General features: G+C 48.6%; 114 protein-coding genes and 3 riboswitches (1 of these 117 only partly in view). Of the genes, 82 read left to right on the forward strand and 32 right to left on the reverse strand.

Annotated elements, in window-relative coordinates:
* The first annotated feature begins 82 nt into the window (after positions 1–82).
* The 6 genes from EJP77_RS15315 to EJP77_RS15340 all read left to right on the forward strand — a co-directional run bounded on the left by EJP77_RS15315 (position 83) and on the right by EJP77_RS15340 (position 6,616).
* On the forward strand, positions 83–1,849 hold the full coding sequence (locus tag EJP77_RS15315; protein ID WP_127200121.1) for a UbiD family decarboxylase: 1,767 nt from the start codon (positions 83–85) through the stop codon (positions 1,847–1,849).
* Between the two features lie 27 nt (positions 1,850–1,876).
* Positions 1,877–2,608: a Cthe_2314 family HEPN domain-containing protein gene (locus EJP77_RS15320; protein WP_127200122.1), complete on the forward strand. Its 732-nt coding sequence runs from the start codon at positions 1,877–1,879 to the stop codon at positions 2,606–2,608.
* Between the two features lie 90 nt (positions 2,609–2,698).
* Positions 2,699–2,856: riboswitch (SAM riboswitch) on the forward strand.
* 78 nt (positions 2,857–2,934) lie between these two features.
* A complete protein-coding gene (locus EJP77_RS15325) occupies positions 2,935–3,951 on the forward strand; it encodes a methionine ABC transporter ATP-binding protein (protein WP_127200123.1) in 1,017 nt (338 codons plus the stop codon).
* Complete coding sequence (locus tag EJP77_RS15330) at positions 3,951–4,619, forward strand: methionine ABC transporter permease (protein WP_127200124.1); 669 nt, start codon at positions 3,951–3,953, stop codon at positions 4,617–4,619. Before EJP77_RS15325 ends, EJP77_RS15330 begins: the two co-directional genes overlap by 1 nt.
* A 59-nt stretch (positions 4,620–4,678) precedes the next feature.
* Positions 4,679–5,539, forward strand: coding sequence for a MetQ/NlpA family ABC transporter substrate-binding protein (locus EJP77_RS15335; protein ID WP_127200125.1), 861 nt, complete (start codon positions 4,679–4,681; stop codon positions 5,537–5,539).
* A 300-nt stretch (positions 5,540–5,839) separates the two neighbouring features.
* Positions 5,840–6,616 carry an SDR family oxidoreductase gene (locus tag EJP77_RS15340; protein WP_127200126.1) on the forward strand — a complete coding sequence of 259 codons (777 nt, stop codon included), beginning with the start codon at positions 5,840–5,842 and terminating at the stop codon, positions 6,614–6,616.
* Positions 6,617–6,741: 125 nt separating this feature from the next.
* On the opposite strand, the gene EJP77_RS15345 is transcribed toward EJP77_RS15340, so the two are convergent.
* Complete coding sequence (locus EJP77_RS15345) at positions 6,742–6,987, reverse strand: NifU family protein (RefSeq protein ID WP_068620113.1); 246 nt, start codon at positions 6,985–6,987, stop codon at positions 6,742–6,744.
* Positions 6,988–7,066: 79 nt separating this feature from the next.
* On the opposite strand from EJP77_RS15345, the gene EJP77_RS15350 reads away from it, so the two are divergent.
* Positions 7,067–7,321 carry a YuzB family protein gene (locus EJP77_RS15350; RefSeq protein WP_127200127.1) on the forward strand — a complete coding sequence of 85 codons (255 nt, stop codon included), beginning with the start codon at positions 7,067–7,069 and terminating at the stop codon, positions 7,319–7,321.
* A gap of 70 nt (positions 7,322–7,391) precedes the next feature.
* Here EJP77_RS15350 and EJP77_RS15355 read toward each other — a convergent pair whose 3' ends face one another.
* On the reverse strand, positions 7,392–8,453 hold the full coding sequence (locus EJP77_RS15355) for an NAD(P)/FAD-dependent oxidoreductase (RefSeq protein ID WP_127200128.1): 1,062 nt from the start codon (positions 8,451–8,453) through the stop codon (positions 7,392–7,394).
* Positions 8,454–8,502: 49 nt separating this feature from the next.
* Entirely contained in the window at positions 8,503–9,609 is a 1,107-nt protein-coding gene (gene mqnE, locus EJP77_RS15360) for an aminofutalosine synthase MqnE (protein ID WP_127200129.1), read from the reverse strand.
* A gap of 317 nt (positions 9,610–9,926) precedes the next feature.
* On the opposite strand from mqnE, the gene EJP77_RS15365 reads away from it, so the two are divergent.
* Positions 9,927–10,286, forward strand: a complete 360-nt coding sequence (locus EJP77_RS15365) for a HesB/IscA family protein (RefSeq protein ID WP_127200130.1) — start codon at positions 9,927–9,929, stop codon at positions 10,284–10,286.
* Positions 10,287–10,562: 276 nt separating this feature from the next.
* On the opposite strand, the gene EJP77_RS15370 is transcribed toward EJP77_RS15365, so the two are convergent.
* Complete coding sequence (locus tag EJP77_RS15370; protein WP_127200131.1) at positions 10,563–10,781, reverse strand: hypothetical protein; 219 nt, start codon at positions 10,779–10,781, stop codon at positions 10,563–10,565.
* A gap of 39 nt (positions 10,782–10,820) precedes the next feature.
* Positions 10,821–11,021: a hypothetical protein gene (locus EJP77_RS15375; RefSeq protein WP_127200132.1), complete on the reverse strand. Its 201-nt coding sequence runs from the start codon at positions 11,019–11,021 to the stop codon at positions 10,821–10,823.
* Between the two features lie 228 nt (positions 11,022–11,249).
* Here EJP77_RS15375 and EJP77_RS15380 point away from each other — a divergent pair, with 228 nt between their 5' ends.
* Both EJP77_RS15380 and sda (EJP77_RS15385) read left to right on the forward strand, forming a co-directional pair.
* Positions 11,250–11,912: a YheC/YheD family protein gene (locus EJP77_RS15380; protein WP_127200133.1), complete on the forward strand. Its 663-nt coding sequence runs from the start codon at positions 11,250–11,252 to the stop codon at positions 11,910–11,912.
* Positions 11,913–12,212: 300 nt separating this feature from the next.
* A complete protein-coding gene (sda, locus tag EJP77_RS15385) occupies positions 12,213–12,356 on the forward strand; it encodes a sporulation histidine kinase inhibitor Sda (RefSeq protein ID WP_127200134.1) in 144 nt (47 codons plus the stop codon).
* A 327-nt stretch (positions 12,357–12,683) separates the two neighbouring features.
* On the opposite strand, the gene EJP77_RS15395 is transcribed toward sda (EJP77_RS15385), so the two are convergent.
* On the reverse strand, positions 12,684–13,685 hold the full coding sequence (locus EJP77_RS15395; RefSeq protein ID WP_127200136.1) for an NAD(P)/FAD-dependent oxidoreductase: 1,002 nt from the start codon (positions 13,683–13,685) through the stop codon (positions 12,684–12,686).
* Positions 13,686–14,087: 402 nt separating this feature from the next.
* Between EJP77_RS15395 and EJP77_RS15400 the strand changes: the two genes are divergently transcribed.
* Together EJP77_RS15400 and EJP77_RS15405 are read left to right on the forward strand one after the other, a co-directional pair.
* Positions 14,088–15,281, forward strand: a complete 1,194-nt coding sequence (locus tag EJP77_RS15400; protein WP_127200137.1) for an NAD(P)/FAD-dependent oxidoreductase — start codon at positions 14,088–14,090, stop codon at positions 15,279–15,281.
* 1 nt (position 15,282) lies between these two features.
* Positions 15,283–15,540: a hypothetical protein gene (locus tag EJP77_RS15405; RefSeq protein ID WP_127200138.1), complete on the forward strand. Its 258-nt coding sequence runs from the start codon at positions 15,283–15,285 to the stop codon at positions 15,538–15,540.
* Between the two features lie 115 nt (positions 15,541–15,655).
* On the opposite strand, the gene hemQ is transcribed toward EJP77_RS15405, so the two are convergent.
* The gene (hemQ, locus tag EJP77_RS15410) at positions 15,656–16,402 is read right to left on the reverse strand and encodes a hydrogen peroxide-dependent heme synthase (RefSeq protein WP_127200139.1); all 747 of its coding nucleotides are present in this window, start codon (positions 16,400–16,402) and stop codon (positions 15,656–15,658) included.
* A gap of 163 nt (positions 16,403–16,565) precedes the next feature.
* On the opposite strand from hemQ, the gene EJP77_RS15415 reads away from it, so the two are divergent.
* The 6 genes from EJP77_RS15415 to EJP77_RS15440 all read left to right on the forward strand — a co-directional run bounded on the left by EJP77_RS15415 (position 16,566) and on the right by EJP77_RS15440 (position 20,877).
* Entirely contained in the window at positions 16,566–16,859 is a 294-nt protein-coding gene (locus tag EJP77_RS15415; protein WP_127200242.1) for a YuiB family protein, read from the forward strand.
* Between the two features lie 289 nt (positions 16,860–17,148).
* Positions 17,149–17,724, forward strand: coding sequence for an RNA polymerase sigma factor (locus EJP77_RS15420; RefSeq protein ID WP_185897368.1), 576 nt, complete (start codon positions 17,149–17,151; stop codon positions 17,722–17,724).
* Positions 17,696–18,616, forward strand: a complete 921-nt coding sequence (locus EJP77_RS15425) for a DUF4367 domain-containing protein (protein ID WP_127200141.1) — start codon at positions 17,696–17,698, stop codon at positions 18,614–18,616. The genes EJP77_RS15420 and EJP77_RS15425 overlap by 29 nt, the downstream gene beginning before the upstream one ends.
* A 223-nt stretch (positions 18,617–18,839) precedes the next feature.
* A complete protein-coding gene (locus tag EJP77_RS15430; RefSeq protein WP_127200142.1) occupies positions 18,840–19,448 on the forward strand; it encodes a transglutaminase-like domain-containing protein in 609 nt (202 codons plus the stop codon).
* Positions 19,449–19,480: 32 nt separating this feature from the next.
* Positions 19,481–19,954, forward strand: coding sequence for a GNAT family N-acetyltransferase (locus EJP77_RS15435; protein ID WP_127200143.1), 474 nt, complete (start codon positions 19,481–19,483; stop codon positions 19,952–19,954).
* A gap of 41 nt (positions 19,955–19,995) precedes the next feature.
* Positions 19,996–20,877: a PhzF family phenazine biosynthesis protein gene (locus tag EJP77_RS15440; protein ID WP_127200144.1), complete on the forward strand. Its 882-nt coding sequence runs from the start codon at positions 19,996–19,998 to the stop codon at positions 20,875–20,877.
* Between the two features lie 296 nt (positions 20,878–21,173).
* Here EJP77_RS15440 and EJP77_RS15445 read toward each other — a convergent pair whose 3' ends face one another.
* Positions 21,174–22,496 (reverse strand): MFS transporter, encoded by a 1,323-nt coding sequence (locus tag EJP77_RS15445; protein WP_127200145.1) that lies wholly within the window; start codon positions 22,494–22,496, stop codon positions 21,174–21,176.
* Positions 22,497–22,672: 176 nt separating this feature from the next.
* Here EJP77_RS15445 and EJP77_RS15450 point away from each other — a divergent pair, with 176 nt between their 5' ends.
* The 4 genes from EJP77_RS15450 (at position 22,673) to EJP77_RS15465 (ending at position 28,175) form a co-directional block, all read left to right on the forward strand.
* The gene (locus tag EJP77_RS15450; protein WP_127200146.1) at positions 22,673–23,875 is read left to right on the forward strand and encodes a helix-turn-helix domain-containing protein; all 1,203 of its coding nucleotides are present in this window, start codon (positions 22,673–22,675) and stop codon (positions 23,873–23,875) included.
* 145 nt (positions 23,876–24,020) lie between these two features.
* Positions 24,021–25,544, forward strand: a complete 1,524-nt coding sequence (locus tag EJP77_RS15455; protein ID WP_127200147.1) for a replication initiation and membrane attachment family protein — start codon at positions 24,021–24,023, stop codon at positions 25,542–25,544.
* A 26-nt stretch (positions 25,545–25,570) separates the two neighbouring features.
* Entirely contained in the window at positions 25,571–26,527 is a 957-nt protein-coding gene (dnaI, locus tag EJP77_RS15460) for a primosomal protein DnaI (protein WP_127200148.1), read from the forward strand.
* Between the two features lie 208 nt (positions 26,528–26,735).
* Positions 26,736–28,175: a WD40/YVTN/BNR-like repeat-containing protein gene (locus tag EJP77_RS15465; protein ID WP_127200149.1), complete on the forward strand. Its 1,440-nt coding sequence runs from the start codon at positions 26,736–26,738 to the stop codon at positions 28,173–28,175.
* 127 nt (positions 28,176–28,302) lie between these two features.
* On the opposite strand, the gene EJP77_RS15470 is transcribed toward EJP77_RS15465, so the two are convergent.
* Complete coding sequence (locus tag EJP77_RS15470) at positions 28,303–28,458, reverse strand: YqzM family protein (RefSeq protein ID WP_127200150.1); 156 nt, start codon at positions 28,456–28,458, stop codon at positions 28,303–28,305.
* Between the two features lie 264 nt (positions 28,459–28,722).
* Between EJP77_RS15470 and trxA the strand changes: the two genes are divergently transcribed.
* Both trxA and uvrC read left to right on the forward strand, forming a co-directional pair.
* On the forward strand, positions 28,723–29,034 hold the full coding sequence (gene trxA, locus EJP77_RS15475) for a thioredoxin (RefSeq protein ID WP_127200151.1): 312 nt from the start codon (positions 28,723–28,725) through the stop codon (positions 29,032–29,034).
* Between the two features lie 113 nt (positions 29,035–29,147).
* Positions 29,148–31,265 carry an excinuclease ABC subunit UvrC gene (gene uvrC, locus EJP77_RS15480; protein ID WP_127200152.1) on the forward strand — a complete coding sequence of 706 codons (2,118 nt, stop codon included), beginning with the start codon at positions 29,148–29,150 and terminating at the stop codon, positions 31,263–31,265.
* A 365-nt stretch (positions 31,266–31,630) separates the two neighbouring features.
* Here the strand turns inward: uvrC and EJP77_RS15485 are convergent, their stop codons facing one another.
* On the reverse strand, positions 31,631–33,322 hold the full coding sequence (locus EJP77_RS15485) for a CPBP family intramembrane glutamic endopeptidase (protein ID WP_127200153.1): 1,692 nt from the start codon (positions 33,320–33,322) through the stop codon (positions 31,631–31,633).
* A gap of 103 nt (positions 33,323–33,425) precedes the next feature.
* On the opposite strand from EJP77_RS15485, the gene EJP77_RS15490 reads away from it, so the two are divergent.
* The gene (locus EJP77_RS15490; RefSeq protein WP_246021905.1) at positions 33,426–34,769 is read left to right on the forward strand and encodes a TrkH family potassium uptake protein; all 1,344 of its coding nucleotides are present in this window, start codon (positions 33,426–33,428) and stop codon (positions 34,767–34,769) included.
* A 17-nt stretch (positions 34,770–34,786) separates the two neighbouring features.
* Complete coding sequence (locus tag EJP77_RS15495) at positions 34,787–35,455, forward strand: potassium channel family protein (protein ID WP_127200154.1); 669 nt, start codon at positions 34,787–34,789, stop codon at positions 35,453–35,455.
* Positions 35,456–35,489: 34 nt separating this feature from the next.
* Here the strand turns inward: EJP77_RS15495 and EJP77_RS15500 are convergent, their stop codons facing one another.
* Positions 35,490–36,392, reverse strand: coding sequence for a LysR family transcriptional regulator (locus EJP77_RS15500; protein WP_127200155.1), 903 nt, complete (start codon positions 36,390–36,392; stop codon positions 35,490–35,492).
* Positions 36,393–36,628: 236 nt separating this feature from the next.
* Here EJP77_RS15500 and EJP77_RS15505 point away from each other — a divergent pair, with 236 nt between their 5' ends.
* The 5 genes from EJP77_RS15505 (at position 36,629) to EJP77_RS15525 (ending at position 41,348) form a co-directional block, all read left to right on the forward strand.
* On the forward strand, positions 36,629–37,300 hold the full coding sequence (locus EJP77_RS15505; RefSeq protein ID WP_127200156.1) for a succinate dehydrogenase cytochrome b558 subunit: 672 nt from the start codon (positions 36,629–36,631) through the stop codon (positions 37,298–37,300).
* 18 nt (positions 37,301–37,318) lie between these two features.
* Positions 37,319–39,061, forward strand: a complete 1,743-nt coding sequence (gene sdhA, locus EJP77_RS15510) for a succinate dehydrogenase flavoprotein subunit (protein ID WP_127200157.1) — start codon at positions 37,319–37,321, stop codon at positions 39,059–39,061.
* A 20-nt stretch (positions 39,062–39,081) separates the two neighbouring features.
* On the forward strand, positions 39,082–39,846 hold the full coding sequence (gene sdhB, locus EJP77_RS15515; RefSeq protein WP_127200158.1) for a succinate dehydrogenase iron-sulfur subunit: 765 nt from the start codon (positions 39,082–39,084) through the stop codon (positions 39,844–39,846).
* A gap of 240 nt (positions 39,847–40,086) precedes the next feature.
* Positions 40,087–40,782 (forward strand): ion channel, encoded by a 696-nt coding sequence (locus EJP77_RS15520; protein WP_127200159.1) that lies wholly within the window; start codon positions 40,087–40,089, stop codon positions 40,780–40,782.
* A 20-nt stretch (positions 40,783–40,802) separates the two neighbouring features.
* Positions 40,803–41,348 (forward strand): GNAT family N-acetyltransferase, encoded by a 546-nt coding sequence (locus EJP77_RS15525; protein WP_127200160.1) that lies wholly within the window; start codon positions 40,803–40,805, stop codon positions 41,346–41,348.
* A 215-nt stretch (positions 41,349–41,563) separates the two neighbouring features.
* On the opposite strand, the gene EJP77_RS15530 is transcribed toward EJP77_RS15525, so the two are convergent.
* Both EJP77_RS15530 and EJP77_RS15535 read right to left on the reverse strand, forming a co-directional pair.
* Entirely contained in the window at positions 41,564–42,373 is an 810-nt protein-coding gene (locus tag EJP77_RS15530) for a histidinol-phosphatase (protein WP_127200161.1), read from the reverse strand.
* A 38-nt stretch (positions 42,374–42,411) separates the two neighbouring features.
* A complete protein-coding gene (locus tag EJP77_RS15535; RefSeq protein ID WP_127200162.1) occupies positions 42,412–43,314 on the reverse strand; it encodes a LysR family transcriptional regulator in 903 nt (300 codons plus the stop codon).
* 266 nt (positions 43,315–43,580) lie between these two features.
* On the opposite strand from EJP77_RS15535, the gene EJP77_RS15540 reads away from it, so the two are divergent.
* The 6 genes from EJP77_RS15540 to EJP77_RS15565 all read left to right on the forward strand — a co-directional run bounded on the left by EJP77_RS15540 (position 43,581) and on the right by EJP77_RS15565 (position 50,946).
* Positions 43,581–44,039: a chemotaxis protein CheX gene (locus EJP77_RS15540; protein ID WP_127200163.1), complete on the forward strand. Its 459-nt coding sequence runs from the start codon at positions 43,581–43,583 to the stop codon at positions 44,037–44,039.
* A gap of 82 nt (positions 44,040–44,121) precedes the next feature.
* A complete protein-coding gene (locus EJP77_RS15545; RefSeq protein WP_127200164.1) occupies positions 44,122–44,898 on the forward strand; it encodes an SDR family NAD(P)-dependent oxidoreductase in 777 nt (258 codons plus the stop codon).
* Between the two features lie 289 nt (positions 44,899–45,187).
* Positions 45,188–47,392 carry a methyl-accepting chemotaxis protein gene (locus tag EJP77_RS15550; protein WP_127200165.1) on the forward strand — a complete coding sequence of 735 codons (2,205 nt, stop codon included), beginning with the start codon at positions 45,188–45,190 and terminating at the stop codon, positions 47,390–47,392.
* A 161-nt stretch (positions 47,393–47,553) separates the two neighbouring features.
* Complete coding sequence (locus EJP77_RS15555) at positions 47,554–48,930, forward strand: DEAD/DEAH box helicase (RefSeq protein WP_127200166.1); 1,377 nt, start codon at positions 47,554–47,556, stop codon at positions 48,928–48,930.
* A gap of 50 nt (positions 48,931–48,980) precedes the next feature.
* Positions 48,981–49,727 (forward strand): ABC transporter ATP-binding protein, encoded by a 747-nt coding sequence (locus EJP77_RS15560; RefSeq protein ID WP_127200167.1) that lies wholly within the window; start codon positions 48,981–48,983, stop codon positions 49,725–49,727.
* 4 nt (positions 49,728–49,731) lie between these two features.
* Positions 49,732–50,946 (forward strand): ABC transporter permease, encoded by a 1,215-nt coding sequence (locus EJP77_RS15565; RefSeq protein ID WP_127200168.1) that lies wholly within the window; start codon positions 49,732–49,734, stop codon positions 50,944–50,946.
* Between the two features lie 178 nt (positions 50,947–51,124).
* Here EJP77_RS15565 and EJP77_RS20790 read toward each other — a convergent pair whose 3' ends face one another.
* The 3 genes from EJP77_RS20790 to EJP77_RS15575 form a co-directional block, all read right to left on the reverse strand.
* The gene (locus tag EJP77_RS20790) at positions 51,125–51,247 is read right to left on the reverse strand and encodes a YjcZ family sporulation protein (RefSeq protein ID WP_221886018.1); all 123 of its coding nucleotides are present in this window, start codon (positions 51,245–51,247) and stop codon (positions 51,125–51,127) included.
* A 91-nt stretch (positions 51,248–51,338) separates the two neighbouring features.
* The gene (locus EJP77_RS15570; RefSeq protein WP_127200244.1) at positions 51,339–52,637 is read right to left on the reverse strand and encodes an aminotransferase class I/II-fold pyridoxal phosphate-dependent enzyme; all 1,299 of its coding nucleotides are present in this window, start codon (positions 52,635–52,637) and stop codon (positions 51,339–51,341) included.
* A 103-nt stretch (positions 52,638–52,740) separates the two neighbouring features.
* Entirely contained in the window at positions 52,741–53,358 is a 618-nt protein-coding gene (locus tag EJP77_RS15575) for a pyridoxamine 5'-phosphate oxidase family protein (RefSeq protein ID WP_127200169.1), read from the reverse strand.
* Between the two features lie 162 nt (positions 53,359–53,520).
* Between EJP77_RS15575 and pdxR the strand changes: the two genes are divergently transcribed.
* The 3 genes from pdxR (at position 53,521) to abnB (ending at position 58,832) form a co-directional block, all read left to right on the forward strand.
* Positions 53,521–55,062 (forward strand): MocR-like pyridoxine biosynthesis transcription factor PdxR, encoded by a 1,542-nt coding sequence (pdxR, locus tag EJP77_RS15580; protein WP_246021906.1) that lies wholly within the window; start codon positions 53,521–53,523, stop codon positions 55,060–55,062.
* 51 nt (positions 55,063–55,113) lie between these two features.
* Positions 55,114–55,899, forward strand: coding sequence for a helix-turn-helix domain-containing protein (locus tag EJP77_RS15585; RefSeq protein WP_127200170.1), 786 nt, complete (start codon positions 55,114–55,116; stop codon positions 55,897–55,899).
* A gap of 491 nt (positions 55,900–56,390) precedes the next feature.
* The gene (abnB, locus tag EJP77_RS15590; protein ID WP_127200171.1) at positions 56,391–58,832 is read left to right on the forward strand and encodes an arabinan endo-1,5-alpha-L-arabinosidase AbnB; all 2,442 of its coding nucleotides are present in this window, start codon (positions 56,391–56,393) and stop codon (positions 58,830–58,832) included.
* A 98-nt stretch (positions 58,833–58,930) separates the two neighbouring features.
* Here the strand turns inward: abnB and asd are convergent, their stop codons facing one another.
* Positions 58,931–59,719 (reverse strand): archaetidylserine decarboxylase, encoded by a 789-nt coding sequence (asd, locus tag EJP77_RS15595; protein WP_127200172.1) that lies wholly within the window; start codon positions 59,717–59,719, stop codon positions 58,931–58,933.
* A gap of 238 nt (positions 59,720–59,957) precedes the next feature.
* Here asd and EJP77_RS21090 point away from each other — a divergent pair, with 238 nt between their 5' ends.
* The gene (locus EJP77_RS21090; RefSeq protein WP_425464256.1) at positions 59,958–60,239 is read left to right on the forward strand and encodes a PH domain-containing protein; all 282 of its coding nucleotides are present in this window, start codon (positions 59,958–59,960) and stop codon (positions 60,237–60,239) included.
* On the opposite strand, the gene sda (EJP77_RS15605) is transcribed toward EJP77_RS21090, so the two are convergent.
* Positions 60,231–60,395, reverse strand: coding sequence for a sporulation histidine kinase inhibitor Sda (gene sda, locus EJP77_RS15605; protein ID WP_185897370.1), 165 nt, complete (start codon positions 60,393–60,395; stop codon positions 60,231–60,233). The two genes, EJP77_RS21090 and sda (EJP77_RS15605), sit on opposite strands and share 9 nt — an antisense overlap.
* A gap of 36 nt (positions 60,396–60,431) precedes the next feature.
* Positions 60,432–60,509: riboswitch (cyclic di-GMP riboswitch) on the reverse strand.
* Positions 60,510–60,598: 89 nt separating this feature from the next.
* Positions 60,599–60,808, reverse strand: a complete 210-nt coding sequence (locus EJP77_RS15610) for a hypothetical protein (protein WP_127200173.1) — start codon at positions 60,806–60,808, stop codon at positions 60,599–60,601.
* A 143-nt stretch (positions 60,809–60,951) separates the two neighbouring features.
* Between EJP77_RS15610 and EJP77_RS15615 the strand changes: the two genes are divergently transcribed.
* Positions 60,952–61,656: a VOC family protein gene (locus tag EJP77_RS15615; protein ID WP_127200174.1), complete on the forward strand. Its 705-nt coding sequence runs from the start codon at positions 60,952–60,954 to the stop codon at positions 61,654–61,656.
* Between the two features lie 131 nt (positions 61,657–61,787).
* Here the strand turns inward: EJP77_RS15615 and EJP77_RS15620 are convergent, their stop codons facing one another.
* Positions 61,788–62,876, reverse strand: coding sequence for a YheC/YheD family endospore coat-associated protein (locus EJP77_RS15620; RefSeq protein ID WP_127200175.1), 1,089 nt, complete (start codon positions 62,874–62,876; stop codon positions 61,788–61,790).
* 187 nt (positions 62,877–63,063) lie between these two features.
* Between EJP77_RS15620 and EJP77_RS15625 the strand changes: the two genes are divergently transcribed.
* The 22 genes from EJP77_RS15625 to EJP77_RS15730 all read left to right on the forward strand — a co-directional run bounded on the left by EJP77_RS15625 (position 63,064) and on the right by EJP77_RS15730 (position 83,967).
* The gene (locus EJP77_RS15625) at positions 63,064–64,242 is read left to right on the forward strand and encodes a glycosyltransferase family 4 protein (RefSeq protein ID WP_246021907.1); all 1,179 of its coding nucleotides are present in this window, start codon (positions 63,064–63,066) and stop codon (positions 64,240–64,242) included.
* Between the two features lie 230 nt (positions 64,243–64,472).
* Entirely contained in the window at positions 64,473–65,300 is an 828-nt protein-coding gene (locus tag EJP77_RS15630) for a glycosyltransferase family 2 protein (RefSeq protein ID WP_342773027.1), read from the forward strand.
* Complete coding sequence (locus EJP77_RS15635; RefSeq protein WP_246021908.1) at positions 65,297–66,415, forward strand: glycosyltransferase family 2 protein; 1,119 nt, start codon at positions 65,297–65,299, stop codon at positions 66,413–66,415. Before EJP77_RS15630 ends, EJP77_RS15635 begins: the two co-directional genes overlap by 4 nt.
* Positions 66,412–67,152 (forward strand): glycosyltransferase family 2 protein, encoded by a 741-nt coding sequence (locus EJP77_RS15640; protein WP_127200177.1) that lies wholly within the window; start codon positions 66,412–66,414, stop codon positions 67,150–67,152. The genes EJP77_RS15635 and EJP77_RS15640 overlap by 4 nt, the downstream gene beginning before the upstream one ends.
* Positions 67,153–67,182: 30 nt before the next feature.
* Entirely contained in the window at positions 67,183–67,914 is a 732-nt protein-coding gene (locus EJP77_RS15645; RefSeq protein ID WP_127200178.1) for a sugar phosphate nucleotidyltransferase, read from the forward strand.
* Positions 67,914–68,900: a dTDP-glucose 4,6-dehydratase gene (gene rfbB / locus EJP77_RS15650; protein WP_425464258.1), complete on the forward strand. Its 987-nt coding sequence runs from the start codon at positions 67,914–67,916 to the stop codon at positions 68,898–68,900. The genes EJP77_RS15645 and rfbB overlap by 1 nt, the downstream gene beginning before the upstream one ends.
* 201 nt (positions 68,901–69,101) lie before the next feature.
* The gene (locus EJP77_RS15655) at positions 69,102–70,499 is read left to right on the forward strand and encodes a glycosyltransferase family 2 protein (protein ID WP_127200180.1); all 1,398 of its coding nucleotides are present in this window, start codon (positions 69,102–69,104) and stop codon (positions 70,497–70,499) included.
* Between the two features lie 123 nt (positions 70,500–70,622).
* Positions 70,623–70,910, forward strand: coding sequence for a nucleoside-diphosphate sugar epimerase (locus tag EJP77_RS15660; RefSeq protein ID WP_127200181.1), 288 nt, complete (start codon positions 70,623–70,625; stop codon positions 70,908–70,910).
* 24 nt (positions 70,911–70,934) lie between these two features.
* Positions 70,935–71,282 carry an alpha-helical endospore appendage domain-containing protein gene (locus EJP77_RS15665; protein ID WP_127200182.1) on the forward strand — a complete coding sequence of 116 codons (348 nt, stop codon included), beginning with the start codon at positions 70,935–70,937 and terminating at the stop codon, positions 71,280–71,282.
* Positions 71,279–71,584 (forward strand): hypothetical protein, encoded by a 306-nt coding sequence (locus EJP77_RS15670; RefSeq protein WP_127200183.1) that lies wholly within the window; start codon positions 71,279–71,281, stop codon positions 71,582–71,584. The genes EJP77_RS15665 and EJP77_RS15670 overlap by 4 nt, the downstream gene beginning before the upstream one ends.
* Complete coding sequence (locus EJP77_RS15675; protein WP_127200184.1) at positions 71,584–71,976, forward strand: Yae1 family protein; 393 nt, start codon at positions 71,584–71,586, stop codon at positions 71,974–71,976. The genes EJP77_RS15670 and EJP77_RS15675 overlap by 1 nt, the downstream gene beginning before the upstream one ends.
* 1,115 nt (positions 71,977–73,091) lie before the next feature.
* On the forward strand, positions 73,092–74,186 hold the full coding sequence (locus tag EJP77_RS15680) for a CgeB family protein (RefSeq protein ID WP_127200185.1): 1,095 nt from the start codon (positions 73,092–73,094) through the stop codon (positions 74,184–74,186).
* Between the two features lie 52 nt (positions 74,187–74,238).
* Positions 74,239–75,375 carry a CgeB family protein gene (locus tag EJP77_RS15685; RefSeq protein ID WP_127200186.1) on the forward strand — a complete coding sequence of 379 codons (1,137 nt, stop codon included), beginning with the start codon at positions 74,239–74,241 and terminating at the stop codon, positions 75,373–75,375.
* A 67-nt stretch (positions 75,376–75,442) separates the two neighbouring features.
* Positions 75,443–76,966, forward strand: a complete 1,524-nt coding sequence (locus EJP77_RS15690) for a glycosyltransferase family 4 protein (RefSeq protein ID WP_127200187.1) — start codon at positions 75,443–75,445, stop codon at positions 76,964–76,966.
* A gap of 57 nt (positions 76,967–77,023) precedes the next feature.
* A complete protein-coding gene (wecB, locus tag EJP77_RS15695; RefSeq protein ID WP_127200188.1) occupies positions 77,024–78,115 on the forward strand; it encodes a non-hydrolyzing UDP-N-acetylglucosamine 2-epimerase in 1,092 nt (363 codons plus the stop codon).
* Positions 78,108–79,094 carry a polysaccharide biosynthesis protein gene (locus EJP77_RS15700; RefSeq protein ID WP_127200189.1) on the forward strand — a complete coding sequence of 329 codons (987 nt, stop codon included), beginning with the start codon at positions 78,108–78,110 and terminating at the stop codon, positions 79,092–79,094. The genes wecB and EJP77_RS15700 overlap by 8 nt, the downstream gene beginning before the upstream one ends.
* Positions 79,091–79,927: a dTDP-4-dehydrorhamnose reductase family protein gene (locus EJP77_RS15705; protein ID WP_127200190.1), complete on the forward strand. Its 837-nt coding sequence runs from the start codon at positions 79,091–79,093 to the stop codon at positions 79,925–79,927. The genes EJP77_RS15700 and EJP77_RS15705 overlap by 4 nt, the downstream gene beginning before the upstream one ends.
* A complete protein-coding gene (locus EJP77_RS15710) occupies positions 79,914–80,825 on the forward strand; it encodes an NAD-dependent epimerase/dehydratase family protein (RefSeq protein WP_127200191.1) in 912 nt (303 codons plus the stop codon). The genes EJP77_RS15705 and EJP77_RS15710 overlap by 14 nt, the downstream gene beginning before the upstream one ends.
* A complete protein-coding gene (locus EJP77_RS15715; protein ID WP_127200250.1) occupies positions 80,822–81,538 on the forward strand; it encodes a glycosyltransferase in 717 nt (238 codons plus the stop codon). Before EJP77_RS15710 ends, EJP77_RS15715 begins: the two co-directional genes overlap by 4 nt.
* Positions 81,539–81,589: 51 nt before the next feature.
* Positions 81,590–82,177, forward strand: a complete 588-nt coding sequence (locus EJP77_RS15720) for a class I SAM-dependent methyltransferase (RefSeq protein ID WP_127200192.1) — start codon at positions 81,590–81,592, stop codon at positions 82,175–82,177.
* A gap of 36 nt (positions 82,178–82,213) precedes the next feature.
* Entirely contained in the window at positions 82,214–82,936 is a 723-nt protein-coding gene (locus tag EJP77_RS15725) for a glycosyltransferase (RefSeq protein WP_127200193.1), read from the forward strand.
* A complete protein-coding gene (locus tag EJP77_RS15730; protein WP_127200194.1) occupies positions 82,933–83,967 on the forward strand; it encodes a glycosyltransferase family 4 protein in 1,035 nt (344 codons plus the stop codon). Before EJP77_RS15725 ends, EJP77_RS15730 begins: the two co-directional genes overlap by 4 nt.
* Before the next feature lie 52 nt (positions 83,968–84,019).
* Here EJP77_RS15730 and EJP77_RS20720 read toward each other — a convergent pair whose 3' ends face one another.
* Positions 84,020–84,181, reverse strand: a complete 162-nt coding sequence (locus EJP77_RS20720) for a hypothetical protein (protein ID WP_185897371.1) — start codon at positions 84,179–84,181, stop codon at positions 84,020–84,022.
* Positions 84,182–84,190: 9 nt separating this feature from the next.
* Positions 84,191–85,417, reverse strand: a complete 1,227-nt coding sequence (locus EJP77_RS15735; RefSeq protein WP_127200195.1) for a glycosyltransferase family 4 protein — start codon at positions 85,415–85,417, stop codon at positions 84,191–84,193.
* Between the two features lie 167 nt (positions 85,418–85,584).
* On the opposite strand from EJP77_RS15735, the gene EJP77_RS15740 reads away from it, so the two are divergent.
* A complete protein-coding gene (locus EJP77_RS15740; RefSeq protein WP_127200196.1) occupies positions 85,585–85,935 on the forward strand; it encodes a hypothetical protein in 351 nt (116 codons plus the stop codon).
* 50 nt (positions 85,936–85,985) lie between these two features.
* Here the strand turns inward: EJP77_RS15740 and EJP77_RS15745 are convergent, their stop codons facing one another.
* Both EJP77_RS15745 and EJP77_RS15750 read right to left on the reverse strand, forming a co-directional pair.
* Entirely contained in the window at positions 85,986–86,396 is a 411-nt protein-coding gene (locus EJP77_RS15745; protein ID WP_127200197.1) for a hypothetical protein, read from the reverse strand.
* Positions 86,397–86,564: 168 nt separating this feature from the next.
* Positions 86,565–87,632, reverse strand: coding sequence for a glycosyltransferase family 4 protein (locus tag EJP77_RS15750; protein WP_127200198.1), 1,068 nt, complete (start codon positions 87,630–87,632; stop codon positions 86,565–86,567).
* Between the two features lie 194 nt (positions 87,633–87,826).
* Between EJP77_RS15750 and EJP77_RS15755 the strand changes: the two genes are divergently transcribed.
* Entirely contained in the window at positions 87,827–89,155 is a 1,329-nt protein-coding gene (locus EJP77_RS15755; RefSeq protein ID WP_127200199.1) for a YhcN/YlaJ family sporulation lipoprotein, read from the forward strand.
* 128 nt (positions 89,156–89,283) lie between these two features.
* Here EJP77_RS15755 and nagA read toward each other — a convergent pair whose 3' ends face one another.
* From nagA to EJP77_RS15770, 3 genes are read right to left on the reverse strand one after another with little or no spacing between them, the layout of a single operon-like run.
* Positions 89,284–90,501 carry an N-acetylglucosamine-6-phosphate deacetylase gene (gene nagA / locus EJP77_RS15760; protein ID WP_246021910.1) on the reverse strand — a complete coding sequence of 406 codons (1,218 nt, stop codon included), beginning with the start codon at positions 90,499–90,501 and terminating at the stop codon, positions 89,284–89,286.
* Positions 90,498–91,226: a glucosamine-6-phosphate deaminase gene (gene nagB, locus EJP77_RS15765; RefSeq protein ID WP_127200200.1), complete on the reverse strand. Its 729-nt coding sequence runs from the start codon at positions 91,224–91,226 to the stop codon at positions 90,498–90,500. Before nagB ends, nagA begins: the two co-directional genes overlap by 4 nt.
* Positions 91,227–91,242: 16 nt before the next feature.
* Positions 91,243–92,094 (reverse strand): MurR/RpiR family transcriptional regulator, encoded by an 852-nt coding sequence (locus tag EJP77_RS15770; RefSeq protein ID WP_127200201.1) that lies wholly within the window; start codon positions 92,092–92,094, stop codon positions 91,243–91,245.
* A 217-nt stretch (positions 92,095–92,311) separates the two neighbouring features.
* Between EJP77_RS15770 and EJP77_RS15775 the strand changes: the two genes are divergently transcribed.
* The 4 genes from EJP77_RS15775 (at position 92,312) to EJP77_RS15790 (ending at position 95,413) form a co-directional block, all read left to right on the forward strand.
* A complete protein-coding gene (locus EJP77_RS15775; RefSeq protein WP_246021911.1) occupies positions 92,312–92,752 on the forward strand; it encodes a MarR family winged helix-turn-helix transcriptional regulator in 441 nt (146 codons plus the stop codon).
* Between the two features lie 68 nt (positions 92,753–92,820).
* Entirely contained in the window at positions 92,821–94,413 is a 1,593-nt protein-coding gene (locus tag EJP77_RS15780) for an MDR family MFS transporter (RefSeq protein ID WP_127200253.1), read from the forward strand.
* Between the two features lie 191 nt (positions 94,414–94,604).
* Complete coding sequence (locus EJP77_RS15785) at positions 94,605–94,829, forward strand: helix-turn-helix domain-containing protein (protein ID WP_068620025.1); 225 nt, start codon at positions 94,605–94,607, stop codon at positions 94,827–94,829.
* Positions 94,830–95,104: 275 nt separating this feature from the next.
* Positions 95,105–95,413, forward strand: a complete 309-nt coding sequence (locus EJP77_RS15790; RefSeq protein WP_127200202.1) for a hypothetical protein — start codon at positions 95,105–95,107, stop codon at positions 95,411–95,413.
* 117 nt (positions 95,414–95,530) lie between these two features.
* Here the strand turns inward: EJP77_RS15790 and EJP77_RS15795 are convergent, their stop codons facing one another.
* On the reverse strand, positions 95,531–96,892 hold the full coding sequence (locus EJP77_RS15795) for a dipeptidase (protein ID WP_127200203.1): 1,362 nt from the start codon (positions 96,890–96,892) through the stop codon (positions 95,531–95,533).
* A 210-nt stretch (positions 96,893–97,102) separates the two neighbouring features.
* Between EJP77_RS15795 and EJP77_RS15800 the strand changes: the two genes are divergently transcribed.
* The 3 genes from EJP77_RS15800 to modB all read left to right on the forward strand — a co-directional run bounded on the left by EJP77_RS15800 (position 97,103) and on the right by modB (position 100,487).
* Complete coding sequence (locus tag EJP77_RS15800; RefSeq protein ID WP_127200204.1) at positions 97,103–98,224, forward strand: foldase protein PrsA; 1,122 nt, start codon at positions 97,103–97,105, stop codon at positions 98,222–98,224.
* A gap of 197 nt (positions 98,225–98,421) precedes the next feature.
* The gene (locus EJP77_RS15805) at positions 98,422–99,408 is read left to right on the forward strand and encodes an MBL fold metallo-hydrolase (protein ID WP_127200205.1); all 987 of its coding nucleotides are present in this window, start codon (positions 98,422–98,424) and stop codon (positions 99,406–99,408) included.
* 452 nt (positions 99,409–99,860) lie between these two features.
* Positions 99,861–100,487 (forward strand): molybdate ABC transporter permease subunit, encoded by a 627-nt coding sequence (modB, locus tag EJP77_RS15810; RefSeq protein ID WP_342773029.1) that lies wholly within the window; start codon positions 99,861–99,863, stop codon positions 100,485–100,487.
* A gap of 85 nt (positions 100,488–100,572) precedes the next feature.
* Here modB and bioB read toward each other — a convergent pair whose 3' ends face one another.
* Positions 100,573–101,565, reverse strand: coding sequence for a biotin synthase BioB (gene bioB, locus EJP77_RS15815; RefSeq protein ID WP_127200254.1), 993 nt, complete (start codon positions 101,563–101,565; stop codon positions 100,573–100,575).
* Positions 101,566–101,894: 329 nt separating this feature from the next.
* On the reverse strand, positions 101,895–102,197 hold the full coding sequence (locus EJP77_RS15820) for a DUF3055 domain-containing protein (RefSeq protein ID WP_127200207.1): 303 nt from the start codon (positions 102,195–102,197) through the stop codon (positions 101,895–101,897).
* A gap of 199 nt (positions 102,198–102,396) precedes the next feature.
* Here EJP77_RS15820 and EJP77_RS15825 point away from each other — a divergent pair, with 199 nt between their 5' ends.
* On the forward strand, positions 102,397–103,401 hold the full coding sequence (locus EJP77_RS15825) for an HRDC domain-containing protein (RefSeq protein ID WP_127200208.1): 1,005 nt from the start codon (positions 102,397–102,399) through the stop codon (positions 103,399–103,401).
* An 86-nt stretch (positions 103,402–103,487) separates the two neighbouring features.
* Here the strand turns inward: EJP77_RS15825 and corA are convergent, their stop codons facing one another.
* The gene (corA, locus tag EJP77_RS15830; RefSeq protein WP_127200209.1) at positions 103,488–104,423 is read right to left on the reverse strand and encodes a magnesium/cobalt transporter CorA; all 936 of its coding nucleotides are present in this window, start codon (positions 104,421–104,423) and stop codon (positions 103,488–103,490) included.
* Positions 104,424–105,358: 935 nt separating this feature from the next.
* Between corA and EJP77_RS15835 the strand changes: the two genes are divergently transcribed.
* The 6 genes from EJP77_RS15835 to mqnC all read left to right on the forward strand — a co-directional run bounded on the left by EJP77_RS15835 (position 105,359) and on the right by mqnC (position 111,645).
* Complete coding sequence (locus EJP77_RS15835; protein WP_127200210.1) at positions 105,359–105,901, forward strand: hypothetical protein; 543 nt, start codon at positions 105,359–105,361, stop codon at positions 105,899–105,901.
* 385 nt (positions 105,902–106,286) lie between these two features.
* On the forward strand, positions 106,287–106,595 hold the full coding sequence (locus EJP77_RS15840) for a histidine kinase (RefSeq protein ID WP_127200211.1): 309 nt from the start codon (positions 106,287–106,289) through the stop codon (positions 106,593–106,595).
* 213 nt (positions 106,596–106,808) lie between these two features.
* Positions 106,809–106,936: riboswitch (SAM riboswitch) on the forward strand.
* A gap of 116 nt (positions 106,937–107,052) precedes the next feature.
* A complete protein-coding gene (gene metA / locus EJP77_RS15845; protein ID WP_127200212.1) occupies positions 107,053–107,988 on the forward strand; it encodes a homoserine O-acetyltransferase MetA in 936 nt (311 codons plus the stop codon).
* Positions 107,989–108,009: 21 nt separating this feature from the next.
* Positions 108,010–109,191, forward strand: a complete 1,182-nt coding sequence (locus EJP77_RS15850) for an aminotransferase class I/II-fold pyridoxal phosphate-dependent enzyme (RefSeq protein ID WP_127200213.1) — start codon at positions 108,010–108,012, stop codon at positions 109,189–109,191.
* Positions 109,191–110,345 carry a trans-sulfuration enzyme family protein gene (locus EJP77_RS15855; protein WP_127200214.1) on the forward strand — a complete coding sequence of 385 codons (1,155 nt, stop codon included), beginning with the start codon at positions 109,191–109,193 and terminating at the stop codon, positions 110,343–110,345. The genes EJP77_RS15850 and EJP77_RS15855 overlap by 1 nt, the downstream gene beginning before the upstream one ends.
* A gap of 166 nt (positions 110,346–110,511) precedes the next feature.
* Entirely contained in the window at positions 110,512–111,645 is a 1,134-nt protein-coding gene (mqnC, locus tag EJP77_RS15860) for a cyclic dehypoxanthinyl futalosine synthase (RefSeq protein WP_127200215.1), read from the forward strand.
* 110 nt (positions 111,646–111,755) lie between these two features.
* Here mqnC and EJP77_RS15865 read toward each other — a convergent pair whose 3' ends face one another.
* Entirely contained in the window at positions 111,756–113,411 is a 1,656-nt protein-coding gene (locus tag EJP77_RS15865; protein ID WP_127200216.1) for an Ig-like domain-containing protein, read from the reverse strand.
* Between the two features lie 270 nt (positions 113,412–113,681).
* Between EJP77_RS15865 and EJP77_RS15870 the strand changes: the two genes are divergently transcribed.
* Both EJP77_RS15870 and thrS read left to right on the forward strand, forming a co-directional pair.
* Positions 113,682–114,596 (forward strand): putative sporulation protein YtxC, encoded by a 915-nt coding sequence (locus EJP77_RS15870; RefSeq protein ID WP_185897372.1) that lies wholly within the window; start codon positions 113,682–113,684, stop codon positions 114,594–114,596.
* 425 nt (positions 114,597–115,021) lie between these two features.
* Positions 115,022–115,343: the start of a threonine--tRNA ligase gene (gene thrS / locus EJP77_RS15875; RefSeq protein ID WP_127200218.1), read on the forward strand. It continues 1,616 nt past the right edge of the window; only the first 322 of its 1,938 coding nucleotides appear in the window; its start codon is at positions 115,022–115,024; its stop codon lies beyond the right edge, outside the window.

Consider the following 115,343-nt stretch of genomic DNA (forward strand, 5'->3'; position numbering starts at 1 on the left):
ACCCAAAGCTCCGCATTGCTGCGGGGCTTTACATAAGTTTAGGAGCAGGAGAATCGCTTTAATTATTAGAGGAGGTATCGTTATGGGGTACAGGAACTTAAGGCAGTGGATTGAGGCTCTTCGCAAGGACAAGCAGCTGGCCGTGGTGGACGTGCCGGTTGATCCTTATCTGGAGCTTGCCGAAATTCATCGGCGGGTAATTGAAGAGGGAGGACCAGCCCTGCTGTTCACTAATGTAAAAGGAACGCCCTTCCCGGTCGTGACCAACCTGTTTGGTACTCCGCGCCGTGTAGAGATGGCATTTGGACCGAGACCAGAGGAACTAGCGAATCGTCTGGTTGGGGCGATGACCACCCTGCTGCCACCAACTCCCAAAGCGTTGTGGAATGAGCGCGGACTAATTCGGGAAGTGTTAAAGGTAGGTATGAAAACGGTACCCAAGGGAGAAGCTCCGATTCTGCAGGTATGCCGTACGGACCGCCCGCTTGCCGATCTTCCGAAAGTAACGAGCTGGCAGGAAGACGGAGGGCCGTTCGTGACCCTGCCACTGGTATATACCGAGAATCCGATTCAGACCAAGGACAATAATCTGGGCATGTACCGGATTCAGGTCTACGATGATCAGACTACAGGGGTTCACTGGCAGATCCAGAAAGGCGGCGGGTTCCACTACCATGAAGCGGAGAAGCGCGGCGAGGCACTCCCGGTGTCGGTCTTCCTCGGCGGCCCTCCAGCCCTGATAGCTGGTGCGATCGCACCAGTACCGGAGCATGTATCGGAGCTGCTAGTGACCTCCTTCATTCTTGGGGAAAAGCTGCCTATGGCAGTCAATCCGATGGGCGGACACCGGATTCCGGCTGAAGCTGAGTTTGCGATCCAGGGCTTCGTCCCTCCGCATGAGCGGCGCCTTGAAGGTCCGTTCGGTGACCACTTCGGCTACTATTCTCTTCAGCATGAGTTCCCGGTGCTTAAGGTCAGCCATATGTGGCACCGTAAGGATGCCATCTATCCCGCTACAATCGTAGGGAAGCCTCGCCAGGAGGATTACTATATCGGTGACTTCCTGCAAAAACTGCTGTCGCCGGCCTTCCCTGTCGTTATGCCAAGTGTCCGGTCTCTGTGGACCTATTCCGAGAGCGGCTTCCACGCGCTGGCCTCGGCAGTCGTCCGGGAGAGCTACTCCCGGGAAGCCTTGGTTGCTGGCTTCCGTATTCTCGGTGAAGGCCAGCTGTCCTTGACCAAATTCTTAATGCTTACGAATGTCTCTGTTGATTTGGCGGACATCAAGATCACGCTGAAGACGATCTTGGAACGCTTCAATCCGCAGACGGACTTATTCATATTTAATAAAACTTCCAATGATACGCTAGACTATACGGGCCTTAAACTGAATCACGGCAGCAAAGCGATTCTCATCGGTGTAGGTGATCCGGTTCGTGAGCTCCCGCGCGAATATAGTGAAGGCGAAATAGCCGAAATCGATCAGATTGCCGTGTTCCACGATGGATGTCTTGTAGTATCTGGTGCTGCATATGAACAGGAACCGGAGCTTCCGGTCCGGCTGCTTGCCCGGCTCAGGGAGAAGGGAACGGCCTGGCCGCTTGTTGTTCTAGTTGATCACGCCCGGGAAGTGGCGAAGGACTCTAACGCATTTACTTGGACCGTGTTCACCCGGTTCAATCCGGCTTCGGATATCTATGCGGATGCGGAAATCCGTCAGCATCACTTGGCCTACAGCCTGCCTATTGTAATTGATGCTCGGATGAAGCCAGGTTATCCGGATGAGCTGTTCCCTAGGGAAGATATTGTGAAGCTGGTGGATCAGCGCTGGAAGAGTTATTTTGCATAAAAAGTAGAACAAGGAAGGAGGGATCCTATGCTGCGCAGCCTCCTGGGAGAACCGCCCCGGAAGAATGAAGGACTGTTCGCGGACACGCTTGAAGCTATGACACGTACGGCTAGGCTGTTCCAGCAGGCCATGGACAAGCATCATGATCAGAAGCAGGATTACTTCAAGCTGCAGGTATGGACGTATGGTCTGATCTCATCGATTGATGAACTGGAACAGTGTACCTATGCGGCAGCCTTTTTCCGCAAGAGAGTGCACACCAGGTTTATGGACGATATGGGTCCTGACGAGAAGGGGGACTATGCCCGCTATGTGTATTTTTACAAAGACGGCTTCATTCGGGTCTTCTCCCTGCTGGATAAGCTGGGCACCCTTCTTAACGAGCTGTATGAACTGAATACGGCCAAAGTTAAGCCGCATTACTCCTATTTCACGGTGCTCCGGCAGTTACATGATCTGAAAGTGCATAGTGATCTTGGGAACAAGCTGTTGTCCATTCATGAGCAGCGCAAGGATTATATCTCACGCCTGCGCCGGAGGCGGAATATGGAGATCCATTACATGAATGCGGAGCTGCAGGATGATCTGTGGCACAAGCATCAGGCCATGCAGGGCAGGCTCGAACTGGAGAACCTGGATGAGTATCTGGCAGACCTGACACAAAGCTACCAGGTGGTGTTGGAATCGCTTCATGTGGCCTTTGAATATACCAACTTTTATATAAGCAACCAATCAAATCGGAATAATATGCAAAAATGAATAAATTGTCTTTGACAAACGGTATAAAAGCCACTATACTGGGAATCAGTTTCAGAAAAGATTTCAATTAACGAATGAAAAATTTCATATTTCTTATCAAGAGTGGCGGAGGGACAGGCCCGATGAAGCCCGGCAACCGATTTGTGCATAATTCGATTAAATTCAGGCAGGACCTGATGAATTGTGCTGAATGACATGGTGCTAAATCCTTCAGAAGTGTAGCTTGCTACAATTCTGGCAGATGAGAAGGCAAAGTCTCAATTACGAGAGCCCTACAATTCTGCTGAGGGCTCTTTTCGTTTGTGATATAGAGGAGGATCGAAGCTTTGATTGAGCTAAAACAATTGACTAAGAAGTACGGAACGAAGAAGAAGTCCACGACTGCGTTATCGGAGATAGATCTCCAGGTTGGGAAGGGTGAAATCTTCGGCGTCATCGGTCATTCGGGGGCAGGGAAGAGTACGCTGATCCGCTGTATTAACCTGCTGGAACGCCCTACTTCAGGCGAAGTATGGGTGAATGGAGTTAACCTGACCGCACTCGGCAAAGGGGATCTTCAGAAGCATCGCCGCAAAATCGGCATGATCTTTCAGCACTTTAATCTCCTGTCATCTGCTACCGTATATGACAATATCGCTTTTCCGCTCACGTTGACGAACACGCCCAAGGCGGACATTAAGAAGAAGGTCAGTGATCTGCTCGCTCTGGTCGGACTAGAGGATCATAAGAACAAGTATCCAGCTCAGCTGTCGGGCGGTCAGAAGCAGCGGGTAGGCATCGCAAGAGCATTGGCCAGTGACCCGGATGTACTGCTCTGTGATGAAGCCACTTCGGCGCTCGATCCGCAGACCACAGATTCCATTCTTAGATTGCTGCTGGATATTAACAAGAAGTTTAATCTTACCATTATGCTGATTACTCACGAAATGCACGTGATTCAAAGTGTGTGTGACCGGGTTGCGGTCATTCATGCGGGCGGTATCGTGGAAGAGGGCCCTGTTACCGAGGTATTCCTGAAGCCGAAGCATCAGGTGACCCGGGAATTCATCAACCGGGAGACAACGGGTGCGGATGCACTCAAGCTGGCGTTATCTACGACGAACTCCGAATCTTCCAAGCAGGTGAAGATCACCTTCCTTGGAGCTCAGACGTATGACTCTCTGCTCTCGCAAATTGTGCGTGAGACAGGCGTGAATTTTGCAATTCTTCAAGGAACTATATCTACGATCAAGGACATGCCATATGGCCAACTCCTAGTCTCTTTTGAAGGGGAAGCTTCAAATATTAACCGGACAATCACCCTGCTGAAAGAACGGAATCTAGATGTGGAGGTGATGAACTGATGTGGGGACTTGATTTCTCAATGGTTGACTGGGAAGAGATGAGTCAAGCTGCAATCGATACACTCAAGATGCTTGGCGCATCAGCACTACTAACTTTTATTATCGGCCTTCCGCTTGGTGTACTTCTGTTCATCACAGCCCGATCCAATTCGGCTCTGCTCAGATTCATATACAGAATTCTTTCGTTCATCGTTAATATTCTGCGCTCCGTACCTTTTGTTATTCTTATTGTGGCGTTGATTCCGATTACCCGTGCTATCTTTGGTGTATCCATTGGGGTAGAGGGAACCATTCCTCCGCTGGTGATCGGGGCAGCTCCTTTCTTCGCGAGGCTCGTAGAGACAGCGCTTCGTGAGGTGGACCGTGGTGTGATTGAGGCAGCTACCTCAATGGGAGCATCTACATTCCAGATTATCCGCAAGGTTCTGCTGCCAGAATCGATGCCGGGCCTAATCGCCGGAATGACCATAACGGTTGTCACACTGGTCTCTTATACGGCAATGGCGGGTATGGTCGGCGGCGGCGGTCTTGGGGACTTGGCTATCCGCTATGGATATCAGCGGTATGAGAAGGAAGTTATGATCGTGGCGGTTATTCTGATGATCGTACTCGTTCAGCTGCTTCAAATGATTGGCGACCGTCTGGTTGCACATTTTACAAGGAAATAAGGAAAGTCTATATATACAAATCATCATCCTTATTCAAAAAACATATTGGAGGTCTGGAAATGAAAAAATGGTCAACAGCTTTTCTACTACTCACACTCGTACTGGTACTTGCAGCTTGCGGCAGCAAACCACAAGAGACTAGCCAGGGATCTTCGGATACAAGCAGCAATGGTTCTGCTAAGACAGAAACAACAACGGAGCCAGTTAAGCTTGTCGTAGGGGCAACTGCGGTTCCTCATGCTGAGATTCTTAACTTCATCAAGCCTAAGTTGAAAGAAGAAGGCGTGGATCTGGAAGTTAAAGAATTCACGGATTACGTTCTTCCAAATACTCAGTTATTCGAGAAACAATTGGATGCGAACTTCTTCCAGCACCAGCCGTACCTTGATGATCAGAACAAAAAGAATAACTTCAATCTTGTAGGCGTTATTGGCGTTCACGTTGAGCCATTTGGTGCTTACTCCAAAAAGTACAAGACTAAAGAAGAAATTCCAAACGGCGCAAAAGTAGCTATTCCTAACGATGCTACCAACGGTGGGCGCGCACTTCTGCTTCTTGCTAAGAATGGCCTGATCACGCTGAAAGATGGCGTGGGAATCAATGCAACCGTGAAAGATATTGCGACCAATCCGAAGAACCTTGAGATCAAAGAACTTGAAGCTGCTATGCTGCCGCGTGTTCTTGACGAGGTGGATCTTGCCCTGATCAATACGAACTATGCGCTTGAAGCGAAGCTCGTTCCAACGAAAGACGCTCTCTTCATCGAAGATAAAGAATCACCTTACACCAACCTCTTGGTTGCTCGTCCGGACAACAAGGATTCAGAAGCTATCCAGAAGCTGGCTAAAGCTCTCACATCCCCTGATGTGAAGAAGTTTATTGAAGACAAGTATCAGGGAGCAATTGTCCCAGCATTCTAAGCTGAACAAATGCTCCAAGGAGCAATTGTTCCAGCATTTTAAGCAGTGAAATTGCCCTTATCCAAAAGCAGTTCCTCCTTTTGAGGAACTGCTTTTTTTGTGCTGTTATATAAGATGAACTTAAGAATTTCACACGGCTAACTAACGTATAAGCCAATAGTTCAACTTATATAGCTGCTCTATACGCTGAATGCAATTCAGGTTCGCTCATCAAGTTGTGAGGAATGAGTAAATCTTTTATACTTGTAGGGAAGATTAGTATGTGATAAGGTTGACGCCTTGTTGGGAGGGGAATCCGCTTTGAAAGGTAAAATTGCTCTGATTACAGGTAGCGCCAAAGGATTAGGGAAGAAGACGGCGCTCAGCTTGGCGGATCAAGGCTGTCACATCGCTCTGAATTACGTACACAGCAAAGTTGAAGCGCTTGAGCTTCAAGCGGTTATCCGCAATAAAGGAGTCCAGTGTATCGCCGTTCAGGCTGATGTAGCGAGTACACAGGACATAGCCAGGCTGGTATCAGAGGTTGAGAGCAGGCTCGGTGGAATAGACATTCTGGTTAATAATGCCGGTCCATTTATCCGGGAAAGGCGATTATTTGCGGAATACAGCAGGGAAGAAATTTTATCTTTAATTGAAGGAAATCTGGTTGGACCTATGCTGTTGGATCATATGGTGCTTGAGGGAATGCGGAGCAAGAATTGGGGACGAATTATCCACTTTGGATTTGGCCATGCCGCCGAATCTAGAGCGTGGCCGCACCGGGCTGCTTATGCGGCTGCGAAGACAGGGCTTGTGTCTTTTACCAAGACTTTGGCCGTGGAGGAAGCGCCTTACGGGATTACCGTCAATATGATCTGTCCTGGTGATATTCGGGGTGTGAATAAAGAGAAATCGATCGCTGAGGTAAGCGGAGAGGCCGATGGGGAGACCCCAAGGGGAAGACCTGGAAGCGGGGAAGATATCTCGCGCGTGATTTCGTTCCTGTGCCAGCCTGAGTCAGACTTCATTACAGGGAATATTATGGATATTTCAGGGGGACTTGACCCCATACGCCCTTGGATCAAACCATCTACTTAATTATATACTCGACAGCTTTCTGCACAGAAAAAGAGTCTTGGCCAGCCGGAATGCCGGAAGCCAAGACTCTTACTGAAAGTGCCAGCCCGGAGGCTGGCAGCATTAGAGATATAGCTGTGTATAGATTAAAATACTTGTACAACTTCTTGAACGCCTTCGACTTCTTCAAACAAAGCGCGTTCAATCCCAGCTTTAAGCGTGATTGTAGAACTTGGGCAACTGCCGCAAGCACCCACTAATTTAAGTTTGACGATGCCATCCTCCACGTCAACGAGTTCGACGTCACCGCCGTCGCGCTGCAGGAAAGGGCGAAGTTTATCAAGCACTTCCAGAACTTCATCATACAAAGTATCTTGTGCATTTTGGCTCATATTTCTCAACTCCTTTCTTATATATTATATTACAAACGTTATGAAATTTAAATGGCATTAGTAAAGCGAGGCAGACCGAATGAGACCGATTATAGAATTTTGTGTTAACAATATGCATTTTGGCACAGACGAAGTCATGGAGAAGCTCGAGCAGAATCCGGATTATGATGTTCTAGAGTACGGGTGCCTGACCCACTGCGGAGAATGCTTCCTGGCACCATTTGCCCTGGTGAATGGTGAATTCGTCGAAGCCGAAAGCGCTGAGCAGCTGTATGAACGTATTATGAGCAAAATCAAAGAAATAGATGCCTGGAACGAACTTGATCTAGATTAACTATTTATAAAAGAGGGGCGACCCACCAGCCATCTCCATGGCTTGGGGTCGCCCCTTTGCGTATAAGTGATTATCCAAAGTGATGTTTGGACATCCAGAGCACACCGCTCTTTAGGATCCGCGGTACCCGGCCCATAACCTGACGTTTGCCCATTAAGCCGAATCCGGCCTTTTTGCCCAGGGAACCAAGAGTACCCTTCAGCTTGATTGGAGACAGACGCGGAGTCTCCCCGCGCCATAACGCCAGCGCGATGTGGCCGATCTGCTCACCTTGACCCTCAGCAGCTTGACCGCTAGGGGCAAAAGGCAGACTGGCACAATCCCCGCATACATACACTTCAGGATGCTCGGGAATCTGATAATACTCGTTAAGCAGAACACGTCCCTGATGATCTTTGGGAACATCCAGCTTTTGCACAATTTCAACAGGCTGAATGCCCGCCGTCCAGACGGTTGCATCCGATATAATATCATCTCCGGTAGTGTGGATAACACCGGGCTCAAGAGAAGAGATCGAGATATGAGACAAGGTCTCCACGTCATGCTCGTGGAACCACTTCTCCACATAGGCAGACATCTTTGGAGGGAAAGCCGAAAGTACACGAGAGCCCCGGTCAATTAGAGCGATGTTCAGGTCCGGCCGGCTCTCTCTGAGTTCTGCTGCAATCTCAACTCCACTGAGGCCCCCACCCACGATATTTACACGGCCATAAGGTTTGGTGTCATTAAGTACTTGGTACGTCTGACGAACCGCGCTCATGGACTGGATCGTGCAGGCATATTCCTCAGCTCCGGGAATTCCGTGGAAGCGGTCCGTACACCCAAGAGCAATAACGAGCTGATCATAATAAACCGGGTCATCGTTCTCCATGATTACTTTTTTGTTCTCGAGGTCAACTGAAGAGACTTCGCCGTATTTCATATTTAGATTCTGGTGGACGGGGAAGGGAACGCGCAGCTCTACATCTGAGGCTGTACCGGCTGCGAGTGCATAGTATTCCGTCTTCATCGTTTGATAAGGCATCCGGTCGATCATCGTAAGGCGAATATCGCTTGGCATATTTCCCTTGAGCAGCGTATTGGCTATGGTGACACCGCCGTATCCTCCACCCAAGATAACAAAATGTTTCATGTTTTATCGGTTCCTTTCTTGTCCAGCTCGTTATACTCTTAGTTATTTACTATTCAAATACTTCAATCTCGTTATAAAAGGTATCTCTTTCAACCGGAATGCGTCCTGCGCCCTTAACGAGCCAGATCAGTTCCTTGCGGGTCAGTCCTTCCGGCGTATTCGCTCCAGCAGCATGGCTGATCTTTTCTTTGAGAATGGTGCCATGAACATCGGAAGCCCCAAAGCTCAAGGAGACCTGAGTCAACTGAGTGCCGATATTGATGAAGTAAGCTTTAATGTGCTGAATATTGTCCAGCATTAGACGGCTGATGGCAATGGTCTTAAGATCCTCATAGGCCGAGTTACGGCGCATAATGCTGGCGTTCTTGCTCTTAGGCTGCATGGATAGGGGGATGAATACCATGAATCCGTTCGTCTCATCCTGAAGATCACGAATCTGAATCATGTGGCGGATTCGGTCCTCATGGCTTTCAATCGACCCGTACAGCATAGTAGTACCCGTTCTGATGCCCAGATTGTGGGCGGTACGGTGTACTTCAAGATATCGGTCTACATTCGCTTTATCGACTTTCATTTTCTCCCGATACTGATCGGATAGAATTTCAGCGCCCCCACCGGTTAAGGATTGTAACCCGGCTTTTTGCAATTCCTGAAGAACTTCAGTGATACTCAGTCCGCTAATCCGGGTGAAGAAGTCGATCTCCGCAGCAGTATAGGCTTTAAGCGCAACCTCCGGGAATCGCTCGCTCAGAGCCTTGAGTGAATCGACATAATATTGAAAAGGGACATGGTTATTGTGTCCGCCCACGATATGGAATTCGCGGATACCCGGGTGAATGTGCTGTTCCACATATTCAACCATTTCTGGTCCGGATAAAGTGTAAGAGCCTTCTTCTCCCTGGTCTTTACGGAAATTGCAGAAGGCACAATAGGATTCACATACATTGGTGAAGTACAGGCTCATATTTTCGATAAAATAGACCTTCTTACCGTTCTTCCTGAGGTTAACTTCATTGGCAAGCTGACCAATCGTAAGCAGATCGTCGCTTTCATATAAATATACCCCGTCTTCAAGGGTCAGCCGCTCACCGCGGTGTACCTTTTCAATAATCTCAGCCATTCTCTGGTCTGTGTGAGGAGTTGCAGTTACTAACATAGGGATTCCTCCAATCTAGGGTCGGTGACTCATTGTCTATACCTGATGCCTGATGGCTATAAATAACGTCTAGTCCAGACGCTTTGCTGAGTTACAGCGGGAAACGAGCATTGTGAAATTTAGAACAGGTTATCGGATAATTAAGCCGATTGGCAGTGTCAAAATTGTGACAGTTGAATGCACCCATACCATTATAAACCTCACTCTCTATTCGGGCAATAAGTATAGTCGATAATAGCGGCAGGAGAACATCCCTTGAGGGGAGGTACAATGTGGAGTATAATGAAGGGAGGTAAGGATAAGGAGGTATTTACACAATGATTAATATCACTGATGCAGCAGTTGCTCAAATAAAAGAAATGCTTTCACAGCAGGAAACACCTAATATGTTCCTTCGTCTTGGTGTACAGCCAGGAGGATGCAGCGGCTTCTCTTATGGAATGGGATTTGATGATGAGGAATCCGACGCTGACGTCTTTATGGAAGTGGGAGGACTTAAGGTGGTTGTCGAGAAGGACAGTCTGAAGTATCTAAACGGATTGGAAATCGATTATGAAGCTTCAGGCATGTCCGGCGGATTCTCCATCCACAATCCGAACGCTGTTGCTACTTGCGGATGTGGTTCGAGCTTCCGTACCCGTGACGATGCAGGCCAGCCTGCACCGGAGCAGTGCTAACTAGCGTTGTGTTGAGCATTACACAACTTTAAAGAGCCGTTTGTGCTTACAGATTACGACCTCCATAGCGAGATAGTTGCGAAACTGTCCGTCATGGAGGTCTTTTTATGTGATTTTCTAACATGGAATGAACTAATGAATTAGGGGTTTTTCATGTCATGCATAAGAAAAATCCCCTCTGTTCGACCGTGCCGAGTTCATTGTAACAGGAACTCTTGATTCACAGTCTTCCATGAGGGGATAACCAGCACCCAAAACATTGAAGGGACCTTCTATTTATTCAGCAGTACTGAACATCGTCATATCGCGGGCATAATGCGACTGCTTGCCCGTGTCTATATTACGGATACGAACAGAATCCGAAGAATATTTCTCAACTATACCCCGACCCACTTCACAATACACACCAGCTTCATCTTCCTGCCAGGCGGAGATAATCTTCTGGGACAGCGCCGCAGCGAAGAAATCGATATCTGCGGTTAATGTATGATTCATTCCCTGACTCCTTTACAGTAAGTTTAACAGGCTATACGACTAGAAAAATTGTTTGTTCAGCATCAAATAGATCATTCCGGCAGCAACGACGGAGAAAGCCATACAAGAGGTACCAAGGCCTCTTCGGGAATCCTTGAAAAATCTTACGCCTATGGCAAATACCGCGATAGTTACTCCAACCAGTACAATGGACATCGCAATCATAGCTATCCAGTATAGAATTCCGAAAAAATGCTCCAACAGAAGAATCCTCCTATTAACTGTAGGTACGGGTCTACTATATACCAGAACGATTTGTTTGAAAAGAGTAGAAACAATAAATCCGCTAATACCGGGTAATGGCCGGATTTCACGAAATCAGGCGGGCTGGATGGACAAAGATACAAGAACAAGGGTCCTGTCCTGAGTAGTAATAATTATGCGCTGAAGCAGGGTTATACGAGCTTTATAAGGAAAGGGGACAGATTCATGGCGGGAAGACAGCTGGCCAATAAGTGGCTTAAGACGGAAGCGCTTCTCACGGATAAGCGAGTCCATAGGCATATCCCACAGACAAGCAAGTACAGTGCAGCTGATCTGAAGCGTATGCTCAGGAGATACGGGATGGTGGTGATTAAGCCAATCCGGGGCGGTGGGGGCTTTGGTGTAATAAAAGTTGAGTATATTAACGGCGTATATTCATTTACACACATGAAGGAGACACGATCCTACCGAAGTTTTGGTGCCATGCTGGAGTCGCTGAACCGGATTAAAGTCAGACGCCCGTATCTTATACAGCAAGGTATCCAACTTGCGACCATCGCAGGAAGACCTATAGATTATAGAGTTAAGGTGGCCAAGAGTACGAAGGGTTGGGAGTATCGTGCCATGGTTGGACGGCTTGCCAGACCAGGTTTGTTTGTTACAAATTTATGTAAGGGAGGTACTCAGCTTTCGGCCAAGGAGGCTTTGGCAAGATCCATGCCCAGATCCTCGGGACATAAGCAGCGGCACAAGATGCGTGAACTGACGAATACGTGTATAACTATTCTTGAGCGGAGGTTTCCGGGTATTGGAATGCTCGGATTTGACTACGGAATAGATACGCGCGGCCATATCTGGATATTTGAGGTCAATACTCGTCCGCAATAACTCCGTATTCATTTTGAGCAAATAGGTTTATGAAGGCCTATGGAAGGTTAATGTACTGGAAAAGCAGTGTAAACCTACTTTTTCCATATGAAAAAATATTTTTTGAGATTCTGAGCATGTTTATATCCTGTGAATAACTTTTATCCACAATATCCTCAACTGTCTGACAATCATTTTGGGGATTACTAACAACTTATTCACAGGATCTCCACAGCATAATGTGGATAACAGGAACGCTTGTTCTGGCACGATATTGTTGATATGATAAATATAGGAAAAATTTAGGAAGGAGTGATTCTAATGGCAACATTAACAGATGAAATGCTGCTGGATTCTTACCATATGGCCAAAGAGCTCCAATTAGACAGGGAATTCATCGCACTCCTGTTAGCCGAGATTCATAAGAGAAATTTAAATTCGCAGATCGGGCTTGTACTCCATTAAGTCAGACTAAGATCCACTTGATAAATATACTGTTCTCCGCAATGCGGGCAGCTCACAATATGTTCACAGCTTGACTGGAGATAAGTCGCTCCATAATATTGGTCAGCTGAGTTATAGGGACTGTAGGGGCCTTTATAATCTTCAAGTCTTCCGCTATCCTCAAGGGGCTGGCTGCAAGCTGGACAAGCTAATGACAAAGTGAACAGGCCATTACATAGTGAGCATATATAAGACAAAGGGTATCTCTCCTTCTTGGAACGAATGTTTCCAGAAGTTAAGATACCCTTCATTGTGTTATAACATGTGTCTAGATGGATTGAACTAGGGTTAAAGCTTGAGATTGCTGCTGTGTCCCGGTGATAACTTGGCGGATGGATCAATATAGACTTTGGCGTTGTTCACCGCTGTAGGAGCCTCGCCGAATCCTACGGCGATCAGCTTTAATTTGCCCGGGTACGTTGTGACGTCTCCAGCTGCAAAGATACCGGGAACGGAAGTCTCCATTCGGGAATCCACAACAATGGAATTGCTCTCGATCTCAATGCCCCAGTCAGTAATGGGACCGAGGGAAGAGATGAATCCGAAATTGACAATCACATCGTCAACTTCAATCTCCTGTATCTCATTCGTTTTGGTATGTGTCAGAATCACTCGTTCAATGGGGTCTCCTCCGTGCAGAGCTGTAATTTCGGTAGGCGTAATCACTTGGACCTTGGAGGACATAAGATTCTCAACACTATGCTCATGCGCCCGGAATTTATCCCGGCGGTGAATCAGGGTCACCTGCTCAGCAATCGGTTCAAGCATTAGCGCCCAGTCAACGGCTGAATCGCCTCCGCCGCTAATGAGGACCTTACGGCCTGCAAATTTGTTAAGATCATTGACAAAATAATGAAGGTTCTTGCCTTCGTAACGGGCAGCTTCTTCAAGTTCTAGACGGCGGGGCTCGAATGCACCTACGCCCGCCGTGATAATTACGGCCCGGGCATGATGTTCACCTTGGTCGGTGGTCACTACGAAATGGCGTTCATCTTTTTTTTCTACATTAATAACTTTTTCTTCAAGCCGGATATCCGGATTGAAATGTTTGATCTGCTCATTCAGGTTATTCACGAGCTGCTGGGCAGTAACTTTAGGGAAGCCGGCAACGTCATAAATATATTTCTCAGGATAGAGTGCGGCAAGCTGCCCGCCAAGCTGAGGCATACTTTCGATCAATTTCACGGATGCTTGACGCATTCCGCCGTAAAAAGCAGCAAACATTCCAGCAGGACCCCCGCCGATGATAAGCAGATCCGTGAACTCGCTGCTTTGATTAAGGTCTGACATTTAATTAAGCACCTCCGAAATATAAACATAAATCAATATCCTTTAATTATAATGCTGCTTTCTTTTCTTGCAAATTTTTCTGAAATAAATCAGAAAACGACCCGGGTAATTACGAGAAATATGGCATAAATTCACCTCAAATTAAGACTTGATCTTTTACTTTAAAGCCTTTATTATTCAAAAGAGTCAAAAGCCCAAATTAGGCAAAATTAAAGAAAAGTCAAGCAAAATCAAGTTGAATTTGGCCTGATTTTTGCAGAGAACGGCATAAGATCGATGGAACATTATTAAGATGTTCATTATCATGCAACAATACCCTGAGATTTTATGTGTATAATTTCACAAATAATTTCGGCGATTTGAACAAATATAGATTGAGGCAGCTGGAAGGAGAACAAAGACATGAGTTCCATACCTAAAATCGTTGTTCTGGGTGCTGGATACGGTGGGATACTCACCGCTCAGAAACTTCAGAAGGAGTTAAATTATAACGAAGCCGACGTAACCCTGGTGAATCGCCATGATTATCATTATTTTACCACGCATCTTCACATGCCTGCTGCAGGGACGGATTCTATAGATCATACACGGGTTCAAATTTCCAAGCTTATTGATGAATTCAAGATAGATCTGGTCAAATCTAATGTACAGGAAATTCGTCTCTATGACAAAAAGGTCATCTTGGAAGATGGAACGCTATCCTATGATTATTTAATTATTGCACTGGGCGGTGAACCGGAATCGTTCGGTATCCCGGGACTTGCCGAGCATGCGATGACGATCCGCAGTATCAATTCCGTGCGTCTGATTCGTCAGCATATTGAGTATCAGTTTGCCCGGTATAAGATGGATGAGAATCGTAAGGACCGACTTAATTTCGTCATTGGCGGGGCTGGATTTAGCGGGATTGAATTTGTTGCCGAGCTGGCTGACCGGATCCCTGGCCTATGCAAGGAATATGATGTCGATCCTGCTCTGGTACATATTTATAATGTGGAAGCTGCTCCAACCGCTCTTCCGGGGTTCGATCCGGAACTTGTCGAATACGCTATGGATGTTCTTAAGAAGAAGGGAGTCACCTTCAAGATCGGAACAGCGATCAAGGAATGCACACCTAAAGGTGTGATCCTGGCAACGGATGAAGAGATCAAGTCAGCGACCGTAATTTGGACGGGTGGAATCAGGGGCAACCGCTTGGTGGATGCCGCTGGCTTTGAGACTATGCGCGGCCGTGTGAAGATCGACGAATATTTGCGGGCTCCGGGACATGAGAATGTGTTCATTATTGGAGACAATTCTCTCATGTTCAATGAGGAAGGTAGACCTTATCCTCCAACCGCCCAGATTGCTATGCAGCAGGGTGTGATCTGTGCCCACAACGTTGTAGCTTCCATCCGCAATCAGCAGCCTAAGAAGTTCGTCTTCAGTAATAAAGGTACGGTGGCTTCATTGGGTAAAGGAGAAGCTATTGCGACAGTAGGAACCAAGAAATTTAAGGGATGGACAGCTGCTCAGTTGAAAAAGCTGGTTGATATGCGTTATCTGTTCATTATTGGCGGAATTCCGCTAGTTCTCAGAAAAGGGCGGTTCTTCTAAGATGCGTCACTGCAGTGTTCAGGTACGCGGGCTGCTTACCCGTGATGAGCTGGATCGGTATAACGGCCTCATCGAAGCAGGGTCTTTCCTGGAAAGTCAGCAGCGATATGACCTGGCTTACCATGTTCAGAAGGAGATTGATACGCTGATTCTTCCGGCAATAGAACGGCTTAAGGAGAAGAGCAGGGATCGGGACCGGGCCACGGCTGAATTCCTTGAATCTCTGAAGCGTCTTGAGCAGGAAGAGGATGAGGATTAAATCGCCGGCTTAGATTGAGTTATTGGCAGTCAAAAAGGGTGCCTGGGAATGTAACGTTTCCAGGCACCCTTTTTGTATGCGTACAGCGGAATATACTGATCCGCTGCGGTAGACTTTAGAGTTTGAGCATTTCGGCGAATAGTTCATCTGTTAGCAGGTTGCCAACATAGAAGCTGCCGAACTCTCCATATCTTGCGCTGACTTCGTCGAAGCGCATCTCATACACGAGCTTCTTGAACTGCAGCGGATCATCTGCGAACAAGGTTACGCCCCACTCCCAATCATCGAATCCGACAGAACCGGTGATAATCTGCTTCACCTTACCTGCGTAACCCCGGCCGATGAGGCCGTGACTGCGCATCAAGCTGCGGCGTTCCTCCATGGACAGCATGTACCAGTTATCAGCAAGCTCGCGCTTTTTATTCATTGGGTAGAAGCAGATGTGCTTGGATTTCGGTAGTACAGGCTGAAGCCGGGCAATAACTTCCGGTTTCTGTCTAGGATCTCCTTCGCCTGAAGCGAGGTAGTTACTCAGCTCCACTACACTGACGTAGGAATAAGCTTTAGTAGTATACTGAGCAAAAGTGGTTTTATTGAAAGCTGTTTCGATCTGATTGATCTCCTCAAGTGACTCACGGAGATACATGAACACGAAGTCAGCCTTTTGTCCAATAATGGAATAGACAGCCGTGCTTCCTGTACCGGCTTCTTCAATAGAGCCCCATTCCTGCAATAATACATGCAGTTCATCCAGGGCTACTGCTCGTTCCTCATCGTCTGCTGCCTTCCAGGCGGTCCAATCGATGGAACGGAAATCATGAAGTGCATACCATCCTTCTAGTGTTAAAGCTGCCTCGTTCATCTTATCACTCCTAATTATTTCATGCTCTTCTACCATTGTAGCTAATTGAAGCTGGGCGGGCAAATGGCTTCATCAGGTCTTCATAAAGCTCGTTGCAGGGCCTGCAATTTTTTAGTACACTGACAATAGTGTTGAATGAGGGGAGTACGAAGGAGTCATGGGACTGGGATTTATCGTCGTTTTTATATTAATGGTACTATTTTTTGTCATGATGTTCGGTATCGGATTTATTTTAAATATGTTGATGAAGACAACATGGTTTCCAAGCTATATCTTCATCATTGTAATTCTGCCTATTGTTGTGTACTCGTTATGGGATCATACACAGTCGATGGGAGCCTACCTGAAGTCCTTCCATCTGGTGGATTACTTGACAGCGGTTGCAGGACTTGCGGGAGCCATCCTCAGCGGCTGGACTATTCAGAAGCTACGGCTTGGCGGATACAAAATGTTCTAAGTTGGTTCAGGGTTAGAAGAGACTGCATCTATTCAGATGCAGTCTTTTTTGTGCGGGCTCATACCGCAATGGAAGGAATTCTGCTGATTGTTCTATTGTATGGTCGGTTCGGATACCCCTTGTGAATGTCCTGGATGCCGATTTAATTAATCTCTTTGACATAGCCGTAGAACTGTCTTTTTGATATGTATTGATTTCTTCAAAAAAATAATTATAAAGATGTCACAAAAGCATCTATTTTGATTGTTATTACTCATATAAACAGGGCCCTGGTATGGAAGGAGAAAATATGGATCAGAAAAGCGAAGAGTTAGAAATAGATATTATTGTGGCTCAAATAAAAGACGGAAACAAGGAAGCGTTTCGAGCGCTTGTTTGTGAATACCAACGTAAAATTCACGTGTATAGTTACCACATGCTTAGGAATAAAGAAGAGGCTGAGGATGCGGTTCAGGAAATCTTTTTAAAGTGTTACCAAAATATACACCAATATTCCCAAGGAACATCCTTTTCCGGATGGTTGTATACAGTTGCATATAATCACTGCATTAATTTACTAAAGAAGCGAAGTTTACGCCATAAGTTGATAGCACTTTATCGTACACAATTGGCTCAAGCAAAGCAGGAAGTAGATTATGCATCCTTATCTATTCAGGACGTATTAGGCTTACTATCTGCCGAGGACAGAAACTTGCTTGTGCTTAGAGTATGGGAAGACCTAAGCTTTGATGAAATAAGCAGGATTATGAACTGCAAACCGACAACAGTACGTAAAAGGTTTGAGCGTATTCGCAAAAAATTGAAGATGAAAATGATTCAATTGGAGGAGAGCCCAAATGTCCCAAAAACAGCATTTCGAAGATGATGTGGAAGAGTTAAAAATTCTATTTAATAAACCGGGTTTGCCTATCCAGGATTTTTCTACAAGAATAATAAATCTTATTGATGAACGGGAATGTAAAACGAATTTAAAACCTAAAGTTTTCAGACGAACTGCCTTCGTTCTCGCGATCGTGTGCGTACTCTGCGGATTCACCTACGCAACAACAAAATGGATCGAGTTAAAGGACAACAACGGAAACGCTGTTATAGAGGTAAGACCAACAGATAGTAGAGTCTTACCTGCATATCAACAAGCACTCGATGAAATCCAGAAAAAGCTTTCTCCTGGGGAAACTGCTACCGTCTGGTTTGGTAGTAAAGATGATATTCTGAACAAAAAAACAGATCAGGTCATGCATACCTATCGGGGGTATAAATACACTGATTTCAGTCAATTTACAAAGGCGATTGCAGCTCCATTCGAATCGAGTCAATTTCAGCCTATTCTCTCAGAAGGATATCAATTTAAAGAAGCATCAATCTATAACTCTGAGATCGGACTCGGTAAAAAAGGGAAAATGATATTTGGTACAGCTTCAAATGGACAAAAGCTTGGTTACTTTACGCAGAAAGTAATTGGAAATCAACCCAACTTCATTGGAATCAGTTATACGAATGGGGAGCAGGAAGTAAGCTATTCAACTTACTTCTCAGGAATGGAAAAAGAAATATTTTTCGATAGTTCTCCTTCAGTGGATGCTAAAACGGTTATCAATAATGTAGACACCTATTATTATGGTGAAGAGAATACACAGGAGAGATCACTGCGGTGGGCTAAACAAGAGAATGGGAGAACAGCTCATTTTGTGTTGAGTAGTACAACCGCGAGCAAAAATGAACTATTGAAAATTGCAAAAAACATCCTTTCTGATTGAGTTTATTTAAGGTCTTGTCTTTATGGCTTTAATATTGAACTAACCGGGAACGATAGTGGAACGCACCATGGAGTAGTTGCCGCCGGCAGCTGCTCTATTTTTATTGCGCTAACGGGCAGGTTATGGACAATAACACAAAATAGTTGAATTATTATCAATATAGCTGCATAATTATACATATTAATTTTTGCCATGCAATAAACATTGGAAGGAGATAAGCAGGATGATGTTGATTTGTGAGTCAAATTCTCTAGTAGATTATTTGATTGAATCAGATGAAGTCGATTTTAATCACAGCTCCATTAAAGAAAAGAGTTTAGATCTATTTTCTACATCGTCTAGCGAAGAGGATTTTGTACAGAAAGCTTATGAATTTGTTCGAGATGAAATATCTCATTCGTGGGATATACAAAGTTCAAGGATAACGTGTAAAGCTTCGGAAACGCTTTTTTATAAGGAAGGTATTTGTTACGCTAAGTCAAATTTACTGTGTGCTATTTTAAGAAGTCGAGGAATTCCAACTGGATTTTGTTATCAACGACTTACATTAGGTGACACTCCAGATACAGGTTACTGCATCCACGCTCTAAATGCCGTTTTTCTGAAGTCACAAGGAAGATGGATTCGTTTAGATGCGCGTGGGAACAAACAAGGTGTTCATGCTGAATTTTCACTAGTTGACGAAAAACTGGCATTTAATGTGCGGGAAGAGTACGGCGAAATAGATTACTCGACAATATACATAAATCCAAATACTAAAACGATCAGCGCATTAAAGCATAATCCAGATTGTAAGCATATGTATCTCTATGGCTTACCAACAGAATTGTAGAAATTGAATGCGCGAATGGGAGGAGCTTTACTATGATACGAATTGAGGAAGCATCACTAGACGATTATCCCATTATTACAGAACTATTTGAACAACTAATCAGAGAAATAACATTAAGGACCAGTAGCACTTCCCCTATTTTTCAGGTTTCGGGTACCTTGGAGAGATGTAAGTATTATCTAGAGTCCGGAATTTATAAAGTATTTAATGCGATTGATGAGAATAAAGGGCAGATCGTTGGCTTTTTATCATTGTGTGAAAGTAACTCTTTATATGCAGATGGGAACTTTGGAATCATTCAAGAGTTTTATGTTCAGCCAGAATACCGTTCAATGGGTGTTGGTTCAAAATTGCTTCTTTCAGCAAAGGAATATGGAAAAAAGAAGAGTTGGAGGCGGCTGGAGGTAACAACCCCACCTCTTCCGGCGTTTGAAAAAACGATCTCGTTTTATGAAAATGGTGGATTTAATGTTACAGGAGGTAAGAAATTGAAATATTCAATTTAATGAGATCAATGAAATTGATCACAATAGGGGACGAGCGGAACATGAATGTGGAAGTGTATACGTTAAATGCGTTTGCGAAAGGTGAGCAAGGCGGTAATCCAGCAGGTGTTGTCTTGAAGAATGACCTTTCGCTGGATGTTGCTGAAATGCAGTTCATAGCGAAGGAATTGGGCTATTCGGAGACAGCCTTTATGGAGAAATCCCTTCTTGCGGATTATATAATCCGTTATTTCACCCCCGTCAGTGAAGTTGATCTGTGCGGACACGCAACGATCGCTGCATTTGGACTCATGCATTCGTTAGGTTTGGCAAAGGAAGAGACTTCGTACACGATAGAAACCAAAGCAGGGATATTGGATGTTGATATTAGCTCCGGCGGTCTTGTCTATTTGTCACAGGCTCTACCACAATTTCTTGAAAGAATATCCTGTGAAGAAATTGCCCCATCTTTGGGGATTGATGCCAAGAACCTCGAAACCGGGTTGCCTATCCAGATTGTTTCGACGGGGCTGCGGGACATCTTGATTCCGATCCGCAGCAGGAAGCTCTTAAATGAGGTTCAGCCGAATTTTGACTCCATCACCGCCATTAGTGAAAAGTATGATGTGATTGGATATCACCTGTTCACGATGGATACTCCAGACGGTGCCGCTGCGGAATGTCGGAATTTTGCGCCGCTGTACGATATTCCCGAGGAGAGCGCGACAGGAACATCCAACGGTGCTCTTCTCAGCTATTTGTACCATCATGGTAAGCGATCTTTACGGGAAGTGGAGCAAGTCGTATTCAGGCAAGGGTATTCGATGGACTGTCCTTCTGAAATCAAGGCAGGATTGCGCCTGAGCGAGAGCGGTGAAATCAACCAGGTTCTGGTTGGCGGTGCAGTGGCTTGCATTGAACGAAGAAACATCATACTAAGCTGACGGCAGCTGTCTAGATGATTTGCGTTAAAAGGATAGATCCATTCAAACTCATCATGCAAGGTAAAAAAAGCAGTATGTTGCATTAGTTGAATGACAACAGCGGCGGTCTAAGACTTTATTCTTTAAGTCTTGGTCCGCCGCTGCTTCTTTAATGGATCATTCTAAAACTTTTTTAAAGCTTACGATTCTTCGATTCATAACGCCGTTAATTCAACGTTTCAGTCTAACGCTTTATCTGCACCGAACATTAACCCTCTTCAAAGCGATACCTTGGAGTAACACTGCCAACAGCCAATTTAGGTAGACACCGAGAATAGGGAGCGGTCAGTTCCCAGCTCGGACTTCTGTTCGCGCCGTAGGGTGCGGCCGCCGATGAGCGTGACGATGAGCAGGGAGATTCCTGAGAAGACAGGCAGATAGTAGGTAGGGAGAATGTCAAGCAGAACTCCGAACAGAACCGTGCCCAGCGGGGCAATCGCCCCAGCCATAGTTTCAACGATCCCGAATACCCGTCCTCGATAATCAGGATCAATCGTAGTCTGGAACAAAATTTGAAGAGGGATATTAATCGAAATGATCACTATTCCAATGGCAGCCATGAGAGCGATATAGTAAAAGTAAGCGGATGGCCTGCTAAAGATCGGAATATACGGAAGTGACATGGCAGCAATCAGGCAGGCCAGTATGATCAGCCCGCTCAGCAAAGGCTTAAGCGGGTGTGAGGTGCTTTTCCGGATAGAGAGAACGCTTGCCATAGCCAGCATGCCGACCGCAAGTGAGGCTTCAACCACCCCATATTCCCTCGATCCCATCCCAAGCGAATGAACCATAATGTAGGGAAGAGTAACTCCAAGTGCGCTGGAGAAGAAGTTGATCCAGAAGCAGATAAGCAGAAGTGACCACAGAAATCGTCGCTGTCTAACATAGATGAAGCCTTCGGATAAGCTGCCAAAGAGCTGAATGAGGATGGAACCGCCGGGTGCCTTGATGTCATAAGTGGCTTCAGCCGATACGGAATTTGGAGCCGTCATACTGCGAAACCTTAACGCGAAGCCCATGAGGGAAGAAGCCAGGAAACCTGCACCATTCAGCAGCATGAAGGTGTCCAGAGATACGAAAGCATAGAGTAGCCCGCCGAACACCGGACCCAGAATGCTGCCGATCGAAGTCGCCATCTGATTAAGTGAGCCGGCCTTCTGAATGCTGCTTTCTTCTACCAGCATAAGGAGTGAAGAGGTGAGGCTTATGCTGTAAAAGGTAGAGCATACCGACAGCATAATCAGTGTGACATAGATTCCTGTGACAGTGGGTCCATACAGAGCTGCTGCCATGAATCCTAGCAGCATTACAGCTAAGCTGGCCAGATCCGCTCCAATAATAAGCCTGCGGCGGTTCACCCGGTCCGCGATAACCCCGGCAATCGGGCCAAGAATAATTCGCGGCAGCATCCCGCAGATCAAGGTGATGGCAAATTGACTGCCTGAACCGGTTAGCTTCAGAATATATAACCCGCATATAAAGGTGTACATACTTGCCCCGAGCAAGGAGACAAGCTTGCCAGAGAACATCAGAAGCATGTTATGGGAATCCTTCTTTGACGAGGTTGTTCCGCGTGACATCTCAACAACTCCCTTGTATAAAGTTAAATTTAATTAAACTTATTATATGCAATATATTTCCTTATTTCAACCAAAAGTTAATTTATATTTAACTAATTATCCTATTATTATCTCTTTCCTCTAAGGCCTTTATTGCGCTATACTTGGCTTATTAATCAAGATAGGGATGAACGGATATGACCATAATCGGTGAACGAATCAAGCATCTACGCAAGCAGCGCGGTATGACACAGACGGATCTTGCTGGTGAGCATATGACGAAGAGCATGCTCAGTCAGATTGAGAATGGCAAGGCGCTGCCATCCATGAGGACGCTTCAGTATTTGGCCGAGAAGCTGGGCGAAGAGGCAGGGTATTTTCTCGGTGAGGAAGATGAACGGGGAATCACCGATTTGGTTCGGGAGATTGAAGTGGATAGTAAGAAGAAGGCTTATGAGGAAGTGGTGCGGAAGGTACTACCGCTGCTGAGTACCAAGCTTCCCATGACCATTGATGTGGCACGGATCATGGAATTCTATGCAGAGGCTTGCTTTCATACGGTTCACCCTGGAGGAGAAGAGGCGGTTCAGCGGGCAGTGGAGATTTATGAACGGTTCGGATTATATGTGGAGAGCTCCAAGGCCAGGTATCTGAATTACGCACACCTCTTTTCACAGGGGAAATACGGCTCCTCACTGGATCTGATCCGGGAGGTTAGACGTGAATATGAGCAGAAGAAGATTGGCAGAGACGTGATTTTCGAGCTGGATCTGTACTATGCGGAGGCGGTATCCTTATCCGCCCTTGGGATGAATCGGGAGAGCCGGGACGCGATGCTGGCGGCACTTGCGCTATCCAAAGAGCAGGAAGTGTACTATATGACAGACCATTTTCTGCGTATCTTAGGCAAAGAATTCTATGATAGCGGCGAAAAAGAAAAAGCGGCTGAGTATAGACAAAAAGCTCGGGTATTCGCGGAATTCACGGGGAATCGAGATAACCTGGCCTATATTGAAATGGCTGAGGCAAGAGTTCATATCCGCGAGGGGCGGTATGAAGAAGCTCTTGCACATATTGAGAATGTAGCCCGGATTCAGCAGAAGAAGAGTGCCGTATATTGGCTGGAGCTCGGAATCTATTATTATCATACCGGCCAGGCGGAAGCAGCACTTGATGCATTCAGCCGGGTGGTCATACCGGAGACTGCCTATCATCCCTCGGATCGATCGAATCTGTATGCTGCGGATGCCTATATGGCGAGGCTGTATGCGGCCAATGGGCAGACTAGGGAAGCTAAGGAGCTGTCCGCCCGGGCGTATGAAAAGGTCAAAGATTTTCCGCATAATAGATCCCGGAAATTCATAGAAGAAACCTATCTGGATTTACACAAGTCTGAATAATTGGCAAAAGGAACGCAGGCCATTGTACGCTCGCTTGTAATCAGCCAATTTCGGCGAATTTTGTAATCTTTTAACGATTCCGGTCACAAAGATTTGTGCTAGAATAGATAAAGTCTACATTTCGCCATGGAAGGAGCGATAGGTTATGCGCATCACTAATTTACATCATTTCTCTGAACATCACTCATTCTGCGTATATCGCGATTTCGGTCTTGGCACCGTAGACGGAACTATGCTGAGTCAAGTCTACCAGCCAATGGTAGGCGCTTTTGCGATTTCACTATATCATCTTCTATTTCAGCAGGTTCCGCTGGAGAAGGTAGGTTATTCCTCCATAGAGCAGCAGCGCCGCTTATTTCTCACGCTTGGGCTTGAGCCCAGCGAGAAAGGCAGAAAGTTCCTAGTTGAGCTGACCTCGAAGCTTGAAGCTGTGGGGCTCATGCAGACCAGCCGGATTTATTTGCCGGAGAACGATGATTATTTATATGAATACGAACTTCAAGCCCCTTTATCACCTGCGGATTTCTTCAAGACCCAGCATTTGACGCTTCTGCTGAGAGACAAAATTGGCAAGTTTGCTGTGCTGTCCCTTCAGGAGCAGCTGTGGAATAAAGAAAATGGAGACTTCCCGGGACGTTCCATGAACAAGGAGAACATTTCGGTTCCTTTCTACGAGATATTTGAGCTGAATGCCCATTCGATTGATTATGAGCTTGAGCAGGCTATCGCCGAAGTCTCAATTTCTAGACAGCCCGGTCTTAGGCTTGCCGAAGAGGACGGGTTCAATTACGCGGATATCATTCTGCGCTTTCCACGGGATTCCGCTAATCGGTCTTATGTAGAGGGGCTTCGCTATAATACAGAACAGTTGGGCGCCGTTAATTACGTAGCCCGCAAATACGAGCTGTCCGTTCAAGATCTGTGCCGTCTGCTGGATGAAGACGGTGTGTTTGGCCCGGATGGCAGTATTCTGCAGGATGAGCTGCAGCACAAGGCCAACCTCTTTTTCAGGCAGGGGAAGAAACGCAAGGAAGAGCGTCAGGTTCAGGGCGGCAAAGTAATTTCGCTTAGGCAGCAGGAGCATGGTGGTACGAACGAGCCTCCTCTGGAGCATGCCGTACAGATGGAATTCTATGTTGAGGTTCCGCCTCAGTTCATGGAGAAATGCGATATCCATCAATATAATATGATGCTTCGTAATGAGCCGTATACCCGGCTGCTGAAGACCTTTTTTCCAGGTGCCATACCGGACAATTTGCTCGATATCTTCGAGAATATTGATCACAACTACAAGCTTCCAAGCGAGGTTATCAATGTATTGATTCACTACTTGATGGCTCTTCTGACTTCAGGCGGCGAACAACGGATCAACCGTAATTTCGTGAACGCAATTGCCTCCAATATGTTGATGAAACAGGTCAATACATATGAGAAGGCAGTTCATTATATCAGGGAACAAGCTAAGGTGAAGGTCAAGAATGAGACGGCTGCAGCAGGTGCTTCGGGAGGCCGAACACGGGCTTATTCCCGGAATGCCAAGCTGAAGCCGGACATCCCTATTGTACAAAGTGCAGGGGCTGATCAGGACGGCGGCGTATCGGAAGAAGAATTTGCTGAGTTGATCAAGATGGCTGAAATGATGCAGGCGAGCAAGAACAACGGCATTTAAGAATGTAATAGATTGAAGGTGGATAAATGGAATCTTTGGGGGAAATGCTTCAGCAGATGAAGAGTCCGCAGTTTCGGCAGCGTTCGGAGCAAATTCTAAATAATTTGCTTCATGATCCGCTCATTCAAGAGCTGCGTTCCCGTCATCCCGAAATTAGTGAGAATCAGCTGACACTGAATCTCAGCAAGCTGTACCAATATGTCAATGACAGTCGGCACTGCAGCGCTTGTCCTGGCCTGGATCTCTGCCCCAACGATTTCCAGGGCCACTTCACCCGGCTTACTGTGGAGACTGTGACTGGAAGATCTCAGCTCTACGACAGGCAGGTTCCTTGTTCCAAGCATCTTGCTCGGGAACGGGAGATTGAAGTCAAGAAGCGGATTCACAGCTTCTATGTGGATGAACGGGCCATGCAGGAAGGCTACGATATGGTAGAGATCATGTCTAAAGACAGCATGCGTTCGCCTGCGGTTGGGCAAGTATTTCGGTATATTAATGAGACCAGAGAGAATGGTCTGTCTCCACACGGTCTGTATTTGGTAGGCCATTTCGGAACAGGCAAGACCTTCCTGATGACCTATCTGCTGCATGAGCTGGCCAAGGCCGGACATTCAGGGGTCATTGTCTATATGCCAGAATTTGTGGAGGATTTGAAGTCTATGCTTCAGGACAGCCAGAAACTGAAAGAAACGGTAGAGATCATGAAGGAAGCGGACTTGCTGATCTTTGATGATATCGGAGCAGAGAACCTGAATCCTTGGGTCCGTGATCATGTGATGGGTGCAATCCTGAATTACCGTATGAACCGCAAGCCCACCTTTTATACCTCAAATTATGATCTGAAGGCTCTGGAGAAGCACCTAAGCTTTACGAGCAAGGATGGAGAAGAGGCCCATAAAGGTCAGCGGCTCATGGACCGAATAGCTCCATTCGTTGATGTTGTTGCTGTGAATGGAACGAACAAAAGGGGAAGCCGAAAGTAAATGATTATGTAAGTGTTGTAATGTTATTTTAACCGTTCTAAATTGAGATGGCTCTTAAGGTCTGTTGTACTCCCACCCGGGAGTAGACAGGCCTTTTTTGGTGTAATCTTACAATAATGACACGAATCCTAAATTTAATGCCGCTATAATGGTGGGGAATTTCCAAAGTCCAAGACGCTCCAATTCTAATATTTAGGAGGTACCTGATATGAAATTAAAATCGAAGTGGATGTATGTGCTGCTGTCGCTGACGATAGCAGTCACAGCTTCGGCATGTTCCGGCTCGGCAGATTCTAATAACGGCGTGAACGGTACGCCCCAGAATATCAAGAGTAATCAAGGGACCGACGCTGCTGGCCAAGGCACAAGTCAGAGCACCGGTCAGGGTACAGGGGATGTGAAGCAGGGCACAGATCAAAGCTCTGAACAGGGTATGGGTGACGCGAAGCCGGACACAGATCAAAGTGCTGATCAAAGTACTGGGCAGAGTAGTGCAGAGTCGGTGGGTACCAAGAACGGAGCGGTCAACTCTGCAGGCGTCAAGGGAGCCAAATCTGCGCAGATCCAGGCTCTGCTTACCGGCTTCAAGCTTGTAGGGGACCGGACAATTTTCACATGGGGCAAAGCTTCAAAGGGGTCAGTTCGTGTATATCGTTCGGGTGATGCGGGAAAGACATGGACGGATATAAGTCCCTCGCCTGCCGTATCGGCTGTAGATGCGGATAGCACCTTTGCAGCTTGGGATGAGCGTCATTTGCTCCTGCTTTCTGCCCAAAATAACGGAACCCGCAAAGTTATGCATTCCAAAGATGGAGGGAAGACATGGTCAAGTGGTCCAGTGCTGCCTTACGCCATCAACGCAGAGACCGCACTTATTTCGTCTACACAGGGCTACCTGTTGACAGAGAGCGATGCAGCCATGGGGCATTCGGGCAAAACCTTCTATAAGACCGCAAATGGCGGAGTGACCTGGACCAAGGTCATGGATAACTCAGAAGCGAGTCTGCCCCGTGAAGAAGAGGCGAAGAAAGGGTTGATGCCTCAATATGGTTTTACCGGATACGGTGTGTCTTTCCGCGACCTGAAGCATGGCTGGGTACCTATGCAGTCCCGTGATGGAGTTCCTCGCCTTGTTCGTACGACCGATGGAGGGGTGAGCTGGAAGCTGGTGGATCTGTCAAAGGCAGCAAATTGGGACGGAAATAACCCTCAAATTACCGCAGCTCCTGTATTCTTCGGGAAGAATCATCTACAGGGCTGGATGCCTCTCTCTATTCATAAAGATAAAGCCTATGATATTGGCGGATTCCGTACAAGGGATGGCGGGGAGAGCTGGGTCTACCTTCCTTTCGAGCAAAATATCCCTGAAGGCAGCCGTATCGCGGATTGCAGCCCAGTTTTCGTATCGCCGGACAAAGGGTGGTTCTGGAATGGGACAGAGCTTAAGACTACGGTGAACGGGGCCAAGAGCTGGCAGGTGCTGAAAGTGAATTCCGAATTTAAGAAGTCGATCTCTTCCTTTCCGGAAATGAAGGAACTCCAGTTCACTGATGCCCGTCATGGCTGGGTGCTCCTAACCTCGGAGGACAGTGAACATTCAAGACTGCTGAAGACTGAGGATGGCGGCATAACGTGGGAGATCGTCTAGAAGTGCTGATGTGGTAGGAGAAGCAGTGATTCATAACCTCTATAAAATAACAAACACCTTCCTGACGTGTACACGTGGAAGGTGTTCGCTTATTCATCATGATTAAATCGATTTCAGTGGATGGGCCTTAGCTGGCAATGAACTTCCAAATGACCATGCCAAAGAAAATCACAAACATCAACGCGAACATGCCCGTGAAGCCGAACATCAAATCGCCAAAGTCATTACGGGGTTCTTCGTTAATATGCTGTCGCGGGTCATTCACGCGAATTGGGGTCTCCATGGCGCCGGGGCCTCCTCGTCAAAAATAATCCATAAAATTAGTCATAGACAAAACCGTTTTGGGTTATTATTAGTATAACCAAACGCCAAATCATTTGTAAAGAACAACAGGCTCTTACTGTTTCCCATTTACTAAAAAAATGTGGTATACTTAATTTGTCGCTATATGGAAGGAACAAAAGCACTCATTGTACTTTTAATTCCATTCATGGGACTGTTGTATTCAATATTAATTTATGTTCTAAAACATAAGGAGGAGATATACATGGCTATCGTAAATGTTTCGGATCAATCCTTCAGCACTGAAGTAGAAGGACAGGGCACTGTTCTTGTTGATTTCTGGGCACCTTGGTGCGGACCTTGCAAAATGTTGGCTCCAATTCTTGATGAGCTATCAAGTGAAGTAGATGTTAAAATTGCAAAAGTGAATGTGGACGAGAATCCTGAATCGGCTTCCCGTTTCGGCGTGATGAGCATTCCGACCTTGATCTTCTTCAAAGACGGCCAGCCTGTCGATAAAGTTGTCGGTCTGAACTCCAAAGAATCACTCAAGAACCTGCTTGCAAAGCACCAGTAATCTGTTCTTGTAAGCCAGACGCCTCCGGTATGCCCCGGGGGCGTTTTCTTTCGTTTGGCTGGCAGCAGATCTAAGCCCGCCAGCAGGAATTCACGCGGAGAGGAGAGAATTGCGTGGACGACTTCATTCAGGAATGGAACGAGCAGGAGAAAGCGCTTGAGGCGATTAACCACAAGCTGGCTTTGCTCCCAGACCTTCCGGGCTGTTATTTAATGAAGAACAAAGAAGGTACCATCATCTATGTCGGCAAAGCCAAAGTGCTGAAGAACCGGGTCCGCTCCTATTTTAGGGGCAGCCATGACGGTAAGACTCAGCGCCTGGTGACCGAGATACGTGATTTCGAATATATCGTAACGGCAAGCAATATGGAAGCACTCATTCTGGAGTGCAACTTGATTAAGAAGCATATGCCGCGTTATAACGTGCTTCTGAAGGACGACAAAACTTTTCCGTATATCAAAATAACGAACGAAGAACATCCGCGGCTGGAAGTAACCCGGCGGATTTTGAAGGATAAAGCGAAGTATTTCGGCCCCTACCCGAATGGTTACGCGGCTCATCAGACCAAGAAGCTGCTGGATCGGATGTATCCACTCCGGAAGTGTAATGTGATGCCTAAGGAAGTATGCTTGTATTATCATATGGGACAGTGTATGGCCCCTTGTGTACAGGAAGTTCCACAGACATCTTATGACGAGATTTCCCAGGAAATTACACGGTTTCTCAGCGGCGGACATGAGGAGATCAAGAAAGAGCTGCGGCGCAAGATGGAAGAGGCAGCGGAGGACCTGTACTTTGAAAGGGCCAAAGAACTGCGTGACCAGATTATCAACATCGATGCCTTGATGGAGAAACAGAAAATTTCTATGGCCGATTCCCGTGACCGAGACGTCTTTGGATTCGCGGTGGATAAGGGCTGGATGTGTGTACAGATCCTTTATATGCGCCAAGGTAAAATGATTGAACGCCATGCTTCTATTTTCCCGTTCTATGGGGATGCCTACTCTGATTTCCTGTCCTTTGTAACCCAATATTACAGTGATAATCCGGCTCTGCCGCAGGAAATTTTGCTTCCGGGCATGGAAGAAAGCGAAGAGCAGAAGCAAGCGGCGGGCGAAGCAGGTGCTGAAGGCAGCAGCACGGCAGGTGCCGAGATGGCAGCTGATGACGGGACCCGCTCAGGGGAGGAGAGAGCAGTACCTTTTCTCTCTGCAGAAGCCCTTGCTGCAAGAATATCGGAAGAGGATGCGGCGGGAGGAGATTCCTCTGCGGATTCGGTGGAGTCTGCTGGACAGGAGGGAGATCCCGAGGCGAATGCAGACTCCGGAGCTGCCGAACGGGCGGCTTCCGGACTAACGGATGCGGTTAGCGGAGCAGCTTCGCTGCAGCAGTGGCTCGGGATTAAAGTCTACGTGCCGCAGCGTGGATTAAAGCGTCAGATGGTCTTGATGGGAGTCGAGAACGCGCGGGTTGCCTTGAACGAGAAGTTCAGATTGATTGAACGTAATGAAGAGCGTACCTCTAAAGCCTCGGAAAGCCTGGGGAACTGGATCGGACTGTCATCGCTGCGGCGTATTGAGGCGTTCGATAACTCCAATATCCAGGGCGCCAATCCGGTATCGGCCATGGTGGTCTTTACGGATGGGAAGCCGGATAAGAAGGAATACAGGAAATACAAGGTACGGACCGTGCAAGGACCAGATGACTACGAGACCATGCGCGAAGTCATTCGCAGACGTTATGAGCGGGTGCTCAAAGAGAATCTACCGCTTCCGGACCTAATTGTCGTCGATGGAGGGAAGGGACAAATCTCAGCTGCTATCGATATTCTTGAGAATGAGCTTGGATTATTCGTTCCCGTAGGGGGACTCGTGAAGGATACGAAGCACAAAACTGCCCAGCTCATGATTGGAGATCCTGCTGAGCCGGTTAATCTCCCTAGAGACAGCCAGGAGTTCTATCTTTTGCAGCGCATCCAGGATGAGGTCCACCGCTTTGCGATCAGCTTCCACCGGGAACAGCGGGGCAAGTCGATGGTAACTTCGCGGCTGGATTCGATTCCGGGAATCGGCGAGAAGCGTAGAAAGGCACTGCTCAAGCATTTCGGATCCCTTAAGAAGATCAAAGAGGCAACGGTTGAAGACTTCCGGCCATTATCCATAGGTGATAAGCTTGCGAGACAGATTATAGCTGCTCTACGTGATGAAGAAGAGAGTGTAACTCCAAATTGATACTACGTTACGAACGCTTCTCTTCTCGAGAATCATTCCATACTTGGATATAAATGCAGCAGGCCGCCTGGGGATCATACCCTGGGCGGCCTGCTTCGTTTGATTTTGGAATCTATAAGTGTTTAGATTTGAAACGGATCTAACTCCGTTTCTTTGTCTGGCCCAAGACTGAAGCAGCGGAGAGAACGAAGCGATTCCGGAGAAGCGTCAGCGGTCGCCTTTGTCCCCGAATTTATTCCGCTAAGGAATTATTCAGTAAATTTGGGGACAACAGCGATTGGAGGAATGGTTCGTTCGCGCAGCGTCTCTTGGGAGAAGGGGCAGCTTTGGTGATGACACCGCCATTTTGCCATTTGCCAAAGTAGTTAATCTTCCAGGATAAGGGCAGGTGATCCTGGCTTCTGCCGCTTAAATACATAGATCAAGAAGCCAACTACAGCTGGAAGAAGGATGTAGATTATGCCCGTCAAAATACTTCCCATATCGCCCATAATCATTAAGCTTAGTCCCATAAGGACACTGTCAAAGATAACATGAGCAAAAAGAACAGTAATAAAACCTGACCGAAGGAAGATGAAACTGAACAACAGGCCGATGAAGGCCAGTTCAATCGGTCGTGAGATAACGGGATAGATCGGATACAAGGTATGGCCGAATGCCCAGATCAGAGACGAGATCAGACTGGCAATCCAGGTGCTGCGGAATATCTTTTTCAGCATGGGAATTCCGAATAATCGATAGACCGCCTCCTCCCCAATGCCCGCTGTCCAGGCCACCAGAGGGAATAGCCAAGGGTATACCATATTATAGGTGGATTGAGTAGCATCGGTCGTAGACCAGGAATGAATCGTTCCTTCAAGCAGTACGAAGATAACGGACTGGGCACCCAGCAGGATTAAAGCCCAGGCATAGCCCCGGATCATGGAATTCAGCACATGGCTTCCATACCCGGGCTCATTCGCACGCCTCCACATGGTAATCCCCTGCTTACGCCATAATCCATCTCCTCCTACAAGTGAGAAGTAGACTGAAGCGGTCACCATCAGGGTGAAGAGGGCCTGCACGACAAGAAGTACGGTCAACGTCCCTTTGGACATATTCTGTGATTGCAGGACAGGCATCAGATTAAGTACGGTGAAGATATTGACTGCAAAGTAAAAGGCAGTTAGAAAGATGCCTCTTCCGAAGGAGGCATGGGGCCGGGTTCTAGCACTATAGACTATAGCCAGAATGCCAAGTACAAAGGACAATAGGGCATAGCCGCCAAAATAAAGCCAGTTAGCCAGGCGGGTCTGCGCCTTTACATAATCCAAGTGAGACTGAGGTACGCTGAAGGCGGCCTCCATGGAGGAGACTTGGCCATACTCAAATTGGAACCGCAGTTCGGCGGAAGCCTCACCGATAGTGTATTTGTTAACGCGGTAGGTCAAACCCAGGTCATCCGGCCCGCTGACAAGATCCAGTTCATGGGCTCTATAACCCAGGGCTTCGAGATACGGAATTGCCTTATTTTGCTTGTCCGTAAGAGAAAGATTTCCTTCCAGCTCCTGCAGATTCTGCATGGCAAGTGAACGATTCTGCTCCAGCATGACTTCCCGGTCTTTGCGGGAATACAGCTGGACGGCCTCAAAGCCAACAACAGCACCCGTAGTCATATGTACGTCTATATCAAGTTGTTTGACAAACGAAGCAGGATTCGAGAAGCTGACACGGTAAACGTCATAGGGGAACCGCTTCTCATATTTATTGTTATACGTAGTGAGTAGATTTTTCTTGCTTAAGTAGCCATAAAAATCAGAGTCAGATTGGTAGGTGACCAGGGGCTTCACCTCTGTATCCAGGCGATCAAGGCCGATTGTGTTCTCTGCGAATTGCTTAGCTGCCAGTATCGCCTTATCTTTGCTGATAATCTGACCAGGGGGCTCCTGCTGGAGTCCATCTGTGGAGGTAAGAGGAAATACTTGAATGTACAGGAAAATAACCAGTCCAACAACGGCCATGATCCATAACGCTTTGTTGCTTAGCGGCAGCTTGTGATTCGGCCTTTGAGCTTTCATGAGCAAACTCCTTTGTTTTATATTAATATGTAATTAATGAAATGAACTTAAGCCACAGTAAAGATAACACAATTGCTATTCTTAATGAAGAGGTGAACAAGTCTTGAAGTTTAGAACACCCCGGCTTTCGCCGCCCCAAGTCCTGGTGCTCGGCTTTGCTGCTATTATTATGCTTGGCACATTGCTCCTTATGCTCCCTATTTCAAATACCAGCGGGAGATCACTTGAATTCATTAATGCACTATTTACCTCCACCTCAGCGACCTGTGTAACAGGGCTGGTCGTCAGGGATACGGGCATAGACTTTACCAGGTTCGGCCAAGTCGTCATTATGCTGCTTATACAGGTGGGCGGACTAGGATTTATGACGATGGCTACCTTGTTCGCTATGGTATTTAAACGTAAGATTTCTTTAAAAGATCGCCTTCTCCTTCAGGAGGCTATGAATCAGAGCACGATGGAGGGAATCGTTCGACTGATCCGAAAAGTACTAACCTATTCCTTGTTGATCGAATTGTGCGCTGCGCTGATCTACTCTGTGCGGTGGGCCTTTGATATGCCAGTTGGACAGGCTGTTTATTTCGGTATCTTCCATGCTGTATCCATGTTTAACAATGCAGGTTTTGATTTGTTTGGTGAATACCGAAGCCTGACTCTATTTGTGGATGATCCCGTCGTTAACCTGGTCACCATGTTCCTGATTGTCACCGGGGGAATCGGCTTTGTAGTGATCTCTGACCTAACCGGCTTAGGCAGCAATCGTAACAAGTGGAAGCTTTCACTCCATTCAAAGGTTGTGCTATCCATGACAGCAGCCCTTATCGTGATTGGCACTCTGGTGATCTTTGTCTTTGAATTTACGAATTCGAAGACGCTGGCGCCTTTAGGATGGGGGGGCAAAATATGGGGTTCCCTGTTCCAATCGGTCACTCCGAGAACAGCAGGAGCCAATACACTGGATATCGGGGCGTTAAGGCAAGCTACTCAATTCTTTATAATTATCTTAATGTTTATCGGAGCCTCACCAGGCTCAACGGGCGGAGGGATTAAGACAACGACCTTTACCATACTGGTTGGCGCGGTTCTGGCCATGATCCGGGGAAGAGAGGAACTTGTGCTGTTCCGCTATCGCCTTGCACAGGAGCGTATTCATAAGGCTATTACGGTCACCATGTTTGCGCTGTTCCTGATCATTACCGTCACGATGATTCTCTCGGCCACAGAGGACGCCAGCTTCCTGAGTATCCTATTCGAGACGACATCCGCGTTCGGGACCGTTGGATTAAGCATGGGACTTACCGCCAAGCTGTCCGTATTCGGTAAGGTGCTGATCTCTCTGACCATGTTCGCAGGCAGACTGGGGCTGTTAACACTAGCTTATGCACTTGGGCCCAAGAAAGAGAAGGAGCTGTACAGACATCCGGAAGGCAAAATGATAATTGGGTAAAAGGAGACACAGCTTATATGAAGAAACAACAGTTCGTGGTTATCGGACTTGGGCGCTTTGGTTCAAGTCTTGCAATGGAGCTTATTGATCAAGGTTATGAGGTACTAGGGGTGGACCGGAACGAAGAGGTCGTCTCGAATATGAGCAGCTACCTAACTCATACGGTAGTAGCCGATGCAACGGATGAGGAGATGCTTAGATCGATAGGCATTCGCAACTTCGACTGCGGTATTGTAGCGATCGGAGATGATATTCAAATGAGCATCATGGCGACCATTTTGCTGAAGGAGATGGGGATCGGGACGGTGGTATCCAAGGCGATCTCTACACTCCACGGACGTGCTCTGGAGAAGCTGGGTGTAGACAAGGTGGTCTATCCGGAGAGGGATATGGGCATTCGGGTAGCCCATCAGCTTGTGAATCCGAATCTGGTAGATTACATTGAACTGTCGAAGGATTACAGTATTGTAGAATTGAAGGTGCCATCCTCTCTAGATGGGCAAATGCTCAGTGATCTTAACCCAAGAGCCCGTTTTGGATGCAGCATCGTGGCGATTCAAAAGCCGAATGGCTGCATTGTTGCCCCTACAGCTATGGACCAGATTCATACCGGGGATATTATGGTAATTATTGGTTCCAATGAGAATATCGAGGAGTTCGAGGAATCGGTTAATAACAGAGCATAAAAAATCCCCCTCTCTTGAGTGAGGGTCCGCAGGCTTATACGGACAGGGCACTGGAGAGGGTTTTCTTCATTTCGGAGATCCACTGGCGTGTTTCGGTATTAAGATCCGTCTTCTGACCGAAGATCAGGCAGGTTCTTCTGCGGGTCTGTTCCAGCTCTTTCATGGGAATAGTCACCACTTCATTCTTATCGAGCAGCGGAGTCCGAAGGTAGGATTTTGGCAAAAGAGCAGCGGCTTTACAGGTGGGCAGCAGGCGGACAATGGCCTCGAAGGAGTCAATCTCCATTCTAATGTCGGGAATGACATTGTGCCGGGCGAACAGATCATCTATCACTCTACGGTACCAGGTTCCTTTGGAGAAAATAATCATGGGCTGTCCGCTGAGATCCTCCATGGAAATACGATCTTCCTGAAGCAGCTCATGCTGGCTGGGGACAACAAGCTCCAGATGGTCCTCAAAGAGTGGAATGCACAGCAGTCCAGGCTCTTCAATGGAGGAGGCGACGACGCCAAAATCAACTTTTTTATCCCGGACGTGGGATACGATTTCGTGGGTCTTGCCGGTAACCAGCTTGAGCTCAGTATCTGGATACTTATTCATCAGGGCCTTAACCAGAGGGGGAAGCGTGGTCTGAATGGTAGTCAGACTGGCTCCCAGGGTAAGGACGCTCCGCTCGGCCTGCTTATATCTGGAGATGGACTCCAGGAATTGGACATGCCGCTGCCTTTGCTCGATCGCATAAGTATAGACAAGCTGCCCTGTGCGGGTGAGCTCCAGGCGTTTGCCGTTACGGTTGAAGAGCAAGACCCCAAGTTCGTCCTCCAGCTTGGCAATCTTGCGGGAAAGGGCAGGCTGGGACAGATTAAGCAGCTTTGAAGCTTTATTCAGACTGGCTTGTTCCACCACGGTAATATAGACAAGTAGATCTTCAAACATGGTCGAGTCCCCCTTATGCATAAAAGACATAACATTTAATAATTATATTGCAATTCCATTATAAGTTCAAAAGGAGTAACATAAAAACTGACACAAGTTGTTCACATGGTATCGGTCAGTCTCAGGTACTGCCGCTTACGATTGTGGAATGTATCATTTACAACCGGCCAGAGGGCATGACAATTCATGCGCCATGAACGGACAACGATGGATACCGGAAAGGGGTACGCGCAATTATGAAAGGGTTTTATTCCAGAAAACTGCACTCGTTGCTGGGTGTTATACCGCTAGGTTTCTTCATTCTGGAACACATGATTACGAATTTTTCTGCCGTAGAGGGCGGGCCGCAGGGGTTCAAGGATAGTGTTGCTTTCCTGAACGGACTGCCGTTAGTACTGATTCTTGAAATTTTTGGTATTTTCTTGCCTTTAATGTATCATGCGATCTACGGTCTCTACATTGCGTTTCAGGCTAAGCCGAACAACGGTAGGTTCAACAACGAGCGGAATTTACGTTATCTGCTCCAGCGGGTTACAGGGGTTATTGTTCTTGTCTTTGTAATCTGGCATTTGTATGAGACTCGGGTCCAGGTGGCACTTGGGCATGTATCGCACGAAGATTTAGGCCACGTAATGCATGACATTGTGACCAATCCGCTGTTCTTTATTTTCTACGTGATCGGGGTATTGTCTGCTTCGTTCCACTTCGCGAACGGTCTCTGGTCGTTCCTGGTTAGCTGGGGTGTAACGGTGGGTCCTCGTGCCCAGCGCGTATCTTCTAACATCTGCATGGGTCTGTTTGTGATTGTATCAATCATGTTCGTATGGTCGCTGTTTGCATTCCGTAATGCGGAATTCCAAGCGAGCGGCGAAGCTCTGCTTCAGACCCTTAGAACATTCATCGGATAAAAGGAGTGACGATAGATTATGGCTAAACAAAGTATTGTCATTGTCGGCGGCGGTCTAGCCGGCTTGATGGCCACCATTAAAGCTGCGGAAGCGGGAGTTCATGTAACGCTGTTCTCTCTCGTACCGGTCAAACGGTCACACTCCGTCTGCGCACAGGGTGGAATTAACGGAGCGGTTAACACCAAGGGTGAAGGCGATTCTCCTTGGGAGCATTTTGATGACACGGTATACGGTGGAGACTTCCTGGCCAACCAGCCGCCGGTTAAGGCGATGTGTGAAGCAGCGCCGGGCATTATCCATCTGATGGACCGGATGGGCGTGATGTTCAACCGGACCCCGGAAGGCCTGCTGGACTTCCGCCGGTTCGGGGGCACGAAGCGCCACCGTACGGCATTTGCCGGTGCTACTACCGGGCAGCAGCTCTTGTACGCTCTCGATGAACAGGTTCGCCGTTATGAGGCAGCAGGTCTTGTTACCAAGCATGAGCACTGGGAGTTCCTCTCGGCTGTCTTAGATGATGAAGGCGTATGCCGCGGAATTTGTGCACAGGATCTCCGTTCGATGGAGATTAAGACATTTATGTCGGATGCCGTAATTCTGGCGACCGGGGGTCCTGGTATTATTTTCGGTAAAACCACGAACTCCGTCATCAACACAGGCACAGCGGCAAGCGCTGTGTATCAGCAAGGTGTTAACTATGCGAATGGGGAATTCATTCAGATTCACCCGACAGCCATTCCAGGGGATGACAAGCTGCGTCTGATGTCGGAATCCGCACGCGGTGAAGGCGGACGCATCTGGACTTATAAAGACGGAAAGCCCTGGTACTTCCTTGAAGAGAAATACCCGGCTTACGGTAATCTTGTGCCGCGTGATATTGCGACGCGTGAGATTTTCCATGTATGTGTCGATGAGAAGCTCGGCATCAACGGCGAGAACATGGTATATCTCGATCTGTCCCATAAGGACCCTAAAGAGCTTGATGTCAAGCTTGGCGGTATTATTGAGATCTACGAGAAGTTCATGGGCGACGACCCGCGCAAGATTCCAATGAAGATATTCCCGGCAGTCCATTATTCCATGGGCGGCATGTGGGTTGATTACAATCAAATGACGAACATTCCTGGCCTTTTCGCGGCTGGAGAATGCGAGTATCAATATCACGGGGCCAACCGGCTTGGCGCGAATTCGCTCGTATCTGCGATCTTCGGCGGCATGCAGGCTGGACCGAAGGCGGTTGAATATATCCGCGGCCTGAAGAAATCGGCTGAAGATGTTCAGCCTGGCGTATACAGCAGTGCGAAGAAGCAGCAGGAAGAGAAGTACACGAATATTCTCGCCATGAATGGAACCGAGAATGCATACGTCATTCACAAAGAGCTTGGCGAGTGGATGACAGACAATATGACGGTCGTTCGTTACAACAGCAAGCTGGAAGCCACGATCAACAAGATCAAGGAACTGAAGGTCCGCTACAAGAATATCAATATCAATGATGTCTCGAACTGGAACAACAGCGGTGCGGCATTTACCCGTCAGCTGTGGAACATGCTCGAGCTGTCCGAAGCAATGACGCTTGGAGCCCTGCTGCGTAATGAAAGCCGCGGTGCCCACTACAAACCGGAATTCCCGGATCGTAATGATGAGGAATTCTTGAAGACAACCAAAGCAACATGGACGCCGGAAGGCCCTCAAATTTCTTATGAGGACGTGGATGTCTCCTTAATTCCGCCGCGTGTTCGTGACTATTCGAAGGATTAATAGAAGGGGGAACAGGCTATATGGCGCAGACAACAACAGCTGCTAAAAAAGTGAAATTCATGATCACACGCCAAGATCAGCCGGATTCGGCACCCTATACAGAGGAGTTCGAATTATCATATCGTCCTGGCATGAACGTGATTAGTGCGTTGATGGAAATACAGCGCAATCCGGTTAATCATGACGGCAAGCAGACGACTCCGGTATGTTGGGAATCCAACTGTCTGGAAGAAGTATGCGGGGCTTGCTCAATGGTCATCAATGGCAAACCTCGTCAGGCTTGCGCAGCCTTGATTGATAAGCTGGAACAGCCAATCCGAATTGAACCAATGAAGACATTCCCGGTTGTTCGTGACCTGGTCATTGACCGCAGCCGGATGTTTAATGCCCTCAAGCGGGTAAAAGCATGGATTCCAATCGATGGAACCTATGACCTCGGTCCGGGACCGCGGATGCCTGAGAAGAAGCGTCAATGGGCGTATGAGCTGTCCAAATGTATGACCTGTGGGGTCTGTCTGGAAGCTTGCCCGAATGTCAATGAGAAGACGAATTTCATCGGTCCGGCTGCAATCTCTCAGGTACGACTGTTCAATTCGCACCCAACGGGTGAAATGAACAAGGAAGAACGTCTGGAGGCATTAATGGAAGATGGCGGCATTGAGGGCTGCGGTAACTCGCAGAACTGTGTTCGTTCCTGTCCGAAAGGCATTCCGCTTACTACATCCATCGCTGAGATGAACAAGCAGACAACCAAGCATATGTTCAAACGCTGGCTTAGCGTATAGAAATGAAGTTACTTACAGGCTGCTCCTGCTATAAAGGGGCAGCTTTTTTTCTGCCATTAGATCAAAAATAACCTCCATTATTTCAGGGGATGGCCTGGTCTGATGTAGCTTTAACTTGGGAATTTCGTTTGCCAAATCCAGGGTGTTGGCGATGCAGAACTTAGCCGGGTGGTATAGAAGTTTGATCTTTAGGGTAATGATTCACATGTCGGGATCCTGAATGAGGAGGTAGATTGTGATATGCAGACGGCAGTACTTTGTATGGATATCGTGGGTCTGATTGTGTTGGCTATATTCTTTTACCGGGTGGATAAACGGATTACGGGAAGGGTTATTCTGCTGGCACCCTTAATCATTTATATCGCTTTGTGTCTGGAAGATTTGCTTGGGGTCATTGACTTTGCAACCGTACTAGCCTCACCGGCTCTGATGAGAACCTTTATCCTGCTCTTTGTCCTGTTCTCGGTGATCTTCTATATCACCTTTATCTTTCACAGGATTGCGCTGTCTGTGAACAAAGAGGTTCAGCTTAAGTCAACGGTGATCCGCATATTCAGCGCCACCGTTATGTGTATTCTGTTCTTCATGGTGGTCTATACCTCGATCTACAAAACATTTGGCGAAAGTGCATTTATGGGAGATAATATCGGTAAGAGCCTGATTTCCCAGCTGATTTCATTTCTCTACTTCAGTGTGGCTACCTTTGCTACCGTGGGTTATGGGGATATCAGACCGGTCGATGACACCAGCCGATTAGTGGTCATTATGGAGGTGCTGTTCAGTTTTGTAACGGTGGCTTATGCTTTATCGATGATCGGGGTGTTCCGTCAGATCTTTAAGGAAGAACCTCTAGGCGGACCGCTAGGAGGTCCAGGCAATGATCCAGTAAAAAGTGATGGAGGCGAGGAGTCGGATGAGGGAATTGAAGAGATTTAACATCGATCAAGGTATGATATATGCTGGATAGAGCTGCAATCCGGAATAGCTACCCTTTAATTCGAACAGATCGGCTTGTCCTTAGAAAAATTACCCCGGAAGACGAGCGGAACCTTTATAACTGCATTTCCGATCCTTCGGTATATCCACACCTTGGCCTTCACTCCTTTTCGGCTTTATTTCCTTCACGATTATACCGGTATTTTGAGGAGTCCAACCGAACGCTGGCCACGCTGCATTTTGCAGTCAGCTTGCACGAGGATACGAGCTTGATGGGCCTGGTATCCCTTCAGAAATGGGATGACAAGCAGGGGACAGCCATTCTCGGTTATTGTATCTCCCCGGTCTATTGGAACAAGGGAATCGCAACCGAGGCGGTTCGGGCTGTGATTGACTTTGGAATACATGAGCTGGGACTTAAGAAGATACGCGGGAGATGTGAGGAAGACAATAAGGCTTCCCAGAAGGTTATGCTGAACTGCGGCATGATTAGGGAGGATGAGCCGTTGGATAGTACGGATATCTCCGGATATACTAGCCTGATTTCATTTGTTCTACAGGTTTAACACTCCGCTAATGCTTTGTTACACAATTGAAATATTACTGTTATTAAACCCTAACAGAAAGCGGGTAAGATAAGAACATGACCCCCTTTTGAATATATTGAATGGTTTTGGAACCTGATGAGGCGAACCTCTTGGGTTCTCTTTTTTTGCCCGAAAAAGACTTAACCCCCGCTCCAGAAAGGAGGGGGGCTTGAATTGGAACAGTGAGACGTGCTTTAGAGAGGCACGGTGATTTGCTGTTTATTTTTAAAATACACCCATTCCTTGAACCCGATCTCTTTGAGCCGCTTGGCGACTTCCTCCCACTCATCCCCGACTCGAAATGGCTTATGCGCATCGGAACCAAAAGTGACATGAACGCCGTGGAATAAGGCACGCTCCAGGATGGCATCTGAAGGGTACCAGCCGCCGCTGAGCTTGGTCTTGCCCGAAGTGTTAATCTCGATGGCTACATTTGATTCTGCAATCGTCTCTAGGGTATCTTCAATTGCGGCCTCTGCCGGAATATCGGAGAAAGCAGGGTAGTTGCCTTTCATCGCATCGATATGACCGAGAATCTGGAACATTCCGCTGCGTGCGGACTGCCGGATCAGATTATAATATTCTTCCTTATGCTCCACCTTCTCTTGATCGCTAAGACCCTTCCAACGGGTCTTGTTGAAGATGCTGCTATTAAATGTGCTGTGAACTGAACCGATAATATAATCAAACGGATAGGAATTAAGCATTGAGCGATAAGCTTCCGCATGTTCAGGGAAAAAGTCAGATTCGATCCCCAGCAGAACGTCGATCTTCCCCTCATACTCCGTCTTTAGCGCAAGCACTTCATTCACATAGTTAACAAATTCCTGTTTGGCCATTGCAATTCGGGGGAAAGGCTGCTCCTCAGGACTCCCGAAATAAGGCGTATGATCGCTAATGCCAATGACCTGAAGGCCTGCTGCAATCCCGGCCTCAATGTAGTCTCGAATATTTCCGTCGGCATGGCCGCACCGAAAATGATGAGTGTGCAGATCGAATTTCATAGGGGTATACTCCTTTCAATGGGCCAACAAATGGTCGTTTACTCTGAACTGATGAAATGGGTCTCAGGCATTCCCTTCAGATCGTTGAGAAATTGCTGCATGGCGGAATTGATGTAACGACTGGATTTATAGATGACGCCAACCGGATGGGTAACTTCAAGTTCAATGATAGGAACTATGCGCAGAGTGCCTAGCCGAAGCTCGCGGGCAATGGACTGCTTGGAGATAATCGCGGCTCCGAGGTTGATTTCAACCATACGTTTGACTTCCTCGCTGCTGGACAGCTCCATAACGACATTAGGTTCAATATTGTGCTGCTTGAATACATCCTCAACAAATCTGCGTCCAACTGTATCTGGTGAGAGAAGAATTAAAGGCACACCTTGCAGATCTTTCAGAACGGGGTTCCTTGCCTTCGCCAATGGATGGAGAGGGGAGACAACGAGTTCAAAGGTATCGTAATACAGGGCCGAAGCATGAATTTGTGGATTTCGCTCGATTAAATAACCAATTCCGACATCCACAAGCCCATTCTCCACGTTCTGATAAATCTGGGATGAGGGCATGGATTGAATGCTTGTCTTGATTAACGGGAATTGATCCTGAAAATAAGAAAGGATGCGAGGCAGGATCTGAATCGCAATCGATGTGGTGGTACCTAGTACGATATGTCCCTGCGGAATCTGTTCCATATCGGAGAGCTTTTGCTTCAATTCTTCCACAATATCTACAATCCGTTCAGAATGCTGTAGAAAAACTTGACCTCGGTCCGTTAAGGTGACAGGCTGATTCCTATCAACGAGGACCGTTTTGAATTCGTCCTCCAGACTCTTGATTTGGGCCGATACGGCAGGCTGGGTTAAATTAAGAAGCTCACCCGCCTTGCGGAAACTCTTTGTTTTGGAGATGGTGATGAGCGTCTCCAATTGACTTATGTTCACCCTGACTCCTCCTTATTGCTCGAACACGCTTGCTTGATCCGTATCAGAATAATGAAATCTTTTCCTATTAATTATAGGCTATTCATTTCATCAGGGCAATGTATCACAAGTTCTTGGGTTCATGAATTAATCTCCTCCATTCACCCGGTTTGTATTTATGAATTTTTAATGATTTATTTGTAGGAATAAAGTATAATAATAATCAACCAAAAGATGGGACTATTGTTGCGAAAGCAGGACTTCCCAGAGCAAAGGGGCGCATTTATGTGAAGGCAGAAGTGATCAATCCTTTTTTAGAATCCGCGAAGCTTGTAATTGAACAAGTGATCCAAATTTCACCTTCCGCCGGAAGTCTAGGAATTAAGGATGTTGTTCATATTGATAACCACATATGGATTCAGGTGGGCATGACGGGGCAGCTTAGCGGCAATGTGGTCTTCGGACTTCAGGAGGATGTCGCTTTAAGGATCGTTTCTCTCATGATGGGTGGATTTGTGATCACAGAGATGGATGAAATGGGAACAAGCGCCATTTCAGAGCTAGGCAATATGATCAGCGGCAACGCGAGTACTATACTGTCAAATCAAGGTTTCACCGTAGACATTACTCCTCCGAAAGTCATTAAATCACAGAGTGTTGTTGATAGTGCTACTTCCAAAGCGCTGTTTATTCCACTTACCATCAGTGGTGTAGGCGAAGTGGATATTCAAGTCATGATCTCGTAGAATAGAACCAGTTACGGCGGCAGTGGAACGGGGGGTTCCAGATACGGAGATAGACCGCCGAACGGGGAAAGGATGCGGGTAGATCTTGCTTAGAGATAAAGTGATCGTTGTGACAGGAGCGTCAAGTGGAATTGGAGCCTTGACATCAAGAATGCTGTCTGAACATGGAGCCACCGTGATTCTTGCCGCTCGTTCATTGGACAAGCTTGAGGCTGTTAGTGCTTCACTACAAGGGCGGCATGAAATTATCCCTCTGGATGTCAGCAGTGATGCTGAGGTGACAAGGGGATTTAAGCAGATTATAGATTCCTATGGTCGAATTGATGTACTTCTGAATAATGCCGGCTATGGCAAATTTGAGTACTGTGATGAAATGCCCGTTCAGGAATTTGTGGATATGATGAATGTGAACTATATGGGGATCGTTCGGTGTACCAAAGCCGTGCTGCCTTTCATGAAGAAAGCAGGCATGGGTCAAATTGTGAATATTGCTTCGATGGCAGGTAAGGTGGGTACCTCCAAATCCACCGCTTATACAGCAACCAAACATGCGGTCCTTGGATTCAGCAGCGCGTTGAGACAAGAAGTGAAGGAATACGGAATAACGGTATCCACGGTCAATCCGGGGCCGATCGATACGCCTTTTTTTGATCTTGCAGATCCAAGCGGCGGTTACGTGGAGAATGTGAAATGGTTCATGATGAAGCCGGAGAAGGTGGCGTCAGCTATCGTCTCGGTTATTGAGAAGCATAAAGTTGAAGTGGATCTGCCGTGGTTCGCAGGGGTTGGAACCAAGTTATATCAGTTGTTCCCCCGCCTGGCAGACAGGCTCAGCTACAAACTTTTAAATAAGAAATAAGCATACAAAGTCTTCTTACTCCTATGCAGGGAGGGGGGAGGCTTTTTTTGAGAACACCCCTAGTAAAGATCCGTGAGCGGAAGGAAACGCTCCAGCGGGTCTTTTTTTTATTTACTAAATAAAATGGGCTGTTCGTGAGATTAAACCAGGTAGTTCCTCACAGGCTCGGTAATGCAGTTGGGCAAAAATACCTATAAATGGATTGAACTATTCCAGTTCTTAGGGTAAAATGAATCAAAAATATACTTGTCATGTTATATTACATAATATGTTATGTATAGGGGCTGGCATGTTTGATTGGCTTGGATTCCGAAAAGGACTACCGCTTTGGTTATCCTACCAGATTAATCGGGGGATTAAAGAAGACGTTGAACAAATTTTTGAAGGAATAGCCTCTACTCGAAAGGATCTTCTTGAAGCGTGGGCTAATGATTATTGGGGACACTTGGCGCGGCTGGAGGATCAGCTCAGGACTGCCGGTTTTACGGAGCTAGCAGCGAAGGGAGCATATCACTTTGAAGATTTGTTCACTTCATGCCATAATCGCGCCAAGGATTTCTCAGAGATTAGTCTGATTGATCCGAGCGGAGAAGTGATTATCTCCACATATAGTAATAATATAGGCAAGAATTTGCTAACCCACAGCGTACTATCTGAGGCTTTTAAACGGATCAATCAGGGAGACAAATGTCTGGTTGGCCCCTATGCTGACCCGCTTACGCTGCAAATAGGTCCCAGCACTTCACGCTTTCATGATGAAATGACACTTATGTTCATGCACCCGGTGATAGAAGAGGGCGTCCTGCTTGGCCTACTGTGTGGGCGTGTACCGAATGATGTACTGGGGGATCTGATTCAGCGAGAATCCGGACATATCTATCCCGATTCAGGTGACAATTATTTATTTATGGCCAAGCCGGGCCTGCGCAGTGATATTGAACCGGGGACAGCTCTTTCCCGCAGTAGATTTGAGGATCTAACCTTTACTCACGGAGATAATCTGAAGGAGGGGGTGAAGACCGAGTTCGGGGTGGTACAGGTACAGAATCATACCGAATTGGAACTCATCTTCGTGGATCCTGCAACTGGTCAACTTCATCCGGGAGTTGCAGGAACCATCGCAAATGGCAGTAATCTGTTTGTGGAATTTCCGGGCTATTCGGATTATAGGCATATCCCTGTAATTGGAAAGGGGATTACCTTCAAGCTCCCTCACTGTCCAGATTTGTGGGGCATGATGTGTGAAGGGGATCTGGAGGAGGTATATAGGGTACGCAGCCTGCACTGGAAGGTTAAAGTGATGCATCTTAGGTTGATCATAGGCTTTGTGCTAATGAATGTGATGATGTCATTCCTGTTAGGAGGAGGGACACATCCTTTGATCTCGGCAGCCGCCTTCTTAGTCATGAATGGGCTGTATGGCGCTGCAGGAGTCTACTGGATCGAGCGCAGACAAACCTTACAAGCCGCCTCGCATCTAAGAAGATTGAACCGATTCATCCGAATTAATGCGGAGGGTAAAGGCGACCTGACGAAACGCCTGGATATCGGTAGTTTTCCACAGGACGAGACCGGAGAAATGGCAAAATGGATCAATAACATGATCGATAGTCTTGAAGGAATCATGCTTCACATCAGGCGTGCCGCAGATGATGTGCGGCTGAGTCAGAATCTGCTGCATGCTTCAGCTGCTTCCACCGAAGAGTCGACAGAGGTGGCTGGTAGCAAAGTCGACGATATGCTCAAAGGGATCCGGCGTCAGCTGGCGGATATTGATATGGCCAAGGATGTATCCTTGCATATGAGTGGTACCCTGAAGGAGCTGGAGCAGCAGGCTTCCGAACAAATCGCAGTCGCGCAGAACGAAGTTGTCCGGATCGGGGACAAGATGCAGCACATTCATCTCAAGGTAGAAGAGACGAATCGGACCCTGCGCAATTTTGCCGAGACAACCCAGGAAATTGCAAGCATGCTGAAGGTGATTGAGGAAATTTCAACCCAGACGAATCTCCTCTCGCTCAATGCTTCGATTGAGGCGGCTAGAGTGGGAGAACACGGCAGGGGATTTGCCGTGGTAGCTGGAGAGATCCGCAAGCTTGCAGAGCTGACAAGCCGTTCGACTGCAAGTATAAGTGAGACCCTGAAACGGATTGATGAGAAAGCGGAAGAGTCGTTCCAGACGATGGAGGAGGGCTCCCGGGTCGTGGAAGAAGGAACACAGCTAGTCGCGACAGCGGCACAGATTCTTAAGCAGGCCGGAGCTTCCGACTCTTTGAAGACTCAGGTGGTGGATGAAATGGTCAGTTTGATGGAGAAGATCGCCGCGGTCAGCATAGAGAACCGGAAGATCTCTACGGAGGTTGAGGATACTGTCCAGCTTCTCAGCAGGGATATGCAGCAGGTAAGAAGCACAACCGGTAACGTAGAATCTATTACGAGCTCGCTGCTGCAGCTGGTGAACCAGTTCCAGCTTAGAGAGAATAAGGCGGGTTGAGTTGAACAAAGTTGATTAAATAAATGGCCGATTTCCAGGTGAAGTCGGCTTTTTTTGTATCTTGATTTGTTGGTATCGAGGGTTTCGCATATAATGGAAATATCGCGCATTTCGGTAGCTGCATATGCTTAAATGACTTTATCATAAAGGATGATACTTACATGACAATAAATACATTTCCCTCGATCGGCGTAAATGAAGCGTTAACCTCAAACTTGGCCGAATATGGGATTACAGAACCGTCTCCGGTACAAGCTGAGACGATTCCTGCCATTCTTGAGGGCAGAGACGTACTCGCCCAGTCACAGACGGGAACCGGAAAAACCTTGGCCTATCTGCTGCCTATTCTGCAGCGAATTGATCCGGCCATCAAGTCGCCGCAGGCGTTGATCCTTGCGCCAACCCAGGAGTTGGCTATGCAAATTCTGCGGGAAAGCCAGCGCTATGGCGAATCACTGGGCATCCAAGCTCAATCTCTGATTGGCGGAGCGGCAATTGGGCGGCAGATTGAGAAGCTGAAGCTGCATCCGCAGCTTGTTGTAGGAACACCAGGACGGATCAAGGAATTGCTGGCAGTGAAGAAACTTAAGATGCACGAGGTCAAAACCCTTGTCGTGGACGAGGTTGACCAGGTGTTTCAGCTGGGCGGCTCCGGGGATGTGGAGCACATTATCCGGGCAGCGCTTCGGGACCGGCAGCTTCTCTTCTTATCGGCGACGGTCAGTCCGGAGATCCGAAGCTTGGCCTATCGGGAGATGAAGGACCCGGCAGAGATCGGAATCGAACCCGAGCAGCGTACGTCCAAGACGCTGGAGCATGTGTATTTTATCGCTGAGGAACGGGAGAAAATTGATACCCTGCGGCGTATTGTCCGCACCTATAATGCACCAAAAGCTATCGTGTTTGTTAACAACACTCAGGATATCGGTGAGGTAGAAGCCAAGATGAACTTCGTAGGTCTGCATGCACAAGCTCTGTATGGAGATGCGGACAAGACGACTAGAAGTCTGGTGCTTCGGCGGTTCCGGGAAGGCAGCATCCAGCTGCTGATTGCTAGTGATGTAGCCGCCAGAGGTTTGGACATTGAGGATTTGGGCCTTATTATCAACTACGACCCACCGATAGATTCGGAACATTATGTGCACCGCTCAGGACGGACAGGCAGAATGGGACGCAAGGGACTAGCAATCTCTCTTGTTACCCCTCGTGAGGAATTTATTATACGCAAGTTCGCGAAGGAGCTTGGCATAGAGTTCCAGCAGCGGGCCTTATATGGCGGGCGTATCGTTGAGCCTCGTGAAGCCGGAATAGCAAGAACAAGCTCTGCCGGAAGACCGCGTACAGATCGTGGCGGCAGACTTGCAGGCAGTCATGACAATAAGGCTAAGAACGGTTCAACCAGCCGCGGAACAGAAGAAGCTGGAAGAGTTAGCCGCAGTGAATCGAAGGCCAGCGAACGGAAGCTTGATCGGCACCGGGACCGCAAGAATAAAGGTGCGCCGAAGTGGCTTAAGGATAAGCAGCCTCCCCGCTCATAGGGGTTGGAATGTTCGGCATTTGAATTGATTTGGTAAAGGGGGAGCCATGCTTGGAACAAACACCTGTACTGCAGATTGAGGAGCTTAGCGGAGGCTACAGCCTTGGCAAGCCCGTGCTTCACAATATTAACTTTGATGTGAAGCCGGGTGAAATGGTCGGTCTGATCGGTCTGAACGGAGCGGGTAAAAGTACGACCATGAAGCACATACTTGGCCTAATGACACCTCACAAAGGTGTAGTCTTGGTGCAGGGGAAGACAAGGGATGAAGCGCCGCAAATTTATCAGTCTTCGCTCGCTTTCGTACCAGAATCACCACTTCTTTATGAAGAATTGACCGTACGTGAGCATCTGGAGTTCACGGCCAGGGCATATGGCGTGGAGCCGGAAGCTTACCGTGAGCGGTCGGAGAGGCTCTTGGACCTATTCCATATGAGGGAGAAAGCGGACAGCCTGTCCATGCATTTATCCAAGGGGATGAAGCAGAAGGTGATGATCATGAGTGCCTTCGTGGCACGTCCGCCGCTCTATGTCATCGATGAGCCTTTTCTGGGGCTTGATCCGCTGGGTATTCGTTCACTGCTGGATTTCATGCTGGAAATGAAACAGAGCGGGGCGTCGATCTTGCTCAGCTCTCATATTCTGTCAACGATTGAGAATTACTGCGACAGATTCATAGTTCTTCACCGGGGAGCCGTAGTTGCACAGGGGACGCTGGGTGAAATTGCACAGCAAGCGAACGCACCGGGAGCGTCGCTCGAAAATATCTTCTATGCACTTGTGAAGGGTGGCGAGTAAGGCCGTGGATGTAAGAACACTCCGCAGCCGCCGGAAAGCGGCCTTCTGGGGGAAGATCATCCCGTACTTCCCTTATGTCGTGCAGAGCGGTGTGGCCGTACTCACCTTTATCCTGTTCATTGCTTTTGCTGCGTGGTACACTTCATTTCTGAAGCATATCCCACCCGAGCTCCCAATTCGCTGGATTATGTTAATCCTGCTTGCTCCGCTCACGGTATATGCCAGCTTTAGAACCTATTTGCAGCCAGCAGACCTTACTTTCCTGCTGCCTCAGGAATACAGGATGAAGCCTTATTTCGTCCCGGGTTACCGCAGCGGGGTTATTTATAAGCTGATTGGGCTCTTCATTCTTCTTATCGCCGTATGGCCGCTGTATGTTCGCAGCAGCCCGGATCCGAAGCCGCTCTGGCTGATGGTTCTTGTGCTTATTGTACTGAAGATCATCAGCGCTTATGGCGGATGGCAGGAACTGCGAATGAGCTCAGCAAGGGCCAGAAGCGGATACCGCGTTCTGCGCTGGTGTCTTGTGATTCTTATGCTGGCGGCATGGATTTGGCAGTCACCTCTTCGAAGTACACTCTTCACCATTCTGGTAGGGATCAATTATGTACTATCCCTTCGATTGGCCGTCAAGCATCAAGTTCCGTGGGAAACCCTGATTGCGACGGAGAAGTCACAAGCTTCACGAGTGATGCTCCTGCTTGGCTGGTTCGTCGATGTACCTGCCGAAGGGCAAAAGGTATATCCCCGCCGCTGGTTGTCCAGTTTCGGGAATACAGTTCCGTGGGGGCAAGAGGCGGCTTTCCGCTATCTGCTCATTAAGACCTTTGTCCGCAGCGAACTGCTGGGGATTATTGTCAGGTTGACCCTGCTCTCGATGGTGCTGGTATGGTGGACAGGGAATTCCCTCTGGGGGCCAATTATCTATCTGTTCTTCCTGTTTGCTGCTGGCATGCAGCTCAGCACTCTACGGCAGTATCACCGTGATTCTCCGGCTGCCTCATTCTATCCGCTACCAGAAGGGGCCCATATTGAGGCAGCCCTGCGGCTTATGTTCCGGATTCAAACGGGTCTGGCTGTGATCATGTGGCTGCCCATGCTTATACTGGGTTACACCGAACCGATGATGCTGTTGTTCAGCCTTGCGGCCGGAATTATAATGGTGGTTCTGCTAAGGAGCCGGTTTGCTCGCAGCTGGAAAGCGGAAGAAGAAGATTGATGAACAGCAGCTTGGATTGAACTACAAATCGAGGAATTGATTTCGTAAGACGATAAACATTCTTCGGAATCCAAGTTCATTCATTTCTAGTTCATCCCATATCTATCTGAATACTAAAAAAGGCTGCGCCCTCAGCATGATCCTGAGGGCGCAGCCTTTATTATTATCTCGAGCCTATTTAGAGCAGAATGGTACGGCTGATGATAACAAGCAGAATGAACAGGACCAAAATTGCCCCGGTGCTTGTGAATCCACCACCCAATCCGCTGTAACCGCCTCTTGCTTCTTTAACTTCACCCATGAAAATTAATCCCCTTTCCCTGCGTTGTGTATAGGTACACGGTATATTATGACAGGGATGGGTTCTGTGCTTGGGCCGGTGCCTGGTAGGCCTAAGATTGCTGCAGGTCTTGAACTGCCTGATAGATGAGGTCGAATAGCTCCTCCAGATTCTCTTCAGCGATACAGGAGAAGGCTACACGCAAATCATGGTCTCCCAGAGCAATGGTGCCGACACCATACTTATGAATCAGATGCTGACGAAGACTCTCGGCAGAGACATCTTTCAGCTTAAGACACATGAAGTAACCGGAGTTAAACGGATAGTAATCCCAGACATCTCCGTATTTGCCGCTGTCCAGGAGGGACTTGACTTTGTTGGCCCGGCCTTTCATTACTGCAAATTTCTCTTCTTTCTGCGATCCGAACTCTGGAGACTTGAGAGCCTCAAGGACAAAAGTCTGTGAAGGATGAGACCCGCTTGAAATTGTTGCCCGGATAATACCCAAAGTCTTCTGCTCCAGTGCGGAGAGTACCTCCTGATTATCACTGGCGAAGGTAATGAAGCCTACGCGGAAGCCCCAGACGTATTCTTCTTTGGTGGCTCCGTCAATTTTGACAGGAAGGATGCGAGGGTGCAGTCCCGCCAGCTTGCCGAACAAGGATTCATGCATGGAGTCTTCAAAGAACAGACCAAAGTAAGCATCATCAGTAACAACAACCACATTGATGCCAGCTTCGGCGGCTTCGTACAGAGCGTCCACAATTTCCTTGCCTTCTGCTTCCCCCGGGGTATAACCGGTCGGGTTGTTAGGGAAGTTCAGAATTACGACAGCCTTGCCTTTGTCCTTCTGTGACAGCAAGGCTTCACGCAGACCTGCACTGTTAAAGGTCATTTGCTCTGTAAAAAGCGGGTAGTTCACGATTTGACCGTGACGGCGGATTCCGAAGGTCAATTCATAGTTCTCCCAGTTCTTGTCTGGATAAATTACCGCGTCTCCTTCGCCCACAAAGAGATCTGCAACTATGCTGAGCCCGTGAGTAAGAGCGTTCGTTACAACAGGGTTGCCAAAGCTCTTTCCTTCGAGTGAAGGGTTCTCTTGAAGCATCTTGCTGCGCCATACCTTACGAAGCTCGGGCTTACCAGCCGGAGGGGCATAAGGATACAGGTCCTTCGGATTGAATTCCGACAGCGATTCTTGAAATACCGACAGGTGCATCGGGCCGCCGTTCTCGGTCGCGATTCCGATGGTCGCATTATATTTCTTGGCATTCGCTGTAGCTTCGGCCGATTGGCTGAGGATGCCTTCCTTAGGGAAGTAGATTTCTCTACCAAGTGTCGAGAGTACCTCGTACACATTGGCATTACCAGCTTTAATATTCTCGTTTAACTGTTCGGCAAGTGGGTTCATCGCGTGTTCATCCTTCCAGTCTGTTTGGATTCCATAGTTCCGGTTTTTACTGCCTAACATTATAACATCCTATCTACGGAACCGTCACGGACTAAAAAGGCTCTTATTCCGTATGAAAAGGACAAATTTGTGTCATCAAGCGTACCGTCTCCATATCTTTGCCTTGATTGCGTTCCGTGAGTCCTTGTGCAATCTGATTGCGTTTGTCTTCGGTCATATTTTGTCCAAATTTGAACTTGGCGGACATATGTTCAGGAATGATTCGAACGACAGATACCGCCTTTAGCTCACCGACATAAGCCGGGTCTGAAGCATCAATGGGGGTATAACCTCCTTCTGGCTGCAGCTTCTTCATAAATAAGGTCAGAGCTTCAGCCTTCTCGGTGAGATCCGTAATCTTCTCGGCTCTGCCCTTCACCATTACACTCTTGAAAAAAGCCGTTGCCGGACAAGCCTTAACCGGATCTGTGTAGTAAGAAGGAATTCGTGCGAATTCCTCCGCCACCGTGAAGCTGACCCGGTTATCGGCTTTGAGATGTTTCATTTTCTCGCCAGCCAGACTCCCATGGAAATAGAAGACGCCTTGTCCGTATGCAAAATTAAGCGGGGTGACCCGGCTCCACCCATCTTGATCCGTGGTACCCAGAAACCCAAAGCTCTGCGAGAACAGGAATTGTTCAATTTCCTGCTCCTCGGTTACTGCGAATTCTTTCCGTCTCATCTGAATCCCCCTTGAAATAAATAAATAGAATCATTGACGCTGTTCCATGTTGATGTTGATATACAGCATAAAACTGAAATTGACATATAAAAAGAACCAATTTACATTAAAATTATTGGTCCAATGCTAAATACGGATTTCATCCTAAGTAAAGAGAGGCTGATGACCTTGGAAATGGTGCTTCCCTGGGAAACGTGCCTGCAGCAGTACCGCTATAAATATCTGGCACTCTATCATGCACTTCGATTCGCTATTCATGAGGGAACACTGCCTGGCGGCACGAGACTGCCCTCAAGTCGTGAACTCGCGCAGTTGTACGGGATATCCAGAGGCAGTGTAGCCCAGGCCTACGATATGCTTCTTGCCGAAGGATATGTGCTGCCAGAGGTAGGACGGGGCACCTATGTGGCGCCTTTCATGACAGAGGTGACGAAAAGAACAGCCGCTCAGGCTGAGCTGCCTATATCCTCTTGGGGTCAGCGAATGGTGGATTGGGACTTAAGTCAGACGGGGGCATGGAGTAAGCGGGATGCAGCCACCCAGGAACGGGGGCGCATAGGCGGGAAGGGGGCCAGCCCGGCCAGCCCGGCCAGCCACCTCTCCTTCTCGGGAGGCGGAGGGGACATGCGGCATTTCCCGCACGCCGAGTGGAGAAGCGCGCTTGCCTTTGCCGGCAGGGAGGCTGCGGCCGGCGAGGACCTCATCCCCGATAACCCGTTCGGGGATGAAAGCCTGCGGGCTGCGATAGCTGCCCATTTGCGCAGGAGCCGCGGAATTGCCGCGGAGCCTGCGCAAATCTGCCTCTTCAGCGGCTCCATGCAGGCCATTGCTCTCCTGACCCAGCTGCTGCTGGGGGAAGGAGAGCCGGCCGTGGTGGAAGATCCCGGGTATCACGGGATCGTCAAGGCCGTTCGCGCCTGCGGCGGCAGGCCGCTGCAGGCTGCCCTTGACGGCAGCGGGATTGTGCCGCAGGACTGGCAGGCGCGGCTGCTCTTCGTTACGCCGGGCAGGCAGTTCCCGACCGGCGCCGTATTGTCTTCGGCGCGGAGGCAGGAGCTGCTGGCCTGGGCCCGCCGGAAGGAAGCTGTCATCATCGAAGATGATTATGACAGCGAGTTCCGCTGGGGCGGGCGGCCGCTTGAGCCGCTCAAGGCGCTCGACAAGGATGAGCGTGTCGTCTACGTCGGTTCGTTCACGAACACGATGTTCGCTTCGCTGCGAATCGGCTATGCCGTGCTGCCGCCAAGCTTGATCACACCGATGCGCTGCGCCAAGGCGCTGTATGAGCCGACCCCGCCGGCTGTGCTGGAGCAGCGGGCGCTCGCTCGCTTCATGACCCGGGGCGAGTATGACCGACACCTTCGCCGGATGCGCAGAATCTACCATGCTAGGCATGATACGCTTCGCAGCCTCTTGTCTGAGGGTGAACTGCCTCAGTTGTTCCGTGCGCTGCCTGCGGATGCCGGGCTGCATATCTATGCGCTGTGGCTCCGCTCTGAGGAGGAATTTCAGCTGCTGTGCGAGCTGTCTGTACAGAATGGCGTGGATTTCAGAGATGCCCGTACATACGGGCAGGCCCCTGCTCCGCCTGCGGCCTGCTTCTCCTTTGCCCATTTGCAGACGAACGAACTCGACGAGGGGATCGAGCGGCTAATGAAATCCTGGCGGCTTGTACAAGAAAAGCTCAATACAAGGTATAATTAATATAAGGAAAGCTGCAAGCAAGAGAATGTCATTATTCAGAGGGGGAATGTCATGCTTCACGCTTCTACATCTTCATTTGTGCTGAAGCCTGCCTTTGCCAAAATCGTCTGTGAGCCCGGCTGGAAATGGCAGAAGCGGGAGAAACCGCTGGAGAATTACGATTTGTTCTACGTATGGAGCGGCGAGGGAACCGTGGTTCTGAACGGCCGTCCAATTCCGGTTACCCGGGGAAGCTGCTTCCTGTTCCGCCCGGGAGATCATACGAGTGCAACGCATAATCCGCAAAAGCCATTGGTGCTGACTTACATTCATTTTGATGTTGACGAGCCCGTATCCGAGGTGCCGGGAGCTTACCGGGTACTTGAAGATACACTCGATTTCGAATATATGCTGTCCCGTTATGTGCGTCTCTTCCTGATCAAAGCCTATGCGGCCGAGGAGGAAGCACGCCTGATCCTGAAGCAGCTGATGATCTACCTGCTTCGCGAGGAACGGGAGAAGCCGGTGGAGAGAAAGGTCAGCAATCAGCTGACCGAAGTCATCCATGAGGTGGCCAACTACGTGCTTCAGCATCCCGGACTGCCTCATCGGGTTGAAGACCTGGCTGCAAGAGCCGGCCTATCAGCCAGGTATTTCTCGATCAAGTTCAAGGAACTGACGGGGGCCTCCGTTCAATCCTATATTATCAAGTGCAGAATTGACCGTGCCCAGCACCTTCTGCTGCATGCCGGTATGAATGTGACGGAAGTGGCAGATGCGCTGGGTTACCGGGACATCTTCTTCTTCAGCCGCCAGTTCAAGCAGTATACGGGCAAGAGTCCATCGGAGATCCGGTAAAAATATTTTGAGATCCCTGTTTCAAGAGAAAAGTAGCTGGGTAATGGGTATTTATGGTACTTTTATGTAGAGGGAGGAGGTGTCACTTATGAGCAGAAGACGGCGGATGCGCAGCAGAGGGAGCTTTTCTCAAGGTTGCAGCATTTTTCGGAATCGTATGCGCCGGGTTCGGCCAGCTGCTGAACGTGAAGAATTCTGGTTCTAATACTCATACTTAAGTATGTCAAGTCAATCACATATTCGGCACCTGAGTGCTGTCAAGAGGCTGTCTGGGAGATCCCGGCAGTCTTTTTTTAGGGTCAAAATCTATGGTTGGGTTACTTAATTTTAAATTTATATAAAATAAATCAGGTGTATTGACATTGAATCGGTGAATGTGGATACTGTTTGTATATAAATATGAATTTATTTAGTTTTATTTAAACTAAATAAGAAAGCGCTTTAATTTTCTGGTTTCCTGAAATTCGTCTTCCACATGAAAGGAGAACAATATGAAGAAAAAGAAAGTGCGTAAAGTAACTTTGGCCGCAGGTATGACCGCCCTATTAACCACAGCCGTTCTTCTACCGGAGCCGGCATTGATTAGTTCAGCGCAGGCAGTGGCCGCGGAGACGCCAGCCCAGATTACAGCGAAGAAGCCATCACAAGCTCCAATCTTTCAAGATGCTTCTGTACATGACCCCTCCGTTATCAAGGTGGGGGATACCTTTTACGTATTCGGATCTCATTTGGCTGCAGCCAAAACTAAGGATTTCATGAAATGGGACATGATTGCTTCGGGGGTGAAGGATGGCAATAAGCTGATTCCGAACGTAACCGAGGAGCTTAGGGATACCCTTTCCTGGGCACAATCGGATACTTTGTGGGCGCCAGACGTGATCCAGCTTGCAGATGGGAAATTCTATATGTATTACAACGCCTGTAAAGGAGATTCTCCCCGTTCAGCCCTGGGTGTGGCGGTAGCGGATAACGTGGAGGGGCCGTATAAGGACCTTGGAATTATTCTGAAATCAGGCATGTGGGGCGAGGCAGGGGCGGACGGAACCATTTATGATGCGACGAAGCATCCGAACGTCGTTGATCCTGATGTCTTTTTCGATAAAGACGGAAAGCTCTGGATGGTGTACGGCTCCTACTCGGGAGGGATTTTCATTCTTAGAATGGACCCCAAGACCGGCAAGCCATTGCCGGATCAGGGTTATGGCAAGAAGCTGACCGGCGGCAATCACAGCCGGATTGAAGGACCTTATATGCTTTACAGCCCTCAGACGGATTATTATTACTTATTCCTGTCGTTTGGCGGCCTGGATGCAAATGGCGGGTACAATATGCGCGTAGCTCGCTCGAAGACACCGGATGGTCCATTCCTGGATGCTGATGGGAATGACATGCTTCAAGCGAAGGCGAATCCAAGTCTGCCGCTCTTTGATGACAGATCGGTGGAGCCTTATGGGGTCAAGCTGATGGGGAATTACCTGTTCAAACGGGAGATCGGTGATCCGGGACAGGGAATAGGAACCGGCTATGTCTCACCAGGGCATAACTCGGCCTATTATGACAGCAAGACGGGAAAGTACTACCTGATCTTCCACTCCCGATTCCCGCAAAGAGGAGAGGAACATGAAATTCGCGTCCATGAAATGTATATGAATGCGAACGGCTGGCCGGTAGTTGCCCCGTATCGGTATGCTGGGGAGGCGAGCGATAAGCTCACCGCCAAGTCTATCAACAAGAATGATATCGCAGGTGAATATAAGTTCATTAATCATGGGAAGGAGATCACTTCGGCTATAAAGGAATCGATCTCCATCACGCTGGATAAGAAAGGCGGAATTACCGGTGATGCCACGGGTAAATGGAAGATTACCAGCAGCAATAAAGCGGAAATTACGCTAAAAGGAGTCACTTACAGCGGTGTATTTACCTATCAATGGAATCCGGATAGTCAGCAGAATGTGCTCACTTTCAGCGCCTTGTCGAACAAGGGTGAATCGATCTGGGGCAGCCAGGTCATGAACCGGAGTGATAAGCAAATTGTAGAGGCTGTCCAAAAGGATCTTAGCCTGGGTGATACCAGCGGCATCTATAATAATCTTACTCTTCCTGCTTCAGGCACAGAAGGCGCCGCAATTGCCTGGACCTCCTCGGCTCCGGATGTAATCTCTGCCAGCGGGGCTGTGAATCGGCCGGCGGCTGGATCCGGAAATGCCACAGTGACCTTGACGGCTACCATTACTAAAGGCAAAGCCAAGGCCGAGAAGAAGCTGCAGGTAGTGGTGCTTCAGCAAAGCGAAGGTCCGCTGGTAGCCAGCTATTCCATGGACGAAGATAAGGGCAATCTTATTCAGGACAGCTCGGCAAATGCTTACCATGGCAAGCTGACCGGGGGAGTAAGCTGGGATGCGAACGATGCGATTGACTCGAATGATGCGAAGAGCGGTTCTCTTAACTTTAGCGGGAAGGATGGCTATGTGCAGCTGACTGGAGCTCTTGCCGATGCAGAGGACTTTACTTTTGCCGCGTGGGTGAATTGGTCTGGGGGAGGAGACTGGCAGCGCATTTTCGATATTGGCAATGGGATGGATTCCTTCATGTTCCTTACTCCCTCCCAGTATAGCGGCGTGCTTCAATTCACCATTCATGAACAGGGCACAGATCAAAGCCTGCTGTCAGCCGCGCCGCTGCCAAAGAATGAATGGAGTCACGTGGCGGTGACCCTGGAGGGCAGTACAGGCAAGCTGTATGTGAATGGCAAGCTTGCGGCCACAAATACGGATATGAGCTTTAATCCGAAGGAGCTAAAGGCGGCCGATGCCTATCTCGGGAAAAGCCGATTTGCAGCGGATGCTTATTTCGGGGGGCGTATGGATGATGTTCAGTTCTACAACCAAGCCCTGAATGAGCAGGAGATCGGTAAATTGTCCGAGAAATAAAAAATAAATGAGCAGCCTCATTCGAGGCTGCTCATTGTTCGTCTGGAGTCGTTCTTTTTAACATTTCGCTACTTATTGCTTCTCGGCGTGTATGATCACTAATTCCGGTAGAATCTTCCCAGCAATGTGCCAAGCTTCACCGGTGTGCCTATAGCCAGATCTGGCAAAGGCTCAAAGGTCCCGTTCTCCGTCAACAGGACAACTGTTGAGCCAAATTCAAAGTAAGCCATGTCATCTCCGCGATTCCAGGAATTTGCGCTGTCATCTGTATATTTGATACTGCTGACATTCATGGCCCCCACCTTCACGACGGCCACCTCACCCAGTTCATGGGAGATGTAGGTAATCAGCCGTTCATTCCGGCTTAGAACGCCCTTCATATGAGTCAGTCCAAAATCATTGACCGGATATACCCGGCCCTTCAGATGCTCGCTCTCTACTTTCTGACCCGTAACTGGAGCGTGAATACGATGATAGTTCGTCGGGCTGAGGTAGAGCACGAAGAAGAATCCGTTCTTATAGGTCTCCATATGTGGAGAATGGCCCAGAAGTTCAGCCAAGGAATAGTCCTGACCCTTAACCCCCGGGATTACACCTGTATTGACTGGCCCCATACCGGTAATCAGGCCATCTACGGGGCTGATCAGGGCATCTGGAGCATCAGGTATCATACGCATCCCCGCTTTCAGGCGGCGGGAGAAGAATTCATTCAGGGACCGGTATTCATTAATATCTTTCTCCGCTTCGTGCAGCGGAATATTATAGGTTCTCGCAAATGTGGGAATGATGTGACGGCTGAATCCGGAATGGGAAAAGTGGCCCATAATTTGAGAGATCCATTTCCGGGAGGAAAGCTCGGTCATCAGCCTCATCACTTTTTTTGCCATTGGGGCATCCTCCTTACAAACAGATAAGACAAAGCTTATATTGACATAGAACCTGCTTGAAATCAACCTTTAACCCGTATTTTGATTCAGAGATATTTGATGACTATATGGAAAATAGTGTATGTTGAAGGCAGTCGTATTACGGCTGAAAGCGGGTGGGATTAGGAGGACAAGGGGGATAAGAAGGAGGATTGCATGAATTCAAGACTAGAAGAGATCCGTTTCTATCTATAGTTATTTGGTCCAGTATCATCTTGTTGATGATCTGTGGATATCAACATATTATGTAATTAATGAGAAGGAATTGATTGTACGCACAGGTCCAGCTTCCAAATCAATTCCTCTCGAAAGCATCAGCAAAGCCAAGCCCGTTCGCTCATGGGTGGCGAGCACGGCAACCTCCATTCACCGGATTGAAATTCATTATAGCAGGTACGAGTACATCCAGATTTCTCCCCTTGACCAGAAAGCCTTTCTGAGAGAACTCCAGCACCGGTGTCCGCATTTACAATTACAGTGATGTGGATGGATCGCTTTCTGTGTGGGTATTTCTACGTCTGATCTCCTCTTCAAGCAGCTGAAGGAATTCTTGATTCAGCTCCAGTCTAAGCGCATTTTGGTAGGCTTTAACTAAGGTTTCGTAGCTCATTTCTGATAGACCCAGCTCATTGATCATACAGCAAATTCTCCTATCATTAAGATAATTGCTGTTTTCGGCAACCCAGCCGCCATTTTGTTCTGGCCTGTGGCTTTGCGTCCTTACCTTTCGATAAGTTTGCGTTTTCGTAACAGTCATCATTGATAATGTGCTTCTATATAGTTTATCGGATTTAGGCAGCAAAATATTGAGAATTAGGAACTATGGTTGGTTTGTGCATTTCAGTTCGGATATGAGTCTACAGCTTTAGACTGTTCCATCGGAGCATCCTGGTCGCTGCGTGCCCGGATCGTCTTTCTGATCGCTGTTGCCCCCGGATTTCCTGATTTGAACTTCTCATAGCGGTAGAAATCCGGGGGCAAAGGCGACCGCTTCGCTTCTACAAGACGATTCCGGGCCCTCCGCTGGGTTTGGCCTAGGAGTAGCAGCATACTCAGAGCCCAAGACTCACCCTCATAATTTGGGTGAGGGAATAGAGAGAGGAGCGACTTGAACGGGTCGCTCCTCTCTTGTGAGTTAAACGCCCAGAATCCCCTTTTGGAGATTCCGGCGTTTTTTCGGTACACCTATTTAGATGTTCAACAGAGGAACTTACCGGGAATATGTAGAGTCAGCACTCTTGGAACTGCTGACTGGTTCGATCGGAGCCATCAAATCTTTTTATCATGGAGTACTTGAACAGACTGTTCTAAAAGAGACAGAGGACGTCATCTCGCTGAAGGCAGGCGAGTCGATACTTACTTTTACACGTTCCTATTATCAATATGAGTCTCCGTATTATCATTTTGCGTATAACATCCCTGAACAGAAGTGTGAGCAGGCGCTGAACTGGCTGAAGCAAAAGGGCGTATCTGTGTATTCGGTCAACGGGCAAGAGATAGAGCATAACGAGAATTGGAATTCCGATTCGATTTACTTCAATGATCCTGTGGGAAATATCGTTGAATTCATTGCCAGGCATGATTTGAAGGATGAAGATACTGCCCTCTTCACAGCTGTGGATATTAAGAATATAAGCGAAATAGGCCTTCCCACCCAAGACGTAACGGCGATATCTGAAATGCTGAGAGGTAAGTATGATCTTCAGGTGTATAAGTCAGCAAGTCCGACATTCACTCCACTAGGTGACGAAGAAGGACTTATCATTCTTGCGGCGGTGGGGAGGATCTGGTTCGGTTCGGATAAAGCGGCAAAGTATTTTCCAGTTACCATAGATATTTCTGATGGCAGCATGAGAAATGAATTCACATTTGGTGATGGCTATTTAATCAAGTCCTGATTCTGCGGAATTTTGCCCTTGATTGCTGACCCGGATGTAAAAGATAAAAGACGTGCAGTCCGGTTTACGGAGCGCCCGTCTTTTTTGCTGCCAAGGGTTATGTTCCTGTGAGAATACGGCATCGGCATCATTCATTCCCTACGGTTATATAGGTACCAGGCGAAAGCCATAGGTTCACGATAGGATGCCTTCCAAGTATTATGCATTCCAGCCTTGTTGAAACCGTACCGCTGATCACGTCCGTTGCATTCGATGAAATAGATTCGGCCATCTTCAGTGACTCCAATATCGAGTCCGAGATCGGCAAGAAGCGGCAGCTTAAGAGATAAGTAATTAGCTGTAGTCAAGGCCAAATGTTCCACTTGATCCATAACTCTGGAGGTCTGAGAAGGGGGCATCACCTCGGACAGAATTTCAGGTACGGGGTAAGCTTTTCCTCCTCCCGCCAGATTGGAGATAAATATACCAGGCGGAGATTTTTTGGCGAACATGCCGGTTACTGCCCACTCTCCTGTCATTCCCCGCTGCACAGAAACACGAAAATCGAAGGAACGGCCCTTACTTTCTGCGAGTGGAATCCGTTCTTGAATAAGATAGGGGACTCGGTGCAGGTACTGTTGTACATAAGAAGGTAGTTCGCCTCCCCTAAGCTTCTGCTTAATCCATGTTGGGTTGCGCATAGATGAGGGATAAGTGATTCTCCACCCGGACTTGTCACGATGTAATCGTATGATCCCTCTTCCGACCGTACCCCGGCATGGTTTAAGGATTAGATCGTCATGAAGTTCCATGAAACGGCGAAGGGCCGGGTAGGAGAACACGGCTGTATCAGGCAGGCTGCTTCTTAGGTAAGGGTCGGCCGACAGCAGACGATGTATTACATCTTTGCCATAACGATTATTCACGTTGAAGACATCTATTCCCTTGGAAATAAGGGCCTCGATTTTCCGCTGGGCGGATTTTTCCTGAAATATTGCGCGGTTATGAATGACATCAGGTATGGGCATGGACACCTGCTCATATTGATGGTTTCGATAAATGTAGGCAGCTGTTCGGCCCTTGCGGATATTGATATCGCCGATATGGATAAACACAGGGATCAAGCCGAATTCTGCTGCCGCTTCTTCATAGTTCGAGAGTGATTCCTGTCCGGTTTTTCGCCTAGGTATACCGCGGTACATCGCAGCATTAAGCAGAATACCCACATATCTATAGCTCATGCCCGGTCCTCCTCTTCATCTTCGGTGAGTCCCTGTTCTAAAAGTGTCTTCTGTCAGTCTATGTATAGACTCTTAAAAGGAATGGACGACTGTGCCGAGGCAGAAGCCTGTTTTGGGACTGTGTCACAACTGCTCGGATATCCCAATATATTAAGATTGTGAAAACCGGATAGGGGAGGGACTTAAGTTGTCAGTTCAGCAAAAGGTGGCCGTAATAACGCCGGGGGTATTTGTCATTCCTTCAGGGCGGAGCAGTTCCGTAGAGCGCGTCATTGAGAAGACAATGCCCCTGGTACCCGATAATTTCGATATACGGGTGTTCAGCAGATCGGGAGGCCACCTGCCGGCCAAGGGTATGCTCGGGACAGTGCCCTGTTATCGTATTCCAGGAGGTGCCGCATATTTGCCAGGCATTCTGCGTCATCTAAAGAATTGGATGCCGGACACGGCCGATGTGCATAACCGTCCTGCAATTGCTTACGGGCTGAAGAGGCATTTGCCTCATATCCGGGTTAATCTGACGCTCCACTCCACGACCTTCATCAGCCCATCCTGTCTTCCAGAGAGCAAGGCGCGTCTGATGCTGGGGAGTGTGGACGGAATTATTGTGAACAGTTGGTATCTGCGTGATGAGGTGCTGCGCCGATTCCCTAAACTGAGGACTCCAGTACATGTTAATCCGCTAGGTGTTAGCCTGGAAGACTTCACTCCGCGCTGGACACCTGCAGGTGAGGCGCAAAGACGTGCAAGGCTATCTGATTATGGCTGGGAGAACCGTAAAATCATCCTTTTTGTTGGCCGCCTGCTTCAGGGAAAGGGAATTCACCGGCTGCTGGCAGCGCTGCCCGGAATTGTGGCAAAGGAGAAGAGAGCACTCGCCCTCATAGTAGGAAGTGCCTTTTACGGAGTGAATCGTGATACGGCTTATGTAAGAAGCTTGAGGAAGCTGGCTGAGCCGTTGAATGAACACGTCTCGTTTCTTTCTTATGTTCCTTATCCGCGTGTTGCAGATTTATATAATCTGGCTGATGTGGTTGTTGTTCCGTCCCTTGAGGATGAAGCCTTTGGCTTGGTCAATCTGGAAGCCATGGCTTCGGCGGTGCCCGTTATTGCCTCTGAGATAGGGGGGATTCCTGAAATTGTTCAGCATGAGAAATCAGGTATACTGCTGCCTAAGGGATGTGCCGATAAAGTGCTTGAAGAAAGCGTCCTGCGAATACTTGGAGATGAACAGCTGAAGCGGAAATTCGGGCTGGCAGGAAGGGAACTCGCCAGAAGTGAATTCAGATGGCAGCACTGCGCGGCGCGCTGGGCGGACCTGATGAGTGCTGAGCTGTCAAAAACCATGCACAGCTGGAGCGTTTGATATTCTCTTACTATGACCAAAAAGGCTGATTGGACACTACTTATCTGTGTCCGATCAGCCTTTTGACTGTATATATGGAGAATGATCTGCTGACACACGGACAATCATCCTCAGCAATTTGTCTCCGTGCAGTCTATGGCAATTGTACGTTTGCCGTTACAAGATGTTCGGTGTGACATAAGCTATGGTATATTCCGTGGAACAATTCAGTCACAAGGAGGTGGATGACCATGGAGAGTGGGCGGAAGACGGCGATCATGAACAGGGGCCGCCGACCCCCCCGTTTGAAATCAAGAACTAAGCGAATCTGGCATGTAGTTAATGATCCACAGCCGCTGGTGTCCATCATTATTCCCGCGATGAATGAACGGCGTACCATTGCAGGTGTGATGCGTGAGGCAGCTGGGGTGCACCCGCGCAGTGAGATCATCGTTGTTGCCAACGGTTCGACGGATGGGACTGCAGAGATTGCGGGGAAGCATGGTGCCCGGCTCCTTTTTTATCCTGATCCGCTCGGACACGATGTGGGGAGACGTATTGGTGCTGAGGCCGCCAAAGGTAAGGTCCTTCTCTTCATTGATGCGGATATGTTGATCGCTGCGCGTCATCTTAAACCCTTTGTTGATGCCGTGTTATCCGGAACAGATGTAGCGCTCAATGATTACAGCGGTCCTGTGAAGCGTAAGGATGCACATCCTGTGGTGCTGGCCAAACATACACTGAACGCTCTTGTTTCACGTCCTGATCTCAAAGGGGCATCGATGACCGCTGTCCCACACGCGATAAGCCGCCGCGCAGTGGAGATCATCGGCTTTCCTGCTTTGGAGATTCCTCCACTGGCTCAAGCGATGGCGGTGACTTTGGGTCTTGGCATAAAGCTGGTTCATCCGGTTCCTGTAGGACGATTAAACGCATCTAGACCCAAAATTAAGGGTAATGATTCACTCACTTCCCTTGTGACCGGGGATCATTTGGAGGCTGTAAGCTGGCTGGTTGACAAGCTGGGTCCACGTGCAGGTTATGGCGATATGGGCCGTCAGCGGGGGAGGCTCCGATGAGAAGGAGACATACAGGATTCCGGCGAAGACATACGGGTTACCGCAGACCGGGGCCACGAAGATCCAGAAAGGTTGCGAGAACTCGCTTCGAGGCCAGACCACGTACCCGAAGAAGAATTCCGCGTAAAAGGCAAGCTGCCTACAGCGGGCTTAATCTTAAGGCCTACCGGGCTGGAATGACTCAGGCCACTGTTGTCCCCCGGGAACAACGAGGTGATGCACATATGCAAATGACGTACAGTACGTGGCATATCCAATCCGGATTAACGAATATGCCTTTCTCTCGTGTGCTCCCTATATTAAAAGCGTATTGTAGAGGATATACGTCAGTATCCGGAAGTGTGCGCCCCGGCATCCCGGTTCCGCTTCGAAGCAGCGCCTCAGCCGTAGTTACGGTATGTAATGAAATGAAGACGATCTCGGCTGTATTGTCTGAGCTTGCGAAGCTGCCTCTCTGCGAAATCATTGTTGTTCTTAATGGATGCAAGGATGGAAGCTTCGCGGAAGTCCGTAAGCATCCGGGAGTTACTTTGCTGCATTTTCCTGAGCGTCTAGGTCATGATGTGGGCCGATCTCTGGGGGCAGCAGCTGCCAAAGGAGATATTCTGTTGTTCACAGACGGGGATTTGGTCATCCCGGCTGAGAAACTTGCCGCTTTCCTCTATGCTGTGGATCGGGGAGCTGATCTGGCTCTGAACAATATTACTCCTTGGCTGCCTGCATTCTCCAAGCAGGATGAAGTCACCCGCAGCAAATCATTCTTGAATCTTGTTCTGGGCCGGCCGGATCTTAAGGCGAATTCTCTAACCGCTGTTCCGCATGCTCTTTCTAGACGGGCTATTCAGACCATGGGAACCGCCCCCCTGGCTGTGCCGCCTAAGGCTCAGGCATTGGCCATCCAGCATGGACTGATAGTTACAGCTCCTCTGGCAGTAGATGTAATCAAGCACAATCGTGTAAGAACAGGAAATACCGGGAATGGCAATATGGTATCAAGGATGATTCTGGGCGATCATATTGAAGCACTCGGAGAAGCGATGAGCAGAGGAGGGACTCGCCTGGGACTTACCACTCAAGGACGGGCCGAGCTAGCAAAAGTGAGGAATTCCGTATGAACGGGTTAACGAGTATCATCATCCCAACCTATAACGGTCTCCACCTGCTGTCTCCATGTATAGAGTCGATCCGCAAGCATACTCTTGAACCCTATGAGATCATCGTTGTAGATAACGGTTCGAATGACGGGACCGCAGAATACTGTGTGCGGGAGAGGCTGACCTTCATTTCTTTACCCTCGAATGAGGGGTTCCCAGCCGCCTGTAACAGAGGGCTGTCGATTGCCAGCGGGGAACAGCTTATGCTGCTTAATAATGATTGCCTTGTTGGGCCAGGATGGCTCTCCAATCTCCTGGCCGCACTGCATAGTGCCGAAGATGTTGGGATTGTGGGCCCGGTAACTAACTATGCCAGCGGCAAGCAGCAGGTAGAGTGCAGCTACAGCGGACCCGAAGAGTTCTATAAGTTCGCGGCTGCTTATAACCTGCCTGACCCGGCGAAATGGCAGGAATCCTTCCGGATTGTAGGTCTTTGCTTCCTAATAAAACGAAGCACATTCGAAGTGGTAGGACAGCTGGATGAGAGATTCAGTCCGGGCCATTATGAAGACGATGATTACTGCTATCGGGCAAGAGCGCACGGATACAGGCTGCTGATCTGTGGGGACGCCTTCATACATCATGAAGGCAGTGCCAGCTTTAAGGTAGATCATCCTAAGGGATGGACTGATATTATCAGCAGAGGGAGACAGCTGTTTATAGAGAAATGGGGCGTAGATCCCCAAATATTCATATAATAATTATTTCGTGACGAAGGAGGAGAATCCATGAAAGGCGTGATTTTGGCGGGCGGGACAGGGACCAGGCTTAATCCGCTAACCCGTCTCATCAACAAGCATCTGCTCCCCGTGGGCAAGCAGCCGATGGTGAGCTACGCTATTGACCGACTCCGCCAGGCAGGCATCACCGATATTCTCATCGTCATCGGGAAACAGTCGGCTGGATTATATACAGACTTTCTTGGAGGCGGAGAGGCTCTTGGTGTAAGTCTTACTTATAAAATACAAGAGGCCGCCGGGGGAATAGCCGAGGCTCTGGATTTGGCGCGAAGTTATATTGCTCCTGGGGAACGATTTGTTGTACTGCTTGGAGACAATCTATTCTTGGATGATTTAACCCCATTTATAAACAAGTTTATCCAGCAGCCTTATGGGAGCGCGAGGGTGCTGCTTAAGCAGGTCGATGATCCAAGAAGATACGGAGTGCCTGTGTTCGATGAACATGATGACAGATTGATCTCGTATATCGAAGAGAAGCCCTCAGAGCCTAAGTCAGGATACTGCGTCACAGGGATTTATATGTACGATGATACTGTCTTTGAGGCCATTCGCGGCATAACCCCTTCAAGCCGGGGAGAACTGGAGATTACCGATGTGAACAATGCATATGCCCGGCGGGGCAAGCTTGAATATGATGTCCTGCATAAATGGTGGGGAGATGCGGGAACATTCGAATCTTTGGAAGAAGCCGGTCAGCAGATGAAGGGGGTTCAGCCGTGATTCGTCTGCTTGTTACAGGAGGGCTGGGTTTCATAGGAAGTCACTTTATAGAGTATATGCTTGAGAAATACCCTTCCCTTCATATTGTTAATCTCGATGCGGCAACCTATGCCGGGAATCCGGATAATACGGAATCCTTCCGGAATAATCCGAGCTACCGCTGGATTCGGGGAGATATCAGGTCTGCGGAACAGATCCGCCAGGCCTTTGTGGATCAAATCGATGGGGTTGTACATTTTGCTGCTGAATCGCACGTAGACCGGAGCATTTCCACCCCTGATTTGTTTGCAGAGACCAATGTGCTCGGGACTTTAAATCTACTCGAAGAAGCACGAAGACATAATGTGAAGAAATTCGTTCATGTGTCAACAGATGAAGTGTACGGGAGTCTGGGCGATGATGGATTCTTCACAGAACAATCTCCGCTTGCTCCAAACAGTCCCTACGCTGCAAGTAAGGCGGGTTCTGATCTTCTGGCTCGATCCTATTATCATACCTATGGGTTGCCGGTAATCATTACCCGCTGCTCCAATAATTACGGTCCGCGTCAGTTCCCGGAGAAGCTGATACCCACGATTATTACACGTGCTCTTAAGAACCGGAAGATTCCTATATACGGTGACGGGAAGAATGTCCGCGATTGGCTTCATGTCACAGATCACTGTAGGGCTGTAGATCTGGCGCTTCGTCAGGGGAGTCCAGGAGAGGTATACAATATTGGTGGACATAACGAGATGAGTAACCTGAAGCTGGCTGAATATATTCTGGATTTACTGGGCAAGCCTCACAGTCTGCTGGAATTTGTAACTGATCGACTGGGACATGACAATCGGTATGCGATTGATCCCTCCAAGACTCAGGGGGAGCTCGGATGGAAGCCTGCGATCTATCTGGCAGAGGGCCTGGACAGTACTGTAAAATGGTATGTTCAGTCAGAAGAATGGCTTCGCCGGATTGAAAGCGGGGAATACCGCGGGGGATTATGACGGCAAACAGAAATTATATATGATGCAGTTAAGATGTTTACATTTTTGGGTACGGTCGTAACTAGTTTTTTTGGAGGTGTTCAGGATGGGGAGGCGGAGCCGGAAGGCATCTCCTCCTATTACTGCTCCTTCAGGGCGCATGATATTTAAGGAAGTTATCTGCCAAGGTTGTACAGCGCTTACCTTAAGGAGGGCCACCCTATGCCGCACAGAGTCAGAACCAAGCCGAGTATGGCAGGACACAAAGTAAGGGTGTCAAAGCATGTAACTGCATCCATACCTTCCGAATCCACATCGGGTCCGCGTCACCACAAGCAATTCAGCCGGGGGTGGAAGGCCGGGTATGAACAGGGAGTTAGACTGGGGCAGGAAGCTTTCACAAGTAGATTTGAAGGGACCAGCATCATAATTCCGACCTTTAACAGCCGGGAGCTGCTGATGAACTGTATAGATAGTATAGAGGCAAATACGCCGATGCCTTATGAGATTATCGTTGTAGACAATGCTTCCACCGATGGAACGGTAGAAGCTCTCCGCAGACGTGGGGGAGGCATTCGGGTTGGCGTCCACCAGGCTAATCTGGGTTTTGCCAGAGCGGTGAATACAGGACTAATGATGTCCAAAGGGCAAAATATTGCATGGCTTAACCCCGATATGCTGGTGACCGAGTATTGGCTGAATAACATGCTCCTGTGTCTTGAAAGCAGGCCGGATATCGGAGCAGTCGGCCCGGTTACGAACAATATTGAAGGACCGCAGCAGATGGAGGTTTCTTACAACACAGCAGCTGAAATGCGGACTTTCGCCGCCAAGTATAACCAGAAGGACAGCCGTCGCTGGGAGCTTACTGATCGGCTTGCAAGCTTTTGTGTACTGATGAAGCGGGAGACACTGGAGAAGACAGGATACTTCGATGAGGATTACAGGCTTCGAAATGTGGAGAACAACGATTGGATGATACGCCTTCGTTATCTTGGACGGGTGATGGTCATAGCGGGAGACAGCTTCATTCATCATGTGACAAGCCAGACTGGCGGGGCGCCGGGCTTTGAGGAAGGCCAAATTAATGAAGAGAACAGCCGATTGTTAGCTGACAAATGGGGAGATCCATATAAGCGTCTTCACACCCTTGTTAACCACGGAATGTTGAACCCGGCCCTGAAGTCGGCGGATTATTTCCCGGATCATATTCTGGTAAGCGATTTAAGAGGGAGAAACTATTGGCTGGAAAATGGGATAAAGCGGCCGGTGGTCAACTATATACCACATATGCATGGATTATCAGTCCCGGTTCAAATGTCTATATTGGATTTAGGGCAGCTTGTGATGGGTAGATCGATTCGTGCAGAGGAATTGAGATTGCGACTTGGGGCAGGTAAATTGCAGAATGAAGGACGAGAAGGATCCTTGTATCGCCTATCGGATGGGCGGATGGTTCAGGTTCAGCAGAATAAATACAGAGAATTTATTACCGGCTATGCTGCGGATAGTTGGGGACTTACCGACCGGTTTCTGGACCAAGCGCCGGAGGCAATTCAGAATTTGCAGGAGGGTCTTCCTATTCTGGCCCGAAATGGCCTGGTTTCGGTTCATTTATGATTTAGGGTAACAATCTATTGTAATGAAGATCTCTAATTGGAACGGACCCTTTTGCTCGCGCATATGTTGGAGTAGAAGAGAATACCGGGCAGCTTAAAAGGCAGCTGGCAGGGAGGAAGCAGAGTGGAGCAGAAAATCACGGATCTTATTGTTCATATGTCCCACTCCCATCAGCAGATGGCACGGGTTATTGACGCTGAGAGACAGGTCGCCGTCCGGATGGCTCAGATTGTGCATGACTTGCCTGATTCAGAGCCGTCCTTTGACGGGATAGACGGGCTGATGGAGAATGCGGGGCGTGTGAATAAAAATGTGGTTTCATACTTAAACGCTTTGGCTGATCTTCAGGAGGCTCTCGCTGAGAATTTGGGCCTTGTGATTAAGGAAATGAATGCGGAAGATGAAGAATAGAATGACCAAAGCGGAGTTGATCATATGAGCCGAAATCAAGCCTATTTGAATATGCTGGATGCCTCAGCCAAAATTCAGTGGAATGTGGCTATGATGCTTGAAGCGAAGGCTGTAGAAGCCGAGAAGGTGCGAAATTGGACACTGAATCATTTGCATGGTCACAGCTTTGACGATCATGAGAACCAGCTTTCGAAGCCGATAACTGTTCATGAGCAAATCATTGAGGTGCTTGAAGGAATTACGAAGCTTCAGACCGGGTTAAGCAGCAATTTGAAAGCGGTGCTTGCGCCGCAGGAAGAATCGAATGACTCCGGTGGTATGGGAGGTATGTTCGGAGGTGGGGGTTTTGATCTTGGGGATATGGAAAAATGATTCCTCCTACCCCATCCGAGCATGAGGTTAAGCTGCAGCTGGTTCAATCTCTGGTGAAGAGCCAGGAAGCCCTGGCCCGGATCTTGGACAGTATCGCCGATGTAACGGAGCAGTCCGAAGCAGTGTCTAAGCAGCTGTATGAGAATATAAGAGTACTCACCAATTATCAGAGCGCGATGGCCCAAATGCTGACCGGCGTGAGGCTGAATCGCCAATACTATGGAACTCCTACAACGCCGTGGATCAATGAAGCTCTAGATCATGCAGCATATGCAGCCCGGGGAGAACAGGAGGAATTTTGATGGCAACAAGGAAAAAGCGTTCGGCAGCCCGCCGCAGCAGAAGGCTTCTTGTGTCGAGGAAAACCAGAATCCGCACGCGAAAGCTGCGCAGACAAGGAGTCAAAAGGCCACGTTCAGGCAGATCAGCAGCACGCCGGACACGCAAAAGCATCTTAAAACATAAATTGTTGAAGCGCAAATTGTTAAAGCGTAGAATCTCGCGGCGCAAGAAGAGGCTTCGCCGCCTGGAAGACCTTCCGCAGGTGGTTCCCGCAGCAGCTCCAGTAGTAAGAGACCCTGTAGGTGAATATCAGCAGGGCTATAGTGAAACTTACCAGGAAGGCTTCAATGCTGGATTCGCCCAAGGCTTCGAGGACGGCCACCGGCTCGCATACAGCGATCCGGATCGCTAATTCCCGGCCACAGCCCCTAATTGATTAGATTAATCCGCAAGAGACTGATAGGAGAAGCATATCTCCGCCAGTCTCTTTCTTATTGTCTTGCTTAAGATAAATGCAGCTATTTAAGTAGGAAAAAGAGGATGAGCCGCCCCCCACAGCAATGGCCCCAGTGCGGGAATCCTCGCTAAGTTAGAGTACTCGCTAGCTAGAGTACTCAGAACATTGAGTCTCACACGAGCTGCCTAGAATAACCCGAGCGTAGAAGAAGTCCGCACGAAGCATCGGAGGCTCCCCCGAGTAACCCGTAATCACCGAAAGTTTGAGCAGGATAGCTCAAACGACTTTTCCTCCTACCCCTTGGAAAAATAGGATGAGCCGCCCCCCCACAGCAATGGCCCCAGTGCGGGAATCCTCGCTAAGTTAGAGTACTTTCTACCTGGAGTACACAGAACGTTGAGTCCCACAAGAGCTGCCTAGAATACTCCGAGCGTAGAAGTCCGCATGATGCAGCGGAGGAACCCGGAATCGTCCTGTAGAAGCGGAGCGTTCGCCTTTGTCCCCGGATTCTAGGCCGCATCTATCTCAATCAAGGGAATCCGGGGACAACAGCGATCGAAGGGATGATNTTCTACCTGGAGTACACAGAACGTTGAGTCCCACAAGAGCTGCCTAGAATACTCCGAGCGTAGAAGTCCGCATGATGCAGCGGAGGAACCCGGAATCGTCCTGTAGAAGCGGAGCGTTCGCCTTTGTCCCCGGATTCTAGGCCGCATCTATCTCAATCAAGGGAATCCGGGGACAACAGCGATCGAAGGGATGATCCGGGAGCCGCAGCGACCTAAACACACTCTACCTCCGCTCTATCTACACTCACCCAAGCTCTACTCAAGCTCCGCGCAAGCTCTACTCAAGCTCTACTCAAGCTATACTCACGCATTACTCACGCATTACTCACGCTCAATTCACGCTCAATTCACGCCCACGCATGCTTCAAGCCCACCTTGCTCATTCTCCCTTTTTCCCTCCCCCCCGCTATTCGCCAATTTTTCCCCGTAAGGGTAGTCGTCCATGATACACGTGACCCCGGTGCATATATGTATAGGGATCTTTAAACCAAGACAGATAGGATGAGTGCCGTGAGGACTCTGCTCGAAGCAGATCAGCGTGGCGGCACCCCCCCCGGCTATTGGGAAGGTTATCGTTTCGGGGGCTGTCAGGCTGTACTTGGACAAATACCAGTGGGACCACCGGAAGTATGTAATCTGCGGGTGATGTATGTTCAGCAGGGATTTGATGCCATTGACCGGGGAGTAATAAGTGCGCTGGAAGAAGTAACTGCAGCGTGTATCGTAACACAGGCTGCCGAAATGCTGGCACAGGCTGCGCGGGTACGTCCGGACCTCGTGCTTGTAATGAACGGACTTCATGTATTTCCACCTGAGCACGCTGCGCATATCGATGAGATCCGGGCGATGGGAATTCGGACGGCAGTCTGGTTCGTGGATGATCCGTATTTATCCGATGAAACAGCATCATTAGCAATGCATTACGATGAAGTTTTTACGCATGAGCTCGCAGGTGTAACGCTGTACAAGGAGATCGGATGCCGGAATGTCCATTATCTCCCGCTTGCAGCCAGTTTAGAGTTGTTCAGACCACAGCCGGCCCAGCCGCAGTATCAGTATGATATTTGTTTCATTGGAAACGCCTTTTGGAATAGAGTCGCATTATTCGATGGTATGGCTTCTTTCCTCGAAGGCAAAAAAGTGCTCATTGCGGGCGGCTTCTGGGACCGGCTGAGCAATAAGGAGAAGCTTGCCTCTTGTGTACAGCATGGCTGGATTGATCCGGAGGAGACCGTCCGTTACTACAATGGAGCCAAGATTGTCATTAACGTCCACCGGCCGACCCAGGCGGGACAGGACAATCGAAACAGCCGAAACTTGGCTGGCCGCTCCATTAATCCCCGCACTTATGAGATTAGCGCTTGTGGAACATTTCAGATTACTGATATTCGTGAAGACCTGACAAAGTATTACCGCCCTGGCTATGATATCGAGACATTCTCCAGCAGACAAGAACTTCAGGAGAAAATCACCTACTATCTGGAACATGAGCAGGAGCGAATCACCATGGCCTGGCGGTCACTCTGGACGACTCGTAAGTACCATACCTACAGGGATCGCGTCCGCAGGCTGCTCGCTGTAGCAATGCCTTCATGAATAAGATCATCCTGGAATTGCTACCGCACAATACTTGTTTAGGAGTGAAGATATGTTGAGAAAACGGGTAAAGACCGCAGCGCTGCGTATCCCCGCTGATCTCGGAGCGGATCCGAGAAGCCGGGGAAGAGCCGCTGGTCTACAGGACGGTTACGACGAGGGTTACCTTCGGGGCCGTGCGGACGTTATCGTGAACCGGTACCGCAATTCATTTCCTATGCGGAACATCCGTGTTCTGTATGTGGCGTCAGGTAAGGGTTTCCCTTACTCTCCAATTGATGAAGCTGTGATTACGACGCTTCGTTCACTTACTGCCGAAGTGATTGTGACCGATCCTCGTCAGGCTGTTGCTCAGCTGGCAGATCAGCATGCTCCAGATCTTCTCCTTTCGCTGGATGGAATGGATCTGAGAGTGGAAGAGGTAGAGGCAATCAAGGCGATGGGAGTTAAGACGGCTGTCTGGCTAACAGATGATCCCTATTACACAGATATCACCGTTCATCTCACCCCCCATTATGATTATGTATTCACACTCGAACTCAACTGTGTGGCATTTTACCAGCAGATTGGCTGTCCTAATGTGCACTACCTGCCGTTCGGAGCCTTTACGGAGCACTATAAACCTGTTCGTACGATGTCATCCATCCGCCGTGAGATTAGCTTCATAGGTTCTGGCTACTGGAACCGGATCAATTTCTTGACTCCGATCCTTGGAGGTCTGATGGAGCGGGGACTTGGAATCAACGGAATTTGGTGGGATCGTCTGCCCGAATATCCTTTATATGCGGACCGGATTGAGCTTGGCAAATGGATGGGACCTCAAGAGACCGCAGAGGTATATAGCGGTTCGAAGGTAGTCATAAATCTTCACCGTGCTCATGATGACGATACGATTAATAACAATGCCGTGAAGCTGCCGGCCGACTCGCCTAACCCAAGAACCTTTGAAATTTCAGCCAGTGGAACACTTCAGCTGATTGATCAGAGAGCGGATCTTGCCCGCTTCTACAAACCGGGTGTGGAGATAGAGACTTATAATTCTCCGCAGGAGCTGCTGGAGAAGGTGGATTTCTATTTAACCCATGAGAAGGAGCGGCGCGATATTGCTCTAAGAGGGCTTGAAAGAACCTACGCGGAACATACCTACTCCCACCGGATCAATGAAATGCTGAGCGTAATTTTCGGCTGAAATGAACTTTAGGTATAGACGGAGGTGAACCGTTCCTCTTCGGTTAAGCGAAGGAGAACCTATAGCGATGGGGAATAAAGCGAAGCTGCTGCTGTTCTCGCATGTGAGTAATACCCGAAGTATTACGGGTGCTGAGAAGCTGCTGCTGCTATTTTGCCAAAAACTGTCTCCTTACTTTGAATGTGTTCTGGTTGTCCCCCAGGAAGGGCAGCTGACCAAGCGGGCCAAACAACTCGGATTAAGAACAAAGATACAAGCTTATTCACTGCTTCATGAAATGTATACCCCGGCAGCCAATCTGGATAAAGAAGCGGAACGGCTGAGAAACAGTCTGGGATGTCAGAGATTGGCCGAGATGATACGTGACGAGCAGCCTGACTTTGTCCTGACCAATACCTGTGTAAATATTCTGCCTGCCATGGCAGCCTCTTCTCTAGGTATTCCGGTTATCTGGAACATTACAGAGACCATGGTCATCAATGAATACACCCCGCTGGCTATAAGCTTGATTGATAAGTACAGCAGATGGATCACAGGCATTTCTGAATCTTCGGTCTCCGTATTTCAAGGCACAGCTGCAGCTGAGAAAGTGGGGATTCTATTTCCCTCTTGGAATCCGGAATCGGTTCATCCACAGCAGTGGGAACAGATCCGTGAAGGCAAGCGGGCGGAGCTGGGGCTTCGTCCAGATCATCGGTTGATCGGATATATTTCTTCTTTTTTGACACAGGAAAAAGGTTTGGAGCATTTCATTGATATGGCACTGTCCTTATGTATAGTCGATAAGAATGTTCACTTTCTCGTGATTGGAAGGATTATAGACCAGGAGTTCTACGCCAAATGTCTATCTAAAGTGAACGTCTCGGAATATAAGGCCCGCTTTACTTTCGTAGTCTTCGAGGAATCGGTGGAGGCTGCCTATTGTGCCATGGATATTGTGGTTGTGCCAAGTCTCATGCCGGAAGGATTCGGGTTAACGGCACTCGAGGCTATGACTTATGGGAAGCCGGTTGTCGCCTATGCTTCAGGCGGGCTTCAGGAGATTCTGGAGGTAGCTGGTTCAGGGTATTTGCTGGCAGAAACAGGGAATACCCATCATCTGGCTGATAGAGTAAGGCTGCTGCTGAGTGATCCAGTACTTTCAGCCAGAACGGCGGCTATGAATCTGCAGCGGGTGAATGAAGTGTTTGGACCCCAGGCCTTTGAAGAGAGGCTCAGGCAGTTGTTGATTCAGTGGTCTCTGCACCATCCGGATCTTGTTCAGCTCGAAGAAGGCGTGAATGGTCTGCGCTGTATCTCACTTAAGCCGTCTAATGTGAAAGCACCGGAGCCGGGAGTTGAACAGTTCAGCAATGCAGCGAAATCTGTGCGCAGGAAGAGAAAGCGCCGTAAGCTGGGGCTTCGCCGAAGACACGAAGGGAAGAGCAAAGCACTGCGGGCAAAGCGGAGAAGGGCTCTAAAAAGTGGTACCCACAGGAGGAAATCCAGAGTGGGCCGGCCCGTCAAATCGGCTAACAAGCGTTCAAGAGGCAGATTGAGAAGTCTGTCCAGCACCCATAAACGTAAGAAGCGGTCTAAAAAGACGGCTTAATTCAGCTGGAACGGCGAGGGTGCTGTGAATCGTCCGAGTAGAAAAGGAGTTGAGCACATGAGGATTATGACGATTTTGGGAACACGTCCTGAAATCATTCGGCTAAGTTTGATTATTCCCATGCTTGACCGATATGCCGAAAAGCATATTTTGGTGCATACGGGTCAGAACTTTACCTCCAGCCTAAGCGAAATTTTCTTCACTCAGCTCGGTCTGCGTTCTCCTGATTATGTGCTGCAAGATCGGCAGGCTTCCCTTGGTGGGCAGCTCTCCGCCATGTTCCTGCAAGCCGAAGCGATCCTTGAGAAGGAGAAACCTGATAAGGTGCTCCTGCTCGGAGATACGAACAGTGCCTTGTGTGCGATACTCGCAGAACGCATGGGTATCCCAGTCGTGCATATGGAAGCAGGCAACCGATGCTTTGATCTTGATGTACCTGAAGAGAAGAACCGCAAGGTGATTGATGCCATTTCTACAATTAACATGCCCTATACCGAGCAAAGCAAGAGGCATTTGGTTCAGGAGGGAGTACCGAGCAACCGGATCGTGCTGACCGGCAATCCCATCTACGAAGTTATGAAGCACTATGAGGCACAGATATTAGGCAGTGACATTTTGAAGAAGCTAGATGTTAAGCCAGGAGACTATTTCCTGGTTACAACTCACCGGGCTGAGAATGTGGACCGTCCGGAGCATCTGCTTGAAATCATGAAGGGCCTTAATAAGGTAGCTGAAATTTATGGCCGCAGGTTAATCTGCAGTCTGCATCCTCGAACAAAGTCACGTATAGAGAAGGACTTCACGCTGCAGATGAATCCACTCGTTGAATTTCATGAGCCGTTCGGATTCTTCGATTTTGTTCACTTGGAGCGGCACACCTTGTGCGCGCTGACGGACAGCGGTACCGTTCAGGAAGAGTGCTGCATTATGCATGTGCCGACGGTGACGCTCCGCAGGACAACTGAACGTCCCGAGACTGTCGATTGCGGCAGCAACATTATCTCTGGAATGGATGCGGACCGCATTGCGGATTCTGTAAGGCTGATGACGGAAATGGACCGCAATTGGGAATGCCCTGAAGGTTATTTGGCAGATCATGTTTCGGAGAAGGTAGTTAAATTCTTGCTTGGAGGGAAACAGCATGTTTAATAATCAAGTCATATTAGTCACAGGCGGGACCGGCTCTTGGGGGTATGAGTTGATCAAGCAGTTGCTCCCACAGCAGCCCAAAGAGATCATTATATACTCCAGAAGCGAATCGACCCAGGTAGCCATGAGCCGTACCTTTGAAGATGATCGTCTGACTTTCCGTATCGGTGATATCAGGGACAAGGAGGCGCTGACAGCAGCCTGCAAAAATGTCGACTATGTGTTCCATCTAGCGGCGCTGAAGCATGTACCGGTCTGTGAAGACCAGCCTTATGAAGCGCTGAAGACGAACGTGATCGGCACCCAGAATGTGATTGATGCCGCGATGGATAATGACGTGAAGAAAGTGATCTATATTTCCACCGACAAGGCTGCAAATCCGTCCAATTTCTATGGGATGACCAAGGCTATCGGAGAGAAGCTTATTGTCTACGCGAATCTGCTTCCTACCCGTACGAAGTTCGTCTGTGTCCGCGGCGGCAACGTGCTTGGAACGAACGGCAGCGTTGTTCATTTATTCATGAACCAGATTGAGCAGAAGAGACAGGTCAGAATCACGGATTTGAAGATGACCCGGTTCTTTCTTACCCTGCCTGATGCGATCAAGCTTCTGTTCAAAGCTTCAGTAGAGAGCCTAGGCGGAGAAATATTCGTGATGACTATGCCGACATGCAAAATTGTCGATCTTGCCGAGGTGCTGATTGAAGCCTCTGGCAAGGAAAATGTAGAAATCATCGAGACAGGAACTCGTCCAGGTGAGAAGATACATGAAATTCTTATGAGTGACTTCGAAAGCCAGACTACCGTCGTCTACGACGAAGAATATTTAGTGATTCTTCCTACGCTGAACATTCCAAATTTGAAAGAGTTTTACCAGCATTCCCCGCGGGTATCCTTCTCAAGCTTCAGCTCCGAGAAGAATCTTATGACCAAAGAGGAGATAAAAGACATCCTCATACGGGGAGGTTTCTTGTCATGAAGCTGCTCATATTTGGCGGAAGTGGGATGGCCGGTCATCTGCTGGTCCGCTACTTCAAAGAGCAGGGCAAGCATCAAGTGTTCTATACAACCCGGAACCTTCAGGATCCGCAGGGCCTTGTCCTTGATGTGAACGACTTGACCACCGTAGAGAAAGCGGTGGAGATCGTCCGGCCGAATGTGATCATTAATGCGGTGGGGGTTCTGAACCAGGCTGCAGAGACGGACAAAATCGGGGCTTACCACGTCAATGGCTTCCTGCCTCATCGGCTTTGGCGTGCGGCTGAGTCCATAAACGCCCGGTTGATTCATATCAGCACAGATTGTGTCTTTCTGGGCACCCGCGGCAAATACACGGAGGAGGATGAGCCCGACGGAACTTCCTCTTACGCCATAACGAAGGCGCTGGGAGAGATTCGGAGTAAAGGCCATCTGACGATCCGCACCTCGATCATCGGGCCGGAGATCCGTCCCTCGGGTATTGGTCTTCTCGGATGGTTCCTGAGTCAGACTGGGGACGTGTCAGGTTACCGGCGTGTGCTGTGGAACGGAGTGACTACGCTTCAACTGGCTAAAGTTATAGATGCCTCACTTGATTCGGAGCTCTCCGGTCTTATTCATCTGGCCCATCCGGATACGGTCAGCAAGTATGAGCTGCTGCATATGTTCAAGGAGACTTGGAACAAGACAGATATCCGTATTATCCCCTCTGATGAGCCTGATCTAGATCGGACCCTGGTATCCACCCGCCCTGACGTCAAATTTAAACTTCCCGCCTATCCTGTGATGCTGCGGGAGCTTGCAGAATGGATGAGTCGTTATGAGCCAAATTAATGTGCTTATTACAGGCGCGGCCGGATTTACCGGCCGTCATGCCTGTCGTTACTTTGTAAATAAAGGCTATCACGTCACTGCCGCCGTCCGTAATACGCCTAGGCAGGGTGAGCCGGGTGTGGAGTACATCAAATGTGATCTTACCAACAAGGAGCAGGTTCGGCAGTTGGTCAAGCGGGCTAATCCCCGGTATGTTCTACATTTAGGCGGGAAGAACTCTGTGCCGGAATCCTGGGGAGAACCCTTGTTATATATGGAGAGCAACATTATGGGAAGCTTGTATCTGCTTCAGGCACTTCGCGAATCAGGGTGTGCAAGCCGTGTTCTTGTTGCCGGCTCCCGGCTCAAGTTCGAACTTAGCGTGCCTTTGGATCCGACACATCCGTATGCACTAAGCAAATCGATACAAGAGATGGCTGCTTTGTCTTGGGGGAAGCTGTTTCATCAGGACGTGCTGGTCGCCGAACCGGGCAATTTGATAGGACCAGGCCCTTCCACCGGTATATGTGCGCTGCTCGCCAAGTATGTCGTGAACGCCGAGCAGGGGGAACATCAGAAGCCTTTTCGTCTATCCTCGGCTGAAGAACGAAGGGACTTCCTGGATGTCCGGGACGCCGTTGCCGCATACGAGGTGCTCCTTCTGCATGGGGAGACCGGGAGTGTTACCCCGGTATGTTCAGGTCTGGAGCGCAGACTTGGCGAAGTGGCAGATCTTTTTAAATCGTTATCAACTGCAGAAGTCGCTATTGAAGCCGGAAATGCCCCAGGGAGCGGTGCTGATGAAGCTGTACAGCCTCAGCGTTTATGGGAACTGGGATGGAAGCCGGAATATGCCTGGAAACAGTCCCTGGGCGATATTCTGGACTATTTTCGGGTGGAAAGGGCGGAGTGGCTGTGAATCCAAAGGTATCAATCCTAATTCCCTTTTATAATTGTCCTTATATTGCGCAGGCGATCAAGAGTGCCCTGAAGCAAACTTATGACAATATCGAAATTATCGTGGTGGATGACGGTTCTACAAGCTATACGAAGCTGATCAAACCTTACATGAAGAGTGTCTATTATCTAGGAAAAGCCAACGGGGGCACAGCAACGGCTCTGAATCACGGAATTCAGCATGCATCGGGAGAGTATATTGCCTGGCTGAGCTCGGATGATTTATTTTACAAAAATAAAATTAAGCATCAGGTCCAGTTCATGAAGCAGACGGGGGCTTCAATCTCATTTACGAATTTCAATTATATTAACCAACATGGGGCGGTAACCCGCCACGGGGCAGGGGGCGATCCGCTTACCCCACTTCAGCTGTACAGCAGCTTCCTTAACAGCAATCCGGTTAATGGGTGTACCGTGATGGCCCGCCGGGATTTGTTCGGGCAGATCGGTCTATTTGATGAGAGTCTGACCTACACACACGATTATGAGTTCTGGATGCGGGCTGTACTGGCGGGGCTGTCGCTGCCCTATTTGAATGAGAATCTGACTGCTTACCGCTGGCACACCGGTATGGGCACGCTTCGTCATAGTGCAGTCATTGCCGGGGAAATAGAGTTTGTCCGTTCCCGTTATTCGGAGCAGCTTAGAAATCTCATATCTATTACGCCGTCTTAAGCTCCAACTCTCCAGTTTCGGATGACGGACCGAGTCGAAGGGGGAAAGTGTATGTATGAAGAGACCGAGGAACCCCGCTTTATATCGGCACTCCGGGAGCGGCTGAGGTTCGCTGACAGCGTGCTGGATATCGGCTGCGGGATCGGTGCCATGTGGGATCATTATGACAGCAAAATCATCATTGGGGTGGATATCCACCGGGCCTACTTGGAGCACCTGATCCATCTTCCGCGCCGGGCTATTCCGATTCATGCAGATGCCACACGAATAGGTGAACTGTTCATGCCGCACTCCATTTCTGCAGTGACGCTCATAGACTCACTGGAGCATTTTACGAAAGAGGATGGGCTTAAGGTTCTGAAGGATGCGGAGAATATTGCAAGAGACCAGGTTATTATATTTACGCCGCGTGGTTTCTTCCCTCAGGAGGGAGTAGATAACTACGGGCTGAGCGGGGAGCAATATCAAAAGCATTATAGCGGCTGGGAGAGCGATGAATTGCTTCAGCTCGGATATAACGTGAAAGTATTTAAGAACTTCCATCACGCGGAGAACCGTTCATTTGTGGAAGCCTACGGGGTGGATCATCCGCCTGTCGATGCGATCTTTGCTTGGAAACTGATGAAAGGTAAGGACTAATATCAGTAAAACAAAGCGGGAAAGTGGTGCTATGACATGAGTGCTCAACCTAAAGTGTCGATCGTGATCCCATTTTATAACTGCGAATATATCGATCAGGCCATCGCTAGCGCACTTGCTCAGACCTACAAAAATATCGAAGTTATCGTTGTGGATGATGGGTCCACGCAGTACCGGCATTTATTAGAACCGTATAAAGACAAGATCCGTTACTTCTATAAGCCGAACGGAGGCACGGCCAGTGCCTTGAACTATGGCATCACGAAGTCCACTGGAGAATACTTTGCATGGCTCAGCGCAGATGACCGTTATGTTCCGGAGAAAGTTGAGCGGCAGCTTGCCTTTATGGATAGGGTTGGTTCGATTGCGAGCCATACAGCCTATTATTATATTGATGCATCTGGTAGCCGGACGGGGGAAATTCACGCTAATTTTACTACTAAGAAGGAATTTTATGAGACGCTGCTCAGCGGGTGTCCTATAAATGGCTGCAGTGTCATGCTGCATATGTATATTTTCGAACGCATTGGGATGTTTGATGAACAGCGCCGCTATACCCATGACTATGATCTATGGCTTCGACTTCTGCAGCATTTCGATTTTCACTATCTGGATGAAAGTCTGCTTGAATACCGGGTACATGGAACAATGGGGACGCTGAATCACTGGGATGAGATTCAGCAGGATATGCTGGTCATACAGAGCAAGTATGGGAGTACCCTGCGAACCTTGATTGAGAAAGAGAGGGGCCGGGGATGAAATTTACTTTTCCCATTGTAACGCTATGTCATGGCGGGGCTCAGCGAATGCTCGCCGAGATTACGAACGGACTTATTGGTCTTGGCCATGAAGTGACGATTGTTATGCCCAAACAAGGCGTTGTAGAGTATGAGGTTCGTTCCCACATCATCCAGACGGGGAACATGGACCTGTACGCAGAGGACTTTCCTCAAAGCGATGTCATCGTATCTAACTTCTACACAACGGTTGCCTGTTCGCAGGCGGCAAGCGAGATGGGCAAGGGGGTTCATATCCGGCTGTCTCTATGCTATGAACCGGCATTCCTTTATGACAATCATCTCTCCTTTCCCACTTATCATATGACAAACAATCTGCTGGTTCTCTCCGAATGGCAGCAGGATCTAATCCAGCTTCTGCATGGGATCAAGGGGCATATTGTCCCGATTGGAGTCAGCCCCTATTTCCAGAACCTCCATATCCGGGAACAGATAGCGGAACCACTAAATATCTCTGCCATACTGAGAAGGATCGAGAGTCAATTCTCCTGGCATCGCGAGCAAGACTACTTAATCTCCCAGCTTAACCTGGTTCAGGCTCGTCACCCTGAAGTAATCATCAATCTTATCTGTCCTCCCCAGGAGTTTCAAGAATCTCCTAACCTGCAGGGACTCCGGGATACCGGAAGATACCGGATTCTGACTCCTGCGAATGATGTTGAGCTGCGTTACCATTATAACCACACGGATATATTCGTCAGCTCCGGTACTTACGATGCGGGATCCCTACCAGGCCTGGAGGCTATGCGGTGCGGGGCTGCACTAGTCACGGTATACTCCGGCGGGAACTTAAAGTATGGACGACATGAGCGGAATTGCTTAATGTCCTACCGGTATGAGAACCGTCTGGCACAGGATATAATCCGGTTGGTTGAGGACCCGGTTCTCCGTAAGTCCCTGGCACGTGAAGGTGAGCGGGTATCTTATGAGTACACCTGGGAGCGCAGTGTAGAGGCTTTTCAGCAGGCTGTGAATGAGATTATATGGCGGTAAAATAGAAAAACAGCCAATTCTATGGCTGTTTTTCTTTGGTTGTTACATGCTGCTATTCGATCCAGCTCATCACCTTGGGATCGGGTATTACATAATTGTCCGGCAGGTTCTCCATAATTGTATTTAATACGAAATAACTTACAGCCATACCTGACGATCCAGCAGGGTATAGAAACCACGCATTGTACAAGTCACTAGGTACTTTCAATTCCATTATTCGTTCTTAACCTCCTGTCAGTTCTTGATAGACCCGCCAAGTTCCCTGATACATTTGAGCAAGCGTTCGGTTCCTGAAGACCCACTGGCTAGCATGATATCCAAGAGTGCTTCTCTCCCCGGGATTACTAAGTAGACGGCTGAGCTGAGCGCATAATGAGGCAGGGTCCTCGGGAGCGAACAATAATCCAGTGACGCCTTCCTGGATCATTTCGGGCATTCCCGTGGTATTCGCAGCGATGGAAGCGACTCCGGCAAGTTGTGCTTCTGTCAGTGAGAAAGGCTGGGTATCCTGAAGGCTCGGCTGGACATAGATATCCGCCTTTTTGAGAGCTGAGGGGATATTATCAATCACACCCAGAAACTCTACCTCCCGGTCGATTCCCAGTTCTACGCAGCGGTTTTGGAGCTGCGTAAGCATGCCGCCATCCCCGATAATCCAGCACTTCCAATCGCTGCGGGTTCTGCTTAGAAGCCCAAGAGCTTCTATAAGTACCTGGACGCCCTTCACGTATTCGAGCCGCCCCGTATACATGATGAGCTTCCTGTCAGGATTTTTTGCCTTGGGGAATTCTGCGGACGACTGAGCCAGAAAGGCAGGAATATCTATTCCGTAAGGTACCTGGCGGATCTTCGCCGCAGGGATTCCGGACTCTACAATCAGGCCCTTGATCCAACCAGAACTGACAAGTATAAGGTCCGAAGCTTCCGCTCCGAGATACTCCAGCGAAGCATAATGCTTACCGTAGGTTCCTGAACGAAATTCGGTCCAAGTGAGCTCGGGATGGAAGGAACGGGAGTCATGGTAACCTTCCCTTGCCAGGGAACCGTGAAAGCTAACAAGCAGTGGAATCGGACTGCGGAGGATTCTTCTAATACTGAGCGCGGCGATAGGATCTTGGGCGTGGATTAAATCATAATGATTCACGCCAAGCGCTGCGGCACCCATCTCAAATGCATACCGGTCACTCTCGATGGCCATAGCTTGGGGGCATCCATGAAGCTGCGGAAGCGGTGCACCCGCCAGATTCTGGCGAATCAAGGGAAGAACCGAGTCTTTAGAGAACCGGCGATTCTGTCCCGCCACATATACGGAATTGGTGCCTAGGTCTGTACCCATCAGGTCCACTTCATGCCCGTGAGTTCTCAGACGATCTGCGAGTTGATTCATGTAAGTGCGTATTCCGCCCATACTTGTTAACCACCAATAGGTCACGAGTAATATTTTCATCATGAATCCTCCTCTGCACTTGAAGGGGTATCTCAGTTTATTTTATGTACCGATCACTCTAAGGTACGAGACGGGGAACAAAAAGGGCGCTGGATCCGCAGTTCTCTTGTCCGCCGGGGTCCAAACTGACACGACAGACCATCATATACTGTCACAAAGGAGGAGGTACGGTGGCTTACTATACTTTTACGATGAACAGGAGTCTGCTGGAGGGCCATAACATTCACCTGATGGATATTGTTATCGCGAACTCTGGGGCACAGACCTATGATGTCTATTTGGATGCACAAGATTCCAGGAACGAATTGTTCAGGTTTCTTTACCGAATTGGTCCAGCTAGTTCACCAAATGGAAGTGCACTAATTCAGAATGTGGGGATCTACAATGATCCTATTAATCTACGTATTATAACGAACAGGTTCACACCGGGTCATTGTGTGGTCAGAATGTACCTGAAGAACGAATATGGTGTGGTGATCGGTGTACTAAGTGAATATCAACTTCATAAATTGGCTGATTAGCATGAATACAGGATACCCGGGGGGTATCCTGTATTTTGATACATAATAAGTCAGGATGCGGTTAGAGAGAGACCTGAGAAGATAACTGGTCCAATTACGTTCGCGAGGTTGAGCTCGATTGGGTTGGTGATGGATACAACAAGAGTATAGGCATAGTAACCCTGGGGAACATTTGTATCTACGAAGCTAAAGCTTACATCATTAAAAGCATTGACAGCAAGGCCGCCGGTCCGGATAGTGAAGATTTGCGAACCGTTCCGAAGTATGGTGAAGAGTAAATCGGGAACGCCCAGCGTTGTCTGCAGACCTACCGTGGCATTAATCAGCGCTTGTCCTCCTTCAGGAACGAAGAGACCATATTCACTCAATACATTTTGCTGGGGGGCACCCAGTATAGGCACATTAATCGATTGACTTAACGATGCAGCAATACTTTTTCCGAAATCTATAACTTGGACCATTTTATCCATCACCTCTATATTATTTGAACTACACTATTAATTTATGATGGTTTCTACAAAATGATTGGACCAACAGTAGGTTACAAACGTGGCATTATTACAGAAAAAGAGCCCTGGCAGGACTCCTCCAAGGCTGGCTCCATATTTTATTAGATAAGCTTAGTGAAACTAACTGATATCGAGACAGTTCATCATCTGAATGAAGGACATGGCATAATTTGCTGGGGAAAAAGATTCTGTGATTAGCCGAATGCCCTGCTCGCATATATACTGTCTTAACGGAAGATTGCGCATCATATCCAGCCCTTCACTTACAGCTTCATCAATATTTCCAAGCCTGTAAAATTTACCGGTCTGATTATGCTTAATGAAAGATCTTACTCCGTCGGAATCTGTACTCACTACCGGACAGCCGCAGGCTATGGCTTCACCTACCGCATAACCGAATCCCTCCACCATGGACGTGGATAATAGAAATCCCCCTGAATTGGCTATCATCGAGTATTGATTCGGCATTTGGTTGTGTGGAACGTTGGATACTGTCTGTAAGCGGGTTAAATTTAAGTTAGCTACCCATTTCTTGAAATTATATTGCTCTTCCGGTGCAGCCAGTGTCTCGTCTGTGAGCATTCGCAGTTCAAGATTAGGTAATCTTTGCGAGAGACGATGGGCGATAGCCAAATACTCGACCCAATTCTTATTCTTCTCCAGCCGTCCTACCCATCCCAGGATGGGGTGGGAAGAGACCCCGATATCGCGGGGATGAAATACAGCGGTGTCCACCATGTTCATTATAATGAATTGGCGCAGCCAAGGGCATACCTGGTTGAACAGTTCGATAAGGTGGGAGGTGGGGGGAAGGACCACAGCCTGGCAGTAGGATTTGAGGTAAAAGGAGGCGTCTTCCACTAATCTGTGTGCCTGCTCCATCGTTCCAAATCCTTGAGCTTCAAATATAATGGGGCCTGGAAATTGAAGCCGGCGAAGTCGCTCGGTCATCAAATAGTCGGAAGTAACGACAATGGCATCAAACTTCTGAGCCTCTAAGATTTGCGTGATGTCTTCATCATAATTTGTAACGTAAGTTGGGGTATCTGTAATATTTTGAAGCCCGGAACCGGGGCTTGTATAGAGCAGGTGTCCTTCAACACCATATCTACGCAGGGTTTCACAACGGAGTCTGTTCAAAGTCTCGACTCCGCCGCTTGGAACATAAAAGGTAAACAAAATTTTCATGTGCTCATCCTCCCGCAGAGGTTCTAGAGATACTAGAATATGGTATGAAAGCCTATTGATTATGGTGTGGGTATATATAACGGCCAAATTTATTCCCTGCTAAATCTTAACTGAATACACACGCACAGCAAGGCACATTCTAATCCCTGTTAGTCCTTATTTATTAACTAAAAGTGATGATGGGGGATGAATTCATGCGTGGAGGAAAGGTTGTTAGCTTAACATTATCGGCTGCCCTTCTTGCTGGTATGGTTGGGATTACAGGTTGTGGCAAGAACCCGAATAATAACAATAACTTTCGTACCCAGAATGCGAAGACAGGGAATCGTTATGACTTGAATTCGGTACAGAACAACCGCATTATGGGCCTGAAATACAGCCCGGTACTGAGCAACAAGGTGTCTTCGCTGAGCCAAGTCAGAACTGCACAGGTTCTGGTCACTGACCGTGACGCTTATGTAGCCGTGACCCTTCATGGACCACATGGAACTTCAGGTGCGGGATACAGCGCCAAGAGCGTAACTCCGGGAGGAAGCCGTACTGGAGCTGATGGTCTGGGCCATGGCATCGGAAGATCCGGTGTTGCCGGAAGTCTCCTGGATGCAGTCCGCGGGGGAACTTACGGGTCAAGTGGAACAGGCGGTACCCGTACTTACGGTACGTATGGTGCCGATGGCAGAGGAGCAGGAACCAACATGGGAACTGGCTATTATGGCGGTATGAACGGAGGACTATCCGGTAACTCCTATTACTCTTACGGAGGTGGCAGCGGTCCAAGATCCTCCGCGGGCACAGGCTTTGGTTATGCCCCTGGAATTGGCGGCACAAATACGAATGCTACCGGAATGAATGGGAACATCATGAACAGTAGAGGGATGGGCACAACTACTGGGAATGGAACCATGAATACGAATCATCCAGGTTTGAATGGAGCCAATAACTTCAGCAGCAACGGGCTGGACGCCAATGGGCTTCGTTCGAATAGCTTGAGAGGCACGAATGGAAGCTACATGAACGGCACTGGCGGGACTACAGGTGGCTATGGTACTGGCGGTTCCTATGGAACTAACGGAAATACAGGTACCTACGGAACCTATGGCACGAATGGTACAACAGGGCTCAATGGAACTAACGGAACAACCGGTTCCTATGGAACTCATGGCACGAGCGGCAGCTATGGTACGAATGGTACCGGTCCACTGGATACTATCCCGCAATCGCTGAAGATTGAAATCGAGGGCAAAATCAAGGCTTCCGCGCCGCATATCCAGAATGTTCATGTCTCCGGCCATCCTGAGTTTGTATCCCGCGTCAGCGGTTATGCAACACAGTCCCAGGGCGGACAAATGCTTCGCGGCGTCGAGAGTGATTTCAGCTCGCTGATTCAGCGTATCTTCCCGTCCCGTGCCGGAACGATGACCGGTCCAAGCGGTTATACGCCAGCTCCGCGTAATACCAATGGAATCGGAAATACGACGAATGGTCCATCCACAAATGGTTACTCAGGCGGAACTACCCGCTAAGCTGATCTGACAACAAATAGGCGTGATAAAAGAACTGGGCAGCGGGTATCCATGAAGGATATCTGCTGCCCAGTCTTTATGCTGTTTGCGGCGGTTCAGGACGAAAATGCGTGTTCAGTTCAATCAGGTCAGGTCAATCTGCCTTTGATCCAGACCTTCTGTAATTCCAGATTCTCCTGATCTACAAGCAGGAGATCTGCCTGCTTGCCTGTCTCAATGGAGCCCGTACGAGGCTCAATACGAAGCAGCTTTGCCGGATTGCCGCTGGCCATCTTGGAGGCATGCTCCACACTCAGCCCTACCTGCTGGACAAGATAGCGGAAGCCGCGAATCATGGTCAAGGTACTTCCCGCTAGAGTCCCCGGGCTTTCTTTAAGCGTACATACATGGCCCTCAACAACAACCGGAAGATCGCCAAGCATGTACTCCCCATCACCTAGTCCCGCCGCAGACATCGCATCCGTAATGAGGATGAAGTTCTCCGCAGTCTTCAGCTTGGCAATGATGGAGATTGCTGCGGCATGAACGTGAATGCCATCGGCAATAATCTCGGCACTTATCTGCGGAGAGCTGAGAATGGCACCGGCAGCTCCAGGCTTCCGGTGATGAAGCGGAGTCATCGCATTGAACATATGCACCGAGTGATGGAGACCGACTTCTATCGCAGCCATAATCTCTTCATAAGTGGCATCGGTATGGCCTGCCGCAGCTACAATTCCTTTGCTGCGAAGGTAACGGATCAGATCATGCGCTCCCTCGCGTTCAGGGGCAAAAGTGACTTGTTTGATCAGACCGGGATACTTCGTTTCCCATTCATCAATCCATTCTTTATTCGGGGGAACAATGTGTTCTGGATTCTGTGCGCCAGGCCATTTTGGACTGATGAAAGGTCCCTCCAGATGAATACCTTCGAGCTGGGCGTAGGGCATATCCTTTGATTTGTAGATATGAACTTCTTCCAGAACCCGGTCCAACACCACCCTCGGCGTTGTCATCGTGGTAGCCAGCATCGCCGTGGTACCCTGGCCTGCATGAAACCTTGTAATAGTATCCAGCGAATCCTGCGTGGAATCCGTAAAATCTTCTTGCATTCCTCCATGAACATGGATATCAATGAATCCTGGTAGGACATAAGCTCCCTTGGCATCGATAACCGTGGCCGAGTCAACGTTCAGGGTAGGGGCTCCAGATGAGGAACCAACGTAACGGATGATTCCGTCAATTACCGTGACAGCCCCATCCATAATAATCCCAATTGGCGTGACAACTTGACCGTGGATAATCTGGAAGGTGGTTCTATTATTCTTATTCCTCTGATTCTTCTGATTGCTCTGGTTGCTCATCATAACCTTCCTCCTGCAGCTTGATCGACCAGGACAACCACATTCGAGTGGGTCTGGATCAGGGAAGCGGGACATTGCGTCGTTAAGGGTCCTGTTAGGGCACGTTCCAAAATTTCGGCCTTGCTTGCTCCCCTGGCCATAAGCAGGATTTGCCGGGATTTCAGAATCGAGCCAATGCCCATCGTTATCGCGTGGGTAGGGACCTCATCAATGGAATTGAAAAAGCGGGCATTCGCCTCCCGGGTACGCTCCTTCAGTTCCACCACATGCGTATGGGCATGGAGCTCGTCAGCAGGCTCGTTAAACCCGATATGGCCATTGTGGCCAATACCGAGAATCTGCAGATCAACCTGTCCGGCATTCTCCAGCATCCGGGTATATTCGAGCGCTGCCTTCTCTGGATCCGCTGCGGTTCCATCAGGGATATGCGCATTCTTCAGGTCCATATCCACATGGTTGAACAGCTTCTCATTCATGAAGTGGCGATAGCTTTCCGGATGCTCGGCTGACAGACCGATATATTCATCCAGATTAAAGCTCCGGGCCTGTGCGAAGCTGACCAATCCCTGTTGGTACAGTTCAATCAGATGACTGTATACACCTACAGGTGTACTGCCTGTTGCAAGACCTAGAATTGCACGGGGATTGGACTGGAGCAGACTGGCAATCATGCCAGCCCCAACCTGGTTGAACTGTTCGTCACTGGATACCTTTACAATGTTCAGCATCGGAATCATTCCCTCTTCAAGTATTTGTGCGGAATTTGCGTACATTCTGATAAGAGCTTTCCAGCCGCGGAATATAGTCCTCAAATTTTCTGCTTACCATTCCCGTAAAAAGAATATCGATAACGTGCAGCTGTGCGATCCGGGATGCCATATCTCCGCGCCGCATCCCTTTCTCAAGAGAGGAAGAGAAGAGGGATATATCCGCCAGGGAGGCCAGCGTGCTGCTGCCGTATTGAGTCAGGGAGATCGTGAAGGCTCCGCTATCCTTCGCACAGCGCATGGCACTGATCGTCTCGGAGGTCTCTCCCGAGTAGGACACGGCAAGAGCTACATCTTCGGGACCGAGACCGGAAGCGGAGGTGATCTGCATATGGGAATCCGCGAAGGCCGTGCTATTCTTGCCGATACGTATCAGCTTTTGATAAAAGTCCTGGGCGACAATCGAGGAGGTGGCTGCGCCATAGAGATCAATGCGTCCGGCCCGGCACAATGCCGCTACAGCTTTCTCTAGCAGGCTCATATCCAGTAGCCTGGTTGTGTCCGTGATCGAGGCCAGGTGATTGGCTTCTATCGCTTCGGCAATTTTATGAAGAGAGTTGCCGGCGATCACATCCTGGTAGGCATTCTCAGAAGGCTTCTGGGCAAGCTCGCCAGCCAGTTTCATTTTGAAATCAGGAAATCCCTTGAAATGGAATGTCTTGCAGAAACGAGTAATGGTGGAAGGACTGATCCCGCATACCTGGGCAAGCTCGGTTATGCCGAGATGAACGACAGAAGAAGGGGACTCAAGAATCTTCTCGCCCAGACGTCGTTCCTGCGGGGGCAGAGCTTCTAATTGTTGTTCCAAAGCATGAAGAATAGGAGACAAGCTTAACGCCCCTCTGAAAATTATTTTTGATAATTAACTTTATTTAGTGAAAATTATTTCTAATTTTGATTTGATAATAATACATTCCAATCGGTTTTTCAAGGACTCCAGACTAAGTATTGACAATTTTTTTAGCAGGTATTATATTTTCATAAGTTAAATAATAAAGTATTTAAATATTAAACATGGAAGACATGTAGATTGAGGTGATGGGCTTTTGGATTACGATGGTTACATCGACCGGATAGAGGCGGCCTGGAAGAGTACGATCCGCAAGATGGAATCTGAGATCATGGTTCACCGGGAGCTTGGGCTTACCGGCCCCCAGTATCACATGCTGGCGCTGATCTCGAAGGAGAAATCGTGCAACATTTCATATCTGGCTGAGAAGCTGGAGGTGAAGCCGAGCGCCATAACAGTCATGATCGACCGGCTGGTACAGAACGATTATGTAGAACGGCGCCATGACGAGCATGACCGTAGAGCCGTGCTTGTCTCAGTAACTGAACACGGGGAAGAGATTCTTAAAGAAGCCAAGAAAAAGTCACGGGCTATTATCAGGTATTACTTCTCCCATCTGGATGAGAACGAGCTGACTACACTTACGGGAATATTTGAGAAGTTCGCAGCCATAGAGAAGCCAGGCAGGGAAGAATGAACGCCAAGAGCAGGACATTTTAAGGAGGAACGGTTATTTTGTCAGAACACATTACTGAAGCACCTGCCATGGATGCTTCCAAGAGAAAGCTGCTCGTCATCGGGCTTATCATCGCCATGCTGTTCGCGGCGTTAGATGGCACGATTGTAGGTACAGCGATGCCAACCATAGTCAAGGATCTGGGTGGGCTCTCCTTGATCACCTGGTTGACCACAGCCTACTTGCTGACTTCCACTACAGTTGTACCCCTGGCCGGCAAGCTTGCGGATTTGTTTGGACGCCGCGTTGTCTACATGACGGGGCTAATTATATTTATGGCAGGCTCCGCATTATGCGGGATGTCCCAGAATATGACGGAACTGATTATCTTCCGGGCTATCCAGGGTCTGGGTGGCGGGGTCATGATGCCAATGGCCATGATCATTATCGGGGATTTATTTACAGGTAAGGAGCGCGCCAAATGGCAGGGGATCTTCGGAGCCCTGTATGGACTGTCTTCCGTCCTCGGTCCGCAAATCGGCGGCTGGATCGTAGATGCCTGGAACTGGACTTGGGTCTTTTACATTAACCTACCAGTTGGAGTACTTGCTGTTATCTTTATCGCCAAAGGCCTGCCGAAGCATATCAATAAAGGACCGGTCAGGCTGGATATGGCCGGTACGATTACGATGGTCATCGGCGTGGTGGCCCTTCTCCTGGCGCTCAGCTTCGGGGGAGAGAAGTATGACTGGGGCTCATGGCAGATTATAACGATGTTTATCGTTGCTCTTATCTCGCTTGCCGCTTTTGTCTTCATTGAATCCAGAACAGAAGATCCGATTCTCCCGGTCTCCCTGTTCAAGAACCGCACGTTCACCATGCTGAACGGAATTGGCTTCTTCATGGCGATCGGCATGTTCGGGGCCATCATGTTTGTGCCTCTCTTTATGCAGTGGGTCGTTGGAGTAAGCGCAACCCAGTCGGGGACCATTATGACTCCGATGATGATTGCCATGATTCTGACCAGTGTATTTGGCGGACGCCTAGTGTACTCCCTTGGTGTCAAGCTTCAGATCATTCTGGGTATGCTGGTGATGGCTGCCGGCTTTTATCTGCTGACCACGCTGTCTCTAGACACCAGTCAGCTCATGGCTACCTCTTATATGGTCGTGATTGGACTGGGCATGGGTCTGGTTATGCCTATTCTGACCCTTGCGCTTCAGGAAAGTTTTCCGAAAGCACAGCTGGGTGTGGTCACTTCATCTTCCCAGTTCTTCCGTTCCATCGGGGGGACGTTCGGTATGACTCTACTTGGCGCTATCATGAATAATAAATCAGGCAGCATGCTGACGAGTGACCTGACACCACTTCTAAGTCAGCTGCCGGAGAAAGCCAAGCCGCTGGTGGATAAATTCAACGATATGATCGAACACAATCCGCAGCAGATCTATTCTGCCGTGCAATCCCCAGAGATGCAGAAGGCGATTCCGCCGCAGCTGATGGAGATGGTGAATCCGATTCTCAAGAATGCACTGGTTGAATCCTTGCATAGCGTCTTCCTGTATGGATTGTTCTTTGTCCTAGCTGGGGTAGTCGTTGCTCTGGTGATGAGGAACGTCAAGCTGTCGGATGCCGGCAAAAAGAAACCGAGTGCCGCAGCAGAGAACGCTGTTCAGCAGTAACATACACTTACACGGTAACGCCGGACTCCTGCAGAAAGGGTCCGGCGTTCTGCCATTGCGGCAGCTTGCCTGCCGAATATGCCCATTTTTCCCTATGCACCGCACCTTCTGCGTACCCCATTCATAATATGTCTTGACTGTATCCCTTGCTTGTTAAACCACAAAACCCGAGCAAGGAGGGGTGACACATTTTGAAGGGCAGCGATCGCAACAGTAAATTCCTATTAACACATCGTGAGCGGGAAGTTTTCGAACTGCTCGTGCAGGATAAAACGACGCGTGATATTGCCGGGCAGCTGTTTATCAGTGAGAAGACGGTGCGTAACCACATCTCAAATGTCATGCAGAAACTCAACGTCAAAGGTCGTGCACAGGCAGTAGTCGAGCTGATTAAGCTTGGGGAACTAAAGATTTGAGGGTGCTTCACCCGGCATGAAGCATGAGCCTTCTCGATGGATACCGCAGGGGAATCCGAGAAGGCTTTTTGTTGTACATAAAGCAGCTGAATTGCGCGATAATTGAAGAAATATTTGGGAAAGCATGAATTTAGCCTGAAAAAGAGGTATGATATATAGCAGAGCCATTAAAAGTGAGTATCAAAAGTCAGGACGGCAGCCTTTTCTTTGTGACCCTACATTCAACTGGTTGGTACGAATACCATAAGTGGTTTAACAGAAAAGGGGGAAGACAAGTGAAAGTGAATTTAAATTTTACGAACAAAGGTAAAATCGCAATCGAGAATTTCAACAATGAGGAGTTACTTGAAATATTTGCGAGATACATCCGTACACTCATGAAAAAGTATGACATCGAGGTCTCGGTTCCGGTTGAAGATAACCGAAACATAGCGGAAGATGGATATATTACATTAATTGCCGAGAATGTAAAATGTGAAGTCAGTACCTTTTTCAATGAGCTGGGAAGAGACATCAAGGTTCCACTGAAGAAGAGACTTGGAGCTAAGGTCGACAATGTGTTCAAGACAGAAGTGTTGGAATAGAATCTGCTGCTGCTTGATCTCTAAGGTACAAGCAAAAACAGCCATTCGGATGGCCCCTTTAAGGGGAGAGATCCGGATGGCTGTTTGTATATCATCAATAAACGCTGACCTTGCGCCTTAAATCATCTTCAAGTACTCAACAAGGGTGAGCAATCCTTTATCGAAGTTCTCCAAGTTGAAATGCTCATTTGGAGCATGAAGATTCTCGTCAGGCAGGCCAAAGCCCATCATCACCGCTGGAGCGGAGAGAACTCGTGACAATTTGGCTACGATAGGAATCGAGCCGCCGTCCTTTGTGAAGAGCGCGCGCGTTCCATACACCCGCTCGTAGGCGTCTGCTGCCTTCTGGAGCATCGGATGGGACGGATCGATATTGAATGCGAAGGCTTTCTCCATCGGCTTCACCACGACCTTTGCGCCCGGCTGTATGTGGGAATGGAGATGGCGTTCAATCTTGTCCAGCATATCCTGCGGGTCCTGGTCCCCGACAAGTCGGCAGGTAATCTTGGCATGAGCTTCCTTTGGAATTACGGTCTTGGAGCCTTCGCCCTGAAACCCTCCATATACCCCGTTAAGTTCAAGGGTCGGACGCGCACCTGTTCGTTCAACGAAGGAGTAGCCTTCTTCCCCATATAACGTATCCAATCCCAGATCTGTTCGCAGCCCTTCCTCATTGAAATTCTGCTTCTCGAATTCCGCTCTCATCTCACTGGAAAGCTCCGGAACACCTTTATAGAAGCCATCTACGGCAATACGGCCCTGCTCATCGTGGAGTGAAGCGAGCAAAGAGACCATGGCATGCAGTGCGTTAGGTACACCGCCTCCAAAGGTGCCGGAATGCAGATCCGTGTTCGCGGTATGTACGGATATTTCCAGCGAGCATAAACCGCGGAGTCCTGTACTGATGGCGGGTTTCCCTTTCTCAATCAGGGAAGTGTCCGAGATGAGGACCACATCGGCCGCAAGCTTCTCTTTGTTGTCTTGAAGGAACAGAGGCAGGTTAGGGCTTGAGACTTCTTCTTCTCCTTCAATGCAGAACTTCACATTCACTGGCAGCGCGGACTCTTGGCTTAACAGGGCTTCAACCGCCTTGATATGCAGGAAGAGCTGGCCTTTGTCATCCGTAGCTCCTCGGGCATACAGCTTGCCGTCCCGGATGCTGGGTTCAAATGGAGGAGTCTCCCATAGATGAAGAGGGTCAACAGGCTGAACATCGTAGTGTCCATAGATCAGAACGGTTGGCTTACCAGGTGCATGAAGATGATCGGCATAGATAATCGGATGTCCTTTTGTTTCATGGATCTCTACATGCTCAAGTCCAGCTGTTCTAAGCGCATCGGCTATCCAGGCTGCGGCTTTGGCCACATCGGGTTTGTGTTCGGAAAGTGCGGAGATACTTGGTATGGTAAGCAGTTCTTTCAGTTGATCCAGATGCTGCTCCCGCAGACTCTCGAAGTAAGCTTTATAATCTGTAGTCATTCAAATCCTCCTAAAATAGGGTATAGTTCTATTTTACTCCTTTTATCGCGCAAACAAAAATGAAGTTCATCTCTAGGAAATAGGACATACAAGCTTTATTAAGAGTTCCTTAAAAATTAACCTGATTTTTTTATGATTTGTTAAGGTTAACCGATAGCGTTTCTGGTAAAGTGAAATTAAACAAGCATTAGAGGGGAGTCAATTATTCGCATGGAAGACAAAGATCAAAAAGATTTGGAGCAAGGGACAAGCACGGGTGCAACGGAAGAAAGCACGGGAATAAAGGAAGAAACTTCGGCTGCTGCGCCGCAGACGTCTGCTCAGGAACCTGGAATTTACTCATCTCCTGACAAGAAGGCGTATGTAACTGAGCAGGGTGCAGGTGGCAACCCAGTCGTTACGGCTGCGAAGAGACAAAGCCTGATCTGGATGGTCATCTCCCTGATTCTGGCTGTTGCACTGGTTATTCTTCTGGTGAAGCCATTAACAGGCAAAGGCACATCGGATAACGGGCCTGTTGCAACGGTTAATGGAGTGGAGATTTCCAAGGACAAGCTGTATGATGAGCTGGTAAAAGCAGGCGGAGCGCAGACTTTGGACGGAATGATCGATGAAGAGCTGGTGAAGCAGGAAGTGACCAAGGCTAATATTAAGATCACTGACGCAGAGATCAAAAAAGAAATTAGTTATCTCGAACAGCAGTATGGTTCTAAGGAAGGCTTGGATGCGGCACTTCAACAGAACAGTATGACCCAAGATGATCTGAATAAATTAGTGGTTAAGCAGCTTGAAATGAGAAAACTGCTCGGCTCCAAAATTAAAGTGACGGATGAAGAAGTTAAGTCATTCTTTGACCAGAACAAAGAGTCCTTGAATACACCGGAGCAAGTCCGCGTATCAAGCATTACAGTGGCTACCCAAGCTGAAGCGGATGATATTCTTAAGCAGCTGAAGGGCGGAAGTGATTTCGCAGCTCTCGCCAAGGAGAAATCTACGGACACAGCTACCAAAGCTAAAGGCGGCGACCTGGGCTTCTTCGCTAAAGGTCAGCAGGACCCAGCGGTGGTAGAGGCTGCGTTCAAGCTTAAGAAAGACGAGCTTAGTGGGGTAGTGGAGTCGCAGTCCGGCTTCCAGATCCTGAAATTGACGGACCGCAAGTCAGCTCACACAGCTACATTTGAAGAACGCAAGGATCAGATTCGTGACGGTCTGGAGTCCCAGCAGGTAACCCAACTGCAGCCTGCATGGCTCCAAGAGGTTAAAGCTAAAGCTAAGATTGTGAATAACCTGGATCCGAAATCGGGAGCAGCTGCTGCTGGAACAACTAAATAATTAAAGGAACATAGAACAGCCGGGTTCATTTGAACCCGGCTGTTTATATATGGAGTACATAAGGTCCTATGTTTTGCTTTGAGTTCAGAGGGGAAAGAAGGTAAAATAAGGAGCATTATATAGGTAATTGAGAAGAACAATACGAGCCTGAACATTCACCTCGTATGATTCTGTGAGGAAGCTGAGGTTGAAGAGGCATGTCCGAAATTAAACAGTGGGAAGATGGCATTATTCAGGTCAAGATCTCAATGGCCCCGCCGCTGAGGTGGGTGAACAGCTATATTCTTCGCGGTAGTAACGGGATTGCAATTGTGGATCCAGGCCCCAAGACCGAGACCAGCATTGGGGAATGGAAGGAAATATGGAGAGAACTTGGGCTGAATAGAGAGGATATTACCGCGGTGGTCGTGACTCACCATCATCCCGATCATTATGGTCTGGCTGGTCATATCCAGTCCTATACGGGAGCCAGCGTCTGGATGTCGCGCCGCGCACATGCCGAGACCAAATTTATGTGGGGCAGCGGAAGCTTGATCAACGAGGAGCTGCCTGCCCTCTATCAGATTCATGGTATGCCGCCGGAGTGGACCCGGCAGCTTCCCGGACACTTGGCCGGCTTCCTGCCCCAGGTGACACCGGAGCCACTCGTATCCTATATAGATGAGGGGATACCGATGGAAATGGGAGACAGACTATGGCTCCCTATTGAGACCGGGGGACATGCTCCCGGGCACATCTCGTTCTATCAAGCTGAGAGCAGAACGATATTGTGTGGGGATGCGGTTCTTCCGCAGATATCCCCGAACATCAGCTTCCTGCCCGGCAGTGATCCACAGCCGCTGCAGTCCTATACTGACGCCATGCTGAAGCTGGCTGGTTATACGGTGGACTTTGCATATCCAGGCCACCGGCACCCGTTCGATTATTTCAGGGAGCGGCTGGAGGCGCTTCTGCTTCATCACGAGGAACGTCTGGGTGTCATCGAAGGCCTGCTGAGGGAACGGCCGCGCTCCTGCTTTGAAGTCTGTACAGCGCTATTTGGAAGTAAGCTGGGCATTCATCAGATGCGCTTTGCCATGTCCGAAGCGCTGGCTCATCTGATCGAACTCGTCAGACAGGGACGAGCCTGCGAAGAGACAGTTCAAGGGCAAATAATCTATTACGCGATCAGCATGGGTGCTTAATGGAGTATGCTGATTAGAGAGTTTAATTAGATAAAGCTAGTTAGAACCAGCTAAATAGATAGTGCTAATTAGAAAGCGGCAAAATTAGTTAATTGTTGTGACGACAACACCTCTTGCTCCGTATTGGACGCGGGAGGTGTTAATTGTTTTTACTCTCCGACAATGTATTTGCCAAAGAGGTAAGTCTAGTGCTAACCTAGGTCGAGACAGGATATGCTGAAGCAGTTTATCTAAAGTCAGTGATCCCGGATTTTGTATCCGGTTAGTTACCCTGCATACAGCCTGATCCGGAGTCATCATCCTTTATCTATCTCCATGGAAGGAATTGTGAAGGCAGGAATCCCGAAGAGAAGTTTGGCTGTCAGACGAGCTCGGGGTGACTTCGAACCAGCCTTTACAACGAAAATATCATGATAAATACAATAGAATTTTGGTCCCCCGTTATTCTCTCTATGAAAGTATCTGTAATAGCGGGATTTATAGCTTTTGTCTGTGCAATATGGACGGTATGGAGAATGACCATACGGAAATTCCCGGGTCTCACCGTGGTGGAGACCCTATTTATGCTGCCACTCGTGCTGCCTCCTACGGTGGTCGGGTTCCTGCTGCTGGTGATTTTTGGACGGCGAGGCTGGGTAGGTCAAGTGTTCGAAATGTTCTTCAACATGCCTATCGTCTTCACCTGGGGGGCTGCGGTCATTGCCGCAGCCGTGGTTGCCTTTCCCCTCGCATATCAGACCATAAAGTCAGGATTCACCTCCATAGATGGCGATCTTATTGCAGTAGGGCGCTCCATGGGAGCGTCGGAGTTTCAGCTTCTCCGCTTTGTCACCTTGCCGCTGGCGCGCCGGTCACTGATGACGGCATTCATTCTGGCATTTGCCAGAAGCCTGGGGGAATTCGGGGCCACCCTGATGCTGGCCGGAAATATTCCAGGCAGAACACAGACTCTGCCTACAGCGATTTATATCGCTGTGGACAATAATGACTTGAATTCAGCCTGGCTGTGGGCCGGGCTTATGGTACTCATGTCGTTTGTGCTGCTGCTGTTCACCAGGACGGCTGCCGAGCGGGACTAAGGGAAGGGAATATGGGTCAGCTCCTGGTACTCGCCATTAGCACAAGGAGGACTTAAGAAGTCCTCCTTGTCTTGTTCGCAGCTCTCTAGAGTGCATTCAATTCAATCTCAAACCCCAGATCCTCAATAATCTGGTGATCCGCGGTAATGTCTTGACCTTCTGTCGTCAAATAGTCACCCACGAAGAGGGAATTGGCTGCATACAGAGCGAGCGGCTGCAGGGAGCGGAGGTTAACTTCTCGGCCCCCGGCTACCCGTATTTCCTTGGTTGGACAGATCAACCGGAACAGCGCAAGTACTTTAAGCGCCTTCATCGCAGGCGTGCGGCCTGCATTCTCAAGTGGTGTCCCGGGAATGGCGTTCAAAAAGTTAATGGGAATGGAATCCGCGTTCAGTTCACGAAGCGCATAGGCCATTTCAACAATTTCCTGATCGGTTTCGCCCATGCCAATGATAACCCCGGAGCAGGGGGACATCCCGTAAGATTTAACCTTGTCCACCGTCTGGACCCGCTGTTCATAGGTATGGGTGGTGGTAATGGATGAATAGTTGGACTTGCTCGTATTCAGATTGTGGTTGTAACGATGCACGCCTGCATCGGCAAGCCGCCTTGCTTGATCGTCCTTCAGAATGCCGAGGCAGGCACAGATTTTGAGCGGCATCGTATCGCGGATTTCCTTGACTGCGTCCACCACTTGATCCAGCTCTTTCTCGGTCGGTCCCCTTCCGGCAGCCACGATGCAGTAGGTTCCTGCTTTGCGCTGCATGGCTTCTCTCGCTCCGGCAAGCAGTGTCTCCTTGTCCAGGAGGGTATACTTCTGGACCGGCGCGGTGGAGACGATCGATTGGGAGCAGTAGCCGCAGTCCTCGGGACAAAGTCCGCTTTTCGCATTGATGATCATATTGAGCTTAACCTTCTTGCCATAGTAATGGCGTCTAACCTGAAACGCCGCGTGCATAATCGGCAGCACTTCTTCGTTATCCGCTTCAAGCACAGACAGCCCTTCCTCTACAGTAATGAGCTCCCCATTCAGTGCCTTCTCGGCAAGCGTGATCCACTTTAACTGATTAGATATCATGGTCTTCATCTGCAGCTCTCCTCACTATGCATATTGTTAACCTATGTATATTAACTTGGTTGACAATTAATGTAGACATTCTATCAGACCTGATATTTCCTGTAAAGGGTATGCCTGGCACAGGTCCTAGCTAAATTTCACACGAGTATGGGGTAGAGGGAAGTCTTATATTATGGAAAATGAACATGTTAGCGGGCTGAGTCAGATGGCTACAGTGAACATGGAGCTGCGGAAATAGAAATGATCGTGTAACCGAACGGGTCCATTTAAGCACACAACAAAAAAAGCGGGGGAAATCCCCGCTTCGCACACCATCTCGTACACCTGAATCAATCTGTGAAATGCGGCTCGCCGAGCACCTGATACAGGAATCCGCGGAGGTCCTCACCTTCTTCTTCATTCAGACTATAGACACGCTCCAGATAACCTTCTTCATCCAGATCGTCAGAGCCCAGGATGGCTGTTCGGCCTGCCTGCAAATCGGTAACCAGCTTCTTGCCGTAGAAGCGGTTCGTAGTTGTAATGGCCAGATCAAATCGCTTCATGGAATGGCCGATGAATGTGATAAAGCGGGTGGATGTCTGCTCGGTGGAATCGGACAGGAAATCCAGGTCCTTCTCAGAAAACGTCATATAGGTACTGCCTCCTAAACTGTCTTAAGTTATTCTTATTATATCAGGAAAAAAGACGTTAGGCGGAATACACTTATATTTGACTTTCTTCCAGAATAAGGTATGATAGGGATAACAGTATACGAATGGGGAAGCACCTCTTTGGCGATAAGCCGGAGAGGTGCTTTTTTGTGTGCTGATTAACAGGAGGTGCTGCCTAATGCGGATCATATTTCTTAATAGTATGGAGAAGAAGTCAGGGGAACAAATGCCAAGTGGAGCCCAGGTGTGGATAGGCGAGGATGAAGGGGTATGGAGAATGGGCTGGAATGAGCTCACCGCTGACGAAGAGGACGAGACCGTCTGGTATGAAGGGGAATCGTGGTCGGAGCTGCTTCATGTCTATCGTCATCGGTTAGCTGTGAAGCTTGGAGAAGGGTTCAGGCCGGTCATAGACGGGATCTTTCACGAACGGGAGGAAGGGAAAGGGAAGGCTGCTCTCGCCCAAAAGCTCGTATTCTACAGCGAACTCAATCCGAACGAGGCATTATTCACCGAGCTGAGTGCATGGCGGCGCAGACGGGCCGCTGCTGAACGCAAGGCCCCTTATCTTATCGCCAGCAACCGTCTGCTCAGATTGATCAGTGTGTTCCAGCCAAGGACACGCGATGAGCTGCTGCAGCTGCCGGGTGTAGGCGAATCCAAGTCTGCGGAGTACGGGGATGAGCTGCTCGAACTGACGCAGCAGGGAGAGCGTTCGTTCATTTTCCCGCTGAACTGGGTGGAAGGGACCCTGGTTGAAGAAGATTTTCGTTCCTGGCTCTATAAGCAGAAGGAAGTCAAGTACCGGGTGGAGATGGAGAAGTTCGGCCTGCGCAGGGTCATGCTTGAAGCGATTGCAGAAGGCAGTGATGTAGAAGAGATGTGCAGGCGGACAGGTCTTGACCGGCGTGAAACCGTAGAGCTGCTTGAGGATCTGGAGAAGGAAGGATATGAACTGGAACCCTTGCTGCTTGCTGAGCTTAAAGAAGTTCCGGAGGCAGAACAGACAGCCATTTGGCAGGCTTATGAGGAACTGGGCGACACTTTTCTTAAGCCCGTCCTTCAGCGGGTATACGGGGCGGAGCTTCCGGCGGAAAGCAATGTGGAGAAGATGTACGAGCAGCTGCGGCTGATCCGCATCCGTTACCGGCGTCAAGGTCCAGGGGTGAGAAGCGCCGGCTAGACATCATAAAGGACGAAGCTCTCCGGCTGCCGGGAAGGCAGGGGATCGTTTCGTCCTTTTAGGTGACTTAAGATGGAGCGGTGAGCTCAGATCCAGTCTTTTTTGCGGAAAATATAGAACATGCCAAAACCTAAAGTGATCATAATCCCGATCACAATGAAATAACTGTATCTGCCGTGAAGCTCCGGCATATTATCGAAGTTCATTCCGTAGATTCCTGTGATCAGGGTCAGCGGAATGAATATCGTTGTAATGGCGGTAAAAACACGCATGATTTCGTTGGCGCGGTTGGCGATACTGGACTGATAGGCTTCTCGCAAGTTGCCCATCAGCTCTCGGAACGTGTCAAAGTTCTCGGAGATCTTCACAGCATTCTCGTAAATGTCGCTGAAATACTTCTGCAGTTGGTCGTCAATGAGCCGCAGATCTTTCTTATTAAGAATATTGATAACTTCCTTCTGCGGACCCAGCATCTTCTTCAGCCATAGAATCTCGCTTCGCAGACCAATAATTTCGTTCAGATGAGAACGCTTGGTATGGACCAGAATGTCTTCCTCCAGCTTCTCGATCTTATCCTCGATCCGATCTCCGACAAGGAAGTAATTATCGACCACAAGGTCAATCAGCAGATACAGGAACCGGTCCGGTTCGTTCACTTCCTGCTCCCAGAGAATAGGCTTGATAGCTCTGAGCTCGCTGATCTTCTGCTTAGTTACCGTAATAATATAATGCCGTCCCAGGAACACGCTGAGTGCACGCAGGAATATCTCTTCATCATCAAAACGAATACTGTTCACAACAATGAAATAATGATTATCATAAATTTCAATCTTCGGACGCTGTTCCTCTTCGGTCAGACAGTCCTCCACTGCGAGATCATGCAGGGCAAAAGCCGGCTGCAGCAGTGCAAGGTCCTCAGCGTCAGCATCGATCCAGTAGAATCCTTCCGCCGGCGGCGTAAGGGTAAGCTCCAAATCCTCTACCACAGTGAATACACCGGCGTTAACATGGCGAATTTTCATCTGATTTCACTCCTTTACCCTTCGTCTGAAGGGATATGCTCTTGTCTATGTGATTCACATAAGAGCACAGAAAAGAAATCAGCAGCCGGAGCATTACCGTAAGTCAAGGCAGTAATGGCACCGGGAAACGAAAGAGCCCCTTCCTCCCGCAAGTGTCCTGCTGATTTGTTCTCTATGCAGTTGTTCTGCAGGGGCATAGCTCTGCGGACTACTCGGGTCGCCTTCCATTTCTAACTTCACCTCTTCGGTTCTGGGCTTGTAACACTCGTCTAGTATAACGCCGCGATATGAAAATTTTCAAGGAAAAAGTCCCTTGACGAGTCATGGGATAACATATGGCACAAGGGGCGAGGAGGTGCAGTATAATTGGTATGAAAATATCACCGGAATTCTTGACGGGAAGCCCGGTTCTCCACCTCAAAAAATTCTTAGCCTCCCAGTCATCTTAATCTGAATTTAAATTAATGAGTATGAATGACTATTCGAATACAGAGTTACATTATGTTTCCCCTCTTTTGATCTCCATTTACCGAATCTAACACTCTCCCTAAACTCAACAAATTACATCTAATTTCTTACTGTGGTATCTGAAATGCCTTGTATTAAAGCATTTTAGACAAGATAAGATATGAGAGATGACTTCTTACTAACTTTTGTAGTATTCGACAACTAAAGATAAAACCATACAAATTACACCCGTTTTCATTTAAAGTTTTATCATCAATAATAAGGAGGAAAATTGGCAATTTTTATAATTGATTTCATAATTAGAAGAGAAAGATAATACTTATGCGAACCTTTGAATTATTATTGGGAATTCGTAGGAGTATGTTTGGATTATTTGAAAATTTTAGCAAAGGGGCCGATGCAATCATGAATAAACGCATTTTAAATCATTCAATGAATGCGGTTAAGAAAGCCCTTGAAGGTAAAAAATGAAAAAAATAATGATTATCGCAACAGGTTGGGTATGTTTATTAGTGCTTGCATCAATTGTCTATGTGGCATGGCCTTGGTTATCCTTGCTTACTGGAATCCATTCGCTCCCGAATCCAACGAGACCGTCCATCATATATGGAGAATTTCCATTTCGATTGGAATATGAACTGAATGGGACTCGAATGGTTATAGAAGATAAATTAATATGTGAATTTGATGGTTTTGGCGCAGATGAAGGAAGGGGGAAGTATCGCAAATGGAATCAAAGGTTAGCTAGTGGGAGTAAGAGCATAATATTACTAAAATTATGTGAAACCAAAGAAATAGAATTTGTTCCTGGGAGTGCAGAATACTACATGGGTGATTCAGGTAGTAGTAAGAATGATAGTAGTTTTCCTAATGCCATTATAATTTCAAGAGATGGAAGGTTTACCACTGAAAGTGGAATACGCGCAGAGCAATTATTAAAGCAATATAATATAAAACTGCTAAATTGGAATGGGAGTCAACCAATTACTAATAATTTTTCCGGGGAATAAGTTAAGGTATTACCACATGTGAGTGTAACAACTCCATGTGGTTTTCTTTTTCTTGATTGTACCCCCAGTGACGAATGAATCAGGCGGCACGTCCCGAAAGAGTTAGTGTAAAAAAAACTCAAGTGGCTTCTTTCTCAAAGCGAGTGAATGTGTGAACAAGTACCATATATTGAATAAGTAATATTTTACACTATAAGGAGCATGTACCCTACGAGGCGGAACTAACAAAAGTTTCTACTGCGAGGAAGATGGAAAAATCACTTGAGAGAAAGCCAATAGTACTGGGAATAAAAGCTTTTGCTAAGCAGATCGACTCACAGTACGATCATTGGTACAAGCAATAAGGAGGTAGTATGTTGGACAGACGAAAGTTATTGTTTGAAATTTGAAATTAATAAAAGACTACTGGACAAGTCAAGCTACAGAGAGTCTGGTCCCGATAACGGATTTGATTTGGACTGAAAATGAGTCGGAATTCAGACTGCTGCAACCTAAGCTATCTGCTGTTGAAGAACAAGAAGCATTCAGGAAGGTTCAGGATGAGCTTATTAGGGGTGTAATACAGATTGATGGTGGGGATGCGCTTGCAGACAAATTGAGACTTGACCTCATTGATATTTTTACAAAAGATTCATTAAAGGAAAATGTAGCTCTACATGAAGAGTTTGTGAGCTACCTTATTGATGTAGAATAAAACTGTAACTCGACCTTGAGGTATTTACTCTTCAAGATCTTTCAATTACCTCAACTATTGCCGAATCATATTTATACACCATATCTAACGAAGCATCTTGCCTTACGGAATAAATTCTGTATAATTAAGATCAGGATGAAGAACAAATAGTCTTCTCTCAGTCAAGTCGAGTGGTCACATTTGACCACACAAAAAATTAACTTCATACGCGAATTCTTATCAAGAGTAGGTGGAGGGACCAGCCCGATGAAACCCGGCAACCGGCGAGTGATCGCACGGTGCTAATTCTTGCAGAACTACAGGCATACGTAAGTGGAGCCTGGGTCTCTGAGAGATGAGAGAGGCGCATATATATATCCGATATGACCTTTCTCTATGTATGAGAAGGGTCATTTTCTGTATGCACCCGCTTTTGACAATAGGAAATCGCACTCATACCAAGAAGGAGTGAACACAAATGCCAATCAAAATACCTGACAGCCTGCCCGCCAAGGAAGTGCTTGTGAACGAGAACATCTTCGTGATGGATGAAAGCCGTGCTTACGAACAGGATATTCGTCCGCTACGAATCGCGATTCTTAATTTGATGCCTACCAAGGAGACTACAGAATCGCAAATCCTGCGGCTGCTGGGGAATACTCCTCTTCAGGTGGAGATCGTTCTGCTTCATCCGCGTTCTCATACCTCCAAGAATACTTCGGCCCAGCACTTGGAGATGTTCTACAAGACTTTCGATGAGATCAAGAAGCACCGCTTCGATGGAATGATCATCACAGGGGCTCCTGTTGAACAGCTGGATTTCGAAGAAGTCAATTACTGGGAAGAGCTGAAGGAGATCTTTGATTGGACGAAGACACACGTCACTTCAACGCTTCATATATGTTGGGCTTCCCAAGCTGGACTGTATCACCACTTTGGCGTGCCGAAGATCGCGCTGCCAGATAAATGCTTCGGGGTGTTCCCGCACACGATTAATATTCCTAATGTTAAGCTGCTGCGCGGATTCGACGAGCTGTTCTATGTACCGCATTCCCGTCACACCTCAGTCCGCAGAGAGGACATCGAGAACAAGCCGGACCTTGAAATTCTGGCTGAATCGGAGGATGCCGGAATCTATCTTGTGGCGACCAAGGACGGGAAGCAGATCTTCGTGACTGGTCACTCGGAATATGATCCGTTATCCCTCAAGTGGGAATATGACCGCGATGTGAGCCGGGGCCTTGAAGTCGCGTTTCCGGTCAACTACTTCCCTAAAGATGATCCGACACGGACGCCGCCATCGACCTGGCGGGCGCATGCTAACTTATTATTTTCCAATTGGCTCAATTACTATGTGTATCAAGAAACACCTTACGATATGGAAGAGAACGCTGAATATATCTATCACATCTAAATTAGGGGGTTGTCTAAGTATATGTCAGATCAAAAGCTTCATATTGAGAGCAGGCTAGCACAAATTGGCTCGGTGGAAGAGCCTGTCACTGGTGCGGTGAATTATCCAATCTACCAGGCTACGGCTTTTCGCCATCCGCGTCTTGGCCAGAGCACGGGCTTTGATTATTCCCGTACGAAGAGTCCAACACGGAAAGTGCTGGAGGATGCGGCGGCGGCGCTGGAATCCGGGGATGCCGGCTTTGCCTGCAGTTCAGGTATGGCGGCTCTCCAGACCATCTTCACACTGTTCGCGCAAGGGGATCATCTGATTGTGTCTCTCGATCTTTATGGCGGAACCTACCGGTTAATCGAGCGGATTCTTGGCAAATACGGAATCACAGCATCTTATGTGGATACAAATGATCTGGATGCGCTGGAGCAGGTACGTCAGCCGAACACCAAAGCGCTGATTGTCGAGACCCCGACCAATCCTCTAATGATGATAACCGATATCGAAGCTGTCTGTATCTGGGCCAAGCGGCATGGGATCCTGAGCGTCGTGGACAATACGCTGATGACCCCGTATTTCCAGCGGCCGCTTGAGCTTGGAGCGGATATTGTCATTCACAGTGCGAGCAAATACCTGGGTGGTCACAATGATGTGCTCGCAGGTCTGATTGTAACGAAAGGGAAAGAGCTGTCCGACGAGATTGCCTTCCTGCATAACTCGATCGGTGCTGTTCTGGGGCCCACGGATTCCTACCAATTAATGCGCGGCATGAAGACCCTTGCGCTTCGGATGGACCGCCATGAGAGCAATGCACTGGCGATTGCGAAACATCTAGTTGCTCATCCGGAGATCGCTGAAGTCTTCCATCCAGGGCTATCGGATCACCCTGGCCATGCCATCCAAAGCAGACAATCGAGCGGCAACACGGGGATCTTCTCCTTCAAAGTTCGTGACGCCCGGTTCGTGGAGCCGATCCTGCGCAGCTTGAATCTGATCGCCTTCGCGGAGAGCCTGGGCGGTGTGGAATCGCTGATGACCTACCCGGCTATTCAGACCCACGCGGATATTCCGCTCGAGATTCGTGAAGCCGTGGGCGTGGACGATCGTCTGCTTCGCTTCTCGGTCGGTGTGGAGCATGTGGATGATCTGATTGCCGATCTGGATCAGGCTATCGAAGCGGCACGGGCCGAAATTGAAGGAGGACAAGGATAATGAGCGGACAAGAACGGAAATTCGATACCAAGCTGCTGCATTTCGGAACGGAAGTGGACGAGGCTACCGGCGCATCCAGTGTGCCGATCTACCAGGCCTCTACGTTCCACCATCATGATATCTTTAATCCACCGGTTCATGATTACAGCCGGTCGGGCAACCCGACTCGTCAGGCACTAGAAGACTATATTGCCGTGCTTGAAGGCGGGGTTCGCGGCTTTGCCTACTCTACCGGGATGTCCGCGATCTCATCGACCTTCATGCTGCTCTCGGCAGGGGATCATATTATCGTAACGGAAGATGTATATGGCGGTACATACCGGCTGTTGACTACCATCCTCAGCCGGATGAATATTGAGACCACGTTCGTCGATATGACAGATCTGGACGCGGTTAAGGCCGCGCTGAAGCCGAACACCAAAGCCGTATATATGGAGACGCCATCGAATCCAACGCTAAAGATCACAGATATCGGAGCAGTGGCGGAGTGGGCCAAGGAAAAGGGCCTGCTCAGCATTGTCGACAATACGTTCATGACCCCTTATTACCAGCGTCCGCTTGAGCTGGGTGTAGATATTGTGCTGCACAGTGCGACCAAGTTCCTTGGGGGCCATAGTGATGTGCTGGCCGGTCTTGCCGTGGCAGGCAGCGAAGAGCTTGCTAAGCAGCTCAAGTATCTGCAAAATGGTCTGGGCACGGTGCTCGGTGCCCAGGATTCATGGCTGCTTATGCGCGGCATGAAGACGCTGGCTGCGCGTATGGCGCACAGCGAGATCAGCGCGCGCAAGCTCGCGGATTGGCTCAGCAGCCGGGATGACATCGGCGCTGTGTATTACCCCGGCCTGCCGGAGCATCCGGGCCGGGAAGTGCAGGAGAAGCAGTCGACCGGCTATGGCGCGGTCGTATCCTTCGACGTGGGTTCCGGTGAGCGCGCAAAGCAGCTGCTCAGCCGTGTGAAGCTGCCGCTCGTTGCGGTGAGCCTGGGCGCTGTGGAAAGTATTTTATCGTATCCGGCTATGATGTCTCATGCCTCTATGCCTGCTGAAGTGCGTGCCGAACGTGGAATTACAGATGGGCTGCTGCGCTTCTCTGTCGGTCTTGAGGATATAGATGATCTGATTGCAGATCTGGAGCAGGCGCTTCAGAACAGTTAATTTGTCAGAGGCCCATGCATTGTTCCACTGAAATTTAGTTCAATAAATGTTCAAATTCCTTGATTTAGTATAAGCACCCGGACGTTTCGGGTGCTGTTTTTCTTGGGCGGGTATGTTACGATGAAATAATGAATATAATTACCAGACTCTTGTTAGGAGGTTCTGTATGATAGACTCAATTTTGAATAAAGCACTTCAGGGCGAACGCCTTACGGTTGAGGATACTACGGCTCTATTTGAATCCAATGAAGTTGAGAAGATGGGGCATACCGCCAATATTCTCATGAACCGCATGCATCCCGATCCTATCGCTACCTTTGTGATTGGGCGGAATATTAACTATACGAACGTATGTGATGTGTACTGCCGATTCTGTGCCTTTTACCGCAGACCGGGTTCGGAAGAGGGGTATGTGCTGCCGGATGAAGTGATCTTCCAGAAGATCCAGGAGACGATGGATGTGGGTGGAACCGAAATTCTGATGCAGGGCGGTACGAATCCGAACCTGCCGTTCAGCTATTATACGGATCTGCTGCGTGCGATCAAGCAGCGCTTCCCGGAGATTACGATGCACTCGTTCTCCCCGGCGGAGATTCAGAAGATGGTTGTTGTCTCGGATGGGCTTACCCTCGAACAAGTTGTACGTCAGATTCACGAAGCGGGTCTTGATTCCCTGCCGGGCGGCGGAGCTGAAATTCTGGACGACCGGACACGGCGCAAAATCAGCCGCCTTAAGGGCTCTTGGACGGAATGGATGGATGTCATGAAGACAGCCCACAAAGTCGGCATGAACACTACGGCGACCATGGTTATCGGCCTCGGCGAGACGATGGAAGAACGCGCGCTGCATCTACACCGCGTACGTGACGCGCAGGATGAATGCATCCAGAATGGCTACGATTCCGAAGGCTTCCTGGCCTTCATTCCATGGACGTTCCAGCCGGATAATACGAACCTGAAGCTGGATCGCCAGACACCGGAGGAGTACCTGAAGACCGTAGCGATCAGCCGGATCACGCTGGATAATATCAAGAACTTCCAGTCCTCCTGGGTAACGATGGGACCTGAAGTCGGCAAGCTCTCCCTTCAGTATGGCTGCAATGACTTCGGCAGTACGATGATTGAAGAGAACGTGGTCTCGTCCGCAGGGGCAACGCACAAAGTGAACATCGGCTCAATTCTGCAGCTGATCCGCGAAGCCGGCAAGATTCCTGCGCAGCGGAATACCCGTTACGACATTCTTCGCGTGTTCGATGATGAGAGTGCGAATGTCGAGAATGATTTTGTGATGCAGAACTAATTTTTTAATTTTATAACCAATACAATATGGAATGAACTAGAGGACATAATCAGATTTGGCAAATGAAAGGCGCAGGAACCCTAAAGGGAGCTGCGCCTTTTTACTCTATCTTAATACACAATCACTTTCGCTTTGATCTCGACGCCCTGATAGCTTGCCGTGAGTACGGTCTCACCGTGCCCGACCGCTGTAAGGTTACCTTCACTATCTACCACCGCAACTTTCGGATTCCCGGTAGAATAGGTTCCTTTTAAGGTAACGTCTTTCGTTCCGGCTCCATCTTTGATTGTTAGACGGGTATCCAGCGACTCGCCGGGCAGCAGACTGTATTCGTCTGAATCCAGCTTAAGCCCATTAACCGCGGGCTTGAACACATAAATTTTCGCAGTCACGGTTTGATCTTGATAGGAAGCATGAAGTGTCGTCTCACCTGGACGAATTCCGGTAATGTTCCCGGCCTCGTCAACCTGGACGATGCTTCTATCATCGATCACATATTTTCCCTGGGAGGTAACGTCCTTTGATCCGCCCTGTTGATCCTGAACGATTAAATGGGTGTCCAGTGTATCGCCTGGAATCAGGCTATAGGAGATAGAATCTAACTTAAGCTGGACCTCCGGATGATCAGAGTCCGGTTCAGGAGCTTGCGGGGTTATTTTCACTAAATACCCGTACCCGTCCGAAGTTCCATATGTGGCAAATTCTTTGTTGGGGAGGGGAATCACTTGCTTCAAAAATTCTTGGGTCCAGCCTCCTCCCAAGTACTTGAAGTCCCCTTGGGTTCCATCCTCATGAAGGACAACAACATATTCATTCTCCAGGGCATGTGCAGCCATAATATTCCCCCCAATGTACAGATCCCCTTCTTTAGTAAGCTGTACATCTTCGACCGTAATATTGATTCCTGTCTCGATGTCCGTGCTCCACAGAACATGATCGTTCTGATCGATTTTGGATGCCATAAGTGTATTTCCGGTTACCTTAACATCAATCAGGTTATGATCCGGCGCCTCAATCACGCGGCTTCCGCTGGGGAACAAGTCTGGGTTGCTTCGGTTCCATAATTCCTGACCTGACGAATCCAGCTTTGTAATCGTATATCCGGGAATTACATAACCTCCGTCCTGGGTTATCTGCAAAGTTGGATTTGGCCCCGCCGGGTTATACGGATGGTAGCTCTCCCATATTAAATCCCCGCCAGCATTGAACTTCTTGATCATGACCTCTGAAGCCATATTTCTCTCGACCTGGGCCGCAAGGATGTAACCGCCGTCTTCAGTAATGCGGAAGGATTGCAAGGAGCCAGACCGATTGCTGGAAAGTATTTTCGTGTCTAAATAGTGGCCTTCGGCATCTGTAGTTACCATGAAAAAGTCCGTAAGTTTGTACCAATCACTGGTTCCGGTGATAACAAATCCGCCATTATGAGCTTCCTGCAGGGAGCAATTCGAATTTTCGGAGAAATACCGCTCAAAGCTTGAATTCGTTGGCAGCTCCGGTGTCAAAGTGCGGATCCATTCAATGGCTCCTTCTGAACTTGTCTTCGTCAAGATGAATTCCTTGTTTGTAGCCTGGAGCATCGCAAACCCGCCGTCCTTCGTATGTACTGCTTTTTTTGCGATTCCAGTCGTATCCTGTACCAATACCCATCCATTTGCCGAATCGGCATAGGCTGGATTGAAGCTCCAGCTGATCATAAGGCTAAGCAACGCTAGTCCTGTTACCGCAATTCTTTTCCATTGAAAAAACGGCCGTGTAAGCTGCACTGATATGTCATCCTCCGATTTTGAAAAAATAGGCTGCAATTCACTTCAATTGTATGGAATTGTATAAAAAAGAAGAATAGTTAATTCCTATTAATTAACTAGGATGAAACGGCTGTAAGCTGACGGATTACTGCATACTTAGGGGTTAATGGGCATTAGGAATCAAGCGGAATGGCCCCTTTTCCCTGCATTCTTTTCCATACGTCCCTCCCGTATATCCTCCCTGGTCTCACCATATACTTTGGAGAGAGAAGGGAAGGAGGCAAGGCCATGGAATTCTGTGTGGTAACGGCTGCTGTGGGAAGCAAAAAAGAGGCAGACCGGTTCGCCCGTCTTATCCGGCGTAAGTTTAACGGTTTACATAGAGACAAATCGGAGTTCAAATTGAGCTTTGTTACTAGCGGCGATAGGATAAGTGCTGTATTTGAAGGAGATGAGACCGCCTACAGCTTTGCGAAGCGCTCAATTACAATCCGCGAGAAGCTGTCTTATGCCCTTGCTGAGTATGTGATTGCAGAGAAGGAAGCAGACATAGTAAGACGGCTAGTCTCCAGGGAATATGATTTTACAGAGGAAGAGGATCGGACGGTAATTGTGGACTCCTGTCTTCATTTACTTACCCCGGAGATTGAGGGAATAGAAGTACGCAACCGGCGGTGCGGACAGCTCGCGGTGCACATTCGTCATTTTCTTGAAGAGAATACCGAACTGAATCTGGATGGATTTATGACTTTCCGGATGAAGGAGTATCTGGATCAGATCAGGGAAACTCTGGATTATGTGGTCGATGAGTATTTGCTCGATAAGCAGTATGAGGAATTTATCGGCTTACTGAAATATTTCGTGCATTTTCAGGAGACTCAGATCGAAGTGGTGCACTTGATGCACACGGGCGGAAGTGAGTTTACGATATATAACGAACACATGATGCCGCTCGAAGCCGCCGTAGTGGAAGGGGTTGTAGCCCGAATCGCCGATAACGAGCTTGAGCTTGAGGATGTCATTGTCAGCTCGCTCATCTCCTTGTCCCCTGGCCGGATCATTGTTCACACCCGGGAACCGGAGATACAGATCATTTCGACAATCCGGCAAATTTTTGGAGAACGGATTGAAATGTGCGAATACTGCCCGCGGTGCAAGGCATCTCTTGATAGAGGGCGCAAGCAGGGGAACCAGGGGCCGTAATGGGCAGTATGCCGTACAAAAGGGGCTGCACACCTTGACTGGTCTTCATTTGTAACGATATAATAACTGAAGAAATTGTATTTTTAGGAACAGCCATGATAAAGATATGGAATAAGGTACAACGGAACGTGCAGAGAGAGGAACCTAGGCTGAAATTTCCTCCGCTTCGACTTTATTCTACCCCTTTGTAGCTGCGGCTCCGAACACATTCGGATCTTCGATTCGAATTCAGTAAGAACCGCCGGATCATTCACGTTACAGAATGCTAATGAAGGACTTCAGCTGTGAAGATCATTATCCATTACAGCGATAGTCAAATTAGGGTGGAACCACGGGTAATCATACACTCGTCCCTTTTTGGGGCGGGTGTTTTTTGTTGTCCGCTTCGATGAAGAACGGATTTATTTTGGAGGAGGAAGATGAACATGGCAGTATCTATTAAATTGCCGGACGGCTCCGTACGGGAGTATGCCGAAGGCAGCACTTTTGAAGATGTGGCAGCATCCATCAGCAGTGGTCTCCGCAAGAACGCTGTTGGCGGCAAGCTGAATGGACAAGTGGTTGATCTGAATACGAAGCTGGTTGAAGGTGCGCAAATTGAAATTATCACCCTGGATTCCCAGGATGGACTTGAGATGATGCGTCACAGCTCAGCCCACTTGCTGGCACAGGCGGTAAAGCGTCTGTTCGGCAATAAGGAAGTCAAGCTTGGAATCGGGCCGGTTATTGAGGACGGCTTCTATTATG

It is taken from the genome of Paenibacillus zeisoli (assembly GCF_003994465.1).
GTDB lineage: Bacteria > Bacillota > Bacilli > Paenibacillales > Paenibacillaceae > Fontibacillus > Fontibacillus zeisoli.

Bases quoted from the DNA above. Each gene is read 5' to 3' on its own strand.
- EJP77_RS15315 (WP_127200121.1), top strand. From the start codon at position 83: ATGGGGTACAGGAACTTAAGGCAGTGGATTGAGGCTCTTCGCAAGGAC.
- EJP77_RS15320 (WP_127200122.1), top strand. From the start codon at position 1,877: ATGCTGCGCAGCCTCCTGGGAGAACCGCCCCGGAAGAATGAAGGACTG.
- EJP77_RS15330 (WP_127200124.1), top strand. From the start codon at position 3,951: ATGTGGGGACTTGATTTCTCAATGGTTGACTGGGAAGAGATGAGTCAA.
- EJP77_RS15335 (WP_127200125.1), top strand. From the start codon at position 4,679: ATGAAAAAATGGTCAACAGCTTTTCTACTACTCACACTCGTACTGGTA.
- EJP77_RS15345 (WP_068620113.1), bottom strand. From the start codon at position 6,987: ATGAGCCAAAATGCACAAGATACTTTGTATGATGAAGTTCTGGAAGTG.
- EJP77_RS15350 (WP_127200127.1), top strand. From the start codon at position 7,067: ATGAGACCGATTATAGAATTTTGTGTTAACAATATGCATTTTGGCACA.
- EJP77_RS15355 (WP_127200128.1), bottom strand. From the start codon at position 8,453: ATGAAACATTTTGTTATCTTGGGTGGAGGATACGGCGGTGTCACCATA.
- mqnE (WP_127200129.1), bottom strand. From the start codon at position 9,609: ATGTTAGTAACTGCAACTCCTCACACAGACCAGAGAATGGCTGAGATT.
- EJP77_RS15365 (WP_127200130.1), top strand. From the start codon at position 9,927: ATGATTAATATCACTGATGCAGCAGTTGCTCAAATAAAAGAAATGCTT.
- EJP77_RS15370 (WP_127200131.1), bottom strand. From the start codon at position 10,781: ATGAATCATACATTAACCGCAGATATCGATTTCTTCGCTGCGGCGCTG.
- EJP77_RS15380 (WP_127200133.1), top strand. From the start codon at position 11,250: ATGGCGGGAAGACAGCTGGCCAATAAGTGGCTTAAGACGGAAGCGCTT.
- sda (WP_127200134.1), top strand. From the start codon at position 12,213: ATGGCAACATTAACAGATGAAATGCTGCTGGATTCTTACCATATGGCC.
- EJP77_RS15395 (WP_127200136.1), bottom strand. From the start codon at position 13,685: ATGTCAGACCTTAATCAAAGCAGCGAGTTCACGGATCTGCTTATCATC.
- EJP77_RS15400 (WP_127200137.1), top strand. From the start codon at position 14,088: ATGAGTTCCATACCTAAAATCGTTGTTCTGGGTGCTGGATACGGTGGG.
- EJP77_RS15405 (WP_127200138.1), top strand. From the start codon at position 15,283: ATGCGTCACTGCAGTGTTCAGGTACGCGGGCTGCTTACCCGTGATGAG.
- hemQ (WP_127200139.1), bottom strand. From the start codon at position 16,402: ATGAACGAGGCAGCTTTAACACTAGAAGGATGGTATGCACTTCATGAT.
- EJP77_RS15420 (WP_185897368.1), top strand. From the start codon at position 17,149: ATGGATCAGAAAAGCGAAGAGTTAGAAATAGATATTATTGTGGCTCAA.
- EJP77_RS15425 (WP_127200141.1), top strand. From the start codon at position 17,696: ATGTCCCAAAAACAGCATTTCGAAGATGATGTGGAAGAGTTAAAAATT.
- EJP77_RS15430 (WP_127200142.1), top strand. From the start codon at position 18,840: ATGATGTTGATTTGTGAGTCAAATTCTCTAGTAGATTATTTGATTGAA.
- EJP77_RS15435 (WP_127200143.1), top strand. From the start codon at position 19,481: ATGATACGAATTGAGGAAGCATCACTAGACGATTATCCCATTATTACA.
- EJP77_RS15440 (WP_127200144.1), top strand. From the start codon at position 19,996: ATGAATGTGGAAGTGTATACGTTAAATGCGTTTGCGAAAGGTGAGCAA.
- EJP77_RS15445 (WP_127200145.1), bottom strand. From the start codon at position 22,496: ATGTCACGCGGAACAACCTCGTCAAAGAAGGATTCCCATAACATGCTT.
- EJP77_RS15450 (WP_127200146.1), top strand. From the start codon at position 22,673: ATGACCATAATCGGTGAACGAATCAAGCATCTACGCAAGCAGCGCGGT.
- EJP77_RS15455 (WP_127200147.1), top strand. From the start codon at position 24,021: ATGCGCATCACTAATTTACATCATTTCTCTGAACATCACTCATTCTGC.
- dnaI (WP_127200148.1), top strand. From the start codon at position 25,571: ATGGAATCTTTGGGGGAAATGCTTCAGCAGATGAAGAGTCCGCAGTTT.
- EJP77_RS15465 (WP_127200149.1), top strand. From the start codon at position 26,736: ATGAAATTAAAATCGAAGTGGATGTATGTGCTGCTGTCGCTGACGATA.
- EJP77_RS15470 (WP_127200150.1), bottom strand. From the start codon at position 28,458: ATGGAGACCCCAATTCGCGTGAATGACCCGCGACAGCATATTAACGAA.
- trxA (WP_127200151.1), top strand. From the start codon at position 28,723: ATGGCTATCGTAAATGTTTCGGATCAATCCTTCAGCACTGAAGTAGAA.
- EJP77_RS15485 (WP_127200153.1), bottom strand. From the start codon at position 33,322: ATGAAAGCTCAAAGGCCGAATCACAAGCTGCCGCTAAGCAACAAAGCG.
- EJP77_RS15495 (WP_127200154.1), top strand. From the start codon at position 34,787: ATGAAGAAACAACAGTTCGTGGTTATCGGACTTGGGCGCTTTGGTTCA.
- EJP77_RS15500 (WP_127200155.1), bottom strand. From the start codon at position 36,392: ATGTTTGAAGATCTACTTGTCTATATTACCGTGGTGGAACAAGCCAGT.
- EJP77_RS15505 (WP_127200156.1), top strand. From the start codon at position 36,629: ATGAAAGGGTTTTATTCCAGAAAACTGCACTCGTTGCTGGGTGTTATA.
- sdhA (WP_127200157.1), top strand. From the start codon at position 37,319: ATGGCTAAACAAAGTATTGTCATTGTCGGCGGCGGTCTAGCCGGCTTG.
- sdhB (WP_127200158.1), top strand. From the start codon at position 39,082: ATGGCGCAGACAACAACAGCTGCTAAAAAAGTGAAATTCATGATCACA.
- EJP77_RS15520 (WP_127200159.1), top strand. From the start codon at position 40,087: ATGCAGACGGCAGTACTTTGTATGGATATCGTGGGTCTGATTGTGTTG.
- EJP77_RS15525 (WP_127200160.1), top strand. From the start codon at position 40,803: ATGCTGGATAGAGCTGCAATCCGGAATAGCTACCCTTTAATTCGAACA.
- EJP77_RS15530 (WP_127200161.1), bottom strand. From the start codon at position 42,373: ATGAAATTCGATCTGCACACTCATCATTTTCGGTGCGGCCATGCCGAC.
- EJP77_RS15550 (WP_127200165.1), top strand. From the start codon at position 45,188: ATGTTTGATTGGCTTGGATTCCGAAAAGGACTACCGCTTTGGTTATCC.
- EJP77_RS15555 (WP_127200166.1), top strand. From the start codon at position 47,554: ATGACAATAAATACATTTCCCTCGATCGGCGTAAATGAAGCGTTAACC.
- EJP77_RS20790 (WP_221886018.1), bottom strand. From the start codon at position 51,247: ATGGGTGAAGTTAAAGAAGCAAGAGGCGGTTACAGCGGATTGGGTGGT.
- EJP77_RS15570 (WP_127200244.1), bottom strand. From the start codon at position 52,637: ATGAACCCACTTGCCGAACAGTTAAACGAGAATATTAAAGCTGGTAAT.
- EJP77_RS15575 (WP_127200169.1), bottom strand. From the start codon at position 53,358: ATGAGACGGAAAGAATTCGCAGTAACCGAGGAGCAGGAAATTGAACAA.
- pdxR (WP_246021906.1), top strand. From the start codon at position 53,521: ATGACCTTGGAAATGGTGCTTCCCTGGGAAACGTGCCTGCAGCAGTAC.
- EJP77_RS15585 (WP_127200170.1), top strand. From the start codon at position 55,114: ATGCTTCACGCTTCTACATCTTCATTTGTGCTGAAGCCTGCCTTTGCC.
- abnB (WP_127200171.1), top strand. From the start codon at position 56,391: ATGAAGAAAAAGAAAGTGCGTAAAGTAACTTTGGCCGCAGGTATGACC.
- asd (WP_127200172.1), bottom strand. From the start codon at position 59,719: ATGGCAAAAAAAGTGATGAGGCTGATGACCGAGCTTTCCTCCCGGAAA.
- sda (WP_185897370.1), bottom strand. From the start codon at position 60,395: ATGATCAATGAGCTGGGTCTATCAGAAATGAGCTACGAAACCTTAGTT.
- EJP77_RS15610 (WP_127200173.1), bottom strand. From the start codon at position 60,808: ATGCTGCTACTCCTAGGCCAAACCCAGCGGAGGGCCCGGAATCGTCTT.
- EJP77_RS15615 (WP_127200174.1), top strand. From the start codon at position 60,952: ATGTTCAACAGAGGAACTTACCGGGAATATGTAGAGTCAGCACTCTTG.
- EJP77_RS15620 (WP_127200175.1), bottom strand. From the start codon at position 62,876: ATGAGCTATAGATATGTGGGTATTCTGCTTAATGCTGCGATGTACCGC.
- EJP77_RS15630 (WP_342773027.1), top strand. From the start codon at position 64,473: ATGGAGAGTGGGCGGAAGACGGCGATCATGAACAGGGGCCGCCGACCC.
- EJP77_RS15635 (WP_246021908.1), top strand. From the start codon at position 65,297: ATGAGAAGGAGACATACAGGATTCCGGCGAAGACATACGGGTTACCGC.
- EJP77_RS15640 (WP_127200177.1), top strand. From the start codon at position 66,412: ATGAACGGGTTAACGAGTATCATCATCCCAACCTATAACGGTCTCCAC.
- EJP77_RS15645 (WP_127200178.1), top strand. From the start codon at position 67,183: ATGAAAGGCGTGATTTTGGCGGGCGGGACAGGGACCAGGCTTAATCCG.
- EJP77_RS15655 (WP_127200180.1), top strand. From the start codon at position 69,102: ATGCCGCACAGAGTCAGAACCAAGCCGAGTATGGCAGGACACAAAGTA.
- EJP77_RS15665 (WP_127200182.1), top strand. From the start codon at position 70,935: ATGAGCCGAAATCAAGCCTATTTGAATATGCTGGATGCCTCAGCCAAA.
- EJP77_RS15670 (WP_127200183.1), top strand. From the start codon at position 71,279: ATGATTCCTCCTACCCCATCCGAGCATGAGGTTAAGCTGCAGCTGGTT.
- EJP77_RS15675 (WP_127200184.1), top strand. From the start codon at position 71,584: ATGGCAACAAGGAAAAAGCGTTCGGCAGCCCGCCGCAGCAGAAGGCTT.
- EJP77_RS15680 (WP_127200185.1), top strand. From the start codon at position 73,092: ATGAGTGCCGTGAGGACTCTGCTCGAAGCAGATCAGCGTGGCGGCACC.
- EJP77_RS15685 (WP_127200186.1), top strand. From the start codon at position 74,239: ATGTTGAGAAAACGGGTAAAGACCGCAGCGCTGCGTATCCCCGCTGAT.
- EJP77_RS15690 (WP_127200187.1), top strand. From the start codon at position 75,443: ATGGGGAATAAAGCGAAGCTGCTGCTGTTCTCGCATGTGAGTAATACC.
- wecB (WP_127200188.1), top strand. From the start codon at position 77,024: ATGAGGATTATGACGATTTTGGGAACACGTCCTGAAATCATTCGGCTA.
- EJP77_RS15700 (WP_127200189.1), top strand. From the start codon at position 78,108: ATGTTTAATAATCAAGTCATATTAGTCACAGGCGGGACCGGCTCTTGG.
- EJP77_RS15705 (WP_127200190.1), top strand. From the start codon at position 79,091: ATGAAGCTGCTCATATTTGGCGGAAGTGGGATGGCCGGTCATCTGCTG.
- EJP77_RS15710 (WP_127200191.1), top strand. From the start codon at position 79,914: ATGAGCCAAATTAATGTGCTTATTACAGGCGCGGCCGGATTTACCGGC.
- EJP77_RS15720 (WP_127200192.1), top strand. From the start codon at position 81,590: ATGTATGAAGAGACCGAGGAACCCCGCTTTATATCGGCACTCCGGGAG.
- EJP77_RS15725 (WP_127200193.1), top strand. From the start codon at position 82,214: ATGAGTGCTCAACCTAAAGTGTCGATCGTGATCCCATTTTATAACTGC.
- EJP77_RS15730 (WP_127200194.1), top strand. From the start codon at position 82,933: ATGAAATTTACTTTTCCCATTGTAACGCTATGTCATGGCGGGGCTCAG.
- EJP77_RS20720 (WP_185897371.1), bottom strand. From the start codon at position 84,181: ATGGAATTGAAAGTACCTAGTGACTTGTACAATGCGTGGTTTCTATAC.
- EJP77_RS15735 (WP_127200195.1), bottom strand. From the start codon at position 85,417: ATGATGAAAATATTACTCGTGACCTATTGGTGGTTAACAAGTATGGGC.
- EJP77_RS15745 (WP_127200197.1), bottom strand. From the start codon at position 86,396: ATGGTCCAAGTTATAGATTTCGGAAAAAGTATTGCTGCATCGTTAAGT.
- EJP77_RS15750 (WP_127200198.1), bottom strand. From the start codon at position 87,632: ATGAAAATTTTGTTTACCTTTTATGTTCCAAGCGGCGGAGTCGAGACT.
- EJP77_RS15755 (WP_127200199.1), top strand. From the start codon at position 87,827: ATGCGTGGAGGAAAGGTTGTTAGCTTAACATTATCGGCTGCCCTTCTT.
- nagA (WP_246021910.1), bottom strand. From the start codon at position 90,501: ATGATGAGCAACCAGAGCAATCAGAAGAATCAGAGGAATAAGAATAAT.
- nagB (WP_127200200.1), bottom strand. From the start codon at position 91,226: ATGCTGAACATTGTAAAGGTATCCAGTGACGAACAGTTCAACCAGGTT.
- EJP77_RS15780 (WP_127200253.1), top strand. From the start codon at position 92,821: ATGGATGCTTCCAAGAGAAAGCTGCTCGTCATCGGGCTTATCATCGCC.
- EJP77_RS15795 (WP_127200203.1), bottom strand. From the start codon at position 96,892: ATGACTACAGATTATAAAGCTTACTTCGAGAGTCTGCGGGAGCAGCAT.
- EJP77_RS15800 (WP_127200204.1), top strand. From the start codon at position 97,103: ATGGAAGACAAAGATCAAAAAGATTTGGAGCAAGGGACAAGCACGGGT.
- EJP77_RS15805 (WP_127200205.1), top strand. From the start codon at position 98,422: ATGTCCGAAATTAAACAGTGGGAAGATGGCATTATTCAGGTCAAGATC.
- modB (WP_342773029.1), top strand. From the start codon at position 99,861: ATGAAAGTATCTGTAATAGCGGGATTTATAGCTTTTGTCTGTGCAATA.
- bioB (WP_127200254.1), bottom strand. From the start codon at position 101,565: ATGATATCTAATCAGTTAAAGTGGATCACGCTTGCCGAGAAGGCACTG.
- EJP77_RS15820 (WP_127200207.1), bottom strand. From the start codon at position 102,197: ATGACGTTTTCTGAGAAGGACCTGGATTTCCTGTCCGATTCCACCGAG.
- EJP77_RS15825 (WP_127200208.1), top strand. From the start codon at position 102,397: ATGCGGATCATATTTCTTAATAGTATGGAGAAGAAGTCAGGGGAACAA.
- corA (WP_127200209.1), bottom strand. From the start codon at position 104,423: ATGAAAATTCGCCATGTTAACGCCGGTGTATTCACTGTGGTAGAGGAT.
- EJP77_RS15835 (WP_127200210.1), top strand. From the start codon at position 105,359: ATGAAAAAAATAATGATTATCGCAACAGGTTGGGTATGTTTATTAGTG.
- metA (WP_127200212.1), top strand. From the start codon at position 107,053: ATGCCAATCAAAATACCTGACAGCCTGCCCGCCAAGGAAGTGCTTGTG.
- EJP77_RS15850 (WP_127200213.1), top strand. From the start codon at position 108,010: ATGTCAGATCAAAAGCTTCATATTGAGAGCAGGCTAGCACAAATTGGC.
- EJP77_RS15855 (WP_127200214.1), top strand. From the start codon at position 109,191: ATGAGCGGACAAGAACGGAAATTCGATACCAAGCTGCTGCATTTCGGA.
- mqnC (WP_127200215.1), top strand. From the start codon at position 110,512: ATGATAGACTCAATTTTGAATAAAGCACTTCAGGGCGAACGCCTTACG.
- EJP77_RS15870 (WP_185897372.1), top strand. From the start codon at position 113,682: ATGGAATTCTGTGTGGTAACGGCTGCTGTGGGAAGCAAAAAAGAGGCA.